Source organism: Mariniflexile sp. (genome assembly GCF_041583155.1).
Classification (GTDB): domain Bacteria; phylum Bacteroidota; class Bacteroidia; order Flavobacteriales; family Flavobacteriaceae; genus Mariniflexile.
This window is the reverse complement of record NZ_JBFHGK010000005.1, coordinates 1-115,343: the sequence shown is the minus strand read 5'-3', so window position 1 is coordinate 115,343 and position 115,343 is coordinate 1. Positions and strand designations below refer to the sequence as shown.

Below are 115,343 nucleotides of genomic sequence, written 5' to 3'. Positions count from 1 at the left end.
TATGTTAGCGAACACTACCTACCCTACCCTATCTGGTACTTCAGTATATTGGGATTTTGTGGAATTACCAAGTCAGATTTTGGAAAATTGGTGTTACGAAAAAGAAGCCTTAGAGCTTTTTGCTACGCACTATGAAACAGGAGAACTTATCCCAATGGACATTGTTGAAAAAATAAAAGAATCGGCAACCTTTCTACAAGGCATGCAAACTTTACGTCAGTTGAGTTTTGGCCTTTTAGACATGAGTTGGCATGCCATTGAAAATCCAGAAACTATTAAAGATGTTAAAGCTCACGAAGAAGAAGCTTTTAAAAACACATCGTTATATCCTGAAACCAAAGAAACCTGTATGAGCACCTCGTTTGCACATATCTTCCAAGGTGGATACTCTTCGGGATATTACAGCTACAAATGGGCTGAAGTTTTAGATGCTGATGCCTTTGAATATTTTAAGGAAGCAGGTATTTTCAATAAAGATGTTGCTAATAAATTCCAAAATAACGTTTTATCGCAAGGAGGCACAGAAGACCCAATGGTACTTTACAAACGCTTTCGCGGAAAAGAGCCGCAACCTGAGGCCTTATTGAAACGAGCTGGTTTAATTTAGAATTATCTCTATTATCCATTAATTTCACTTATTTTTGAATAAAAGAAAATTGAGTAACCATGTCTGACCATCAAATTAATCCAAATAAGTGGATCGATTTATATTCCGATTACCTCTATAACTACACCATTTCACGTGTTGGCGATAGAGCTATTGCACAAGATTTGGTACAAGACACGTTTTTAGCTGCTTTAAAATCCATGAAAAATTTTAAAGGAGAAGCGAGCGAGCGCACCTGGTTAATCTCTATCTTAAAACGAAAAGTTATTGATCACTACCGTAAAATAAATTCGAATAAAGGAAAAGCAGAAGTAAGAATCAGCTATAATGATGATAGCGAAACTGAAGGCGATTGGTTGGAAGAACGCGTAGCAGATCCCTTTGATAAAACTGCTGAAGACAGCATGCAAAACGAAGAATTAGGTGATGCAATTTATAATTGTTTAAGCAAACTACCAGAAAAACAAGCTGATGTATTTAGAATGAAAACCATTGAAGGCTTAGAAACTGAGGTTATTTGTAATGAACTCAATATCACAGCGTCTAATCTTTGGGTAATCATTCATAGAGCACGTACTGCAATGGCAGATTGCTTAAAAGAAAATTGGTTTTAATTATTAGTTATGAGTAATAAATTTAAATTTATATTCAAATGTGATGAGGCAGGTCATGTATGCGATAAAGCACAGTATAAAGATGCTTCATTATGGGAGAAGATAATCCTAAATCTTCATATAATTTATTGCAATAGGTGTAGAAAATACTCTAAGAACAATTCTAAACTTACAAAAATTGTAGAAAAATCGAAAGTAACGTGTTTGGATAGAAAATGCAAGGAGTCCATGAAACAAGAACTCGACAAAGCTATTAAAAACACTCCTTTTAATTAAATAAAAACACTAATAGACCCCACAAAATAGGTAAGCCTTCCACCCAAAAGGAACTGTAGTACCTTCCTTGCTCCTTACTTGAAAACAACAAAAACAACAACGTAATTCCAGATATTAAAAAAAGAATTAGTAGTTGTGCAGAATTCACAGAATCCTTAAAAAATTCTAATAGAAAAAAGGCAAATAAAAATAGAGTACCCAACATTTTCGTTTGTATTACCCCTATTTTCTGCGGAATGGTAGCCAGTTTTAAGCTATCAAAACGTAAATCTCTAATTTCAAAAGGCAACATTAAAATTATTATAAATATAAATCGTTGAGTCGCAGTAATAAAGATATCCACCGATAGTTGGTATTCATTATTTATTATCGGAAGAAAAACAGTAACTCCAGCCCAAACCAATGCTATTACATACACTTTTAAACCTGAAACACTTCTTAAATTAGCTCTATAAGTAAAAAATAAGCTAACGGGTATTAATGGCATGGCGTAAAAAAAGGTAATCAAAGCAAATACAGCTAAATATAGCAAGGTTTCAGGGTTAAGACTCAACCCATAATAACACATCAAAACAAAGCTAATAAATGAAAAGATTTGAATAATTTGCAACCAAGTCGCTAAACGAATATGATGAAACTTTGCAATTCCAAAATACTTCACAAAATTATAACCCGATATAGACGCAAAAAACACAAAACACAAAAGCCCATCATTACCAGAGATATTGTACTCCTTAAGAGTTATCCATGTTAAAGAGACTACCGCTAAAGCAACATGAATACTACTGTTTATATAAAAATTAAATATCTGCTTTAACACTTGCATAACACAAAAATAGGCAATCACATTCTTACAGTGTTAATAAAGTTTGCTTATGGTTAAAAACTTTCCATTTAATGCAATTAAACACGTTTTTTATTCTGTATTTTTGCGAATTATATAAACAATTTCTACTTAATGAATACAAACGCTTTCGCACTGCGTCATATAGGCCCAAGAGAAGATGACCAAAAACTTATGTTAGAAACCATAGGTGTAGATTCTTTAGATCAATTAATTTATGAAACCATTCCTGATGATATTCGTTTAAAGAACGGCTTAAATTTAGATGAACCTATGACGGAATATGAGTATTTACTTCATATCCATGAACTATCTAAATTAAATAAAGCTTATAAAACTTATATTGGTTTAGGTTATCATCCAACCATTTTACCTGCTGTTATTCAACGAAATATTCTTGAAAACCCAGGTTGGTATACCGCTTACACACCTTACCAAGCAGAAATTGCACAAGGTAGATTGGAAGCGCTTTTAAATTACCAAACCATGGTTATTGAGTTAACAGGTATGGAAATAGCAAACGCTTCACTCTTAGACGAAGGCACTGCAGCTGCTGAAGCAATGAGTTTATTATTTGCTGTTCGTGAGCGCGCTCAAAAGAAAAACAACGTTAACAAGTTTTTTGTTTCCAATAATATATTACCGCAAACACTTTCAATATTAGAAACTCGTGCTAACCCAATAGGTATTACACTGGTTGTTGGTAATGAAAATGAGTTTGATTTCTCTTCTGAATTTTTCGGAGCTATTCTTCAATATCCTGGAAAAGATGGTCAAGTAACTGATATAAAATCTTTTATCTCTAAGGCGAATCATGCTGAAATAAAAGTAGCGATTGCTGCCGATATTTTAAGTTTAGTTAAATTAGAAGCGCCTGGTGCCTTTGGAGCTGATGTTGTGGTAGGTACCACACAACGCTTCGGAATTCCAATGGGTTTCGGTGGACCTCATGCCGCTTATTTTGCCACAAAGGAAGCTTACAAAAGGGATATCCCTGGCCGTATTATTGGTGTTACTAAAGATATGAATGGAAACCGCGCTTTACGTATGGCGTTACAAACGCGCGAGCAGCATATTAAGCGTGATAAGGCAACCTCAAACATTTGTACGGCTCAAGTTTTATTAGCTGTTATGGCAAGTATGTATGCGGTGTATCACGGGCCTAAAGGTTTAAAGTTCATTGCCAATAAAATACACAATACAGCTTCAACCTTAGCAACTGCTTTAAAAACCTTAGGCTATACCCAGGCTAATACCGAGTTTTTTGATACGCTTCAAATAAAAACCGATTCAAAAAAGATAAAACAAATTGCTAAAGCTAAAAAAGTAAATTTGTTTTATCCTGATAAAGAAACTGTAACTATTGCTATAAATGAAACAACCTCGGTAAGAGATTTAAACTATCTTATTTCTGTTTTCGCAGAAGCTGCCGAAAAAGAAACTATTACCGTTACAGCTATTTCTGAAGGAAATAATATCTCGGAAGACTTAAAAAGACACTCCGATTTTTTAACCTCGGATGTATTTAACACCTATCATTCGGAAACCGAATTAATGCGTTACATTAAAACCTTAGAACGTAAAGATTTAGCATTAAACCATTCCATGATTTCTTTAGGGTCTTGTACCATGAAACTTAATGCTGCTTCAGAAATGTTGCCTTTAAGTATTTTTAAATGGGCAAATATTCATCCGTTTGTTCCAAAAAGACAAGCATTGGGTTATTTAACGGTTTTAAAAGAATTAGAAGACCAATTAACAGAAATCACAGGTTTTGCTGCAACATCACTACAACCAAATTCTGGAGCACAAGGTGAGTATGCTGGCTTAATGGTTATAAAAGCGTACCATGAATCTCGTAACGACGGACATAGAGATATTTGCCTAATTCCATCTTCGGCACACGGCACCAACCCTGCAAGTGCTGTTATGGCAGGTATGAAAGTGGTAGTAACAAAATCGACTCCTGAAGGTAATATAGATGTAGAAGATTTACGTGAGAAAGCCATTTTACATAAAGACAACCTGTCTTGTTTAATGGTAACCTATCCATCTACCCATGGTGTTTACGAATCGGCTATAAAAGAAATCACTAAAATCATTCATGATAATGGCGGACAAGTTTATATGGATGGAGCCAACATGAATGCTCAAGTTGGTTTAACCAATCCTGGCAATATTGGTGCCGATGTATGTCACTTAAACTTACATAAAACCTTTGCTATTCCTCATGGTGGTGGTGGCCCTGGTGTTGGCCCTATTTGTGTGGCGAAACAATTGGTGCCATTCTTACCTGGAAATCCAATTAAAAAAGTTGGAGGAGATAAAGCTATTACAGCCATTTCTGCAGCGCCTTATGGTTCTGCTTTGGCTTGCTTAATTTCTTATGGATATATTAAAATGCTTGGTGCAGAAGGTTTAACGGAATCTACCAAAATCGCTATTTTAAACGCTAATTATATCAAACACCGCTTACAAGGCAGTTTTGAAACACTTTACTCTGGTGAACGTGGTAGAGCAGCACACGAAATGATTGTAGATTGCCGACCATTTAAAGCGAATGGCATTGAAGTAACCGACATTGCCAAACGATTGATGGATTACGGCTTTCACGCACCAACGGTATCATTCCCTGTAGCTGGAACACTTATGATTGAACCAACAGAAAGTGAAAGTAAAGCTGAAATTGATCGTTTTTGTGATGCCATGATTTCTATTAAAAAAGAGATTGATAACGCTACAAAAGACGATGAAAATAATGTTTTGAAAAACGCACCACATACTTTGGACATGGTAACTTCTAACGAATGGTATTTCCCATATACACGTGAAGAAGCTGCCTTTCCGCTTGACTATGTTAAAGATAACAAATTCTGGCCAAGCGTAAGACGTGTAGATGATGCCTATGGCGATAGAAATTTAATCTGTTCTTGTGCTCCTATTGAGGCCTATGCAGAAGCCTAAATAATGCGTTGAACATCGTAAAAAAATTGAAAAAAGAATTTGCCTTTTGTGAAAACCTCGTACCTTGCGCAGGTTAACTAAAAAAGGCAAATTTTTCTTTTTATGAACATTAAAATTACCGGTACTGGAAGCTATATTCCAGATACCATCGAAAAAAACGAAGCTTTCCTCGAACACACATTTTTAAATACCGATGGCTCCTTAATTAACTCTCCTAATGATGTTATTATTGAAAAATTTCAGGCCATTACAGGTATCGCGGAAAGGCGTTATGCAAAACCACATTTAAATTCATCTGATTTAGGTTTTTTCGCCGCTGAAAAAGCAATAACAGATGCAAAAATAGATCCTGAAACTATAGATTATATTATCGTAGCGCATAATTTTGGTGATATTAGACATAACACCATTCAAAGTGATATGTTGCCAGGTTTAGCTGTTAGAATAAAACATAGTTTACGAATTAAAAATCCAAAATGTGTTGCTTACGATATTCTTTTCGGATGCCCAGGTTGGATTGAAGGTGTTATTCAGGCACAAGGATTCATTAAGGCCGGAATGGCAAAACGCTGTTTAGTTATTGGTACTGAAACCCTTTCTAGAGTCGTTGACAATTATGACAGAGATGCCATGATTTTCTCGGATGGCGCTGGCGCGACTATAATTGAAGCTACTGAAGAGGAAGGTGGCATATTATCACACGAAACGGCAAGTTACACCTATGATGAAGCTTACTATTTACACTACGGAAACTCAAACAATCCAGACCTTAGTAAAGACACCCGTTTTATCAAAATGGAAGGTCGAAAAATTTATGAGTTTGCATTAAACCATGTGCCACAAGCTATAAAAACTTGTATTGATAATAGTGGTTATGATATAAATGACGTAAAAAAGATTTTTATACATCAGGCTAACGAGAAAATGGATGAAGCTATTTTAAAACGCTTGTACCGCCTTTATAGAACCGCCATACCAGAAAATATTATGCCTATGAGCATTCAAAAACTTGGTAATAGTTCGGTGGCTACAGTTCCTACACTTTTTGATTTAGTAAAAAACAATAAATTAGAAAATCATAGTTTAAACAAAGGCGATATACTTATATTTGCTAGTGTTGGTGCTGGTATGCACATTAACGCCTTTGCATATAAATACTAAGTTTATCTTTTTAATGAAAAATGAGAAGTGTACTCGTTGTCATTTTTCCCATCATTACATTTAATTAGATACCAATAATCGTTGGATGGCATTTGTAATCCGTTATAAGTGCCATCCAATGAATTATTTTTCAAAGTTAGTGTTTTTTAGTAGTTTCCCTTCCCAATCATAAAAATACAGGATATTTTTACACGCATCTTGTAAACCTCAATTTCATACATAAATAGATCTATTATTTTTAGGTTGAAAAATATTAAATAGCCTCCTGTATGTTGTTATATTTGTAATTCTGAACAACTAATGTTTTCAAAATTAAAAATGTACGAAAAAACTTTTCCAAACAAGCGATTTAAACACACCATCCAATTTTTAGAAAAACACGTCACTAAATCCGAAACTATTTTAGATTTGGGTGTTGTAAATCCATTTTCAGAAATTATGCTCAAACACGGTTATAAGGTTGAAAATACAACTGGAGAAGATTTAGATTTAGATCAATCAACTATTAAAAAATCAAATGCTTCTGTAATAACAGCTTTTGAAATTTTTGAACACCTTTTGTCTCCTTTTACTGTTCTGCGGTCTATAAAATCAGATAAATTAATTGCTAGTGTACCACTAAAATTATGGTTTTCATCAGCCTATCGAAGTAAAACGGATATGCTAGACAGACATTTTCATGAATTTGAAGACTGGCAATTTGATTGGTTATTAGAAAAAGCAGGTTGGAAAATAATTGACCGTCAAAAATGGACAAACCCAACCAAAAAAATTGGAATTCGTCCTATTTTACGATGGTTTACACCTAGGTATTACATAGTTTATGCGGAAAGGATTTAAACAAACACCAAATACTTTTAAATTAAACCTTTTAACTTCTTTATAGTACAACTTTGAATTTCTACATCATCATACCCGCGCATAACGAAGCTAGTTCTATAGCATTAACTTTAGACTCCTTAGTGAATCAAACACTTAAACCTAAACGGCTGGTTGTCGTTAATGATAATTCAACCGATAGAACTCGAGATATTATTGAAGCCTATGCTACAAAACACCCGTGTATTGAATTAGTAAATTCAAAATCTTCCAACGAGCATTTACCAGGTTCAAAAATTATTAATGCCTTCTATAAAGGTTTTGAAACTTTAGATGAAAACTACAATGTGCTTTGTAAATTTGATGCCGATTTAATTTTTCCTTTAAATTACTTAGAGCAAATAGCTAACCATTTTGATAAAAATCCCAAATTAGGCATGGCTGCTGGCTTTTGTTATATTGAAAAAGGTGATGAATGGATGTTGGAGAATTTAACTCGGAAAGACCATATTCGAGGAGCCTTAAAAGCCTACAGAAAAGAGTGTTTTTTACAAATAGGAAAACTTAAACCATCTATGGGTTGGGACACTGTAGATGAATTGCTTGCTAAATTTTATGGCTGGGATATTTTAACCGATGAATCATTACACGTAAAGCATTTAAAACCAACTGGGATAAGTTATAACAAAGGCTCAAAATATTTGCAAGGTGAAGCCATGTACAAAATGCGATACGGTTTTAAAATTACTTTAATTTCAGCTTTAAAATTGGCTTACAAAAAAAGGAGTTTTCAATTATTTAAGGATTATTTAGCTGGGTATTTTTTAGCTAAAAAGAATAAAATTGATTTTTTAGTAACAGAAGACGAAGGTTTATTTATTAGAAATCTGCGCTGGAAAGGAATTTTGGGTAAATTAAAAAAGTAATTATCTTAACTTCAATTAGCTTAACTACTAGCAACCATAACTATTTAAAGCTCCAATCTTTATAGCTACTTGAAGCTTCCAGTTTATTTTCTAAACTATCTTCCAGTTCTGGAAAAAAATCAATACCCGTTAATTTTTCAATTTCATCAACCGAAACTACAAAATCGTACAACGGCTTATTAGAATTTTCATGAGGCATTAAAAATGCAATCATTTTAACTTTGCCAGAATTTGTATCAATCAACACTTTATAAAACTGATTTGGTACCGCCACTCGTTCACTTCCAATCGTTTTCATAGGTCCTTTTAAAACACCGCCAGTTACTACAAAAACACCATTATATCTACTTGCCCAATACCGAACTTTCTGTTCTAAAGTATTCCAAATACCTGAGTTGAAAGCATGCTCTTGCGGACTTATATTACTGGTTAGAAAGGTTTCATTGTAAGCGAATTTACTATAAGCCCTATCGGCCGCAGGACATAAGTGACCACGATCATATCCCGAATTTTTATAGTTTCTCCAGCTTGCAGCCCCTGTTTTCACCGCCTCATCAATTTCAAAATAAGGCCGTTTGAAATTGGTGTTTGCTAAATGTGATTTTTTCAATTCATAAGCAACCCACTCCGCTTGTTCATGTGGTTCACTATACGACAACGAATACCCTTCATGATGCACTACCTGCCCCGTAGTACTTGTTGGTAAAAAATATTCATTAGTATATTGCTTGACTTCTTTACCGTTATTTACAATTTCGGCAGATGCTTCAGTCTTTAAAAAATACTCATAACCATATACACCTAAAACAAGTATTAAGGCTACTAATGTGTATTTCATTTTTTTATTCAAACTATTCTAAAACAAATTCTAAAGGTTGACCTATGGAACCATTTGGGAAACTAGTACCTAACAGTGCAGACATAGTTGGCGCAATATCGGTTATTTCCGTTTTTTTAAATGTAGCTCCATGTTTTATACCCTTTCCAAAAAACAAAAGTGGCACATGGGTATCGTAATTTAAACCTGAACCGTGTGTAGAACCTGTTTTACTATAAGAAATAAAGGCTGGATCGTAAACAAAAATAACATCACCTGAACTTTTTTGGTTAAACCCTTTTTGAATTAAGGTTTCGATACCTGAATTAAACTCATTGGTACTTAAGGTTGTTGCTGTATAGGCTTTATCAATGTTTGGATAATTAATAATTTCGTTTACAATCGCATTTTGAACATCGACTAAATCTAATTTTAGTTCTTTTATTTTCGCTCTGTTTAAAAACACTTGATTATTACTAACGTTTTCAATTATATCTGCTGTTCCAAAAGTTGTTGTTACAAATTCTGTAAACATCTTTTTTTGTTCACTAGAATTAATATAACCTGCTGGAATTTTAACTGTTTGTAAATAAGAAGGTACATCTACAGCAGCGTGATCTGCCGTTAAAAACACGGTATAATTTCCTTTTCCAACTTTAGCATCTAAAGCTTTAAAAAAACGTTCTAAATCTTTATCTAAGCGAATATAGGTGTCTTCAATTTCTTTTGAATTTACACCAAAATTATGTCCAACATAATCAGTACTTGAGAAACTAACTGCCAAAACATCTGTAAAGTTATCTTGCCCTAATTGCTCTCCTGCTATGGCTGCTATGGCAAAATCGGTTACAATCGAATTCCCATAAGCAGTTGCTTTTAACAAGTCGAATCCTCCATTTTGGTCTTTCAAAGTATTTAAATCATAAGGAAACGTGGCTGTTTCTTTTCCTTTAAAGCCACCTTCAAAATTGTTTAAATCAGTACCACTTTCCAAATAGGTATCAATAGGATATAATGTATTCCAAGATTTTAAATACGAAGCTACCATTCCTGAAGCATTAAATTCATTCACCCATTTAGGTAAATCATTCATGTAAAAAGTACTGGTTATAAAATGTCCTTTATCTTTTCCGAAAAACCAATAAGCTGCATTTGCGGTATGTCCTGCAGGTAAAATGGCTCCTCTATCTTTCACCGAAATACCAATAGTTTTTCCTCGCATTTGGGTAAACAATCTGTTTTCATCAGCAAAAGTTGTAGTCTTCATGCGATGTGGCGACATTTTACCATCTTCTGTTTCTGCACCAACCGAAATCATATCATCATCACCAGCACAGTAAACCATTTTCTTTGTTTCTTTATCATACCAGTCATTTCCAACAACACCGTGGTATTTTGGAGTGGTACCTGTGTAAACAGACGCGTGCCCAGGACCTGTGTAGGTTGGAACATAGTTAAAATGGTTGTTTTTACAATTAAAGCCTTCATTCATCATGCGCTTAAAGCCACCTTCACCATATTTATTGTAAAAACGTGTTAAATAATCATAACGCATTTGATCGACTACAATACCCACTACCAGTTTCGGGTTGTTAGTGTTTTCTTTTGAAAGCACTTTATTTTGGGCGTTACTTGAGAAGCTTATGGCAAGGACCATTGTAATATAAACAAGATTTTTAATCATAACTTTTATTTTAACGATTCAAAAATACTGCTTTTTAAATATCTTTAATTTAAAATTAAAGTTAAATCCCAGTAACTTTTTTTACTTTAGCATCATTAAAATTGATTATGACATATCTACATAATATTGGTGCTTATTTTTTAATGATTGCTGAAATGTTTCGCAAGCCAACCAAATGGTCTGTGATGAAGAATTTAATCTTAAAGGATATAGACGACTTGGTAATTGGGTCTTTAGGCATCATTGCCTTTATTTCCTTTTTTGTGGGTGGTGTTATTACCATTCAAACAGCTTTAAATATTAGTAATCCTCTTATACCTAAATATCTGGTAGGTTTTGCTACCAGACAATCTGTGATTCTAGAATTTGCTCCCACTTTTACCTCCGTAATTATGGCTGGAAAAGTAGGATCGTTTATAACATCTAGTATAGGAACTATGCGGGTTACGGAGCAAATTGATGCTTTGGAAGTTATGGGAATTAACTCTCTAAACTACTTGGTTTTCCCTAAAACGATTGCCCTGATGTTGTATCCTTTTGCTATCGCTATTGGTATGTTTTTGGGCATTCTTGGTGGTATGGCTGCTTGTGCTTATGGAGGCTTTAGCTCGGTTGAAGATTACATTTTTGGTATTCAAACCGATTTTATCCCATTTCATATAACATATGCATTTATAAAAACCTTTGTGTTTGCATTTGTTTTAGCTACAATTCCGGCCTTTCATGGTTATTATATGAAAGGTGGTGCATTGGAAGTAGGTAAAGCAAGTACAACTGCTTTTGTTTGGACTTCGGTAGTTGTAATTCTTCTAAATTATTTCCTAACTCAAATGCTTTTAAGTTAATGATAGAGGTAAAAGATTTACATAAGTCGTTTGGTGATACTGAAGTTTTAAAAGGGATTACCACGACATTTGAAAAAGGAAAAACCAATCTTGTTATCGGGCAAAGTGGTTCTGGTAAAACGGTATTTTTAAAATGCCTATTAGGTTTATTTAACTATGAACAAGGAAGTATCTCTTACGACGGTAAGATATTTTCTGCATTAACAGAAGATGAAAAACGTGACTTGCGAGGAGATATCGGTATGGTATTTCAGGGAAGTGCGTTATTTGATTCCATGACAATTGCCGAGAATGTCATGTTTCCGTTGCGTATGTTTACAAAACAGAGTAAAAGTGAAATGCAAGATCGTGTAGACTTTGTTTTAAACCGCGTCAATTTAGCCGATGCTCATAATAAAAAACCTAGTGAAGCTTCAGGTGGTATGCAAAAACGAGTTGCCATTGCTAGGGCTATTGTAAACAAACCAAAATATTTATTTTGTGATGAGCCTAACTCTGGTTTAGATCCAAAAACAGCTATTGTAATTGACAACCTGATTAAAGAAATTACTGAAGAATACGACATTACAACAGTAATAAACTCGCATGACATGAATTCGGTGATGGAAATAGGTGAAAAAATTGTCTTCTTAAAAAACGGTTTAAAAGCCTGGGAAGGCTCTAATAAAACCATTTTTAAAACAGAAAATGAAGTTGTTACCGATTTTGTTTATTCATCTGAATTGATGAAAAAAGTACGTCAGATGTATATTGAGGAGCGCCAGTAAGAATTGCTACTTTTCTCGTTTTACAACCAAACTATCTAAATCAAATCGCTGTTTTAACCAACTGCTTAATTTCTCTTGTTGCTTTACTATAGATTCTTCTTTACTGTTTTCATTCCATTTCACGGTAAAAACGGAAAGGGTATCTATTTTTGAAAAATTGGAGGTTATTACAGTGGCGTAAGAAATTCTAGAAACCTCTTCATAATTAATTTTAACTTCTTTGGTTAAATTATCAAACGGAATTTGTTGCTCTTCTAATTTTGATAAACTTCTAAGCTTCTTTTCCAAAAACACTATTTTATCAGATTGCGAAAGTAAATCTATAGAATCTCGGTATCTAATTTGTTCCATATATTTTAAACTTTCTAAATTTTTACTTCTGTTTTGGTTCAGAACTAAATTCACATTTTTTAAAGCATCATAGTTCTTCATACGGGCTTTTAGTAGTGCTGCAGTACTCTCTGGAATTTCATCTAATCCAAAGGAATTTAATTGAATGGAGGACAACACATTATCATCATCGGAATACCTATAAGAGGCGTTCTTAATTATATAATCTGCATGAGGCAACGCACTTAACTCTCTATTAATAAAATTTCTAGCATCGCGCTCAAACCTGCTTTCTTTTAACACTTCAACAAATGTCCACATAGCAGGTACCATAACGATAATAGCTAAAAACGTGGCTATTCTACTTATGCGCCTTCTTTTTTCAGAATTTGCATATTTCAGCATTGGAAAATTTAACACCTTTAACACTAAAAATGTAGCCAACGCAATGAAAATAGTATTAATGGTGAACAAATACATTGCTCCTAAGGCAAATTTCATGCCTTTAGCAAAATCTTCTTCTAAAGCTACTGAAAGTCCATAACCAACAGTACACAAAGGTGGCATTAAAGCTGTAGCAATGGCAACACCAAATATTACTGATGCAATAGTTCCTTTTTTAGTGCGCGCAATAATTAAGGCTAAACCACCGAAGAATGCAATGAGCACATCGCGAATATCTGGTTTTGTTCTTGCCAGTAATTCAGATGATTCTTCACTTAAAGGGAATAACCAAAAGAATAAAAAGGCAGTAAGTACACTCAAGAAAATCATGACCCCAAAATTGACCAATGATTTTCTTAAGGTATCGATATCATTTATGGAAACCGATAAACCTATTCCTAAAATAGGTCCCATTAATGGGGAAATTAACATGGCGCCAATTACAACTGCCGTTGAGTTGGCATTTAACCCAACCGAAGCCACAAAAATGGAACATATTAAAATCCAGGCAGTTGCTCCTTTAAAAGGAATATCACCTTTTATCGCTAAAATTGTAGCATCACGATCCGTATCATCTCTAAAATCTAATAAGTCACTGAAAAATTGCTTAACACTAGCCAATAAACCTATGGCCTCTTGCTTTATGGCCTTCTTTGTCTGATCAACTGTTTTTTCTTTGTTAGACTTGTTTTCTTCTTCAGAAAAATTAGACTTGTTTTCTTCCATTATTATTTCAAATTAGGCACTAATACGAATATAGATAAAATAGTTTACTTTAATAAATTACTATTATCCAAGATGATTTCCGAATTTATCTTTTACTTTTTGAAGCACTTTTTTAATATCCTGCTCTTTTGATTTTGGATAAATAAGTAATACATCTTCTTTATCTACAATAATATAATCTTGTAAACCATCAACAACAACAATTTTATCTTTTTTGGTTCTTATCATATTACCAGAAGCATCTTCCGCTAAAGTTTTAGCAAGAACTACAGCATTTCCAGAAGCATCTTTATCTAATTTATCATATAAACTACCCCAAGTTCCAAGATCATTCCAATCAAATTCTGCTGCAATAACATTTACATTTTTAGATTTTTCCATTATGGCATAATCCACCGAAATATTTTCTGCTTTCGGGTAGTTTTCCTTTATAAAATTACTTTCTGCATCCGTATTGTAGGATGAAATTCCCGTTTCAAAAAGAGCGTACAATGTTGGTTGATTGGATTTAAAAGCCTCGACCACAGATTTTACACTCCACATAAAAATACCTGCATTCCATAAAAAATTACCTTGCGCTATAAACTGTTTAGCAGTTTCATAATCTGGTTTTTCTCTAAATTGATTTACAGGTTTTATTACTTCTGTAGATGATTTTTCAAATTCAATATAACCATACCCCGTGTTTGGGAAGGTAGGTTGAATACCAAGCGTCATTAAGGCATCATTTTCTGAACAATAATCAAAAGCCTGCTGAACATTTTTTGAAAAAGTTACTTCATCCTCTATCCAGTGGTCACTCGGTGCAACAATCATTACAGCATCAGGGTTTTCCTTTTGAATTTTTAAAGACGCATATAAAATACATGGAGCTGTGTTTCGCATAGCAGGTTCTAAAACAACCTGACGTTGTTTAACATCTGGTAATTGCTCTAACACCAAATCGTTGTAACGCTCATTAGTTAAAATGAAAATATTTTCTTTAGGAATTAAACGCGATAATCTTTGAAAGGTTTTCTGTATTAGAGTATCACCCGTTCCTAACATATCATGAAATTGTTTAGGAAATGATTCTGTACTTACAGGCCAAAACCTCGATCCTACTCCTCCGGCCATTAAAATGGCATAATAATTTTTATTCATTTATTTAATTTTTACATTCCTGTGTAAGCAGAAATATGATTAATAATTATTTAATATTTATGATACTCCTGTTTTTGCAGAAATAACTTCAACCTCAGCATTCGGATTAAACAAATACATTCGTCCTGTTTTAACCTCTAAACACTCAAATCTTTTGGTTCGTTGTATTCCTTTTTTAAAAATTTTACCGTTGTATATTTTGAATGTTTGTCCTAAAGGTACTTCAAAAATAAAGGTTTTATCATTAGGTTCATCAAATTGCCTCAAAGCTAACGCTAAAATAACATCAGTATCACTAGATGCTTTCGGATTTTTAAAATGTTTTGCTAAAAGCGGCAACAATTCTGAAGGGAAAATATCAGGGTTTAAAAAAGGTAACATTAAATGCTGAAAGGTTCTTTTCCACTCTATACCATGAGGCTTTATAAATTTCCCATAAGTTTTATAGGCTTCAAAATGGGCTATTTCATGAACTAAAGTGATTAGAAATCGATGCTTATTCAAGTTTGAATTAATAGTGATTTGGTGTTTACCGTTTGGTAATCGCATATAGTCGCCATGACGTGTTTTACGCTCGTTTTTAACCTTAACGGTTAAATGGTCATGCTTTAAAAGATTTAAAACTTGAGGCATTGCCTGATCTGTAATATACGCTTGAAGTATCTTTCGCATACTTGCAAAAATAAAAGAATTCTTTAAACAAAAAATAAATGACCAAATATAAAAATCTAACTCACCTACCCAGTTTTTTTTAAGCTGTTAATTGAAATAGTTTGAAGAATCTAAAACCGTTTCAGACCGTCAATAATTTTGAATAAACCTTCATTTAATCAATTATTCTGAAACGATACATGATTATAGTTTGGCATAAAAATATACCTAAAATGTATTTCATCGATTATTTTTGCATTTTGTGGATTTTATATCTACATTTGGTAAATAATTAGTCCCAAGCTAAAAACTTAACCTATAATGAAAAATATTACCGTTTCATTAAAACTGTACACGTATTGCATATGTGTGTTTTTGTCATTTATCTCATTTTCCCAAACCTCTCCCCAAATATATACCACTGCAGGCACGAATTCATTCACAGTTCCAGCCGGCGTTAACAAAATTACAGTCCAAGCCTGGGGCGGTGGCGGTAATGGTAGCACTGTTACATCCAACAATAGACGAGGTGGCGGTGGTGGTGGTGGCGCATTTTCCAGTAGCACATTAAATGTTACCCCCGGAACTACATACACCCTGGTTGTTGGTACAGGAGGCGCTTCAAGTGCGACTCTAAGATCTTCATCTTTCAATACAAATTGGGTAGTTGCCGCTGGAGGAACTAACGCATCAAGCAATAGTACAACTGGCGCTAATGGTGGTACAGCAGCTGCCTCTATAGGTACAATCAAATGGAATGGTGGCACAGGGGCTAACGGAGCAGGAACTAATTCTGGCGGTGGCGGTGGCGGCGCAGGTTCTACAGAAAACGGAGGCAATGCTTCTGGAACATCTGGAGGTGCTGGAGGAAACTCCAATGGCGGAACTGGCGGAGAAGGAGTCGGTGAAAATACTCACGGTAACTCTGGCAACAATTATGGCGCAGGTGGCTCTGGTGGAAATAAAACCAATGGATCCAACAGAAACGGCGGTTCTGGAGCAAATGGTCGCATCGTTATTAGCTGGGAACTAGAATCGGAAATTGATGTAACAGGTTCCAACGTATCTATAATTGGAGATGGCAGTAACACACCAACACTAACTAATAGCACAAATTTTGGAAGAGTACAAATTATTTCAGAAACAGCTACAAGAACCTATACCATTCACAATAGAGGAGCAGTAAATTTAACGATATCAAACATAAATTTGGTGGGAACATCGGACTTCAACATTATAAATAGCCCTACCCTACCATTAACAATAGTACCCGATAGTTCTACAACTTTTCAAGTCACATTTTCAACAGCATCAATAGGTACTCAAACTGATGAAATCCAAATTACATCGGATGATTCAGACGAATCTTTATATAGAATCAACATAGCAGCTGAAGGCAGTAAAGTATTCTTTGATAGTGACAATGATGGCGTATATGATGATGTAGACCTGGATGATGATAATGATGGTATCCTCGACTCTATTGAAGAAAATAATTGCCATTTAGCTAATGGTTCTTCACAAGCTAGTTATAAATTTTTAGAAGAAACTTTCGGACAAGGAGAAAGAACAACCATTAACACCTCTTACGATGCTGTTACAACCTATTGTTATGAAGATGGCACCGTGGGCGTTAATACATCCGATTGTCCAAATGCCAGTTCCCGCGATCTTAACGATGGAAAATATACCGTTTATTATAAAGCAGCCGATGGAGATATGGTTAACGATACTCCTAATGAAGAAGTAGCTTCTTGGGCAGACCAATATTGGTATACTGGTGGAGATCATACAGGCAATCACCAAGGTAGAATGGCCATGTTTAACGCCACTCCAGATCCTGGCATATTCTATACAGCTCACATAAGCGGTGCATTACATAACATCCCTATTACTTATAGTTTTTGGGTGTTAAATTTAGATACCACTACTGCTCCAGGCATTGCCACTAGGTTACGTCCCGATATCAAAGTAGAATTTAAGGATATGGACGGAAATATACTTATTAACACAGCAACAGGATTACCTGCCGTAATTACTACAGGCGATATTCCCCCATCTATAAACGGCGACCCATTAAACAGTTGGCATCAGTTTACAGCTAGTTTAACATTTAATACTAACCAATTTCAGGTAATTTTTTCTAATAACGAATTTGGTGGGTTGGGAAATGATCTTGCTATTGATGATATAGAAATTAGACAAACACTCTGTGATATGGATGGTGACGGTGTAGCAGATGTATTCGATTTGGATTCAGACAACGATGGCATTCCAGATGTAGTGGAAGGTAACCCAACAAGTGCATCACTAAGTGAAGGCAAAGCTACTTTAACCGGAGTTTCTTCTTGGATAGATGCTAATGGAAATGGGGTACACGACACCTTGGAAGGTGTGTTACCAATCAATTCAGATGGCGACTTAATTCCTGATTATCTAGATTTGGATTCAGATAATGATGGCCTTTTTGATGTAGATGAATATGGCGTTATTAGCTCCAGTGCCCCTGTAGGTTTTCAAAATGGAGATGGAGACGTAACAGGTGATGGTGTAGGCGATGGTTTAGAAACTGAAGCTTTTAGAGAAAAAGATTCAGATGGTAACAACATTACTGAATATTATGGTGACGGTATCTTGGATATTTACGATTTTCATCATGCAACCAGCTCTCAAAACTATACGAATTCCTATGGTAACGTGAGTCAAGGAACTGGACCGCTTTACGCTTTAGATTCCGATGGTGATGGTCTGCCTGATTATAGGGACCCCTATAACGATGTAACAGGAATATACGATATAAACACTTTAGAAATTTATGCCCACCTACCACATACTGGGGGTGTCTTAGATAGCTTAGAAGATAACGATGGCGACGGTGTTATGGCCTCAAGAGATGGTGACGATACTGTCTTTGGATCTCCTAGAAATTTGGATGCTAGTTATAGCTTATACTTCGACGGGCGCAATGATTATATAGAAGACGAAAATGTTATAAGCTCTGGAAGTGCAACATTAATGGCTTTTATAAAATCTGACGGAAACAACACGAATAATGACAACCACGTTATTGCCGGGCAAAATGATTTTTTCATCAGAATAAACCATGGTTCCAATACTATATCCGCTGTGGTGGAAGGTATAACCTTAACCTCTGTAAGTACAATATCAACTGGCATTTGGATGCATGTGACCGTTTCTACTACAACCGGCCGTACTGCACTATACATTAATGGTATAGAAGAAACTAGTAATACTACCGGAGCAACCATAAGCAGTACATCAAACTTCATGATTGGGCGAGCAACCAGCAGCAACAATTATTTTAAAGGAGAAATTGACGAAGTAAGAGTTTTTAATACAGCTTTAACTGATACTGAAATAAAACGCATGGTTTATCAGGAACTAGATGAAAACAACAACTTTAACCAAGGAAAAATTATTCCTTTAGATATTTCAACCTCTATTGGAGCCAACTTAGTGAAGTATTACAAAATGGATGCTTACAATGATGATATTTTAGACGATAAAAAAACAACTGCAGGAGATTTAACAGGTGCTAAAATATATAATGTTAAGAATATTTATTTCCAAAGAGCTCCCTTACCTTACGTTTCTAGTGCAGATGGCGATTGGACTAACAGTGCTAGTTGGTTAAATGGCTCTGAATGGGATATTACAAGCAAACAAAATAATGCTAACGACGCTTCCATTGTACATATAAAACACAACATTAACTTAAATGGCTCTTATAACATTCAAGGTACTGCTGGTTTGATTGTGGACTCTGGAAAAGAATTTTCTATTGAAGCAGATAAAGGCCTGTATAACAGCTGGTACCTAAAACTTGATGGATTGATTGATTTAGATAATGAATCGCAGTTAATTCAAACGGAAGAAAGTATTTTAGATGTTACCAGTTCTGGCAAATTGGAAAGAGACCAACAAGGCACCAAAGATTTGTACACCTATAATTACTGGTGCTCTCCAGTAGGTTTTAGCAATACAACAAGTAACAATAATAGTTTTAGGTTAATTGATAATATTCTTAAAAACGGTACCATCCCGGCTTCTCCAAAAAACATTACTTTTTTAAGTTCTGGCTATAATGGTAGTGTTTCGGGAACGAATATAAGTATCGCCGACTATTGGATTTGGAAATTTGCTAATAATACAGCTAATACCTATTACGGTTGGCAACATGTAAGACGTACTGGAACTATTTTGGCTGGCCAGGGCTTTACTATGAAAGGTGTTGAAGCATCTGCAAGTTCATTTACCTCAACCCAAAACTATACGTTTTATGGAAAACCTAATAACGGAGAAATTACCTTACCATTAGCCGCAGATAACGAATACTTTGTAGGCAACCCCTACCCTTCGGCCATAGATGCTAATGAGTTTATTTTAGATAATATAAGTATTGCTAATGGTGGTAGATCCGCTACCAACACAATTAATGGTACGTTATACTTTTGGGATCATTTTGCAAATAGCTCTCATGTGCTAAAAGCATACGAAGGTGGTTATGCAACATATACTTTAACAGGAAGTTTACCTGCTATTTCTAGTGATACGCGAATAAATGCCACTTTAACTAACGGCACAAAACAACCAGAACGTTACATTCCTGTAGGACAAGGATTTTTTGTAGCTGCCGGAGATGGAGGTAATATTACCTTCAAAAACAGTCAACGCATATTCAAAACAGAAGCTTCTGATCCTTCTTTATTTTTTAAATCCACAAAAAACAGTTCAAAATTCATGAACACGGATGCTTATACAGATATAAGACAAAAAATAAGACTAAAATACAGTTCTCCAAAAGGGTATTACCGTTTAATTTTGGCTGGAGTTGATGACAATGCTACCACAGCATTTGATTTTGGCTACGATGCACCACTTATTGAAGATAATGAAGAAGATATGTTTTGGGTATTTAGCGATAACAAATACGTAATTCAAGGAGTTGACAACTTCAATTTAGACCAAAAATTACCTCTAGGAATAAAAACAAAACAAACGGGTTTAATAAGTATTAAAATAGATTTACTTGAAAACATTTCAAATAACCTAAATATTCTTTTACATGATAAAACACTTAATGTATATCATGATTTAAAACAAGCTGCCTATGAAGTTAATTTAAATGCAGGGCAATATTTAGACCGTTTTGAAATAACATTTTCCGATGCTAGCACTTTAAACAATACTACCATCGAAAACAGAGCTATTCAAGCCTTTTTCTCGAAAGAAAACGGAAGCATTATTATTCAAAACCCAAACTCACAATCCATAGAAACTACGGAACTATTTAATTTATTAGGTCAGTCAATATTTAAATTATCTAACAAAACCAACGATAAATTTATAGAACAAAAAACCAATAGCATTGCTACTGGCGCCTATATTCTGAAACTAAAAACAGAAACAGGTATTGTGTCCAAAAAAGTATTAATAGAATAAATTTGAATTAGTCACTCTTTGTTATTATTCCAAAATACTTTTTAAAGTCCTAAATTTATTTTTAGGACTTTTCTATTTTAAATGCTTTAGCATGTCTTCTAAAGACACTTTTAATTGTTCTCCTGAAACCATATTTTTTAAAGTATATGTGTTCGAATTAACTTCCTCATCACCTACTAAAACAACAAATGGAATATTACGTTTATTGGCATGATTCATTTGCTTTTTCATCTTATCAGCATCAGGATATAACTCCGTATTAATACCAGCTGAACGTAATTGCTTAATCGCTTTCAAACAAAACAAAGCTTCTTTGTTTCCAAAATTGATGAATAATACTTCAACGTTTTTATTCACCGTTTCAGGGAACAATCCTAATTCTTCAAGTACCAAATAGATACGATCTAAACCAAAACTGACACCAACGCCACTTACATTATTTAATCCGAAAATACCAGTTAAATCGTCGTAACGTCCGCCACCACCAATAGAACCCATTTGCACGGTTTTTGGTGCGGCTACTTCAAAAATAGCTCCTGTGTAATAATTTAAGCCACGTGCCAAGGTTACATCAAGCTGTAATGTAGCTGTTTGTAATCCCAATACAGAAATAGCTTCATTAATAAAAGCCAATTCTTCAATGCCTTTCGTTCCTTCTTGGGAAGTTGATAAAATAGATTTTAAACTTTCTATTTGCGATTCAAATGAACCTGACAAGGTAAATAAAGGCTGTAATTTAGCAATGCCTTCTTCTGAAATACCTTTAGAAAGCATTTCCTCTTTTACCTTCTCTTCGCCTATTTTATCGAGTTTATCTAAAGCTACCGTAAAATCGATTAACTTATCGGAAGCACCAATAACTTCGGCTATTCCAGATAATATTTTACGGTTGTTAATTTTAATAGTTACACCTTCTAATTTTAAAGATGAAAATACAGTATCGTATAATTGAATAAACTCAACTTCTTGCCAAAGTGATGTACTACCTACTACATCGGCATCACATTGGTAAAACTCTCTAAAACGTCCCTTTTGTGGTCTGTCGGCACGCCACACAGGTTGTATTTGATAGCGCTTAAAAGGGAACTCAATCTCATTTTGGTGTTGTACTACGTAACGTGCAAATGGCACCGTCAAATCGTAGCGCAAGGCTTTTTCAGAGATATTAGAAGTTAATTTCAAGGAATCTTTATTAGCATACGCCTGTTCATCAACTTTAGCTAAATAGTCTCCCGAATTTAAAATCTTAAAAATTAAACGATCTCCCTCATCACCATATTTGCCCATCAGGGTATCTGAGTTTTCAAAACTAGGTGTTTCAATAGGTTGAAAACCGAACGTTTCAAAAGCACCACGAATGGTATTAAAAATATAATTGCGTTTTGCTACTTGTTCTGGATTAAAATCTCTTGTGCCTTTTGGTATGCTTGGTTTTTGGGCCATATTGAATTACGAATTACGAATTACGAATTACGAATTGGTCTTTACGACTAAACAATTCAACGCATAAACAATTAAACAAATTAGTATTTGCTGCGAATTTACAAAAGACTAATTTATTAAATCATCAAAATACTTAAACAATTCACCTTTGGTTATTACAGCGCCTTGTTCAATCATTTTAAATTTATCTAAATTTTTATCTTCGGTATAAGGCTTATCTGCCTGTAAAAACTCCACACGTTCATCCATTAAATTTTCACGCAACCAGTCATATCCTTTTTGGGTAGTAATATCAACCTCCGGATTTTTGACGTTTATTACGATGGCTTTCATTTTCTTTTTCCCCAAACGGAATAAATAAATGTGTTGTGCCGAAAAATGTTCTAAATATTCTGCTTGGTTTAAAACACCTTCCCAAATTAAATCGCTAAAAACATCCAACTCCATTTCTGCTAATTCTGGTTTGTTTTCCTTTAGGTTCGCCCACTCATCAGCAGTTATAGATTGAGTGGCCAAAAAGTTTATAAACTCTTGGTGTAATTCTTCAAATTGTTCTTTTGTAAGTCTTGAATATTTCATGAAATTCTTTTTAAACCCGAATTTATCGAGAAAACTATACTTTATTTTTTAATATTTAAACTTGCTGCAACAGCAAATGGCCTATCGGTTGCAATTACATCAACACCTAAATCTACCCAATGTTGATAAAGATCGTCTCCCTTTGCCTGTGCCTGCTTATCTAAATTCCCTAATGTACCTAATATACAAGTGAATCCTAAATCGTGTAATTTTTTATAAAATGGTTCGGACGATAGCCGTGTTCCTGTAAAGGCAATCATGTTTTCCGTTGGAATTTCTGAATGCAACAACCAATCTAATTCCTCATCATTCCTAGCCGAAACCGATAGTAATAAATTTGGAGAAGCTTTATAAGCTGCGCTGGCTTGCTTCATGTCATAAGTGATAATAATGGAAACATCTTCTGCTCGGGTTTCTTCAATTAAAGCAACCACTTGTTTCACCGAAACGCTCTTTTTTATATCGATTGTTAAAATAACCTGATTCGTTTTAGCCCAAATTAAAACATCTTTAAATAACGGAATTTTAAACTTAGTTTCATTCCCAAAATCATCTTTTAAATTAAATTGTTGTAATTCCTGGTAGGTATATTTGGTAATATCACCCTGCCCCGTGGAGGTTCTATCCAAGCTATTATCGTGCATTAAAACAAGTATGTTATCTTTCGTTTTTGCTACATCAATCTCATATATAGCAGATATACTGTCATTTATATATTCTAAAGTCTCCAAACAGTTTTCAGGATAATTTTCAATGGACTTACCTCCTCTGTGCACACTAATTATAGGGTCTTTTTGAGACTGATACACAAACTTACTTACTAATGCCGATTTATTAGCTACTGACTGTTTTTCGGATTTTACTTTACATGAAAAACTGGCAAAAAACAGACAAATTACAACTATATATTTCATTTTAAACATAAAAAATGCGCCCTTTAATGGGGCGCAAATTTAATAATTTATATGCTACTTTCTTTAGAAAATATAACGTAATCCTATTTGGGCTTGCCATCTTGAAGCTAAACTAGAGTCAAATCCAAAAGTTCGAGCGTCCGAGCCTTCACTAAAGGTATAAACTGGTGTTGCACCAGAGGTGTCTACACTAATTGGCGACAAGTTATTAGGCTGCTGAACCACACCCCATTCTGAATATAATAGGTTACCAAAATTAAGAATATCAAGACTTATTTGTAATGTATTTGTTTTTCCTTCGCTAACTTCAAAGTTAAAATCCTGTAAAACCTTTACATCCCATCTACTTCTCCAAGGTGATAAGGCTCCGTATCTTTCAAAATAACTTCCTCTATTTTCACTTAGATATTTATCTTGTTGAATAAAATTCTCAAAATCATTAGCCATACTTGTACCTCCTGAAAAATCCATTTGTTGCACTTCACTTGCAGTTGGAATATAAATTAAGTCATTATTTTGAAATGAACTATCGCCATTGATGTTTCCTGCATAGGTATAATTGTAACGTCCACCTTGTGCATATTCAAAAAACGTAGAAATAGTTGTACCCATTTTATCATTTGAATAGGACCATTTTTTACTTGCGATACCAATAAAACGATGAGTGTCTCCATATTTAGAATAGGATAATACATCGTTATTTGCGTTACCAAGATTAGGATTAAAATCAAAAGCATCACCAGTAATTTCTGCTTCAATAGAATTTACATCTTTAGCATTTAAATAGTTGTAAGCAAAACTTGTGTAAATACCACTATCAAATGTTTTTTGGGCTTTTAGAGTCGCATTCCATACTCTACCTTTATCTGAGTTTGTAAACACATAAGCATTATTTCCTGAATCACCAGAAACATAAATTGGTCTATCATCACCTGGTGCATTTAGTGTTCCTGAAGGATTTCTTAGTCCCCAGTTTTGTACGTGAGCTGCATTTAGATCTTTGGTAAACGATACATCCGCAGTTAAGGTAATGCCATTTTCTAATCGATGATCTGCACCTAAATTAGTACGCCAAACTTGAGGCCATTGATAATCTGGATCTACTAATTGAAAGAAACCATCATCAGCACCACTCACTTGATTTCCTAACCATACGAAAGGAAAGCGCCCAGTAAATAGCCCCGTACCACCTCTAACCTGGGTTGTGTTTTCATTATTAACATCCCAGTTGAAACCCAATCTAGGAGAAACTAACCAATCGTTTCCTGGTAATGTTGTAGAATCTAAATTAACCTCTTCATTAGTGTTTGGATTAAAATAATAGACGCTATTATCTCTTGTAGCCCCATTATCTGTATCAATATATTTCTGAATTAAATCACTAGTATCAAAATACAATGGTTTATCAAAACGTACGCCGTATGTTACTTTAAAGGCATCGTTCACATTCCATTCATCTTGCACGTAAAAAGATAATTGGCCTACATTCAACTCAGAAAGCTTCCACCCTCCGTCATTTCCTGTGCCATTGGCATTAAAAGTATCATAAGCATTTTCAGTTGCAGTTAAATATTGATCTACAACACCTCCTGGTTGTGCATTATCTAAAAAAGTTTGAACATCTGGATAAGGACTAAAAAGCCCGTAATAAGGGAAGATTCCAAAGTTAAAAGACTCGTAGTTTACTAAATTAAAAGAATTTGCGAATTCAAATTTTTCAAATGAAAACCCAATAGTGAAGGTATGATTTCCTTTTACTACATTCAAGTTATCTGTTAATTGAAATACTTTTTGGTCTAATAAGTTATTAATTGAAAATGGTTCATGACCAGCAATTATATAATTTGATCCTGCCCCATCTTGAATAGCAATAACCGGAGCTGGACTTGATTTTGGATTTCTAAAATCATCAAAATGCGTATAACCTACTTGAAGCTTATTGGTCATTGCATCGGACAATGTGGAGTTTAACTCCAATTGCACTGATTGTAAATTATTATTTATTTGATATCCTGAATTTTCAAATTGTAAAGTTTGGTAATTAGGCCCCCTAGCCCCTAATGCCGTAGGATGAGCAGGCTTTTCTTTTGAAGCATCTAACCAATTATAAATAACAGCTAACCTATTATTCTCATTAATATTCCAATCTAACTTAAAAATCCCTTTTGTAGATTCCGAACCATAATTAAAGCCTGTATATCTACCTGTATCATATCCCAAATTAGCCAAAGCATCTTGTACCGAAATAAAATCACTTTCCAGTACTCTCGATTCGTTTACCGCACCAGAGCCCGTGTTTGGTACCCAACCATTGGTTCCTAAATCTGTTCTATCATCCTTTTCAAAATTTGCAAAAAAGAATAGTTTATTCTTCACAATGGGTCCACCAATACTAATTCCATATTGATTTTGTTTCAAATCTGACGTTGGTACATCTTCGCCATTAACTTTACTACCAGTGAAGTTTTCATCTCTATAAAAACCATAAACTGTTCCATGAAAATCATTCGTTCCACTTTTTGTAACAGCATTTACAGAAGCACCCGTAAATCCAGATTGCGTAACATCATAAGGCGCAAGGGATACTGAAATTTGATCAATAGCATCTAAAGAAATCGGTTGGGCATCGGTTTGACCACCTGGAGTTGGAGCATCTAACCCAAAAGGATTATTAAAAATAGCGCCATCTAATGAGAAATTATTAAACTGGTCATTTCTACCACCAAATGAATTCCCTGTAGATGAAGGCTCTAATCTGGTAAAATCTGAAGCAGATCTTGAAATGGTTGGTAAACTCGTTAATTCTCGTCTTCCAACACTGGTTTCAGCACCTGTACGGTCACTACCAAAAGTACCAGTACTACTAGACCCTTTAATTACCACAACGTCCAATTGCTGGCTATCGGCAACTAAAGCGACATCAAAATTTTCAGTTTTTCCTAAAGTTAAATAAACGTCATTGTAAGTTTGGCTCTGGTATCCTAGAAAACTAATGGAAACAGTGTATGGACCACCTACTCGCAAGTTTAGTAAATTAAACCTCCCATCAATATTTGTAGAAGCACCATACTTAGTTCCTGTGGGAGTATGTATAGCTACAACATTAGCTCCAGGAAGCGGTTCTGAAGATTCATCTAAAATAAGACCTTTAATGTTCGATGTTGTTACCTGCGCAAAGGCAAATAATCCAAAAAAGAGTAAGAAAAATAAAAAATAATTTTTTTTCATGTGAATAAAATTGTTAGAGTTAGTCTGAAAATTAATCATTTAGCATACAAAACAATTAATATATAGGTAAAAATAGGACAAAAAAAAACCACTCAAAAGAGTGGTTTTAATAAGTTATAAGCTTTTATTAACTTTTTGTTAACATTACTCTGCTTGTGCAGCAATAACTTCAAATTCTAAATCAACTGTTACTGATCTGTGTAAACGAATAACGGCAGTATATTTACCAGTACGTTTAATAGTAGTAACTGTAATGAATTTTTTATCAATAGATTGACCTTCTTTTTCTAAAGCAGCAGCAACATCAATGTTGTTTACAGAACCAAATAATTTATCACCTGATCCTACTTTAGCTGCGATTTTAATTTCTAAAGCTTTTAATGCTTCAGCAACTTTATTAGCGTCATCAACTATTTTCTTTTCTTTAAAAGCTCTTTGCTTTAAGTTTTCTGCTAACACTTTTTTAGCAGAAGCCGTAGCCATAACAGCTTGACCTTGAGGAATTAAAAAGTTTCTACCATAACCGTTCTTAACTGTTACAACATCGTCTTTAAATCCTAAATTTTCAACGTCTTGTTTTAATATAAGTTCCATTGTTATCGGTATTTTTTATTTTAATAAATCTGCTACGTATGGCATTAATGCTAAATGACGTGCTCTTTTTACAGCAACAGATACTTTTCTTTGGTATTTTAAAGAAGTTCCTGTTAAACGACGAGGTAAAATTTTACCTTGCTCGTTTACAAACTTTAATAAGAAATCTGGATCTTTATAATCGATATATTTAATACCAGATTTTTTGAAACGACAATATTTCTTTTGTTTGTTAGTATCAATATTAAGTGGCGTTAAATATCTGATTTCGCCGTCTTTTTTTCCTTTTGATTGTTGTTCTATAGATGACATAATTAAGCTTTTTGTTTAAGTTTAACTCTTCTTCTCTCTGCCCATGAAATAGCGTGTTTATCTAACGATACGGTTAAATAACGCATAAAACGCTCATCACGTCTAAATTCTACTTCTAAAGTGTTAATTACTTCACCAGCAACAGTGTATTCAAATAAGTGATAGAAACCACTTTTTTTGTTTTGAATTGGATAAGCTAATTTCTTAAGCCCCCAATCTTCTTTTGATATCATCTTAGCGCCGTTAGAAACAAGAAAATCTTCGTATTTCTTTACTGTTTCCTTTATCTGATCTTCAGATAAAACGGGATTTAAGATGAAAACAGTTTCATAATGATTCATAAAAATCGTGTTTTATTGTTAAAAATTGGCTGCAAAAGTAGTTAATAAATACATATTACACAACTTAATTTTAACTATATTTTATATTATATTTGCATCAGTTCTCATATGTTAAAATTATGTTAAATCAAACAGTTTAACGATGTTATTTGGTTTTTAACCGAATTTTTTGTAATATTGTCGATATCTTAACCGAAATAATATAAATGTTATGACTTTAAACTGTGTAGTAGTAGACGATTCAGCAATACAGCGTCTCTCTATCGTTAAGTTAGTAGAGAACCACCCCGCTCTTAACTTAATTGCAGAGTACAGTAGTGCGCTAGAAACCAAAAATGGCTTAAACACACACCAAGTAGACCTTATCTTTTTAGACATTGAAATGCCAGTGCTTAATGGATTTGAACTATTAGACGTGTTAAACAACAAACCTCAAATTATCTTTGTAACCGGTAAAACAGAATATGCTTTTAAAGCATTTAACTATGATGCTACCGATTATTTACATAAACCAATTACTAGAGAACGTTTTAATACAGCTGTTGAAAAAGCCTTAGAACAACATAAATTAATCCAAGATTTTAATGAAGAAGAAGGAGAACATATCTTTGTTAAAAGCAATCTGAAAAAACGTAAAGTTTATATTAAAGATATTAAATGGATTGAGGCTCTTGGTGATTATGTAAAACTTGTAACAGAAGAAAATAGTTTAGTAGTACTTTCTACTATGAAATCTTTTGAAAAAGAATTACCTGAAAATAAATTTTTAAGAATTCACAAATCCTACATTGTGAATTTAGATAAAATAGATAGGTTTAACAGTAAAAATGTGGAAGTTGGTGCTTACGAAATTCCATTAAGTAGAAACAAAAAAACCCAATTAGTTGATGCTTTAAATAATATTTAAAGTAACACAATCGGGTTAAAAGTTATCGACATTTAAAATTACTTTAACCGACCGAAAATCTTTTACACTCATGAAGCTGTTATTTATCTTAATAATAGCTTCTTTTGTTTTACCTAAAGATTGCTTTTTAGGAATTTTTACCAAAATGTTTTTATGAAACTGATTTCTAATTCTAGCTATTGGAGGCGATTCGGGTCCTAAAATATAATCTCCAAACACATTTCGAAGTGATTTAGCATACCAATTTGAAGCGGTTTCTACACGATTGTATTCCTTGTGTTTTAAAGTAATTTTTATCTGCTTGTAAATAGGTGGATATTTAAAATTATAACGATCATTCATTTGCTCGTTATACATATCTATATAGTTATTTGTAGAAACCTGTTGTAATATATTATGGTACGGATTATAGGTTTGAATTAAAACCTTTCCGCGCTCTTCTGTCCGGCCTGCTCTACCCGAAACTTGCAACATTAATTGAAAGCTTCGTTCGTGGGCTCTGAAATCAGGGAAATTTAGCATATTATCTGCATTCATAATGCCAACCAACTTCACATTCCTAAAATCTAAACCTTTAGTTAGCATTTGCGTTCCTACTAATATATCAATCTCCTGCTGTTCCAAAGCTGTGATTATTTTTTCGTACCCATATTTACCGCGAGTAGTATCCAAGTCCATTCTTGCTACCTTATAATCTGGAAACAATAACTTTACTTCCCCTTCTATTTGCTCGGTACCAAACCCTTTATTATCTAACTCCGGACTTCCGCAAGCACTACAAGTTTTTCGCATTACCTCTGAAAACCCACAATAATGACAGCGCAGCTGATCGCGGTATTGATGATAGGTTAAACTAACATCGCAATTTGGGCATTGTGGCGAATGCCCACAGGTATTACATTCTACAATTGGAGAAAATCCACGTCGGTTTTGAAACAATATAATTTGATGCCCTTCTCGTAAGGTTTCAGTCATTTCTTCAAGGAGCCTATCGCTAAAATGACCTTTCATCAACTTCTTTTTTTGCTTCTCCTTAATATCAACCAATTCAATTTCTGGCATCAAAACATCATTATAGCGTTTCAATATTTCAACAAAACCATATTTATTTTGTTTGGCGTTAAAGTAGCTCTCTAGACTAGGAGTTGCTGAACCTAAAAGAATTATTGCTTGATGAATATGCGCTAAAACTACCGAAGTATCTCTTGCATGGTATCGCGGTGCAGGATCAAATTGCTTAAAAGATGTTTCGTGTTCTTCATCCACAATTATTAAGCCTAAACTTTCAAATGGTAAAAATATAGATGAACGTGCACCTAAAACTATTTGCGCTTTCGCGGAATTGTTCAACACATTATTCCAAACCTCAACCCGTTCATGCGATGAATATTTAGAGTGGAACACCGCTACTTGCTCGCCAAAATAGTTTTGAAGCCTTGTTATTAGTTGAGCTGTCAATGCAATTTCGGGCAATAAATAAAGTACCTGTTTACCTCTACTTAAAACCTCTTCAATAAGTTTTACATACACCTCTGTTTTTCCTGAAGATGTAACACCATGAAGAAGCACAACCGATTGCTCTTTAAAAGCTGCCTTAATTTCAGTTAAGGCTGTGTTTTGATACTCGTTTAAATTTTTAGAATCTTCATTGTCATCTCCAGAAAATTGAACACGATCGGTTTGAATAAAATATTCTTCAAGAATACCTTTGTCAATCAAAGACTTTATAATAGCGGGCGATGTATCACTTTCCTTTGCTAAATCGGCTACCTTTATAGGTTTTTTTGTAATTGCCGAAACAGAAAACAAAGTTAAAATAACCTGATGTTGTTTAGGCGCTCTATTTAAATCATCTAAGAGGTTTTGCAGTGCCGTTTCAGAAGCATAGTTAGCATGTAATTTTACATACCGTACCAACTTTGGTTTGTATTTTTCATATACCTCCTCTTCTACCGAAATGGCTTCTTTTTCAATTAAACGCTGTATAACTGGAAGTACATTTTTTTTATCGAGAATATTAGAAATATCATGAATTTTTAGCGAAGATTGATGTTGCAAAGCTTCATAAACCAAAAATTCGTCGTCCTTTAAAATACCCTCATCAATTTCTTTAGAATTTTTTATAATGATTGTTTCACTTTCTAGCACAAATGCACTAGGTAAGGCAGCTCGCATAACGTCTCCCAAAGTACACATATAATAATTAGCTATCCATTCCCAAAGTTGAAGTTGTTTTTCATTTACAATAGGGCCATCATCTAAAATTTGATGAATGTCTTTAGCCTCATAAGCAATTGGTGCTTCATTATGAATTTTAGTTACTATACCTGTATAGATTTTAGACTTTCCGAAAGGTACTGCAACACGCATACCTATTTTTAAAAAATTAGCCTCGGCAGCAGTGATACTATAAGTAAACAACTTTTGCAGGGGAACTGGAATAATAACATCTATAAAATACAACATAAACTATGTTCTTTTGCGCAATTTATTTAGTGAAGCATTTAATTCATAACCTAACAATAAAATATTCGCGTTTAACCATAAATAAATCATAAGGATTAAAAGAGCACCAATGGAGCCATACAATTTATTGTACTGCCCGAAATTTTCAATATAAATACCAAATAAAAAAGACAATACGATTACTAAAAATGTTGTAAAACCCGCGCCTACAGAAAAAAACTTAGAATACCTTCCTTCTTTTGTTCCAAAATAATACATTGTAGCAGTTGCCATATATACCATAATTATAAAAAATATATACTTCACAACATTAAACCACATAACACTTTGTTTTGCTACGTCGTATCCCTTTTCATGCAAAGTATCTAACACTTTTTGAACAATATAAATTTGAAAATAACCTAATACGGCAATAGTAATAATAAGCAAGAAAGCAAGTATAATTGCAACCCATAAAGCATATAAATATTGCCGAAAAACATTTCTAGATAATTGCTCGTGATACGAATTTTCAAAACCCGAAAATAGGGCATTTACCCCATTTGCCATAAGCACAATTGATAATACAAATACAGAGGACACCAATCCTCCTCGTTGTGATTGGTCGATTCCTTCAAAAATACTTTCAAAAAAGAAATCGGAAGTACTTGATGGTAAAAAAGATTCCAAAAACCTAAGGAATTCTATTTTAAAATCATCAATAGGTACATACGGTATTACTATTAAAATAAATAACAAAAAAGGGAACAAGGCCATAAAAAAGCTAAACGCAATAGCACTTGCTCTGGTTGTTAATGCTCCTTTTACAATTCCAGTTATGTAAAGTTCCAACAAATCGTAAAATGACAACCCTTCAAGACCCGGTAACTTAGCTCGCTTAAAAAACCGTACAATAACGTTAATAAAAGGTATTTTTTCGAGTTTTTCTCGTAGGTTTTTGGTCATTAATAAACTGCATTTAAATTATAACAAAGTTATTAAAATTAAAAATGTCAGTACAATAAATGCTTATTATACTGACATTAAAAATTATTATAAAGTAAAATTATTTAATAGCCTTTAAACTAAGGTCCATATTATGAACAGAATGTGTTAATGCACCCGAAGAAATATAATTTACGCCACATTCAGCATAATGCCTTATGGTGCTTTCGTTTATATTACCAGACGATTCTGTTAAACATTTATCACCTATCATTTTAACTGCTGTTTTAGTATCTTCATAATCAAAATTATCAAGTAAGATTCTGTAAACACCTTCACAATGTAGAATTTCTTCCACTTCAGTTAAATTTCTGGCTTCTACCATTATTTTTAAATCCTTACCTGTATCCTTTAAGTATTGTTTACTCATTTCTACAGCTTTGGTAATACCTCCTGCAAAATCAATATGATTGTCTTTCAGCATAATCATATCATAAAGAGCGAATCTGTGATTTTCACCACCACCTATTTTTACCGCCCATTTTTCTAAAACACGAATACCAGGTGTTGTTTTTCTGGTATCTAGAATTTGGGTTTTAGTACCTTTTAGTAAATCTACAAACATCCGTGTTTTTGTAGCAATAGCACTCATGCGTTGCATTGCGTTTAACACAGTGCGTTCTGCCTTTAAAATAGACTGCGATGGTCCTTCTACATACATAACGACATCGCCGTAAGTAACCTCTGTGCCATCCTCTATAAGTACTTCTAACTTTAAACTCTTATCAACATAAGCAAATACTTTCTTAGCAAAATTTACACCTCCAATAATGCCTTTATCCTTAACCAATAGTTTTGCCTTACCTCTTGCTGTTTCTGGAATGCAAGCTAAAGAACTATGATCTCCATCTCCTACATCTTCTCTAATTGCGTTGGAAATTATTGATGCAACTTCTTTGTCAAATTGTTCTTGTGTTATCATATATTACCGCAGATTTGACACAAAAATAACAAATTGATTTACTTTTTTTAATTTTACAATTACGATTTTTATAAAATTTTAATATTTAAATTCATTATTCATAATTAGTATATGCTATTTTTGCGGTTATGACCATCAAATTAATTGCAATAGGAAAAACCGACAATAAGGATTTACAAACCTTAATTGAAGACTACACAAAACGTTTAGGGTTCTATATCAAGTTTTTAGCTGAAATTATTCCAGATATTAAAAACGTAAAAAATTTAAGTGAAGACCAGCAAAAACAAAAAGAAGGAGAACTGATTCTGAATAAACTAAACGCAACTGATGTTTTAATTTTATTGGACGAAAATGGAAAACAATTGGATTCAGTTAATTTTTCGGAATATTTACAAAAACATATGAACTCCGGTATTAAGCAGTTGGTTTTTGTAATTGGTGGGCCTTACGGATTTTCTGAGGAAGTGTATAAAAAAGCAAATGGGAAACTATCATTATCAAGAATGACATTTTCCCATCAGATGATTCGCTTATTTTTTATTGAACAACTTTACCGTGGCTTTACCATTTTAAAAAATGAACCTTACCACCATAGGTAATTATTAATTTAATTAGTGCGCCTTAAACGTTTCTTTCCGTTTTGCCAATTGACGCTCTAAATCACCAATTGTTTCTCTTACAGCCACCTCAAAATTACGCTCGGTTGAAGTAGCAAAAATTCTTGGACCTGGTAAACTTAATTCTATATTACAGATTTTTCCTGTTTCATGTTTATTTTCATCTATTTTAAAATAAACCATTGCACTTATTATGAATTCATATTTATTAGATAATTTATTTAATTTTTCTTCCGTAAAAGAAGATAGCGTTTCACTTACATCTACACCAACATACTGAAAATTTACTGTCATATTCTTATTTTTTTACTTAGTTTAACATAGTGTAAAGTACATTAATTTTTATAAATTTCAGCATATTTTAATCATAAAAAAAGTTAAATTATTTTATTAGCAGGTTATCAATTAATTGAAAAACCAAAATTTCATAATAGGCTTAAATTAAGTAAAATTTCTAAAAGCAAATTAGTTTAAATCTGTTAAAACCGCTAAAAGCACGGTATCGCTTAATCGTTGTTTATAATCAATATTAATATATTGAAACATAATTTTTCCCGATTTATCAACCACAAAAACCGTTGGAACTGGCAAAATATTAGTTGCTTCCTGTTCCGTCTTTTTTTCTATATAAGGTTTCGCTTTTTCTGGGGTTAAAAAACCGATACCAACATCTTGAATTAATTTTGCTCCTGGATCCGAAAATACTTTATAATTTACTAATGCCTCTTCCTTTGTAGGTTTTAATTGCATATAATTATCTGGGCTAACTGCCACAATTTGATAGCCCAGCTCTAAAATTTCGGCTTCGGCTGATGCTAAACTAGATAATTGTCGGTTACAATACGGACACCAACCTCCACGATAAAACACCAAAACTGTCGGTTTTTCAGCAATAAGTTCTTGAAGCAAAACAGTAGCTCCATTTACATCCAATAAGCTGCCATCTGGCAAGGTTTCTCCAATTAACAATGGACTTACATCTTCTGCATTTGCCGGTACTTGCGCATTAGAAATTAATACTGTTAGAAAAAATACTACTCCTAAAAATTTGGTTTTCATCATGTTTATTTTATAAAATTTAGAAGTTTTGTCTTCATAAAAACTGAAGTCTTACAATTTTACCGTATTTATTTTTTAATTAGAGATTCTTTATTTTAAATGAATACCATTATTTTTGAAAACAAAAAAATATGATGCAACTCGTTTTCGCAACCAATAACTCCAATAAGATTAAAGAAGTACAAGCTCTGATTCCAGACCATATTAAACTTTTAAGTTTAGAAGCTATTGGTTGTTATGAAGATATTCCAGAAACACAAAATACCATAGAAGGTAACGCCATTCAAAAAGCCACTTACATTAAAGAAAAATATGGTTACGATTGTTTTGCTGATGATACTGGTTTAGAGGTTGAAGTATTAAATGGCCAACCAGGTGTTTTTTCTGCACGCTATGCAGGTGAACAACGAAGTGCTGAAGACAACATGACTAAGTTGTTAATGGAAATGCAGAACAAAACCAACCGAAATGCCCAATTTAAAACGGTAGTTGCACTACATCTAAACAACAAACAATATACTTTTACCGGTATTTGTGAGGGGGAAATTATCGAAAACAAACAAGGTGGAAACGGTTTTGGTTACGACCCTATTTTTAAACCGAAAGGTTTTAAAGAAACCTTTGCTGAAATGGAATTAAGTCTCAAAAACAAGATAGGGCACCGTGGCAAAGCTATTTCACAATTAGTTGGCCTTTTAAATTCCAAAAACTAAAAAAATCACTATAAAATTTATCAATGCTATTGGTTGTTAATATTCTTTGTGCTACTTTTAAATTATGACAGAGGAAGATATAGAAAAAGAAAACGCAGCCATTACCAAAGCCTACAAAGAATTATTAAAAGTTAGCTACACAACACTAACTGATGATGATAAAAAACTAATTCGTAAAGCTTTTGAGGTTGCTGTAGATGGACACAAAGACCAACGACGAAAATCGGGCGAAGCCTATATTTTTCATCCTATTGCTGTGGCCAAAATTGTAGCTCAAGAAATTGGTTTAGATGCCACTTCAATTGCGGCTGCATTACTGCATGATGTTGTTGAAGACAGTCCTAATTATGAAATCGAAGATATTGAAAATCAGTTTGGAAAAACTGTTGCTACTATAGTTGATGGTCTTACCAAAATTTCATCACTAAGTAAAGAAAAAGACATGAACGTGTCTTTACAAGCTGAAAATATTCGAAAAATGTTGCTTACGCTAAATGATGATGTTAGGGTAATTATCATAAAAATTGCCGACCGTCTTCATAATATGCAAACCATGGATTCGATGCAACTTGATAAACAAGAAAAGATAGCATCTGAGACGTTATATATTTATTCCCCTTTAGCACATCGTATCGGACTTTATAATATTAAAACCAAATTAGAGGATTTAGCATTAAAGTATACGGAACCAAATGTATATAACGATATTGTATTAAAAATAAAAGAAAGCAAAGAAGAGCAAGATCTTTACATTGCGCAATTTAATGAAGTAATAAAAAACTCATTAAATAAAGAAAATTTGACTTATTCCATCAAAGGCAGACCTAAGTCTATTTTTTCAATTCGACGCAAAATGCTTAAACAAGGAGTTTCCTTTGATGAAGTGTATGACAAATTTGCTGTTAGAATTATATACAAAAGTGACCCTTCAAGCGAAAAGTTTTTAGCTTGGAAAATATATTCTATTGTAACCGATCATTTCAGGCCAAACCCAATAAGGTTAAGAGATTGGATTTCATCACCAAAATCTACCGGATATGAAGCCTTGCATATTACTGTAATGGGGCCAAAGGGTCGCTGGGTAGAAGTTCAAATTCGAAGTGAGCGGATGAACGAAATCGCAGAAAAAGGCTATGCTGCTCATTATAAATACAAACAAGAAGGTGAAAAAGAAGATAATTTAGAGAATTGGATAAACAAGCTTCAAGAGGCCTTGGAAAACCCAGAAACGAATGCTGTAGATTTTGTTGAACAATTTAAACTAAACTTATATTCTAAAGAAATATTTGTTTTCACGCCTACAGGAGAATTAAAATCATTACCAAAAGGTGCTACACCTCTAGATTTCGCCTTCAATATTCATACAGAAATTGGAATGAAAACCCGTGGTGCAAAGGTAAACGGGAAATTGGTACCATTAAATCATATTTTACAAAGTGGTGATCAAGTAGACATTCTAACTTCAGAAACGGCCAAGCCTAACTCAAACTGGTTAGATTATGCTACAACGGCAAGAGCTAGAAGCAAAATAAAATCAGCTTTAAGAGAAGACAAAAAACGTTTAGCCGAAGAAGGAAAAGAAATACTTCGTCGAAAACTAAAACAGTTAAAAATAAACCTTAATGAGGCGTCGGTAAATGAACTAGTAAACTTCTTTAAATTAAAAACAAGTTTAGATTTATTTTACAGAGTAGGTATTGGTACCATAGATAATAACATGCTTAAGGATTATGCATCTTCCCGAAGCAATGCTTTAATGAGTTTTATTAAAAGTAAAATTACCAGAAAAGCAAATGTTAAAAAAGAAGATTTAGACAAAGAAGAAATCTCGACAAACTATGATTCATTAGTTTTTGGAAAAGAACAGGAAAAATTAGACTATAAATTAGCTAATTGTTGTAATCCAATACCTGGCGATGATGTTTTTGGCTTTTTAACCGTTTCCGAAGGTATAAAGGTTCACAAAAAAAATTGCCCTAATGCTTTAACATTACAATCCAACTACGCATATAGAATTATGCAAGCCAAATGGGTAGATTCTTCACAACAAGAATTTTTGGCTCAGATTTCTATAACGGGGATCGATCAAATTGGTTTAGTAAATGATGTAACAAAAGTAATTTCTGGAAATATGCATGTTAATATGAAAAGTATCAGTTTCGAAAGTGACAGTGGTCTTTTTACCGGAAAAATTAATGTTGTTGTAAAAAATAACACCCTATTAAAAAAGCTATTAGATAAACTTAGAAAAATTAATGGCATAGATAAGGTAACTAGAGTTTAAAAAAAGTGTAAATTTGCAACGAAATTATGAATGCAAGCGCAGAAACAAAAAATCAAGAAATAGTAAAAAGTGTATTTACTAACTTTTTAGAAACTAACGGACACCGAAAAACGCCCGAGCGATACGCTATATTACAAGAAATATACAACAACAAGGAACATTTCGATATAGAATCTCTATATCTTAACATGAAAAACAAAAAATATCGTGTATCCAGAGCTACACTTTACAACACGATAGAGTTACTTCTTGAATGCAAACTAGTTAGAAAACATCAATTTGGTCAAAATCAGGCTCATTACGAAAAATCGTATTTTGACAGACAGCACGACCATGTGATTTTAACCGATACTGGTGAAGTTATCGAGTTTTGCGACCCAAGAATTCAATCCATAAAAAAAACTATCGAAGAAGTTTTCGATATCGAGATCAATAATCATTCACTTTATTTCTACGGAAATAGAAAATCAACTAAATAACTAATTTTTTACAATGGCAGTAGATTTACTACTAGGACTACAATGGGGAGACGAAGGCAAGGGAAAAATTGTTGACGTATTAACTTCAAACTATAATATTATCGCCCGTTTTCAAGGTGGTCCCAATGCAGGACACACACTTGTTTTTAACGGAAAAAAACACGTTTTACATACTATTCCATCAGGAATTTTTCATGAAGACACCATCAATTTAGTTGGTAATGGCGTTGTTATCGACCCTGTTATTTTTAAAGGTGAGTTAGACAAATTGGAAGCACAAGATGTAGATTACAGAAAGTCGTTAGTTATTTCCCGTAAGGCACATATCATTTTACCAACACACCGCTTACTTGATGCTGCTAGTGAAGCTTCTAAAGGTAAAGCAAAAATTGGCTCTACTTTAAAAGGTATTGGTCCAACTTATATGGATAAAACTGGTAGAAATGGACTTCGTGTTGGCGATTTAGAATTAAGTGATTGGAAAGAACGCTACAGAGCACTTGCGGATAAGCATGAATCCATGATAGCCTTTTATAATGTTGATATTGAATATAACTTAGCTGAATTAGAGACCGAATTTTTTAAAGCAGTAGAAGTTTTAAAATCTTTAAAATTCATTGACTCTGAAGAATTCATGTACCAAGCCCAAAAATCAGGCAAAACCATACTTGCTGAAGGTGCGCAAGGTTCTTTATTAGACATCGATTTTGGAACGTACCCATTCGTAACATCTAGTAACACAACGGCCGCTGGCGCTTGTACTGGTTTAGGTGTGGCACCAAACCAAATTGGTGAAGTTTTCGGTATTTTTAAAGCATATACAACTCGTGTTGGTTCTGGCCCCTTCCCTACCGAATTATTCGATGAAGATGGTGCTACCATGAGTCGTGTTGGTAACGAATTTGGAGCAACCACAGGACGTGCAAGACGTTGTGGTTGGTTAGATTTAGTTGCCCTAAAATATGCTTGTCAGGTAAACGGTGTTACCCAATTAATGATGATGAAAGGCGATGTACTTTCTGGTTTTAAAACCTTAAAAGTATGTACTGCTTATAAATATAAAGGGGAAACAATAACTCATTTCCCTTATAACATTGAACCAGAAAATGTTGAACCTATTTACACAGAAGTTAGTGGTTGGGCAGAAGATTTAACTGAAATGGCTGATGCTTCTCAAATGCCAAAAGCATTAAATGATTATATTGAGTTTTTAGAAAAAGAACTTGAAATTCCTATCACCATCGTATCAGTTGGACCAGATAGAAAACAGACTATTTTTAGAAAGTAAAATATTTAACTAAATATATTTAAAAACGCTCCAAAATATTTTGGAGCGTTTTTCGTATCAATACAATTATACATTATAATTATCGTTATTTTTGCGACAAACTTTTAGAACTTGAACAAACAAACGTTTTATATCATACTAATACTAAACTTTTTTTCAGTAGTGATTCTACATTCACAAGAAAAAAAGAAGATTGAAATAACATACGCTGGTAGGCTAACCATTGATGAGCTAAATTATCCAGGAGCCAAAATACTAACACGAGATGAAATGCAACAAGTTCACATTACTCAAGGTAGTATTAATATGTGGAGTGATAAGGCTATTTATTATAGTGGTGAAAATTTTATTGAAGCCTACGGAAACGTGACCTTGATTCAGGGAGACACCATTAATATGTCTTCAAAATATATTGAATATAGTGGTATTACGCAATTAGCATTTGCAAGTGGAAATGTGGTGTTACGTGATCCAAATTCAACCATTTCATCCGACACCTTATATTTTGATCGGATAAAACAACAAGCATTCTATAAAAATGGCGGTACCGTGGTAAAAGATACTTCTGGCACCATCACAAGCAAGGTAGGAAGGTATTTTATGGAGCAAAAAAAATACCAGTTTGTTGACGATGTAACATTAGTAAACAAAGATGCAACCATAAATTCCAATTACTTCGATTTTTATTCAGATACAGGTTATGCCTATTTATTTGGACCATCAACAATAACTACTACCGAAAGTAAAACATTTACAGAAAAAGGATTTTATGATACCAAAAAGAAATCAGGGTATGCCGTTAAAAATTCTGAAATACATTATAATAATCGGATAATAAAAGGAGATAGTTTATACTTTGATGATTCCAAAAAATTTGCTTCAGCTAATAACAATATAAAAGTTACAGATACTGTAAATCAAAGCATTGCAACTGGACATTATGCTGAAGTTTTTAAAGCACAAGATTCCTTATTTATAACCAAACGAGCTTTAATTGCAAGTAAACAACAAAACGATTCTATTTACATACATGCCGATAAGATTATGATGACTGGCAAACCTGAAAACAGAACAGTTAGAGCTTATTACAACGCTAAAATTTACAAGTCGGATTTAAGTGCAAAAGCAGATTCAATCCACTCTAACCAAAAAACAGGAATAACCAAATTAATAAATTTAGCTCGTTTTAATAATTCAGATATATTTTCAACGAAAAGACGCCCGGTACTTTGGAATATTGAAAACCAAATGACAGGAGATACCATTCATTTATTCTCTAATTCTGAAACGGAAAAACTAGATTCGTTGTTGGTATTTAATAATGCTTTCATTATTAGTAAAGACACCATTAGTAAAACCGGTTTCAATCAAATTTTTGGTATAAAACTAACTGGATATTTTAATGACGAGAACAAATTAAGACAAGTTAATATCGATAAAAATGCCGAATCCATATTTTATGCTAGAAACGAAAACCAAGAACTTATTGGTATAGACAAAGCTAGATCTGGTAGTATTTCAATACTTTTTGCAGAAGGTGACATTGAAGAATACACCAGAATTAATCAAGTAGATGGAAATCTATATCCAGAATCGAAATACCCAGAAAAAGAAAAGCGCTTAAAAGGTTTTGATTGGCGTGAAGGCGAGCGCCCACTTAGCGTCGAAGATTTATTTAAGGATGATGAACCGCTAGAATTACCAGTAATAAAAGGCTTAGAAGATTATATTCCGCAAGATAGTTTCTTCGATGAAGAATTATTAGAGCGTGTAAAATTAGCAGAACAAAACTTAATTATAAACAAGGCTGCCAGAAACGTCCCTGAAGGCGAAAATAATGATGGAAACTTACTTCAAAACCCTTTTGATTTAAGCAATCCAAATTGGGAGAAAAATAATATCAAAATTAAAAGTAATTCAGATATTTCTCCAAACGGAAAAAAAACAGCTACAATTATAACAGGACTATCTAACAATAACGGTTCTATTGTTCAAATAGTTGAAAAGAATGTTGGAAATTTTTTATTTTCAGTTTGGTTAAAAGGAACTGGAACAAAAAAAATCATCTTTCAAGAAGAAGGAGGTGATAACACAGTTTATAATTACACCAATATAAATTTAACCAACGAATGGAAAAAATATTCTGTTATTGGAGAGAAAGAAAATGATGGAGGTAATTTAAGATGTATAATTAACGAAATCAAAGAAAATGAAAGTATTAGTGTTTGGAGCCCTGTTGTAACACAACTAAGAAAAAAATAACTGCATGAAATCCGATTTCCTTAAATACCAAGCACAAACCAGTCCACATCCATTAGCCATGGAAGTTTCTCATGCTAACGGAAGTTATATTTATGATACCCAGAACAAAGCTTATTTAGATTTTGTTGCAGGGGTTTCAGCAACACCATTGGGACATAATCACCCAAAAGTTATCAACGCGATAAAGGAGCAATTAGATAAATATATGCACGTAATGGTATACGGGGAATACGCTCAAAAAGCCCCCGTAGAACTAACCAAGTTACTAGCAAAAAACCTACCCTATCCTTTAGAAAAAACCTATTTAACCAATTCCGGCACCGAGGCAATTGAAGGCGCATTAAAATTAGCAAAACGCGCCACGGGACGTAGCGAAATAATTTCAGCTAATAACGCCTATCATGGAAACACAATGGGTTCAATGAGTGTTATGGGGTATGAAGACCGTAAGCAAGCCTTTCGACCTCTTTTACCAGACGTTCGTTTTATTACATTTAACAATGAAGACGATCTTAATCTTATTACCACTAAAACAGCCGGTGTCATTTTAGAAACAATACAAGGTGGTGCTGGTTTTATCCAACCTGAAAACGGTTATTTAGAAAAAGTTAGAAAACGTTGCGATGCTGTTGGAGCTCTTTTAATTTTAGATGAAATCCAACCTGGTATTGGCCGAACGGGAACATTGTTTGGGTTTGAAAATTATAATTGTATTCCAGATATTCTTGTTATAGGGAAAGGCCTTGGAGGCGGTATGCCTATTGGTGCTTTCACCGCATCAACAGAACATATGGATTTGCTACAAAACAATCCCAAGTTGGGACACATAACCACCTTTGGTGGACATCCTGTTATTGCGGCTTCGGCATTGGCTACTTTAAAAGAAATAACAGAAAGCGATTTAATGGCACAGGCACTTGAAAAGGAGCAATTATTTCGTAAACTTTTAGTGCACCCCTTAATTACAGATATCCGTGGAATTGGTTTAATGTTAGCTGTAATGACACCTTCAGCAGACATCACAAATAAAGTGATTTTACAAAGCCAGGACCAAGGTCTCATACTTTTTTGGTTACTTTTTGAACCTAGAGCTGTAAGAATCACCCCGCCATTAACCATCTCTAACGAGGAAATAATTAAAGGTTGTAACATTATTCTTGATATTTTGAATAAAATTCAAAGTCAAATCAACAATAACAAATAGCTGATAATCAGAAACAAACAAGATATTAACCTTAACAAAAATATAAATGTTCATTACTTTGTTAAAAACATTTAACTTTTTCGACTAATAAAAAAGGAATAGAAGCTTAAATTTATTCAAGTACAACCTTACAAATGCGCTTATGGAGTTTAGTCATGATGACAATAACGATTTACCATTAACCAAGTTTGAGTCGATGCTGAAAACAAATCATGTTTTATTCTTCGATTCTGAAGAATTTGAAAACATTATTCATCATTATCTTAATCAAGGGAAGATAGCTTTGGCTAAAAAAGCCGTAAAGTTAGGTTTGGATCAGCATCCAACTTCCATAAACTTAAAACTTTTTAAAGTAGAAATTTTTGTTTTTGAAGACAAGCTTATTGAAGCTGATAAATTATTAAATGAGCTTTATAATTTAGACCCAATGAATGAAGAAATTTACATTCAAAAGGCTAATATTTTCTCTAAAAAAGACGACCACGAACAAGCAATTGTTGTTCTTAAAAAGGCTTTAGAACTCACCGATGATGTTGTTGATTTATATTCTTTAATTGGTATGGAGTACCTATTTTTAGACCAATTTGAGGAGGCAAAAGAATACTTTATGAAATGTCTTGAGGAAGATATTGAAGATTATTCTGCACTTTATAACGTTATTTATTGTTTTGAATTTTTAAATCAAGTTGAAGAAGCCATTGATTATCTGACCATGTTTTTAGATAAGAACCCGTATTGTGAAGTGGCATGGCATCAATTGGGAAAACAATATTACACACTTAAAAATTACAAAAAAGCTTTAGCTGCCTTTGATTTTGCTATAATTTCTGATGATACATTTGTTGGGGCTTATTTAGAACGAGGAAAAGTTTTAGAAAAATTAAAACGTTTTGAAGAAGCAATTGAAAACTACACCCTTACTTTAAAGCTTGAGGATCCAACATCATTTGCATTATTACGTATAGGTTTTTGTTATGAAAAGCTTAAAAATGATGAACTAGCCGTTCAATATTTTTATAAAACAGTACACGAAGATCCGTTATTAGATAAAGGTTGGATAGCAATTACTAGATATTATAATCGTAAAAGAAATTATCAAAAAGCGCTATACTACATTAAAAAAGCGATTAATATAGATTCGGAAAATGTAACGTATTGGAAATTGTATTCTCATATCAACTTACGTTTAAATTTTTATGAAGAAGCTGAAAGCGGATTCAAAAAAACCCTAGAGTTAGGAAATTATGAACTAAGCACTTGGTTATCTCGTGGCGATTTATTAATCAAGCTTGGTGAACCTAAAGCTGCTATTTTAAATTTTCAACAAGCTAATGAGTTTTATCCGGAAAATGCCGAAATAGACTATAGATTAGCAGGTTTATATTTTTCACTTCAAGAAACAGACAAAGGCATTTTTCATCTAAAAAATGGTTTAAAACAAAACGAAGAATATGCATTTATTATTGAAGAGCTTTTCCCAGAAGTATCAAACAAATTGCTTGTTAAAAACATACTAAAAGCAAATCAATAACTCAGCGTCTTGTTAAAATCCATACCTTTGATTTTAGTTTAAAATTCAAACTATGCAACGACGTCTCAAAGACTATTTAATTATTTCCTTTAAAGGTTTAGCCATGGGGGCAGCTGATGCTGTTCCAGGTGTTTCAGGTGGTACAATCGCTTTTATTTCAGGCATTTATGAAGAATTGATTTCTACCATAAGTAATATAAAACCAGCCCTCTTTAAAACTCTTTTTAATAAAGGCTTTAAAAGTTTCTGGCAAGAAGCTAATGGAAATTTTGTACTTGCCCTGCTAAGTGGTGTAATTATTAGTTATGTTTCTTTTATGAAGATGGCAAAATTTTTACTGGAAAACGAACCTGTTTTAATTTGGTCGTTCTTTTTCGGCTTAATTATAGCCAGTATTTATTTTGTTGGGAAGCAAATTACAAAATGGAACATCCCCGTATTTATAGCTTTAATTATAGGCACTGGTATAGCCTTTTATGTAAGCATATTGCCAACGATGGCTACAAACGATAACGATTACTTTTTATTTATTGCTGGAGCTATTGCCATTTGCGCCATGATACTTCCTGGTATTTCTGGCTCCTTTATTTTAATTGTTTTAGGTGCTTATAAAACCTTAAGTGACGCCATTCATGACGTTGACCTTAAGAAAATTATTATTTTTATTTGTGGTGCTGTAATTGGCCTCTTAAGCTTTAGTCATGTATTAAAATGGCTTTTTAAACATTATCATAACATTACTTTAGCCCTACTTACTGGTTTTATTTTTGGTTCACTTAATAAAGTTTGGCCTTGGAAAAAAACCTTAACCTGGCATACCGACTCTAAGGGCGTTACAAGTCCGTTATTACAAGAAAGTGTTTCCCCTTTAGCTTTTGAAGGAAACAACCAATTAGTAATTGCTATAATTTTAATAGTTCTTGGTTTTTTAACTATTTTTATTCTTGAAAAAGTAGGCTCTAAAAAACAGTAATGGAAAATACCAGAACACTTAAAGACAAAATCTTCTTAATTCTAAAAGGATTGGGTATGGGTGCTGCGAATAAGGTGCCTGGTGTTTCTGGTGGTGTGGTTGCTTTTGTTGCTGGTTTTTATGAGGAATTTATTTATTCGTTAAAAAAAGTAAACGGTAAAGCCTTTAAACTACTTATAAACAAACGCTACAAAAGCTTTTACAACTATATTAATGGTCGGTTTTTAAGCCTTCTGTTTTTAGGAATGGTAGTAAGTTACTTTAGCATTTCAAAAGTATTAGACTATTTAATTCAGCATTACGAACTATACGTGTGGAGTGTGTTCTTCGGAATGATTATAGGTTCTATTTATTACATAAACAAAGATTTTAAAGAATGGAATTATAAAACCTACACATCATTAGCAATAGGTATACTTTTGGGTGTAAGCATAAGCTTTTTTAATCCTGCAAAAGAAAATGATAACCTGTGGTTCGTGTTTTTTTGCGGTATCATTAGTGTATCTGGGATGACCCTTCCTGGGTTCTCTGGATCCTTTATACTTATACTTTTAGGGAATTACGTGTTACTTCTAGTTGATTCTGTAAACGCCCTTTCCGATACTTTTTACGATATAGTAAGTGGGAACTTCAGTTTTATTCATAATGCCAAACGTTTAAGATTACTACAAGTATTAACCGTTTTCACCTTAGGATCCGTTACCGGCCTAGTAACCTTTTCTCATATTTTAAGCTATATTCTTAAACATCATAAAAACATAACACTCTCAGCTATCATTGGATTTATAATTGGTTCATTAGGCGTTGTTTGGCCTTGGAAACATACAATATACAAACTCAATAGTGATGGTTCTCCAATACTAGATTCAACTGGAACGAAAGTGGTTTTAAACTACGAACGCTATATTCCGGATCTTAATAGCGAAACCTATTACGCCATTGCCTTTGCCATTCTCGGAATTGTAATTGTATTGGCACTTGAATATTACGGACATAAAACCAAAAAAAATAAATGAATAAATTAGGACTTTTAGGCAAAAATATATCTTTCTCTTTCTCGAGAGCATACTTCAAGGAAAAATTTGACAAACAACAAATTACGGATACTACCTACGAAAATTTCGATATTGAGCGTATAGAATTATTCCCTTCAATAATAAAAAATACCACAGATTTAAAGGGGCTAAATGTTACGATTCCCTATAAGGAACAAGTTATACCCTACTTAGATAAAGTAAATAAAAAAGCAAAAGCCATTGGTGCTGTAAACACAATAAAAGTAACAAAAAAGGGTGAATTAGTTGGTTATAATACAGACTGTTATGGATTTAAAAAAACCATAAAACCCTATTTAAAACCGCAACATAAAAGCGCATTAATTCTAGGGACCGGAGGGGCAAGCAAAGCTATTGCTTTTACTTTTAAGGAACTAGGTATCAATTATCATTATGTTTCCAGAAATCAAGCCGAAGGTGTTAGTTTTACTTATAACTCACTTACAGAAAACATCATAAAACAACATCTAATCATTGTAAATTGTACGCCTTTAGGCACCTTTCCTAATGTTGATAATTGTCCCGAAATACCATATAGTGGTATTACCAAAGAACATATTTTATTCGATTTAATTTACAACCCAGAGGAAACTAAATTCTTAAGACTTGGAAAAGCCAATAATGCCACAATTATTAATGGTTTAAACATGCTAAAACTACAGGCAGAAAAAGCCTGGTCTATCTGGGGCTTGTATTAAAAATCGTTACTTAATCATTAAATCATCCTTAGTGCTTTGTAAATAATAGACTTGTTAGTATCTTTAAAGTCTAAACTAATTAAACGAACCCTAACATTTTTTAAAATGTCTGATATAAATAACCTGCCAAAAGCAGAAGGAGAAGAAGAAGTTAATAAGAATGTGAATCATTCTGAAAATAACTCAGAAGACAATAAATCGGTAACTACTAATTCATCTGAAAAAGTTGAAGAATCTGCTGTTCCTGAAGAAAAGGCATCAGATTCAAGCAATAATGCCACAAATTCAGACACAGACAATGATGCTGTTTTAAATGAAATTGAAGATTCGAATGCAGAGGACGCTGAAGATGAAGGCAATAAAGAACGTCATACAATTGAAGTAAAAGAGTATGATAAAATGTCTTTAGAAGACCTTACCATAGAACTGGAAAAGCTTATAAAAACAGAGAAAGTTCAAGCTATAAAATCGCATGTTGATAATATCAATACGGAATTTAAAGAAAAGTTTCAAGCGCTATTAGACGAGAAAAAAGAAGATTTTTTAAACGATGGAGGTAATGAAATAGACTTCTATTATTCATCACCTATTCAAAAACGTTTCAAAGAAGCTTACCACGATTATAGAAAAAAACTTAACGACCACTACCAAAATCTAGAGAAAAACTTTAAGCAAAATTTAGCCGATAAACTTGAAATTATAGAGGAATTAAAAGGCTTAATAAATCTTGAAGAAAACATAAATACCACGTATAAACACTTTAAAGAATTACAAGAACGTTGGCGCAATACAGGTCCTATTCCTAGAGACAAATACAATAATGCATGGAATAGTTACCACCATCATGTAGAAATGTTTTACGACTTTTTACACTTAAACAGGGATTTACGCGATTTAGATTTCAAACATAATTTAGAAAGAAAATTATTAATAATTGATCGTGCCGAAGAATTAGCTAAAGATGATAACGTAATGCGTGCCTTTAGAGAATTACAAGAACTTCATAAAATGTGGAAGGAAGAGCTTGGACCCGTTGACAAAGAACATAGAGAGGTTATTTGGGATAAATTTAAAGCAGCCACTAAAATAATAAATGATAAGCGCCAATTATATTATCAAGAAATAGATAAGGTTTACGAAAAAAACCTTGAAAAGAAACTTGAAGTTATAGAAGCTATCCGTGCCATAAGCTCCGAAAACCTAAATTCTCACAACGCTTGGCAGAAAAAAATAAAGGAGGTTGAAGCCTTACGCGACACCTTCTTTAATATAGGTAAGGTGCCAAGTAAAGTAAACGAAGCAACCTGGGCAAAATTTAAAGAATCGGTTAGGATTTTTAATAGAACTAAAAATGCCTTTTACAAAGGCCTTAAAAAAGATCAATACACCAATCTTCAAAAGAAACTAGAACTAATAAAAATTGCTGAAGACAATAAAGACAGTGAAGATTTTGAAGTAACCACCGCTTTGATGAAAAAAATTCAAAACGATTGGAAAAAAGTCGGACACGTACCTCGAAAAGACAGCGATAAAATTTGGAAACAGTTTAAAACCGCTTGTAATTTTTATTTTGATAAGCTGCATGCCACTAAAAATGCTGCTAATAAAGAAAGCTTAGAAGCCTTCAACAACAAAATAAACCTTTTAGATACACTTAAGGATTTAAAATCTTCTGGAGATAAAAATAAAGATGTTGAAACCGTAAAGGAATTTATTAATAAATGGAAAGAGTTCGGTCGTGTTCCAAACGATAAACGGTATATAGAAGGCAAATTCAACAAAGCTATTGAAGAATTCCTATCCGGTATAAAAATGGATAAAAACGAAGTAGAAATGATTAAGTTTGAAAATAAACTTGAGGCCATTAGTACTTCCGATGATAATAAAGATTTAGATTACGAACGTAATTTTATTAGAAAAAAGATTGACGAGGTAAAAGCTCAAATTAATCAATTGGAAAATAATTTACAGTTTTTCACCAATGTTGAAGACGATAACCCATTAGTAAAAGATGTTCACAAGAATATTAAAACCCACAAGGATGAGTTAAAACTTTGGAAAGAAAAATTAAGTAAAATTAAGGAACTTTACTAAGGATGAAAATCCAATAAAAAACGGCTTAAGGAAACTTAGCCGTTTTTTTATTATTTAATATTCTGTCGAAACTAGGTTAAATTATAGATTTTTTGCCTCTTCCCAAAACACATCCATTTCAGCTAAGGTCATTTCTTTTAATGGTTTGTTTACAGCTTTAGCTTTTTCTTCTAAATATTGAAACCGCATGTAGAACTTTTTATTAGTACGTTCTAAAGCGTTTTCTGGGTTTATATTTAAAAATCTAGCATAGTTTACCATAGAGAATAAAACGTCACCAAATTCACTTTCCATAGCGTCTTTATCGCCTTTCGTTACTTCTTCCTTAAATTCTTGAAGCTCCTCCTCTACCTTTTCCCAAACCTGATGCGGTGCTTCCCAATCAAAGCCAACGCCAGCTACTTTTTCTTGAATTCGATTCGCCTTTACTAATGCAGGTAAACTTTTAGGAACCCCTTCTAAAACACTTTTTTTACCTTCTTTCAGTTTTAAATTTTCCCAATTTCGTTTTACATCTTCCTCATTTTCAACTTTAACATCTCCATAAATATGTGGATGTCTATTTATTAATTTATCACAAATACTATTACAAACATCAGCTATGTCAAAATCATTTGTTTCGCTACCTATTTTAGAATAAAATACAATATGCAATAATACATCACCTAATTCCTTTTTAACTTCTTCTAAGTCATTATCTAAAATGGCATCGCCGAGTTCGTAGGTTTCTTCAATAGTTAAGTGGCGTAAAGTTTCCATAGTTTGCTTTTTATCCCACGGGCAACCCGCACGTAATTCATCCATTATGGTTAATAGCCTGTCAAATGCCTGTAATTGTTGTGCTCTTGTGTTCATTAAATTTATTTTGCTAAAAGGTAAAAGTACAATTATATACTATGTAATTGAAAAGAATGGATAACAAAAAATCCAGCAAATGAGCTGGATTTTTAAGTTATAAAATCATTTATTTTTAGTGGTTTTTATCTAAATAATCAAATACACCTACACCATCAGTGTCATGAAAAGTAATAATAGTACCTGTGTAGCTACCATCAAGCTCTTTATTTATTTTATTTAAAAGCACCTGATTATATGCTAAAGATGTATTCTTAACTTCGTTTAGAGTTGTTTTATTTACAGTGGTTATTGTAATTTCATCTTTAGTTAAAATACCATCACCATCATCATCGGAATCCGCATAATCTGGTGTATAATCGCCATCCGTATCATCATCTGTACTATCTGTTATATCATCATAATTTACAATGAATTCACCATCGCCATTCAAATCTTCTAAATAAGAAGGAATACCATCGCCATCATGATCATTTTCAAACATTTGCAGAATCTCAAACTTAAAAATAATAGGAGAATATGAGGGAATACCAGTTGCACTATTAGAAAAATACGCAAGACCAGAAGGTAAAAACATAACGCCTAAGCCATGATTAAAATAATCTATAGTACCGTCTCCATTTTCCACAAAATATTCAGCAGTATTAAAAAATGGTATAATTTTTCTCCAACCAGGAATGCGTTCGGTTCTGGTTGTACCATTACCTACCATATCACCATCCACCGGAAAAACTGAATAATCAAAAACGACATCATCAAGTGTAAAGCCTTCGTAATTGTATCGAATTTTATCAGGAAATTTTGGTGAATTTATACCTCCTCCTATGTTTAGGCTAAGTAAAAAATAGTCGTAATCTGTATCTGCATAAGTTATCGATTTCATTTCCAACTTAGGAGCGTAAACATCACCTTTTTTAAGCATTGTATATCCCTCTGGAGCATCCGTTTCATCGGCTTCCAACTTCCCAAAAACAATATCAGAAACACTTGCGTTTACTCCTAAACTTTCAATATATTCAGAATTATAATAATGAGTCTCTAAATACTTCACTAAAGAATCCATGTCTTTTTCTTGCTGCTCAGCTCTATCCTCTAATTCAGTAAACGTAACTTCTGGATCTTCATCTTTTTTACAAGATGCCACAGCCATAACTAAACACAAAATAAATAAACTTACTTTTCTTAAATTCATTTGAGATTTTTTATTTTTTGAAAGGTTTAATTTTGATTCTTTATTATCATTCGTTTTTAAGATTTAAATAACTACGAATGTTTTTATTATTCCTTATTTTTGAGCCGCAAGATACAATTTAAAAATAATTTTGCACAACAACATTAACGTAGATTTTTTAATAATTGTATGCGAATAGATAAGTATTTATGGTGTGTTAGGTATTACAAAACAAGAACGCTTGCTACTACGGCCTGTAAAAAAGGTCACGTACGCGTGAACCAAGACATCGTGAAACCCAGTAGAGAAGTATATGCCCAAGATATTATTGAATTTAGAAAAGACCAAGTTAACTACAAAATAATAGTAAACGATATTCCGGAAAGCAGAGTTGGTGCTAAATTAGTAGATATTTACCGCACTGATGCTACACCAAAAGAGCAATTTGAAGCGCAGGAGCTTTTGAAATACTCCAAAGATTATTACAGAAAGAAAGGGGTTGGCAGACCTACTAAAAAAGACCGACGTGATATTGACGATTTTACAGATGATGCCGCCACGGAGAATCCTGATAATTTTACAGATTTGGACGCTGAGGAATAAACCACCGAATATTACTAATTACATTTAGAAATACAGATAAAATAAGTAATTTTATACTTTAATACAATGCAATTGATATGAATGTTACCAATAACGTGATATTAAACCACGATGAAATTAATCATAAAATAAGACGTATTGCTTTTCAAATATATGAAAGCAATGTTTATGAAACAGAAGTTATTTTGGCTGGCATAGACAGTAACGGCTATATTTTTGCAAAAGAAATAAAGGCTGTTCTTGAAAAAATATCAGATATAAAACCGATACTTTGTAAAGTAAGCATTGATAAAAAAAACCCACATTTACCAATTAAAACTTCCATTGATGTTGAGGCATATGCCAATAAATCATTAGTGCTTGTGGACGACGTATTAAATTCCGGAACCACGCTTATTTATGGCGTTAAGCATTTTCTTAACGTACCATTAAAGCAATTTAAGACGGCTGTTTTAGTCAATAGAAACCACAAAAAATATCCTGTGAAAGCAGATTTCAAAGGTATTTCGCTATCTACATCACTTCATGAACATGTAAACGTCATTTTAGATGGCCAAAAATTTGAAGTTATATTAGAATAACTTATTTGTTATTTCTTCTATAATTTGCGCTTCATTAAAATTATCGGTTGAAATGATAACATTTGCCTGACTGTAAAACTGAGAACGTTCAAAAAGATGTTTTCCAATAAACTCTGCTAGCAACTCGTCTGTTTCAATATGAGCAATTAAAGGACGTTTACTCTTTTCGTTTTTCAACCTATCAATTAAGGTGGGTATTGATGCTTTTAAATAAACACTTTTTGCATTAACTGTATTTAAAATAAGGTCCATATTATTACTGTAACATGGTGTACCACCACCTAAAGACAGTACTAAATTTGATTCACTTTCTAAAAGTTGATTTAAATATTGGGTTTCCTTTTTTCTAAAATAAACCTCTCCTTTAGCTTGAAATATATTACTTACAGTCGCTTTTTCATTTTCTTCAATATAATCATCTAGATCTAAAAACTTATAATTAAGTTGTTTTGCTAAAATCCTTCCTATTGTAGACTTTCCTGAAGCCATATATCCAATTAAAATTAAAATCATTTTTAACGTTATAAATTGATTATTAAAAACATACGTTTAAGTGCTGCAAAAAAACGAAAAAAAATTAAAAAAAAGCATTGTTTTATTAAAAATAGGTTCTATATTTGCACCCGCTAACAACAACACGATAGCACACATAAAAACAAGACCTGGTAGCTCAGTTGGTAGAGCATTTCACTTTTAATGAAAGGGTCCTGGGTTCGAATCCCAGCCCGGTCACAAAAAAAGTTAAGCATAATTGCTTAACTTTTTTTATTTTCAAATACTTCACAAATGCGCACGTGGCGGAATTGGTAGACGCGCCAGCTTGAGGGGCTGGTATTCGCTTAGAATGTGGAAGTTCGAGTCTTCTCGTGCGCACTTTTCCCATTTATTATTTCAATTTTTATGGATTATTGAATTAATATCTCTACTTTTGTTTAACTAAACACGATATTAAATGAACAATATTAAGGTTAACTTTAGTATTAAGGATCTTGAAAATCTAACAGGGATTAAAGCGCACACTATAAGAATTTGGGAAAAACGCTATAATTTGCTAAAACCAAATAGATCCGATACCAATATTAGAAGTTATAGTATTGAGAGTTTTCAAAAGCTTTTAAACATATCTTATTTAAACAATAATGGTTTAAAAATATCTAAGATTGCCAGTTTAAAAGAGGAAGAGATTCCAGTTAAAGTAAGAGAAATTGCTTCCAGAGGCAAAGTTGAAGACCATGCTATAAATGCTTTTAAACTTGCTATGGTTAATTTTGATCAGGTTTTATTTTACAATACCTATAACAACTTACTAGAAAACAAAACGTTCAAAGACATTTTCTACAGTGTTTTTTTACCCCTGTTAAATGAAATTGGTGTGTTATGGCAAACAAACACCATCACACCTGCACACGAACATTTTATCTCCGTTCATATAAAACAAAAGATATTAGTAAATATTGAGCGATTACAAAGTTTAGAGCCAAAACCAAATACAAGTACCTACGTTCTATTTTTACCAGATAACGAAATACACGATATTGGTCTGCTTTTCCTAAATTACGAATTAAGAAGCAAGGGCTATCACACCATATTTTTAGGAGAAAGTGTTCCTATGGAAAGTCTAACAGACTTATTCGACTATTTTAAAAACATAACATTTGTATCTTATTTCACCGTTTACCCTGAAGAAGAAACTATAGAAAAATACCTATCCGATTTTAATAACCTATTACTTAAAGACAACAATTCTAAGCTGTTATTATTAGGATCAAAACTTTTAAATTACAACAACAAATCTCTTCCAAACCGTATTAAAATTTTCCAATCGATTGAAACTTTAGCGAAAGAGTTATAATAAATATTTTTTATTGTTTAATTTTTTTTTATATTTGTTAAACAATATGAAAAAAACAATAAATATTATAGGTTCTGGTTTCTCTTCATTGGCAGCTTCTTGCTATTTAGCCAAAGCTGGTTATGATGTAACTATTTTTGAGAAAAATGAAAGTATCGGTGGTCGCGCTAGACAACTGAAAAAGAACGGATTCACTTTTGATATAGGTCCGACTTGGTATTGGATGCCAGATGTATTTGAACGTTTTTTTAACGATTTTAACAAAAAGCCGTCCGACTACTATACCTTGGACAAATTAAATCCTGCATATAGTGTTTATTTCGGAAAGGACGATTACATTACTATTGAAGATACCTTAGAGAAAATAAAAATAGCTTTTGAAAAAGAAGAAAAAGGTAGTTCTAAGAAACTTAACACCTTTATTGAAAAGGCTAAAAGCAATTATGATATTGCCATAAAGGACTTGGTATATAATCCAGGGATATCCCCTTTAGAATTAGTAACACCTGCCACTATAAAAAAATTAAATCAGTTTTTCAGTACTATAAAAAAAGATGTTCGTAAAGAATTTAAAAACGACCGATTAGTAAAAATTCTTGAATTTCCAGTATTGTTTTTAGGTGCGAAACCAAGCAATACGCCTTCTTTTTATAGTTTTATGAATTATGCAGACTTCGGGCTTGGAACATTTCACCCTAAAAAGGGCATGTTTCAAGTTATACTAGCAATAGAAAGTTTGGCCAAAGAATTAGGAGTCACCATAAAAACAAATGCACCTATAGAAAGCATCATTGTTAAAAATGGACTTACAACTGGGGTCGTTTCAAATAATGTAACTTATTCGTCGGATGTCGTACTTAGCGGTGCTGATTACCATCATACCGAAACGTTATTGGAGCAACAAAACAGACAATATTCAAAAAAATATTGGGAAAACAAAATATTCGCACCTTCTTCCCTCCTTTTTTATGTTGGTTTTGATAAAAAACTAATAAATGTAAACCATCATACTTTATTCTTTGATGTTGATTTTGATGTACATGCCGAAGCAATTTATGATGATCCGAAATGGCCAGAAGCTCCTTTATTTTATGCTAGTTTTCCAAGTAAAACGGATTCCAGTACCGCACCAGAAGGGAATGAAGCTGGTATTTTCTTAATTCCCTTGGCTCCAGGATTGGAAGACACTCCAGAACTACGAGAAACTTATTTTAATAAAATTCTTGATCGTTTTGACAACTTAACCTCACAAGAAACAAAAAAACATATTATATTTAAAGAAAGTTTTTGCATTAATGATTTTATAAAAGATTACAATTCTTACAAAGGCAATGCGTATGGTATGGCAAATACCCTTCTGCAAACTGCTTTTTTAAGACCAAAATTAAAAAGTAAAAAAGTAAAAGGTTTGTTTTTTACAGGCCAATTAACCGTACCGGGACCTGGTGTACCTCCATCGCTAATATCGGGAAAATTAGTATCCGATTTAATAATTAATCATCATCAAATATGAAATCACTTTTCGATACCGTTTCGTACACCTGCAGTAAGACTGTAACAAGAACTTATAGCACATCGTTTTCATTAGCAACTAAAATGCTATACAAATCTATTAGAGGTGATATTTATAACATTTATGGCTTCGTAAGATTTGCAGATGAAATTGTAGATTCTTTTCATGATTATAATAAGGAAGAGCTATTCAATAAATTTTCGGAAGATTTAGAGCACGCTCTAAAACACAAAATTAGCTTAAACCCTATTTTAAATTCATTTCAACATACATTTCATAAATATGGAATCGATAAAGAATTGGTAGATGCCTTTATGAATAGTATGCGTTTAGATTTACACAAAAGCAGCTATTTAACAAATGAAGAATATAAAAATTACATTTATGGTTCAGCAGATGTTGTAGGACTTATGTGTCTAAAAGTATTTGTAAAAGGAGATACTGAAAAATACGAAGAGTTAAAAGATACGGCCATGGCTTTGGGTTCTGCCTTCCAAAAAGTCAACTTTTTAAGAGATTTAGAAGCAGATTTCGATGGTTTGAATAGAAGTTATTTTCCTAATGTTAATTTAAATAATTTGGATGAACATTCAAAAAAACAAATTATTGATGATATTGAAAGTGATTTTGAGAAAGGATTAAGCGGTATTAAAAAATTACCTATAGAAGCTAAATTTGGGGTTTTTATGGCTTACAGATATTTCTGGCAATTACTAAAAAAACTAGAAAAAACGCCAGCATTAAATATTAGGAGTGCAAGAATACGCGTGTCTAATCCAAAAAAAATAGAATTATTGATGCGTAGCTACGTTAAGTATCAATTAAATTTATTGTAAATTTATAGCATGCAAATATTCCTATTTATACTCATATTTTTAGCAACCTATTGCTTTATGGAATTTATGGCGTGGTTTACTCATAAATACGTCATGCACGGTTTTTTATGGAGTCTGCACAAAGACCATCACAAAAAAGATCATGATAGCTGGTTTGAGCGAAACGATGCTTTTTTCATTTTTTATGCGGTGGTAAGTATTGGCTGTTTTTTACTTTGGAAGTATGACATTTTTTGGGCAGGTCTTCCCATTGGAATAGGCATTTTTGCATACGGACTTTCCTATTTTTTGGTTCACGATATTTTTATCCATCGACGTTTCAAATTGTTTAGAAATGCCAATAATTGGTACGCAAAAGGTGTTCGCCGCGCACACAAAATGCACCACAAGCACATAGGAAAAGAAGATGGTGAATGCTTCGGGATGCTTTTTGTTCCATTTAAATATTTTAAGAAATAGTTTTTTTTTAGATAAAATGGCTACATCTACCCATTTCGATTATATCATTATTGGAAATGGTTTGGCCGGTTTGCAACTGGCTTTAAAAATGGCCTCAGATTCTTTTTTTGAAAACAAGCAAATCGCTTTAATAGATCCCTCAAATAAAAATACCAATGATAAAACATGGAGCTTCTGGGAAAAAGAACCATCTCAATGGGACCATCTAGTTAAAAAATCTTGGACAAATGCTTCGATTAAAACGGCAGCAAAAAACATTGATTTAAACCTACTTCCCTACACCTATAAAACCATTCATGCAATCCGTTTTTACCAGGATTCCATATCAAAACTAAAAGAACATAAAAACATTCAATTTATATTAGAATGTGTTGAAACCATTGAAGAACTAAATGAAGTAATGGTTAAAACGAACAAAAACAAATACACAGCTAGTCATGTTTTCGATAGTCGCTTGCCTGAAAACTTTAAAGAAACAGCTTCGAAATACATAAATATTACCCAACATTTTAAAGGCTGGATTATTAAAACTGAAACTCCAGTTTTTAATCAACATCATTTTACCATGATGGATTATAGGTTGAAAGACGGAGAACAAACTACATTTACCTACGTTTTACCATTTTCTGAAACCGAAGCCCTTATTGAGTTTACTTATTTTACCAAACACACTGTAGAAGATTCTAGATACGACTATTTCATCAAAAAATATATTGCTTCATTTTTTGAAATTAATGATTACCAGATTATTGAAACGGAACAAGGACAAATACCCATGACTAATTTTCCTTTTGGAAATTACAACACACTGCAAGTAACTAAAATTGGCACAGGTGGTGGTTGGGTTAAAGGTTCTACTGGTTACTCTTTTAAACATACCGAAAAAAAGGTAGCAAAAATTATTGAGAACTTAAAGTCAAACAGAATACCTTCCTACAAGCTTTTCAAAAGAAAATATAAGTTTTATGATAAAGTTTTTCTTAAAGTTTTAAAAGATGAGAACCATAAAGGCGAATGGATTTTTCAGCAATTCTATGATAAAAATTCCGTACAAACCATGTTTCGGTTTTTAGATGAAGAGTCTACCTTTATTGAAGAACTTAAAATTATGTGGTCCTTATTTTCTTGGTCGTTTATTAAGGCTTTTTTTAAAACATTTTGATTCACGTCCGATGAAAAAACCATCAATTTAATACCACAACCAATAAAGCCCACCTTAATTCACTACATTTTCCGGATTATTATTTAAAAACGCAACTATATTATCAATTACGGTTTGCAATAACCGCGCTCTCGATTCTTTAGGAGCCCAAGCAATGTGAGGCGTGATAATACAGTTTTTGGCTTTTAAAAGTGGATTATTTTCTTTTATGGGTTCCGATGAAACTACATCAACTGCAGCTCTTGCTACTTTTCCGGAGTTAAGCGCATTTTTCAAATCTTCTTCAACGATTAATCCTCCTCTGGAGGTATTAATAATCATTACACCATCTTTCATTTTGTCAATATTCGCTTTATTAATAATGCCTTCCGTACTTTCAGTTAATGGACAATGCAAACTAATAACATCCGATTTTTCAAAAAGTTCATCTAACTCAGCATATTTGCAGGTTTCCGATTCTAACACTGCGCCTTTACTCCTATTATAAGCCAAAATATTCATCCCAAAAGCTTGCGCTATTTTCGCTGTTGCTTGTCCAATGCGACCAAAACCTATAATACCCAACGTTTTACCCGCCAATTCAATTAACGGCGTATTCCAGAAGCAAAAATCTTTTGACTTAGACCATTCACCATCCTTCACCGCTTTATTATGATCACCTATATGATGACACATTTCCAACAATAATGCCATTGTAAATTGTGCTACAGCCATGGTTCCATAAGTAGGTACATTGGTAACCACAATATTTAAATCGCGTGCTGCTTCCACATCAACTACGTTATAACCTGTTGCTAAAACACCTATATATTTAAGATTTGGCACTTTTTTAAGCACATCTTTTGAAAGCGGCACTTTGTTTGTCAATACAATTTCCGCATTCCCTATGGTTTCTATAACCGTTTCAGGATTAAAGTCTGTACGATCATGTACTTTTAAATCACCAAATTGTTCGAGTCCATCCCAGGTTAAATCTCCCGGATTTAAAGTAAATCCATCTAAAACTACAATTTCCATGTTCTCCTGTTTATGTTTTTAAAATTACTTTAATAAAGTATTAATTGTATTTCTAATTTTATCACTATTCCAATTCACAGCATTATCTTCATCTATTACAATATTACCATTTTTATCAATTAAAAATGTTCTCGGTATTGTTTGGATATCAAAATACTCAGGGTAATTACTTGCCGGCCTATGTACTTTAAATGTATAACTGTTTTTGGTTAAAAACTGATTAATTTTAGAATATTCATCGTTAGTAACAAAAAGAAATAACATTTTGTCTTTGTAATCATTATAAAGTGATTGCATACTTGGCATTTCTGCTATACATGGCGGACACCAAGTTGCCCAAAAATTAATTAAAACAACCTTTCCTTTAGCTTCCTCAAAATTAAAAACAGCATTATTTTCATTGCTGAGCTTCCAATTATAATGTGGGATATTATCAAGTTTTGCTTTATTTATTGAAACAGGCTTAACCCATGCAATGGCTTTATGCAACACCACTTGTATAGGCTGTCTTGTTTGCGGAATTAGCAACAAAGCTATTGCGGCATAAAATAAAATGTTTTTATAGTGTTTCTTAATAAAATTCATAGTTGTAAATTAAAAAAGGCATAATTTCTATGTCGAAACTATGCCTTAAATATAACAATGATGGAGTGGTTTTTATTCCTCTTCATCTGTTTTTTTTACTTGCTCTGTTGTAGATTCTTCTTCAAAATCTAACATATTGTGTTGTTGCAATAAGTTATACCATTGTATTACCTTTTTAATATCGCTAGCATACACACGATCTTCATCATATTCAGGAAGTACCTCGAAGAAATACTCTTCTAATTTATCTTTACTGTCTTTAGCCTTTACAGAAGTTGGACCACCATTTTCCTTTTTCTTAATGTTTTTAAGCACTTCTTTTAAAGGCACTTCTTCTGTTAGGGTATATATAGCTATTTCGCTTAAAACACTCACATTTTGCTGCATATTAACCGAAATTCGCTTATTATCCATTAATGATTCAGCAACAAAACCGCCACGTGTTTGTGCAATTAATTTATATAATCCCGGTTTCCCGCCTATGGCTAAAACTTTTTCTAAACTCATAAATTATTTTTTATTGAAAGGGGCAAATATCAACTGTTTGTTGGTGCTTTGCAAATATTATCGTTTCTTTTTTTGGTCTGGAAAACGCATGCGGTAATCCACGTCAATCTTACCTTTTGATATGTTTGTTAGTCTTCCTTTTATTAACCGTTTCTTTAAACTTGACAATTTATCGGTAAACAAAATTCCTTCAATATGGTCGTATTCATGTTGAATAACGCGAGCAACCAAACCACTGAAAACTTCGGTGTGAGGTTCAAAATTTTCATCAAGATATGAAATGGTTATTGTTGGTTTTCTAAAAACATCTTCTCGTACTTCGGGAATACTTAAACACCCTTCATTAAACGCCCATTCATCACCTTCTTCCTTTGTGATTTTGGCATTAATAAATACGCGTTTAAAACCACTTAAAGTCTTTTGCTCCTCGGCCGATAAATCTTCATCTTCTGAAAACGGCGTTGTATCAACAACAAACAGTCTTATGGCTAAACCAATTTGTTGAGCTGCTAAACCCACACCATAAGCATTGTACATGGTTTCGAACATGTTATCTATCAAACCATCTAATTGTGGATACTCTTTATTTATATCAACGCCTACTTTTTTTAAAACAGGGTCGCCATAGGCTATAATGGGTAAAATCATGATTTAAATTTGTAATTTGACTGCAAAAATACAATACTTATGTTTTATTGATTGTATTAATGTGAATTTTATTCTTATTTACGAAGTTGATTATTTTGAATACAAATAGCTTTGCAAAATTAGTGTTGCACTAATTTCATCTATCAAGGCTTTGTTTTTTCTTTGATTTTTTTTCAATCCACTGTCAATCATTGTTTGAAAAGCCATTTTAGAGGTAAAACGTTCATCTACTCGTTTTATTGGTATGTTAGGAAATTCAGCTTCAAGCTTTTTTAAAAAATGCACAATTAAGGCTTCACTTTCCGATGCTGTGTTATCCATTTGCTTGGGTTCTCCAACAATAAATAATTCTACAGATTCTTTAGTTGTATATTTTTTCAAAAAGGAAAGTAATTCATTGGTATTAACGGTGGTTAATCCAGACGCTATTATTTGAAGTTCATCAGTTACTGCTAAACCTGTTCGCTTCATTCCATAATCAATTGCCAAAATACGAGCCATAATACATCTTTACTGCAAAAATATGGTATTAAGCTAAAAAAGACCTTCTATTCAGAAAGTCTTTTTTCAATATAACCTTATATAATCTTTTAAATATCTACTCGAATTTTTAATTAAGCTTTAACAGCTTTATTCATTTTAGGAAATAATAAGTTTAAGTTATCTACGTTTCTTAAACGGTTAAAGTAAATTTTAATATCGCTAGAGCTACGAGCAACAGCTTCTTTTACAACTGAAGCATCCATTAAAATTACTTCATTTTCGTTTGTGTTAATTGTTGCGTTTTCAACAGTTACTTCCTTGTTATCATCAGAAACAGACACTATATTAATAACTTCATTGTTTACAGTTTCAGTAGTGCTTTGTGCATTTCCAAAAGTGAAAGCTAATAAGAAGATGATTAATATGTATAAATTTGTTTTCATGTGTTTGTTATTGTTTGATGAGACAAATATATAGCCACACAAGACCTCACACACAATAAATTAGATGTACACCACGTATTTTCGATTAGTAGTGGAGATGCACTTTTTGACCGATTAACAGATAAAAAGCACAATTTAAAAGACCAAAAACACGCGTTTTGCATTTAATCCGGTGATTTTTTTATTTAATAGAGTAACAAGGCCGATTAACGGAATAAAAGATGTCGATTAACGACACAATTTGATACTTTTAAAAGTGCATATTATAGGTATTTCATTCCTGTTTTTTAATCGATACCTCTTATATTTGCCAAAAATTAAAATACATAATGACAGAATTAAGACAAACCATAGAACAAGCTTGGGATAATAGAGATCTTTTAAAAGAAGAAAAAACTACTACAGCCATTAGAACCGTTGTTGATTTACTTGATAAAGGTGAACTACGTGTTGCCGAACCAGTAGAAGGTGGTTGGCAAGTTAACGAATGGGTTAAAAAAGCTGTTGTTTTATATTTCCCTATTCAAAAAATGGAAACTATTGAATGTGGACCTTTAGAGTTTCATGATAAAATTCCATTAAAAACAGGTTATGCTGAAAAAGGTATTCGTGTGGTACCTCATGCCGTTGCAAGACATGGTGCATACATTTCTGCTGGTACTATTTTAATGCCAAGTTATGTAAATATTGGTGCGTATGTGGATGAAGGAACCATGGTTGATACTTGGGCTACTGTTGGAAGTTGTGCTCAAATTGGTAAAAACGTTCACCTTTCTGGTGGTGTTGGTATTGGTGGTGTTTTAGAACCATTACAAGCTGCTCCGGTTATTATTGAAGACAACGTATTTGTTGGTTCTAGATGTATCGTAGTTGAAGGCGTACGTGTTGAAACGGAGGCTGTTTTAGGTGCAAACGTTGTTTTAACCATGAGTACTAAAATTATTGATGTAACTGGTGATACCCCTGTTGAAATGAAAGGCTGTGTTCCAGCTCGTTCGGTAGTAATTCCTGGAAGTTACACTAAAAAGTTTGCAGCTGGTGAATACCAAGTACCATGTGCGTTAATTATTGGAAAACGTAAAGAAAGCACCGATAAGAAAACATCTTTAAACAATGCACTTCGTGATAACGATGTTGCGGTTTAAAGCTAAGCTTAAATAGTATTTCACTAAAAATTTAGTGTTTTTATAAATTATATAAAACCAAATTCTAAGACCTACTTTTGATTGTTTTGGAATTTGGTTTTTTTTTGCTAGGACTTAAACTGCATTTTTCTTCCAGATTTTCTTAATTTTTTCTGATCAACCTTTCTTTGAAATTTTCTTGAAAATTCAAGCATTAAATCATGAGTCTCCTTAACATTTGCATTGCTTAGCATAGCATAATGCTTGGCCATAATTTTAACCATGGCTTTGGACAACCATAATCTTCTAAAATTTTTCATTCGTTTAACGAAATCTAATGGTTCAAAAACCATCCGATTCAAATCAATTAAATAAAAATCATATACCCCTTCTTTCTTTTTAACAATTAAGGTATTACCCGGAGAATGATCTAAAAAATTGATTTGATTCTCATGTAATTTAAAAGTAAACTCGGTAAATTGTTTTAAAATTTCTTCTCGTTCAGGATAATTAGGGTTATGAATTAACACTCTAAAGTCAAAATCATAGGCAATATGAAGGCTAACAAAATAACTTTTTTTAATCCCAAAAGTTGAAAATTCTTCTACATATGCAATAGGAAACGGTGTGGATATTTGTGATGAAATGAGTTTCAAAGCATATTCAAACGATCGTTTAGCCTTAGATTTTCGAATGTATTTATAAACAAAAGCATTAAACCAAGAAGGTGATTTAAAAGATTTTACACTAAAATACTCATCTCCTATTTTGAATTTTTTAATATGGTTTCTACCACCTTCAAAAACAACATCACCTTGTTTGTCGAAATTATCAATAGCACTTAAAATCTCTGTTTTAAATTTTTGATAGTCAGGGTGAATTTGAATGTTTCTCACTATTGCGTTCATAAGCTTCAAAGATATATGAATTGATATTTTAATAAAAGCAGAAATTATAATACTTTGCGCTAACTTTTTACAATCCTAAATAAAAATGGTCGCTATGGTGATAAATGGTCAAAAAAAAATACTTGTTATTCAAAACAAGCGTATTGGAGATGTCCTAATAGCGTCACTTATTGCCTCAAATATGAAACAGGTGTATCCTGACGCTGTCATTCATTATTTGGTTTACGATTACACGACTGGGGTTATTCAACACAACCCAAATATTTCTTTAATTCTGCCCATTGATGAAAAGAAATTAAAAAAAGTATCAAACCTATTTAAACTCATTTTACAGATTCGAAAAGAAAAATACGATATTATTTTCGACCCCTATGCCAAATTACAAAGCCGATTAATTTGTTTGTTTTCGGGTGCAAAAATGAGAATAGGTTTCAAAAAAAGAGAAAAAAACCCGCCTTTAAAATTCTATACACATTCCATAAGATTATTAAAAGAAAAGACACAACCTTGCGGAAAATCTATAGAGGACAGAGTACACTTAGTAACATCTGTGTTTCCAATAAAAGCACCAATATACAGACCTGAAATTTATCTTTCTGAGAAAGAAAAACAGTACATAAAATTAAATAAATATAATAAACCTGTTATTATGTTTGGGGTATTGGGTAGTACACCACAAAAAACAATGCCCTATAATTACATTACAGAAATAATTGATTTTGTAACTGAAAATTATGATGTTTTTGTATTGTTTAATTATGCACCAAATCAAATTGAAGAGGCGCGCACTATTTACAATAACTGCAAACACAAAGACGCAATAATATTCGACATCTACGAAGACAGCATTAGAGGATTTATTCAATTAATGAACAAATGTGACATATTAATTGCAAATGAAGGTGGGATTGTTCACATTGCAAAAGCATTAAATAAACCAACTTTCACCATTTTTTCTCCTTATGTTTTGAAAGAACATTGGGCTAGTTTTGAAGATGGGATTACGCATACGTCTGTACATTTATTAGAAGAAAAACCAGAATTATACACTACAACTTCAAGAAAAAAGAGACGTGAAATTGAAGAAGATTTCACTTTCCTATACAGTCAACTTTCACCTGAAATCATCATTCCAAAATTAACACAGTTTTTAAATAAGCAATTAAAATAAATAAGAACCATAAAAAACCTTAGTACTTAGCTAGATTTTTCAATTCCAAAGTCCGTCCAGGTAATTTTTTGCTTTTTTGTTTCGTTTCTTATAGCCTTATTTTGAATAACTTTTTGTGAATCCACATAGCTTCGTTCATGCTCCAAATGCACACAAACGGCGCTATATCTTACTTGAATTGGCTTAATTCCTAAATTCATTAAACGCTCTCCTAGTTCTCGATCTTCACCCCCGTAACTCATACGTTCATCAAAACCATTAACAGCTAAAATATCCTTTTTAAATCCAGACGAATTCATTCCATCCCAAGTTGCTTTGGTTGGGGTAAACATATTTAACAAAAAAGCTTTTAGACCTTTTGAAGTTAATTTATTCAATTTAAATGTAGGCTTCAACCCCTTATTTATTAACCAGTTTTTATCAAAACAGCATTGATTTTTAATCACTTCGTGGTCAATTAAAAGAGAAATATCCATAGGAAGTTTAAAATAACCTCCAGACAAAAACGAATTATCTTCTTTTAAAGAAATATGTGTTTCAACAAAATCTTTTCGAGGAATACAATCGCCATCAGAAAAAATTAAATAATCTCCCTTGGCTGTTAAAATGGCTTTATTTAGAATTTTATTTTTTTGAAACCCTTCGTCTTCTTGCCAAACATGCGTTATTGGAAGTATCGAGCTTTTTTTAAATTGCATCACCAGCTGCTTTGTCTCATCCTTTGAGCCATCATCAGCAATAATTATTTCAAAATCTGTAACAGTTTGTTGCTCGTAACCCCAAAGAACCTTTTCCAACCATTCCGGCTGATTGTAAGTGCTTAAGATTACTGACGTTAACAAACCCATAAATTTTATATGTTTTTTTTAATTCCGTAGTCTGTCCAACGTTTATTCTGCGTTTTGGTTTCGTTACGAATTTGTCGGTTTTTTGCAATAGAAGCTTCATTTTTATAACCTCGTTTATGGTCCAAATGAACACAAATAGCACTGTAACGTATTTGTTTACTTTTTAAACCGTAATTTACAAGTCGTTCACCCAACTCTCTATCTTGTCCGCCATACTGCATACGTTCGTCAAAACCATTTATTGCAATAATATCGTCTTTCCAACCAGAAGCATTGTGGCCGTTCCAGCTTGGTGTTGTTGGTGTCATTTTATTTAAAAGCCAAGCCTTTATACCTTTAGATGTTAGCTTATTATTTTTAAAAGACGATTTTAATCCTTGCTTTTTTAGCCACGAAAGATTAAAACAATTTTCAGAATAAATATCCTCTTTTGTAATTGCTAATGAAATAGCCATTGGTAACATAAAATAGCCTCCAGACAAGAAATAACCTTCTTCTCTGTATTTAACATGTTGCTCCACAAAATCGGCTCTTGGAATACAATCACCATCAGACATGATGATATAGGGCGTTGTACATGCAAGAATGGCTTTATTGAGAATTTGTGATTTTTGAAAGCCATTATCCTCATGCCAAACATGTATGATTTTATAAAATACTTCAGACTGCATTTTTTCAATCAAATCAAAAGTTTCTTGTTTAGAGCCATCATCCGCAATAACCATTTCAAATTGACGATAGGTTTGATTATTATAGCCATGAAGCACATTTTCTAACCATTTTGGCGAATTGTAAGTGCTAATTATTATAGAAGTATTGTTCGTCATAATGCTGACAAAGATAAGTTATTTTACTAATTTTGTGCTTTACTTTTTCCAATGAATAGACTTACAGTTATCATTCCCACGTTTAATGAAGAAGATTATATTGAAGGCGCCCTATATTCTGTAAAGTTTGCTGACGAAATTATAATTGTAGATTCCTTTAGCACCGATAAAACAGTTGAAATTGCTAAAAAATTTAATTGTCAAGTCATACAACGAAAATTTGATAATTTTTCGAATCAAAAAAATCATGCGTTGCAGTTTGCTAAAACAGAATGGATTTTGTTTTTGGATGCTGATGAACGGATTACCGAAAATCTTCAAAAAGACATTTTAAACGCCATAGAAAACGGAAAACAAACCGCTTATAAATTGAATTTTCCTCACTTTTTTATGAATCGCTTTTTATACCATCATAACAATGATGTTACGCGTTTAGTAAAACGAGAGCAATGCCATTTTGAAGGCAGTGTACACGAAAAACTAATAGTAAATGGCAGTGTTGGAAAACTGAAAGAAAAGGTTTTACACTTTACCTACAAAGGTATGCCGCATTATATAAGTAAAAAAGATAGTTATGCATGGTTTCAGGCCAAACAAATGCAAAACAAGAACAAGAAAACCACTTATTTTCTCTTAGTTTTTAAGCCCATGTATCGGTTTTTTCATGAATATTTTGTGAAGCGTGCTTTTTTAGATGGCATTCCAGGTTTAGCCGTATCGTCCATAAATGCATATGCTGTATTTTCAAGGTATGTGAAATTAATTTTACTTGAAAAAAATTTAAAGTAAGGGAAATTTTCCGAATTTCAATTTCAATTTAAACATCATTAAGGAATCTTCGCCTTTAATATCAATACGTTGTACCTGATAATTATCTTTGAAAGGGAAGTTATTAACACGATTACCAATTCGTAAACCATAATCTATATGATGCTTTTTTAAGGTTTTGAAGAAGTCGTCCTGCTCCGGATTTTTACGAGGAAATTTTCCGTAAGGATACGCCAAAACAGGTTGAATAGGGAGTTTGTTTTTTGATATGAAATCTTCACTAGCTTCAAAATCTGCTTCAATTTCTGAAATAGATAATTCGTTGTATTTTTTATGATGAAATGAATGCAAGCCTAATTCAATAACATCTGAATTCATGGAATTCAATTGATTAACCGACATAATTTTTTCTTCATTCGTATTCCAAGAATCAACACCATCAACATATTTAAAAGGAATAAAAAAACTAGCTTTCAACTTATATTTTATGAGCAACGGATATGCTAATTCTAGTTGACTTACATATACATCGTCAAACGTTATAATTACCATTTTGGATGGTAATGGTTTGCTTTTTGAATAGGTCTTTAATTCTGAAAAATGAATCGTTTTATAATTATTATCAACCAAATATTTAAACTGTTCCTCTAACGTGTCTGCTGCAATCGTTAACGATTTACTGTGTTTTTGGTCCTTACAAACATGGTGATACATCAAAATTGGTAAACGTGCCATAGCCCAAAATAGCTTTTAATATTTAGTTAAAAATTGATTACTTTTGCTCGCAAATCTACATAATTTTATTTCTATAGAATGATAAGTGCACTTGCAATAACTTACAACGAAGAAAAACATATTGAGCGTTTTATAAAAAGCTTATCATTTGCAGATGAAATTGTTATTATAGATTCCAATAGCTCCGATAAAACCGTTGAAATAGCTAAAGCGCATAATGCAAAAGTAATTATACGAGATTTTGATAATTTTTCAGCTCAAAAGCAATTCGCTTTAGAACAAGCTAAACATGATTGGGTTGTATTTTTTGATTTGGACGAAGACATTTCTGAAGCATTAGCCACAGAAATTCAAGAAAAAATTAAAGTAAAACATGATGTTACTGCTTATAAAGTAAAACGAAATTTTTATTTTATGGGCAAACACATGAAATATAGTGGCTTTCAAAATGATGTCGTATTTCGGGTTTTTAAAAAATCTCATGCCACTTTTAGTTCTAATCCTGTTCACGAAACGTTGAGCGTAAACGGTAATACAGAAGTGCTTAAAAACACTTCTAATCATTATTCATACTGTACGTTTGATTCTTTTAATCAAAAACTAACCTCTTACAGTAAGCTGCAAGCCCAAATGCTTTATGATAAAAAAGTACGTCCAAACTTCTATCATTTCGTAATAAGACCATTTTGGCGATTTTTTCATCAATTCTTTATAAAATTTGGTATACTTGATGGTAAAGAAGGCTTTATTTTAGCTTATTTAAATGCCTTTGGTGTATTAAAACGCTATTTATTTTTATGGACAATGTATCGAAGAATTGATTAATAATTTAATATTAATACTCTTCAAATTAATGAAATCCATAATTATATTGACTAAATTGGATGTATATAATTCAATTTAAACTATTAATTAACAAAATAAAAACCATTATTTTGTATTCAAAATAAAAGTTATGCCTTTAAACATATCTTGCTCGTTGGTAACGCCAACATATAATTGGCCTGAAGCATTAGAATTATTGCTATTAAGTGTCAAAAATCAATCGGTTTTTCCTAATGAAGTTATTGTTGCAGATGATGGATCTAGAAAAGAAACTAAAGAATTAATTGAAAAATTTCAAAAGAACTTTCCAATTCCTTTAATTCACGTTTGGCACGAGGATAATAAAAATCAGAAACCTGCTATCATGAATAAAGCCGTTGCAAAAGCCAAATACGAATATATCATTGAAATTGATGGCGACATTATTATGCATAAAGATTTTGTTAAGGATCATTTACAAATGGCCTCCAAAAACACTTTTCTGTATGGTAGCAGAGTGAACATCTTAAAACCTTATTTGACTGAATTATTTTCTAAAAAACAAATTGAATTTCACTTTTTTTCAAAAGGCATAAAAAAGAGAGGGCGCACCCTTAGAATCCCCTTATTGGCTAACTTATATAAAGAAGAAAGCTCAAGATCAAAAAAATTAAGAGGCTGTAATATGTCTTTTTGGCGAAGTGATTTTATTAAAATTAATGGTTTTAATGAAGACTTAGTAGGTTGGGGAATTGATGACAGCGAAATGGCACAACGCTTATTAAATACAGGTGTTAAAGGAAAAAGACTAAAATTTAGAGGTTTGGTTTATCATATCTATCACAAGGAACAAGATAAAAGCCACATTCATTTAAATGAATTAATTGAAAATGAAACAACAGCTAAAAAAATAACCACTATTGAAAAAGGAATAAATCAATATCTATAATTTTAAATATGCAACACCATGTTTCGGTTATAATTATAAATTACAATACGGCAGAATATACCATAAACTGCATAAAATCTATATTAAAAAACACCTCTAAAAATTTATCTTGTCAGTATTTAATTGTGGATAACGGATCGGAAGCAGAAAGTTATTTCACTTTAAAAAAATATATAGATTCCATTTCAGATGCCCATACAATCAACCTAATAAGAAGCAACATTAACACGGGTTTTGGTGGCGGAAATATGATAGGTGTACGAGAAGCACAAGGCCACTATTTAGCATTTATAAATAACGATGTTTTATTTGAAAATGATTGCTTAAGTATCTTAAAAAGATTCATGGATTCAAACAAAAATGTGGGTGTTTGTGGTCCGCAAGCTTTTAAAGAAAACCATGAATTACTACCTACAATTGATCATTTTGCTTCTTTAGGAAGAGAATTATTTGGCAGAAAAGTTTTAGAAACTATTAATCCAAACAAATACCCTAAACGTAAAATAAGCTACTCAGAGCCTCAAAGAGGTCAGTTTGTTGCTGGAAGTTTCATGTTTTTTTCTTCAGAAGATTTTAATAACGTTGGTGGTTTTGACACTAACATTTTCTTATACCATGAAGAAACAGATATGTGCAAACGTCTAGCAAATATTAACAAACAAGCTTTTTTAGTGCCTGATGGTAAATTCATTCATTTTCATGGAGCCAGTTCTCCTAAAATAATTGACCTGAAAATAGAATTAAAAATATCTTTACTATATATTATTAGGAAACATTACGGCATATTTTCATATTTAATTTTACTATTATATTTACAATTAAAATACTTTTTTAGCGGCTTATTAAAGCCCGCTAATTGGCCAGTATTTTTGGCTTTATTTAAGCAGGCGCCTTTGTCCATGTCTTTAAAACATAAACAAAAAATTCACCCTTTATAATTATGCAAAATGAAATAAACAAAGCCGTACAAACTCTAAAAGACGGCGGACTCATACTCTACCCCACGGATACCGTTTGGGGCATTGGTTGTGATGCTACTAATGCAGAAGCTGTAAAAAAAGTGTACGCACTTAAACAACGTGTGGATAGTAAAGCATTAATTTGCTTAGTTGCCGATGATAGAATGCTAAAAAAATACGTGAAACAAGTACCAGAAGTCGCATTAAACATAATTGAAGTTACAGATAAACCTACAACCATAATATATGATGATGCTCAAAATTTGGCCTCAAATTTAGTGGCGGAAGATGGCACCATTGCCATTAGAATTCCAGATGATGAATTTTGTTTTCAACTATGCCGACGACTAAATGGTGCTATCGTTTCAACATCGGCGAATTTAAGTGCTTATCCAACTCCAAAATCATTTAAAGAAATACAACAAGAGGTTTTAAAAGGTGTAGACTATGTTGTAAATTTGCAGCACGAAAAAATTTGCGATAAGCCTTCTTCAATTATTAAGTTAAGTAATAGTGGGGTGGTGAAGATTATTCGCGAGTAAGATTACCGCAAATTCGCAAATTATTCTTTATAAAATTTGAATAAGATTCTAAAGAAATTAATTTGCGAATTTGTGGTAAAATTTAAATTTCGGTGGTAAAATAAGAGCCAATTATTTTTTATTAAAATGGATGAGGATTATATATTTAAAGAAGAAAACTACCAATTAGTTGGTATCCTCTTTGAAGTTCATAAAAATCTGGGAAAAGGTTTTTCTGAAATCGTATATAAAAATGCCTTAGAGTACGAGTTCAACAAAAATAATATTCCATTTGAAAGAGAGAAAGAATTTAAAGTTAAATACAAAGACACTTTTTTAAAACACAAATTTTATGCTGATTTTGTTGTGTTTGATAAAATCATACTAGAAATAAAAACAGTTGAGTGCTTTAATGCTAGCCATTATAACCAATGCCTAAATTATTTAAAAATATTAGGATATAAACTAGCACTTTTAGCCAATTTCAATTTAATATCCTTAGAATACAAACGCATCATAGATTCAAAGAAGATATAATTTGCGAATTTGCGGTAAAATCATGAATTACAAAGAAGCATTACAACACAACATATTTAAAACCATCTCTCAATCTGCCAAAGAATTAAATTTGGATAGCTATGTTATTGGTGGTTTTGTTCGCGATTTAATTTTAAAACGCGGTAACGCTAAAGATATTGACGTAGTTGCTATTGGCGATGGGATTAAACTTGCCAAACAAGTTGCCAAAAATCTACCCAATAAACCCAAAGTACAAGTTTTTAAAACGTATGGTACCGCCATGCTTCAATGCGATGATATTGAAATTGAATTTGTTGGAGCAAGAAAGGAATCATACACCGAAGATAGCCGAAATCCTGCTGTTGAAAACGGCACCCTTGAAGACGACCAAAACCGACGCGATTTCACCATAAATGCTTTAGCCCTAGATTTAAGCGAAGCTAATTTCGGAAATTTACTAGACCCATTTAACGGTGTTGAAGATTTAGAAAACAAAATTATCCGCACGCCTTTAAACCCGGACATTACATATAGTGACGACCCTTTAAGAATGATGCGTGCCATTAGGTTTGCAACTCAATTAAACTTCAAAATTGAACAAAACTCACTGGATGCCATTTCCAGAAATTCAGAGAGAATTAAAATTATAACTAACGAACGTATTGTTGTTGAACTAAATAAAATTCTGGAAAGTGAAACCCCTTCTATCGGATTTTTACTTTTAGAAAAAACCGGCTTATTAAAATACATTTTACCAGAACTTGTAGCGTTAAAAGGCATTGATGAAGTTGAAGGACAAAAACATAAAGATAATTTTTACCACACCCTGGAGGTTGTTGACAATATTGCTAAGAACACCAACAATTTATGGCTACGCTGGGCTGCCTTATTACACGATATAGGAAAAGCACCAACAAAAAAATTTAGCAAAAAAGTAGGTTGGACCTTTCATGGGCATGAATTTGAAGGCTCCAAAATGACCTATCATTTATTTAAGAGATTGAAAATGCCTTTAAATGATAAAATGAAATTCGTTCAGAAAATGGTTTTTATGAGCTCTCGCCCTATTGTTTTGGCTAACGAAGAAGTTACAGATTCGGCTGTACGAAGACTGGTATTTGATGCTGGCGAATTCGTAGACGATTTAATGACGCTATGCGAAGCGGACATTACTACAAAAAACCCTAAAAAATTTAATAAATACCACAACAACTTTAAAATTGTTCGTGAAAAAATTATTGAAGTTGAAGAACGTGACCATGTTCGAAATTTCCAACCACCAATTTCAGGCGAAGAAATTATGGCAGTTTTTAATTTAAAACCATCAAGAGAAATAGGTCTAATCAAAGAAGCTATTAAAGAAGCTATTCTTGAAGGCGATATTCCAAACGAGTACGAAGCTGCATATAATTTAATGTTGAAAGAAGGTAAACGACTTAAATTAACTATTAACAAATAATTATCCAATCCCTCGAGCGCAGTCGAGAGGTAATAACATTAATAAAGGTCTCGACTGCGCTCGACCAGACAGAAAATGGAAAAAGACAATAAAAAAGTCATTTTATGGCTACTAACAGGATGTTTTCTAATTTTTATAATGGTAGTAGTTGGGGGCATAACTAGGCTTACGCATTCTGGATTGTCCATTTCTAACTATAAACTAATTTCTGGCACTTTACCTCCCATGAATGAAACCGAATGGCAGGAAGCTTTCGATTTGTACAAGCAATACCCAGAATACAAAAAACTTAACAACCATTTTAATCTTCAAGACTTTAAAGATATTTATTTTTGGGAATGGTTTCATCGCCTCATTGGTCGTTTTATTGGCGTGGTTTTTCTGTTACCTTTTTTATATTTTTTAATTAAAAAACAACTTTCAAAACCTACCATCAAAAAGTGCATTGTTTTACTTTGTATGGGGGCCTTTCAAGGGTTTATGGGTTGGTATATGGTAAAAAGTGGTTTGGTGGACAATCCAGATGTAAGTCATTACAGGTTAGCCGCACATTTAACCACAGCTTTCGTAACCTTTGCATACACCTTTTGGGTGGCATTGGATTTAATATTCCCAAACAAAAAAAGAATCAACATACCTTTTAGAAATGTTGTGAGATGGGGGCTAGCCATTTTAATGCTTCAAATTATTTATGGTGCCTTTGTTGCAGGTTTGGATGCAGGTTTTATTCACAACCATTGGCCTATGATGAGTGAAGGTAAGTTTATGCACGAAACTGTATATATTGAACAAACACCCTTGTATAAAAACTTTATAGAAGGTAAAAGTGGTGTACAATTTGTACACCGAATACTTGCTTATGTAGTAGTTATATCTATCATAATCATTTGGCAAAAATCAAAAAAATTGAATCTTACAAATCTGCAGATTAAAGGCATCAATGGACTTTTAATTATGGTAGTCGTTCAATTTTTATTGGGTGTTTTCACCATTTTATTACAGGTGCCAGTATGGTTAGGTGTTGTACATCAAGTGGGTGCATTTTTCTTATTAAGTATCATGACATTTACTTTACATCGTTTTTCTAAATAATATAAAAAAACATACATTTGCATAATATTTTTTAGCCATGATTTACAGATTTAGAGTTATACTTGATAACGATGTTGACGATGATGTGTTCCGCGATTTAGAAGTTCGTGAAACCGATACTCTTGAAGATTTACATAACATCATAACCCAATCCTTCGGATTTGATGGTACCGAAATGGCATCATTCTATTTAAGTGATAACCAATGGAACCAGGGTGAAGAAATATCATTATTCGATTTAAGTGATGAAGAAGGTTCAGCACGTTTAATGAGTGAAACCACTCTTAATGAAGTTCTTCATGAATCGCAAACAAAACTAATTTACGTTTACGACTTTTTAAGCATGTGGACGTTTTTTGTAGAATTAGCCGATATTGTTGAAGAAACGTCCGGCGTAGACTACCCAAATGTTATGTTTATTCACGGACAAATTCCTGATATAGCTCCAGAAAAAGACTTCGATTTTGAAGAAGAATTTGATGAATTCGACGAATTTGAAGACGATTTAGATATAGAAGATTATGATAACTTAGATTTTGACGAAAACTGGAATTAATACCAGCTTACTCATAATAATTCATTTTTGGCTTCACATTTTCATAATTCTGGTTCAAATAAACTAAGGCGTTTTTAAGTATTTCGCCCATGTTTTTACATTTCTTGAATTGCTTATCCTTGGTGTAATCGTAAATTGTTTGCTTCAACAGCTTCACGTTATCTTCATTGGATATGGTATCATTAGCCATACAATCCAACAACTTGTGAATTCGTATAGAATAACTTTTCAAACGTTTCACTAAAATTGAACGTTCTTCAATTTTATATTGATCAATAGATAGTTTTTGAAACGTTTCAGAAACCAACTCCACCATTTTCTTATTCTCTTTAAAAAACTGTGGTCGATATATATTAAACTTTCCTTCATAGGATTGCTGATCAAAATCGATGGCTCTTATTTTATAAACAACTTGGTCAAAATCATGGGTAGGCACAATCACATAATTGTACGAACGCATGTCTCCCAAAAGCCTAATCATGCAACGCTCATTAAATTTCACAAACTCTTTTGCAATTTGAGCTTTTTCCGATTTATCGCATTTAGGAAGAAAGTTTAATATAAACTCATCACCCGGTATTCCGGCAATATGTTCTTCAATTAAAGTGTCTCTATATACTAAAAAATTCAGATTATAAGGCGATAATATATGCTCTAATTCCAAACCGTAGATACGCGAAGCATCAGCAATCTTAATATAGAAATAGGTGAAATTATCATTAAGTATATTCCTTATTTTAATTCTAAAAGGCTTCGAATTTCCGAACGTACAAAAATCAATCGCATCAACACTTAAAAAAGGGATGGTGCTTTCATTTCCATCCGAATGCAAAATAGTATACACCTTTTTTAAAGACGTTTCAATATCCTTTCTATCAAATTCATTGTAATACACCCGTACCCATAAAGTATCATTATCATCTTTGTCATAAACTACAATCGAACCTTGAAAACGTAACAAATCATCATAAAAAATTGGCAATTCTATGTTTCTATTGTACTCTGTCAGGTATTCGCTTAGCTCCGATGAAATCGTGTACGAAGGCTTGCGTTTCGAAATTTTTAAATCTTGCATATAATTTATATTATTCCAAATTTAAAGCTTTTTAATAGCAAATTCAACAACTTTTTAAAATATAATTTATCAAATTGGGCGTTACCACAAGGGTCGGGCTTTACACTACAAGTCCTCGCTCCTGCGTCGCTGTGGGCTTTCCGCTGCAATCCCTAACGCAAAAAAAACCAATCAAAATTTTAACATACATGTAACAAAACTTTCAATCAATCGTCCTACTTTAGTAACTAATCAATCGTAGAATTTGTGTTCTACAAAAAACATTACAATTTGGAACCGATACTAACCATAAGTAATCTCACCAAAAAATTTGGAAATTTAATAGCCGTAAACAATTTATCTTTCACAATAAACAAAGGCAACGTCTATGGCATTTTAGGGCCAAATGGCAGCGGAAAATCTACAACATTAGGCATTGTTTTAAGTGTTGTAAACAAAACCAGCGGCGACTTTAAATGGTTTAACGGCACGGTTAACACCCACGATGCCTTAAAAAAAGTTGGCGCTATTATAGAGCGTCCAAACTTTTACCCGTATATGTCGGCAACCCAAAACCTAAAATTAGTTTGTAAGATAAAAGGTGTAGACTTTAGCAAAATTGATGAAAAACTTCAAATAGTCGGTCTTTTAGAACGAAAACACAGCAAATTCAGCACCTATTCATTGGGTATGAAACAACGTTTAGCCATCGCATCTGCCCTACTTAACGATCCCGAAATTTTAATACTAGACGAACCAACTAATGGTTTAGACCCACAAGGTATTCATCAAATTAGGGAAATTATAAAACAAATTGCAGCCAAAGGCACTACCATTTTATTGGCATCGCACTTACTTGATGAAGTTGAAAAAGTATGTTCACATGTAGTGGTACTTCGTAAAGGTGAAAAATTATATTCAGGTCGTGTGGATGAAATGATTTCTAGTCATGGGTTTTTCGAGTTAAAAACAAACCAACATGAAGAGTTAATTCAACTTATAGAAAACAATTCTGCATTTAGCAAAATTAAAGTAACCGATGGGTTAATAACCGCCTTTTTAAATGAACCTATGAAATCGGACGATTTTAATAAAATGCTTTTTGAAAAAGGCATCATACTTACTCATTTAGTACAACGTAAAGAAAGTTTAGAAGAGCAATTTTTGCAACTAACCGATACCATCTAACGAAACAAAAACCGACACATGTTCCGACTTTTAAACTTAGAATTACAAAAATTATTACTTAGCAGAACTAGCAAAATTCTTATTTTCATATCGTTCATCCTTCCCTTTTTTGTAATCCTACTTTCATCATTAAAAATTAATTTCTTTGGCTTTTTCACTTTAGAGTTAGGGGAATTAGGCATATTCAACTTCCCTATAATTTGGCACTTAACAACCTTTTTTGCATCGCAATTCAAATTCTTTTTTGCTATTGTTGTTGTTAGTATGATTGGGAATGAATACAGTAATAAAACCCTAAAACAAAACCTGATAGATGGATTAAGTAAAAAAGAGTTTATACTCTCTAAATTTTATACCATCGTATTTTTTTCATTGGTTTCCACTGTATTGATTAGCATCATTTCCATTTGTATTGGTCTATATTACTCCAGCTATAACGAAATTTCTATCATCATTAGAGAAACTAATTATTTGGTAGCCTATTTTGTAAAATTGACTGGCTTTTTTAGTTTGTGTCTTTTCTTAGGAATGCTTGCTAAACGATCGGCTTTTGCCTTAGCATTCTTATTTATTCTATTTATTGTAGAATGGTTGATTTTCGGCCTAATAACTTGGAAAACAGACGTCGATTTTGCAGGAAAAATTCAAGACTTTTTTCCACTAAAATCCATGTATAATTTAATTGAACAACCCTTCCAACGGATCGCTATGACCAAGTTTCCTGACAAAATGGATTTAGCTTACGACTATGCCGTACATTGGCATGAAATTGCTATCGTTTTAGGTTGGACTGCTATATTCATCTTTTTATCGTACAGTTTGTTAAAAAAACGAGATTTGTAATATCTTTTAATAGCTTTGTTAGGTATGATACAAAGAATATTTACAATCTTAATTTTAGGTTTAGGCTTGTTTTGCTATGGTCAGAAAGAAGCATCCAATTGGTATTTTGGGGATAATGCAGGTATACAATTTAATGCTGACGGATCAGTTACCGAGTTAACTGATGGTCAATTAAACACTATAGAAGGTTGTACCACCATATCGGACGAGAACGGAGACTTGCTATTTTATACCGATGGTTTAACCGTATACAATAAAAACCATGAAATGATGATAAATGGTTATGGACTGTTCGGAGACCCTTCTAGTACACAATCTGCCATTGTGGTTCCAAAACCTAAAGACCCCAATATTTATTACATTTTCACGGTAGATACGGAGGTAGCCAACAACGATACTGATCTTGGTTTTAATTATTCAATAGTCGATTTAACACAAGATGGTGGTCTAGGAAGCGTGATGGTAAAAAACATTAATTTGCTTCCAGACAGCTCCGAAAAGGTAACCGCCGTGGTAAAAGATTGTATAAGCGAATCTATTTGGGTTATCACCTTTGCGCCCAACAATAGTAACGGCACACACAATACATTTTTCTCTTATGAGGTTACAGCAACCGGTTTAAACACCACACCTGTAACTTCTACATTTACAACAAATGCAACGGATGCTAGAGGCTATTTAAAATTATCTCCAGATGGCACTAAGCTTGTGTGCTCTAACTCTAGTTCCGGATTATTTCTGTACGATTTTGATAAAACCACCGGAAAAGTTAGTAACGAAAAACCTATTAAAATTAATTTTTCTAATAACGGAACCAAGCCTCAATATTCATACGGTGTTGAATTTTCACAAAACAACAAACTGCTTTATGTTACAACGTATTATCAAATAACAAGAGATGAAGATAATTTTCCAACCAATCAATATGGTGCCTTATTACAATATAATATCACTGCCCCAGATATTAGCGCTAGTGAAGTTGTTTTAGATCATCGAGTAACATATAGAGGCGGACTTCAATTAGGGCCTAATGGCAAAATATACAGGTCAATGAATGCCAGTTACGAACAAGGATTACCTTATCTTTCTGTAATAAATGCTCCAAATAACATTGGTACTGCTTGTAATTATACCCACAATAGCTTTGCCTTAAGTAATAATGCCCGACAAGGGCTCCCCCCGTTTATAACCTCCTTTTTCTCTGAAAAAATTGATATTATTAGAAACTCGTCAACGATAGAATCCACTGAGCTTATATTATGTGAAGGCGACAGCTATACTTTAAAAGCTGAAGAAATTCCAGGTGCATCTTATACCTGGTCCCGAAATGATGTATTACTATCCAACTCCGTGAATGAACTTGAAATTACGGAAGACGGATTTTATAAAGTTTTTATTGACCCTAATACAGGTGATTGTGATAACACTTTAGAAGGCGTTGCCTATGTGTCTTACAAGGAAAACCCTATTGCCTATGATTACACATTGACGCAATGTGATGAAGACGGTATTGTTGGAGGATTTACTAGATTTAATTTAACCGAAGCCAATGACGGTTTAACCGGTAATGTTCCTGGTTTGTCGGTTAAGTTTTTTAGAGATATTTCCCTAACTGATGAAATAACCGATAGTACTTCCTATAGTTTTAATGCAAATAACCCGAAACCTGTTTATGCCAAAGTGTATGATAACGTAACTGAATGTTATGACACCTCTGTACTTTCATTAAATGTTACAACTTCATTATTTGAAGATTTCACACCAACTCCATTATGCGATGAACTTGATTCGGAGGATGGTATAAACACCTTTAACTTGGATGATATAGCAAGCGAAATACAAGTTACTTACACCACTTTATTGTCTGTTTCTTTCTACAAAACATTTGATGATGCTATTTTAGAACAGAATAAATTAGGTGCAACATTTATAAATACAACTCCGTACTCTCAATTAATTTATGCAAGAATTGAAAGTGACAATAGTTGTTTTGGGATTAAAAATGTTTATTTAAAAGTTAATAAATTACCTGATATTGAACCCGAAACAGAAAATTTATATTGTTTAAACAGGTACCCAGAAACCATTATAATTGATTCCGGTATTCAAAATGAGCCTATATCCAATTACAGCTATCGTTGGTCTACCGGAGAAACGAGCCATAACATTCAAATTAATCAAATAGGTATTTATACTGTGGAAATCACCAATGCTAATGGTTGTTCAAAATCCAGAACTATTACGGTAAACCCTTCTAATATTGCCACTATAGAAGCTATAAATATTGAGGATGTTACAACAAAAAATAACACCATAACCGTTTTGGTTACTGGGGAAGGTACTTACGAATATGCTTTGTATGATGAATTCAATATTCAAATTAGAGCATTCCAAGAAGACAATTACTTTGATAATGTGAAACCAGGCATTTACAATGTAAATGTAAAGGATGTTAAAAATGATTGTGGAATAACCACCGAGGCTGTTTCCGTTATTGGTTTCCCCAAATTTTTCACTCCTAATGGAGATGGTTTTAACGATACATGGCAAGTTTATGGCGTTTCAAGCATGTTTCAACCTAACACTAAAATACTAATTTTCAATAGGTTTGGTAAACTTATAAAAGAACTTAGTCCGTTAGCTGAAGGCTGGAATGGTAGAATTAATGGTGAATTAGTTCCTACAGATGATTATTGGTTTACGGTACAACTTCAAGATGGTAGATTGTTTAAAAATCATTTTACTTTAAAACGATAATAATTTCCCATTAAAACCTTTAAACTTGTTAATCAACTTGTTTTTTTGGGTTTCATTTCAATTTTAACTAATTTTCAAAAATAATGATTCTTATCCACAAAGTTTTACCCAAATAAAGCACAGTGAAAAAAAGCCTACATAACCACTTTCTTTTTTTGCTGCTATTTTGTAGCAGTTTTATCATGTGTGCTCAACAAATAATTGTTGATAGCTCGGTTGGTTTACAAGAACTTATAGAAAATAATCTTGTTAAAAATAGCTGTGTTAATATAACGAATATTTCATCATCTGTTAATGGCAATTCATATGGATTTCCCAGTTTTGCATATTTTGAAAGAGGTAGCTCTAATTTCCCTTTTGAAAATGGAATCATGCTTTCTACTGGGAATGCTGAATCTGGTGGTAACGGTATTAAAACACCTATTCTAAGTGAAGGAAGTTCAAACTGGGGAACAGACACAGACTTAGAAACCGCTTTAGGAATTAACCGTACTTTAAACGCAACCTCAATAGAATTTGATCTTGTTTCCATATCCAACCAATTACAATTTAATTATTTACTTGCTTCAGAAGAATATTATGGAACCAATCCTTGTCAGTTTTCAGATGGCTTCGTATTTCTAATTAAAGAGGCAAATTCAACAAATCCCTTCCGAAACATTGCCATAGTTCCAGGTACAGCAAATACTCCCGTTAATACGAATACCATCCATGAAGAAATATATGGAAGTACAGGCCCTATTTGTGCAGCACAAAATGCTCAGTACTTCGATTCTTATGGAAATCCGGATACCAATTATAACGGCAGAACAACGGTGCTTACAGCTTCAACGTCTATAATTCCGAATGTGCAATATCGTATTAAATTAATTATAGCCGACCAAATTGACGGCACCTTAGATTCAGCCGTGTTTATAGAAGGTAATAGCTTCAAAATATTAGATTTAGGTCCAGATATTTCAACATGTGTAAGTTCTACAGTTTTAGATGCAGATATACAGAATGCACTAGCTTCTTATGCTTGGTATCATAATGGCGTTTTAATTCCTGGAGCCAACACACCTACTTTAAATGTTAGTGAATCTGGCAACTATAAAGTGGAAGTTTCAGTTCCTTTTAATAATAGTAACTGCGTTGAAGAAGACGAAATTAATGTGGTTTTAAATACAGAAGAACAAATTGACACAATTTCTAATTTTGAATTATGTGATAGTAACGGTACTGGCAGCCGAACTTTCAATCTTACACTAAAAGACAATGATGTTAGAGCTGTTGTAGGAAATACATTTTCAAGCTACAATTTTAGCTATCATTTATCAGAAAGTGATGCGCGCAATAACAACAACCCTCAAACTTCTGCGTTTTCCCATACCTTAAGTCCTCAAACCATTCACGTTAGAATTATAGACCCTAATACTAATTGTTTTGCATATACAACCTTTAATTTAATTGTTAATGCACTTCCAAATATTACCACACCTACACCTTTAGAAGTATGCGATAGTGATGAGTTTACTGACGGCATTACTTTCATGCATTTTACTGATAAGGATGATGAAATTACCAATGGAGATAGCAATTTAATAGTAACCTACCACACTTCCGCAGCTGATGCTAATTCGGGAACTAATCCATTAGAATCTCCCTATTATAATGCTACTTCTCCCTATAACTTAACAGTTTATCCGCGCATTGTAAATACCTTAACAGGTTGTTTTAGCACCACGACTTTGGATGTATCTGTTACTATAAGTCCAATAATAAATAAAGATACAAGATATTTAGATGCTTGTGACACAGACCACAATGGCAATGCTGTTTTCAATTTAAATGATACATTAACCGATATCGAAAATGGTTTATCAAACGTAACAACGACATTTCATGAAAGCTACGATGATGCGGTAAACGACATTAATCCCATTTCTAACCCAAACTCCTACGAATTCACCAATCCACAATCAGAGCCAGGCTTTCGAACTATATTTGTTAGAGTTGAAGATGACACAACCGGATGTGCTTCTTTAGTTGAATTAGAAATTCATACAAATTTATTATTAACAGCAACCAATACAGGAGATTACGCATTATGTGACAATAATGATGACAACTCGGATACCATGCCCTTTTCTCTTAACGCTATTGAACAAGAAATTGCAACCGATGAGGAGGGCAACCCATTACCATTTCCTATTTCTGTAACATTTTATGATACTGAAGAAGATAGAGATACCAACGGAGTTGCCATCCCCAAAAACACACCTTATTATACAACTAGTCCAAAGGTTTTATATATAAAAATTGAGAATACTGACACAGGATGTTTTGAGATGTCTGAAATCACCCTTTTAATAAATCCAATATTACTTTTTGAACCTGCCAATCCACTTCCCTATTGTGATACAGATGATGACGGTATAGTAGATATTGATTTACAGTCTTTAAACGATACAGTTACCAACGGTAATACTAATTTTGAAGTATCCTATTTTATTTCACAGCAAGATGCAGAAAACAACATCAATGAACTCCCTCAATTTTATGCTTCATCTGGTATACAAGAATTTTTCGCTCGTATTGAAAGCACTTCGAATGGCATAACATGTTTTACAATTAATTCATTTGAAATAGAAGTTATATTAGCACCGTCTACCAATCAACCTACAGATATTATTATTTGTGATGACGACCAAGATGGCTATTCTATTATAAATTTAAATGATAAAATTGATGAAGCTGTAAGCGACAAAACCAATTTAAATATTAGCGTACATACCACATTGGAAGATGCTAATTCAGGTGAAAAACCAATTGCTAACACCCAATTAGACACTTATAACTCCAATACACAAACCTTGTATATTCGGGTTCAAGATACAATTTCATCAACTAGATGTTTCGCAATAGAGACTTTTGAAGTTATTGTAAATACATTGCCTAATTTTCCAGTTATAAGTGATTATCAATTGTGTGTCCCTAACGGTGGAGATACGGCCGATTTTTTATTATCTGAAAAAGACACTGAAATTTTAAACGGACAAATAGGTAAAGAAGTGTTGTATTTTGAAGATGCTGCATTAACAATTCCTATTCCAAAAAACACGCTATATCGCAATAAATCCCGTACTCAAACCATATATGTTAAGGTGGAAAACATTACAGATGCAACTTGTTTTGGCACTAGTTCATTTATTATTCAAGTATCACCAGATCCGGTTTATAATTTAAATTTTGAAAATTACTTGATATGTGATGAATCCAGCAACACAGGAAAACATCAATTTAATCTGAATGACAAGCGAACTGAAATAAAACAAGGAGCAATTGAAGATTTAAACATTTCATTTCACTTAACACGGTATGCAGCAGAAACTAAAGGCGCAGCTTTACCAGACCAATACACGAATGCTACAAATCCGCAAACTATATTTGTTAGGATTGAAAGCAATGATTCTTTCTGTTTCTTAATTGAAGAATTAGGCATTAATATTGTTGCCGCTCCAGATATTACCCCTGTTACTGCGCCTTTAGTGGCATGTGATTCCGATTATGATGGATTTACCACTTTTAATTTAGAACAAGCTGACTTTGAAATTAAAGACAGAGTAAAGAGTAATTTGATTATAAATTATTTTGAAACGGAAAACGACATTAATTATAGTAATGGGTTAGATAATTCAAATGAAATAACCAACCCTACTGCTTTCATTTCAAATTCTAAAACTGTTTATATTAAAGTTGCAAATACTTTAACAGGATGCTTTAGTGTGATACCTTTACAACTTCAAGTAAATTTACCACCGCCCACAAACGCCTTAGGAATTATTCCAATTTGTGACAATGATACAGATACCTATGATTTATCGTTAGTAAACACAATGGTTGTAGATAATATTGATGGTGTTACCATATCCTACCACGTTAATCAGTCCGATGCAAACCTTGGTGAAAACCCTATAGGGTATACATTTAACTATACCGCAAGCAATCATGACTTATTTACAAGAGTAACATCGGACACAAACGGCTGCTATTTTGTACGTCCTTTTAACTTACAAATAAACCAAAACCCAATTGCCAACACAAGCCCTGATTTAATTGAATGTGACGACGATTTTGACGGTATTTTAATTTTCGATTTATCTTTAGCACAAAACGATATTCTTGGAACTCAAGATGCTAATACACACACCATAAGCTATTATAGCTCTTGGGAAGACGCTGAACGGCCTTCAAATAGACTAAATAATAGGCATGCAGCTGTAAACGGTGAAGTTATTTATGCCAGAATTCAAAATAATAATACGGGATGTTTTGACATTACCCAATTTGCAACTCGAATTAATCCATTACCTGTAATACCAATAAATGATATTGTCCCTTTATGCAATAATGCTGTGCCTTTAGTTATAGATGCTTACACTGGCAACCCCAATGATACCTACTTTTGGTCTACAGGAGCGACAACATCTCAAATAATTTTGAATGATGCCTCTCAAATAGGCGACTATTCAGTAACTGTTACTACTCCTCATATTATTTCAAATAATTGTTCTTACACAAAATCATTTAAGGTCGTTGAATCTGAATCTGCAAGACTAAACTTTACAACTACGGTAGATTTTGCTGACCCAAACAGCATAACTGTAGACATTGATGGTATTGGAAATTATGTTTATATATTGGACGACGGAGAACCACAAACCTCTAATGTATTTAATAATGTTACTTTTGGTGTTCATTCTGTAACCATTCGAGATTTGAATGGTTGTGAAGATGTAATTACCGAGGTAGTCGTTATAGATATTCCAAAATTCTTTACCCCAAACAACGATAGTTATTTTGATACTTGGCACATTATTGGAATCAACCAACTTCCAGGAACGGTTGTTTATATTTATAACAGGCATGGTAAATTACTAAAAACCTTATTACACACGGCTATTGGTTGGGATGGCACTTATAATGGCGAAAACATGCCTTCCGATGACTATTGGTATGTTGCCAAAGTAATTCAAAATGGAGAAGCGTTCGAGTTAAAAGGGCATTTTACATTAAAACGATAAATCTGAACAACTACTTATCTTGATATAAAGATTATGATTTTGCATATAACTGGCTATTTTGATCTTTTCATCTAAAAAGATTAAACCAGACAGCTTTTTTTCAGTCTAAGTTTAACAAAATAATATAAATTAGTAATTGTTTAGTTTTAAAATGTATTAAACAATAACTTTTTTAAGTTTCTTAACTTTGAAATATAACATCTTAAATAAATTATTTTTTGTTCTAATTCTTTTAATATCTACTCTAGGCTTTAGCCAGTTGAGTAAAACACATTATATTCCTCCATTAACAGAGTCTGGAACTAATTCCTCAGAACCCGAAGATCATTATATTTATATCTCAACCCCAAGTACTTCTTTAGTAAGTTTCACAATTAAACCTTCTGGTTCTGCAACAACTATTTCAGGAACAGTATCTAAAACAGCACCTTACATTTACAATATTGGAACAGGTAGAAACACTCAATTATTTGTAAATATTGGGGAAACAAGCACCGTAAAAACAAATAAGGGATATATTATTGAAGCTCAAAGCCCTGTTTACGTTTCGGTAAGAGTCAATGCAGGAGCACAAGCTGGGGCATTGGTAAGTAAAGGCGCATCTGCATTAGGGAACACGTTTAGGGTTGGAAGTTTTACCAATTCAAACCCGCAATCCAATTACCTCAATTTTGTTTCAGTAATGGCAACTGCCGACAATACTCTTGTAGCATTTTCAGATTTACCATCAGGAATCATTATTGAAAATTATTTTGGAGCTACACCAATAAATATTGTTTTAAATAAAGGGGAAAGCTATGTTGTTGCAACAAATAGTTTAGTTACAAATATTAACAGAGACGGCCTTGTTGGCTGTCTTGTGCAATCAGACAAACCCATTGTTGTTAACTGTGGTTCTGCCAATGGAAGTTTTTATGGCGGCAGTGGAAGAGACTACGGTATCGACCAAATAGTAGATGTTTCAAAAGTTGGAAAAGAATATATTTTTGTTAGAGGTGCAGGCGATGATGGTTGGGAAAATGTACTGATAGTTGCCCATTCAAATAACACATTTATATACATTAATGGCAATGCTCCAATTGGGCCTATAAGTGCAGGAGAATATTATTTAATTGAAGGTTACAATTACAATGCAAACGGCAATATGTATGTTCAAACCACAGAGGATGTGTTCGCATATCAAGGTATTGGCGGACTTGCAGGTGCGGAAGCCAACCAGGGCATGTTTTTCGTACCTCCTTTAAGCTGTGAAACCCGAGGGAATCTGGATAACATAGCTGCAATTACAAATATTGGAAACACAATTTACACAGGAGGTATAACTATCGTAACAAAAGTTGGAGCTACTGTAACTATTAATAACAGCCCCATTGCTAATTTCAATACCGTTGGACCAAGTACTGTTACAGGAAAATCCGATTATGTAACCTACAAGGTGTTAAACCTTAGTGGAAACGTTTCTGTTCAAAGTAACGACGAATTATACTGTGCTTATTTCAACCAAAATAACAATGCAACATCTGGCAGTTTTTATTCAGGCTTTCCCACGGCTCCTGAAATTAATTTTGAAACACAATTCACCACATTAGGAAATTGTATTCCAAACGTAAAATTGGAAGCGGCAAACACACAAAGTTTTGATAGTTTTGAATGGTGGTTTGATGATGGCAGCGGATTTAAAAATTTATTTATCAGTTCACCTAGTTTTACACCTACAAATCCAGGAAAATATAAACTGATTGGTATCATTTCCTGCACATTAGAACGTCTAGAATCTATTGAAGTGCCCGTAAGTATTTGTCCTGATGATTCTGACAATGATGGTATTATAGACAATATTGACATTGATAATGACAACGATGGTATTTTAAATTGCACCGAATCTAGAGGAGATGTTATAATGGATTTATCTGACACTAGAGAACCGTGGTTAAAATTTCAGGATGGCTCAATAAACAAAACACTTGCCATTGACACCTTCTCACCTAATCGCACTGATCCGGGAACCAACGCAATTCGGATAACAGGAACAGGAAATATTACCAGCGAAATCCCTGCTGATAGTGATGCCGAAAATAATTATACTATTGTATTTACAGAACCTGTAAATATTAAATTATCAGAAATCACTTCACCTCCACATGTTTCAACTGATGGCGAATATTTTATTTTTAAAATATTACCAATAAATAAAAACATAACATTAATAGACCCTAGTAATCGACTTTTAGTAGATTCTAATTTTGATGGTGTTTTTGAAGCAGGAATCACACAAATTTCAGGTTCTGAAATTCATTTTAAAATAAACCCTTCTCCGCTTGGCAGCATTCCATATCAATTTTTAGCGAACAATGTTGATGCCATTTCTCTAGTTCATAAAGTATCAAATTCTACTGCTACTTCGGAGTTTAGCACAAACCTATCATTAACTTGTTTCAGACTAGATACCGACAATGATGGTTTAGAAAATGCTTTTGATTTAGATAGTGATAATGATGGGATTCCAGACTTTATAGAAAACACTGGAGCATTAATAGCTTTATCTGGAACCGACAACGACATTAATGGTTTGGACGATGTTTATAACTCAAACACCTCCCCTTTAGATACTGATGGCGATGGCATTCCGGATTTTTATGATTTAGACAGTGATAATGATGGGATCTTCGATTTAATAGAATCTGGTCAATTAGGAACTTTATCCGACACCAATTTGGATGGCATGGTAGATGGTAACTTTGGGGTAAATGGCTGGGCAGATGCCGCAGAAACATCACCTGACAGTAATTTATTAGGATATACTCTGAATGATCTGGATGCCGACGGCATATTCAGTTATATCGATTTAGATAGTGATGGTGATTCGTGCAGCGATGTTATAGAAGCAGGATTCTCCGATGCTAACAACGACAATTATTTAGGCGATAACACTGTAACAACAGATGCCTCAGGAAAAGTCACAAATGCACTTGATGGCTATACCATCCCAAATTCAGATTACCTTACTAGTGCCCCAATAACCATTACAACGCAACCAGAAAACATCACAACTTGCGAAAATTCAAATAGCATAATTTCTATTGACTCATCAGAAGCGGAATCTTTTCAATGGGAAGTAAGTACGAATGGTACAGTTTGGAACATCATAATAGATGACACGGTTTACAGTAACTCCCAAACACCTAACCTAACTATTTCTAACATTTCTTTGTCATTTAATAACTATCAATTTCGGGTAAAACTAAACCGAACAGGAAATAGCTGTGGCTTATATTCTGACAGTGTGACACTTACTATTATTCCGTCTCCAATTATAAATACAAATGTTAATTTAATTCAGTGCGATGATGATATCGATGGCATTAGTTTTTTCAACCTAACGGAAGCAAACAATAAAATTTCAACCAACGCAAGCAACGAAAATTTCACATATTTTAGAACCGAAACTGCTGCGATTTTAGGAGATTCTAACAATATAGATTTTATAGAGGATCCCTTAATTTATAAAAACACCACTAGCCCATTTACAGATCAGGTTTGGGCCAGAGTTACGGCAAATTCAGGGTGTGTAGCCATCTCTAAAATTGATTTACAAGTGAGTTTAAGTCAAATTTCCCCAGGAGTTATTAATGAAATTATTTTCGAATGTGATGATTTCTTAGATATCAATGGAAATAATAATGAAAACAACGATGATACCGACGGGATTGCAACCTTTAATTTTAGCCATGTAAAAGCACTTGTAGAAAGTTATTTTTCTCCACAAAAACCATCTGTTACTTTTTATAGAAATGAAGCCGATGCACTAGCTGAAACTAATGAGATAATAAACACATCGAGTTACAGAAATATTGGGTATCCTAATTACCAACAAATTTATATTCGAGTAGATAGTGAAATTAGTAATGATTGCCAGGCCATTGGTCCTTACATCACTCTTAATGTAAATGCGTTGCCAGAATTCACAGTGAATACCAATCAAATTGTGTGTACTTCAGATCCCACTTTCAGCATTATTCTGGACCCTTATGAAGCAAGAGTTACAGATAGCTTTACATATTCCTGGTATTTTGAGGGCAGTGAAATAGCAACTAGCTCAACCCTTGAAGTCTCAACTCCTGGAGTGTATACGGTAACCCTAACAAAAACCGACGGTTCTAACTGTTCAAAATCCAGAGATTTTGTTGTAGAAGCTTCTGAGACAGCGAAAATCACCCAAGATGATGTCACTATTTTAGATCTTTCAGAAAATAATTCGGTTACTATTAACACCGCAAATTTAGGCCGTGGAAATTATGAATTCGCCCTTAGGGAAAATGGATCTCCTTTTATAAACTACCAATCGAATCCACAGTTCAACAATGTAAAACCTGGATTGTATACAATTTATGTGAAAGATGACATATGTGGCGTGAGCACATTAGACATTTCGGTTATAGGTTACACCAAATTTTTCACCCCAAACAATGATGGGTTTAACGACTTTTGGCACATAAAAGGCATGAATTTAACAACGCAATCTAATAGTATTGTGCTCATTTACGATCGATATGGCAAACTTTTAAAGCAAGTAAAACCAGAATCCAATGGTTGGGACGGAACATTTAATGGTTCCCCAATGCCAGCTGATGATTATTGGTTTAAAGTTTTTCTTCAAGATGGCAGAAATTTTATGGGGCATTTCACTTTAAAACGATAACACACATATTTTGCGTAATTTTGCAAAATGCAGTTCAAAATAGAATCAGAATTCAGTCCTACTGGCGACCAACCTCAAGCCATTAAACAACTTGTACAAGGTTTAAAGGCTAATGAAAAGTACCAAACACTACTTGGGGTTACTGGTTCCGGTAAAACCTTTACGGTAGCTAATGTTATTAAGGAAGTACAAAAACCAACCTTGGTTTTGGCTCATAACAAAACTTTAGCAGCTCAATTATATTCAGAATTTAAGCAATTTTTTCCGAATAACGCAGTGGAGTATTTTGTGTCGTATTATGATTACTACCAACCCGAAGCCTACATACCTGTATCGGGAGTTTTTATAGAAAAAGACTTATCTATAAACGAAGAAATTGAAAAAATGCGTTTAAGTGCAACATCGGCTCTGCTTTCAGGCAGACGAGATGTTTTAGTTGTCGCTTCAGTTTCTTGTATTTATGGTATTGGAAACCCCATAGAATTTCAAAAAAACGTGATTACTTTAAAACGCGATCAGGTCATTTCCAGAACGAAACTCTTGCACCAATTAGTACAAAGTTTATACTCTCGTACTGAAGGTGAGTTTAATCACGGAAACTTCAGAATAAAAGGGGATACGGTTGATATATTTCCGAGTTATGCCGACGATGCATTTAGAATTCACTTTTTTGGTGATGAAATAGAAGAAATGGAATCCTTCAACATTCAAACCAATGAAGTCATAGAAAAATATGATTTGCTAACAATTTATCCGGCAAACATGTTTGTTACATCTCCTGATGTTCTTCAAAATGCCATAAAAGAAATTCAGGACGATTTAGTAAAACAACACGATTATTTTAAAGAAATAGGAAAACATTTAGAAGCCAAACGCCTTAAAGAACGCACCGAATTTGACTTGGAAATGATTCGCGAATTAGGGTATTGTTCAGGAATAGAAAACTACTCTCGTTATTTAGATGGCAGACTACCAGGCTCGCGCCCGTTCTGTTTATTGGATTATTTTCCAAATGATTATTTAATGGTGGTTGACGAAAGCCATGTAACTATTTCTCAAGTGCATGCCATGTATGGAGGTGATAGAAGCAGAAAGGAAAATTTAGTTGAATATGGTTTTAGATTACCAGCCGCTATGGATAACAGGCCATTAAAATTTGAAGAATTTGAAGCTATACAAAACCAAGTTATTTTTGTAAGTGCCACGCCAGCAGATTATGAATTAAAAAAATCGGATGGGGTTTATGTGGAACAAGTCATCAGACCTACAGGTTTATTGGATCCTATAATAGAAATTCGACCTAGCTTAAATCAAATAGATGATTTAATTGAGGAAATTCAACAACGTGTTGAAAAAGACGAGCGAACTCTGGTAACCACGCTTACTAAGCGCATGGCAGAAGAATTGACTAAATATCTAGATAGAATACAAATTCGTTGTAGATACATTCATAGTGATGTAGACACATTAGAACGTGTAGAAATTATGCAAGATTTGCGTAAAGGCCTTTTTGATGTATTAGTTGGTGTAAACTTACTTCGTGAAGGTTTAGACTTACCTGAAGTATCATTAGTAGCCATTTTAGATGCCGATAAGGAAGGATTTTTACGTTCGGCACGTTCACTTACCCAAACAGTGGGAAGAGCTGCTAGAAACTTAAATGGTAAAGCCATTATGTATGCGGACAAAATTACCAATAGCATGCAAAAAACAATTGATGAAACTAATTACAGAAGAGAAAAACAAATTGCCTACAACACGAAACACAAACTTACTCCTAAAGCTTTAAATAAAAGTTTAGATAATGCACTTACTAAAAATTCTGTTAGTACATATAGCTATGAATTAGAAGCAGCAAAAGCAGCCGAACCTGAATCTCAATATTTAAGTAAACCAGAATTAGAAAAGAAAATTCGTGAAAAACGAAAAGTTATGGAAGAAGCCGCTAAAGCATTAGATTTTATAGCAGCAGCGAAATTACGAGATGAAATAAAAGGATATCAAGAAAAATTGGAAAAGCTAAAAGTTTAACTTTTAGCTTTTCTATAACCAAGTTGGTTAACCTTAAAAACACGTAAAAGGAATCTTAGCAAATTAACCTTAATTGTATTGTGTTTTAAAAATATCTATCAATACATCTGGTGGTACTATTTTATTTGGAAAACTTTCCATTAAATATAAAACCTTAGTTATAGACTCATGGCTTAAACCCATGCGTAGTCCGAAATTATACAGTTTTATAACACCTTTGGAATTATTATCACCTTGATTCTCAATATTCATTAACAACACCAATCTATGGAATTGTACAATACGTTCGCTATGCGATTTTAAGTGAAAATAATTGATTGGATTATCAATCAAATAATCAAAATCCTCACGCGAAATTTCAAGTTGTTTTGAAACGCCTAACAGGAAGTTATATTCTATATTCTTTATATCCTTGTCGTACTTCGCGAAAGCAATCATTTCCGACAGAAGACTTAGTTTTTCTACTCGATTAATCATGGGTTGAGGGATTAATTTGTTACAGTATAAAGATACAACCATGAGTAATTTAATAATCGTAGATAATATGTAACTTATCGAAAACACGAACGTAGTTGGTCGTCCATTTTATTTACTTCATCTCAAAAAAAATAATTTCCTTTAAAAAAAATATTCAAAACACATATTAAAATATTTAAAAATATATTTTTAAAATACTGATTTACAGATTTTTAAAAATATATTTTGCTAACTAAAAATGAAAAATAAAACAATTTTTTAAGGTATCTTTACAAAAATTATAAAAACGCTAGAATGGCTCCGACTAAATTCCATTATCGATGAACGGTAGCTCTTCTTTAGAATAAAAAATATGGCCATGACAAATAATGATATCCTAAAAAAATTACGGGTTGCCTTAAAACTCAGAGACGATGATATTGTAAAGATTTTAGAACTTGTAGATTTTAGAATTAGTAAAAGCGAATTAGGCGCTTTTTTTAGGAGTGAAGACCATCCCAAATATATGGAATGCGGTGATCAGATTTTACGAAATTTTTTAAATGGGTTAGTGATACATTTACGAGGCCCAATGCCTGATAAAAATTCCAAGAAAGAAAAAAATCAAAATTCAAAGTCCCAAAAAGATCAAGATAAGGATTCCGAGAAACCACGTGTTAAGCATACAGAGGGGAAACCTAAAAAAAAGAAAAAAAGTTTGATACATTCCAAAACAAACAAAAAGAGCAACGAATAACGTTGCTCTTTTAATATATAACTAAGATTTCTACTTTTTTCGAAAGTATTTTATGCTAATACCTGTTGTACCTTATCAGCTGCTTCTTGGAATTCAGTAGCACTCATAACATCCAATCCAGAATTATCAATTAATTTTTTAGCAATATCGGCATTTGTACCTTGTAAGCGTACAATAATTGGCACATTAATATTACCCATATTTTTGTAAGCATCAATAACCCCTTGGGCTACTCTATCGCAACGTACAATACCTCCAAAAATATTAATTAAAATAGCCTTTACAGCTGGATCTTTTAATATGATTTTAAATGCTGCTTCTACCCTAGCTGCATCTGCAGTACCACCAACATCTAAAAAGTTTGCTGGCTCCCCTCCTGCTTGTTTAATCAAATCCATGGTTGCCATTGCTAAACCAGCACCATTCACCATACATCCAACATTACCATCTAAATCAACATAATTTAAACCTAGAGCTCCTGCTTCAACTTCAATAGCACTTTCTTCACGTACGTCACGTAAATCAACATAATTTTTATGTCTGAATAGTGAATTATCGTCAATAGTTACTTTAGCATCAACAGCTAATATTTTATTGTCACTTGTTTTTAAAACCGGATTGATTTCAAATAAAGAAGAATCAGATTTCACATAAGCTGTATAAAGATTAGTAACAAACTTTGTCATTTCTTTAAAAGCGTTACCTGACAATCCTAAATTAAAAGCAACACGTCTTGCTTGAAAAGGTAAAATACCCACTGTTGGATCAATTTCTTCGGTAAAAATCAAATGAGGTGTTTCTTCAGCAACAGTTTCAATATCCATTCCACCTTCAGTAGAATACATAATCATGTTGCGACCTGTACCTCTGTTTAAAAGAACAGACATATAGAACTCACTCGTTTCACTTTCACCTGGGTAATAAACATCTTCCGCAATTAAAACTTGATGTACCTTTTTACCAGCAGCAGATGTTTGAGGCGTAATAAGATTCATTCCTATTATTTGTCCTGAAATATCTTCAACTTCTTTAAGATTTTTAGCAAGTTTTACTCCACCACCTTTACCGCGACCACCTGCATGTACTTGTGCCTTTATAACATACCAACTTGTACCAGTTTCGGCAGTTAGTTGTTTCGCAGCTGTTACTGCTTCTTGTGCACTTTGAGCAACAATACCACGTTGGATACGTACGCCAAAGCTGCTTAATATTTCTTTACCTTGATATTCGTGTAAATTCATAACTTGCTAAATCGTTTTAGTTGGGCAAATGTAATATTTAATTATGAAATATAAAATATGAAATACGTGTTTTGGGTTTTGAATTTTACTAACTTACATGTTTATAACGTAATAACTAATACTTAACAATACATTGTTATATAATTAACATTTTGTTTAATTTATTTAAATATTGATTTAATTCTTTTTTTTTAATCTTAAAGAAATATCTTTGACGAAAATTTAAAATTATGTTGGAAAATCAATTGCTTAAAATTGCACAAGATTTTGGAAGTCCGGTATATGTTTATGATGCCGAAAAAATTGAATATCAATACAAAAGATTAACAAATGCTTTTAAAAACGTTAAGCATCTTAAAATAAATTATGCGGTAAAAGCATTATCTAATATATCCATATTAAAGCTATTTAACACATTAGGTTCTGGGATTGATACGGTTTCAATACAAGAGGTTCAATTGGGTTTGGCTGCAGGTTTCACTCCCGAACAAATTATTTTTACACCAAATGGCGTATCTTTAAACGAAATTGAAGAAGCTGCTAAACTTGGTGTTAAAATAAACATTGATAACCTTTCTATTTTAGAGCAATTTGGTACAAAACATCCAAAAACACCAGTTTGTATTCGTATAAATCCTCACGTAATGGCTGGTGGTAATGCTAATATTTCTGTTGGCCATATCGATTCTAAATTCGGAATTTCTATTCATCAAATACCTCATATTTTACGTATTGTTGAAAATACTAAAATGACTATTAATGGTATTCACATGCATACAGGAAGTGATATTTTGGATATTGAGGTATTTCTTTATGCAAGTGAAATTTTATTTGATACAGCAAAACAATTTAAAAATCTAGATTTTATTGATTTCGGTTCTGGTTTTAAAGTTCCTTACAAACAAGGTGATATAGAAACTAATATTGAAGAACTGGGTGAAAAATTATCGGCTAGATTTAATGCGTTCTGTAAAGAATATGGCAAAGATTTGACATTAGCTTTTGAACCTGGTAAATTTTTGGTGAGCGAATCAGGAAACTTTTTAACAAAAGTAAATGCTATTAAACAAACAACTTCAACGGTTTTTGCTCAGGTAGATTCTGGTTTTAATCATTTAATTCGTCCGATGTTTTACGGATCGCATCACGATATTATTAACATTTCCAATCCAAAAGGTCGTGAGCGTTTTTACACAGTTGTTGGTTATATTTGTGAAACCGATACCTTCGGCAACAACCGAAGAATAAACGAAATTAATGAAGGTGATATATTATGCTTTAAAAATGCTGGGGCTTATTGCTTTTCTATGGCAAGTAACTACAATTCTAGATTCCGTCCTGCAGAAGTATTATGGTATAATAATGAAGCACATTTAATAAGAAAAAGAGAAACATTTGATGATATTTTAAAAAATCAAATAGAAATAAATTTTGCTTGTAAAAAGGAAAAACAATTGGTTAAATAACTTTACCAACTAAACCTTTTTTATGAAAATGCTCAACACTTGTTGAGCATTTTTTTGTATTAAAAACACTGTATTTTCAAATAACACTCAAATAAGTTGTTAATTTTCAATATTTTACTTAATATTATATAAATATTCCCCCCTAAGTCTTTTTTCATTAACAGCAACAAACAAAAAAGACTCGTATGTAAAATGCACATTCAAGCGTTATATTATTCTGTAATAGTGCCTTTTTCATTCCTTAAATCGTTTTTGTTTTTTGGTAGTATTCTTGATTCATGACAAACGAAAGACTAATAAACGTATTAATTGTAGAAAACGAAATGATAAGTGGACAACACATGGCGTTACAACTTAAAACGTTGGGTTACCATGTTTCAGGAATTATGCTGCAAGGTGAAGATGCCTTGATTCACCTAAAACAAAATACGCCTGATCTAATTTTGTTAGACATTAATTTAAATGGAGAACTTGATGGCATAGAAACGGCCAAAATTATTCAGCAAGATTATAAAATTCCTATAATATATGTAACTGCAAATTGCGACGACGCCAATTTTAATAAAGCAAAAACCACTAATCCTTACGGTTTTATTTCTAAACCATTCAAAAAACAACAATTACAGCGCAATATAGAATTATCTTTAAATAGGTTTTATTCTGAAAATAACTCAACAACCACCCCTACTGCCAACGAGGAAGACAAATTACCATTTATTTTAAGTGATTGCATTTTTGTAAGGCACCAAGATAAAATGGTTAAGGTACAAATAAATAATATCCTTTATATTGAGGCAGAACGAAACTATTCTCGCATTTACTCAAAAAACAAAGAGTATTTAATAGTTGCAACTCTTAAAGATTTAAATGACAAATTACCTAATCATCATTTTATACGCATTCATAGATCTTTTATTGTAAACATTTCACAAATAGATGAAATTTCCACATCTCATATCGTTATTTCAAAAAAAGCAATTCCAATAAGTTCGGAATCGAAAAAACAACTATTACAACGAATTCAAAAAATATAAATTAAGCTAACGTTAAAAATGAATTTCATTTTATTTAGTTCATTTTCAATTATTTACATTAACAGATAAAAAAAGTCCCTGTTTCGGAAAGAAATAAACCTACTTCATCCTAAATCATTTTTAATTAATGTTTTATAAATGTTACTTATGAATATTATTACCAACTAAAACCAACTAATTCTTGTAAACATGAAAAAGCTAATATTATTGGGGCTTGTTATAGCCCTTTCAGCAGCTTGTAATGAACAAAAACAACGCTACACACAGCAGTCACCAGAGATAGAAACCATTAAAACTCTCATAAAAAATTATAATAACAAAGCTATAGATATAAGTATTTATGCCGACAGTTCGAAAACGTATTATAATTCAAAAACAGACCCAATGTCGCCTAGCGAAACAAAAGCTTACCATGAACAAAGAGAACACTTATATTCATCAAGAATGTTTACCGATGAAGACCCCGAATACGAAATGGTAGTGACTGATGATGGTGAAACTTGGGTGAATTGCTGGCTAAATTGGAAAGGAAGTTTAGCAGGAAACGAAAAAGAAATTGATATGCCTATACATTTAACGTATCAATTTATAGACGGAAAAATTGTAAGAGAAGTTGGGATGTGGGATCCTACAGAAATTGTTTTAACCCTCCAAGCAATAGAACTCGAAAAAAACATGAGTGTTGACGAAAAAACAATTAAAACATCAATGGACATAGTCGTTAAAGCTTGGAACAATAACGACCAAAACTTAATGGCTTCGGTAATGACCAATAATTTCATTAGAACCGCTAATGGTGTTGTAATTGCAAATAATGCTGCAGAATATGGTACCAACCTCATGGATCTCTTTTTTGGTTCTTTTCCCGATTTTAAAGTAACATTAATTAACAGTGCTACCATTAACAATAAAATCCATATTAATTGGATGTGTACTGGCACAAACACTAAACCTTATTTAGGCAAGGATGCTACCAACAGGACTATTAAAACCTATGGCCATAGTGTTTGGACGATTGAAAAAGACGGCAAATTTTCTAGAGAAGATGCATTTTATGATAACCTAACAGTATTTCAACAATTAGGCACACAAGCTCCAAAATAATATAAACAAAATAGGCAGTTTTACATCAACTTAATGTTACAAATAAACATTTCATTTTACAATTATTAAAAGAATTAGTCACTCTCAATTGTAAAGCTGTCTTTTTTATAACTCAAAATAGTACCTACTTAAAAATCCTCCCTAAAAACCATTATACCATAAAAGGTATATGGCTAAATACGCTCCATTTTTAAGAATTCAAATTAGTATCAATATGAAAAAAGCAGGTATCATAGGAGGTTCAGGATTTATTGGGAGTTATATAACAAAGCAATTTCTAGATCATGGATTTCAAGTAAAAGCATCAACTACCGATATTACTAATAAGGAGAAATACGAACATTTAATGGTTTTTAATCATGCTGAAAACCTTTATATAAGCGAACTAAACATATTAGATAAACTTGCTTTAAAAGATTTTGTAAGCGATTGTGATGTGGTAATTCATAGCGGCACACCTTTTATTTTAGAGGTAACAGATCCAAAAACCGAATTGTTAGACCCAACCATTAAAGGTACTGAAAACGTTCTGCATGTTGTTCATAATACACCCAGCGTAGAAAAGCTAGTTTTTATTGCTTCCGTAGGTGCTTATAATACTAATTTTCCATTTCCTGCAGGAACAAAAAGCTTTACTGACACGTTTGATGAAACAGATGTGAAATTCATAAGTACCGAAAGTCACCCTTATGCACAAGCAAAATTCATAGCCAATAAAACAGTAGATAGTTTTATTAAAAAGAATCCTGATTTACATTTTGAAATTAGTTCTGTTTCACCGGTAATGGTTATAGGGAAGGCGTTATCTGAAAGAAAAGATTCCACTTCTGGCGGCATTCAATCTTTGATTAAAAACAACTTAGCTCCAAACGATTTCATGAAAGCAGTATTTGATAATGATGTGCCATTTGCGATGGTGATTGTAGAAGATGTAGCCATTGCCACTTATAAAACAGCTACTACTAATGGAATTCATGGCAAAAATTATTTGCTAACTAGTGAGACTTACAAAGTATCTGACATTCAAGCTATGCTTAACAATAAAAATCCAAAAGAAAATCCAACAATTATTTATCAAAACAACTTAGCTAAACAGGAATTAGATATGCAATTCACTCCTGTAAAAGAAACACTTAATAACTATTTTAATTAATCAACACTAAAACAAACAAAATGAAGAAAACAACAAAATTATTTTTAGTATTCGCTATTATTAGCATTACAAGCGTTTTTTCACAGAAAAAATCAAACGGAACTGTGTTTATTGAGCATCCTGCAATTAAAATTGTAGAAGATATGACTAAGGCCTTTGTAGCTGGAGATTCCGCCAAAGTGGCAAGCTATCTAGCCGATGATTTTAAATCATGGAATGGTGTAGAAACAACAACAAAACCCAAAGGACAAGACAAAGCCTCTTACGCCGGAAATGCAAAATTCTGGCACAATAACCTCGATTATTTTTCAATCTCACGTACAAAAGGCGCCTATCCTGATGCTATTGAGTACAAAGACGATAATCAAAAAAATGTGGTATGGGTGCAAACATGGGAAGACCTTAAAGGCGTGCATAAAAAAACAGGGGTAAAATTTAGTATGCTAATTCATAAACTTTTTGTTGTAAACAAAGACAACAAAATACAAACCATTATCAATTATTTCAACGAAAGTGTATTTGATGAAGTTCGTTCCAGTTTTACAAACAGAACAAATGGCACAATTTATAATCATCATGACAATATAAATACCGTGCGTAAAGCAATGTATGATTTTGAAAACTCAAACATCGATAAATGTTTAAGTTATTACAGCGATGATGCTACTTTTTACGACATAAATGAAACCTTTGGAACATCGAGTACTAAAGCTGAGATTAAACCGATGTGGGAGAAATTTTTAAAGGATTACGAAATTGTAAGTATCGATATGATTGGATATCCCGATTATTTAGAATATGAAATGGGTAATGGTCGAGAAGTTCTATCATGGTGGAATTACCATTTAATTCGAAAATCGGATAAAAAAGCAATAACCGTGCCTTTTCATTTCAGCAATAGCTTTGATGCTGAAGGAAAAATAGTTGCTGAAATGGCATATTATAGCCAAACTTTATTAAGTGCTAAATAAAAACTAGTATTAAAAGGTAGTTTAATAACCCTAAACTACCTTTTCTTTTTTAACAAATTATTTTAAATTAAAAAAATCCAAAAATGAAAAAAACACTCACCCTAGGCATTTTATCAATCGGACTTTGTTTGATTTCTTGCGGAGATTCCAAAAGGAATAAAGACATTAAAATGTATTCCAACACATGGGACCATATTGTTAATGATGGAAATCTGGACCTAATCAACAACACAAATTTTACCGAAAACATAACAATGATATCAAGTCCGGAAAACATTGTTGGCATTGAAAATTTTAAAGCCTATTACCAAAACTTCATAACGGGATTTTCAGATATTAAATTTACAGTTGTTCATATTTTTGGTGAAGGTGAGAACATTGTGAAACATTGGAACTTTAAAGGAACCCACACAGGTGAATTCTTCGGAATTCCAGCTACAGGAAAATCGGTAGATATTGAAGGGGTTACATTAGCCAAAATGAAAGACGGTAAAATTGCACAAGAGCAGGATTTTATGGATAATTCGGTATTTATGCAACAGTTAGGGTTGGCACCAAACCCTGAGAACATAGGTGTAATCGATAAATTGTACTCACATTTTAGTAACGGAGAAATACCTTCCGTTATGGAACTGATGGACAACAATATCGTTTGGAATGAATCTAGTTGCAGCTCGTACTCCAAGGACAACCCATATGAGGGGCCTGAAGCCATACTAAATGGTGTTTTTGGAAAAATTGGCGAAGACAACGACTATTTCAAAATAGAAAATATTGAGCTTACTGGCTTGGGTGAAAATAAAGTGCTTGCATCCCTTAATTATGATGGCAAAATAAAAAAAACTGGAAAAGAGTACAAAACAGGTGTTGTACATTTGTGGACACTAAATAATGGAAAGATAACTGCCTTTCAGCAGTATATAGGTCAAGGCGAACAATAACCAGAAAAAACATTCATATATTGCTTGCTAAATTCTATAAAGCAGATTTCCTTTAGAAAAACAAATTTGTCTATGATAATTAAAACGAACCGCATTGAATCCATAGATGTTTTAAGAGGTGTTGTTATGGTACTAATGGCACTAGATCATGTTAGAGACTATTTCCATTATGGTTCTTTTTATTCTGATCCTACCAATCTTGAAACCACAACACCTTTTTTATTTTTCACTAGGTTTATAACACATTATTGTGCACCCGTTTTTATTTTTTTAGCGGGTACATCTGCTTTCTTATATGGAAGTAATAAAACAAAACCAGCACTCTTTAAATTCTTATTAACTCGAGGCCTATGGCTTATTTTGCTCGAGATAGTGGTTAATAACCTAATTTGGTCTTTTGATATTTATTATGACTTTATCGTTTTACAAGTTATTTGGGCCATAGGCTTAAGTATGATTATCTTATCATTTTTAATTTTTCTTCCCAAGCAGTTATTACTCGCTTTAGGTTTCATAATCGTTTTTGGACATAATTTATTGGATAAAATCATTTTCCAAGGAGATAGTATTGATGCCATTATTTGGTATATATTACACCAAGGAAATCAAATTTCTATCAATTCCGACAGAATGATTGGTATATATTACCCCATTCTACCTTGGGTGGGTGTAATCATTTTGGGTTATTGCATGGGGAACCTTTATCTTAAAAATTTTGAAGCAGCTATTAGAAAAAAATGGTTATTAGTAATGGGTTTAACAGCTACTATTCTCTTTTTCATAATAAGGAGTGTTAATTTTTATGGTGATTTGGCTCCATGGGTATGGCAAGACACTACAACAAAAACCATACTATCCTATTTTAATGTAACCAAATACCCGCCTTCTTTAGCCTATACTTTAATTACATTAGGGCCCGCTTTACTCTTTTTATATGGTATTGAAAAAGTAAGCAACAAACTAACCAACTTTTTTCTAGTCTTTGGCAGGGTACCTCTTTTTTATTACTTCCTACATATATTAGTAATTCATATTTTGGCTATTATTGGTCTTTTAACTTTTGGTGGAAACTGGAGCGATATGATTCTTAATTCGGAAGTATTTCAAGGTGGAAAACTCATAAATTACGGCTATCCGCTTTTAATTGTGTATTTAGTTTGGATTAGTGTAATATTTCTACTTTACTTTCCGAGTAAAAAATACATGACCTATAAAGCTAATAATAAAGACAAATGGTGGTTGAGTTATTTATAAAAACCCTAAATCTAATTTTTTAAATGATTCAAAAAGAGGAAAATTTAACCAGAAGCGTTGGAGTTTTAGGTTTATCAGCAAATATTATTAATATTATGATAGGTGCAGGTATCTTTGCGCTTCCTGCTGTAATAGCTTCTAAAATGGGAGCTTCCAGTGTTATCGCTTACATATTTTGTGGTATTTTAATAGCATTGATTATGCTTTGTTTTGCCGAAGCGGGTAGTAAAGTCACCAATACTGGTGGTCCTTACTCCTATATTGAAACCGCATTTGGAGACTATGCAGGCTTTATTGGTGGCTTTTTTGCCATTGCAGCTATGATGTTTGCTGATGCTGCGGTCTCAAATGCCTTAATTAATTTACTGGCTTCTGCATACCCTTTTTTTGAAAATGAATGGATTCGATTTTTATCATTATTTGTTTTATTTTATGGATTAGTTTCCGTTAATATTTTAGGTATTAAACAAGGTATGGGATTAATAAAATTTAATACCATTGCTAAACTAATCCCACTGATTCTATTAATAACCATTGGCTGGAAAAATGTTGAAATTGGCAATTTATATATAAATACCATGCCCAGCATTGGCACTTTGGGAGAAACATCATTAATTTTATTTTTCGCCTTTATAGGTTGTGAAACCGGACTTATTGTAGGTGGTGAAGTTTTAAACCCAAAACGCACTATACCTAAAGCTATTTTTATAAGTATAACCGCCGTTATAGTTATTTACTCACTAATTCAAACTGTATGTCAAGGTGTACTGGGTTCAAATTTACCTAATTTTAAAGCTGAACCACTAGCCGAAACTGCTAAGGTTATATTTGGGCCATTTGGTTTTATGCTTTTACTTATTGGTGCCGCTATTTCTATGTTTGGTATGTTGAGCGGCTCAATTCTTAACAGTCCGCGTGTAGTATATGCACTTGCCAGAGATAAAGTAATCCCTATACAAGCCTTAGCTAAAATCCATAAATCCTTCGAGACGCCTTATATTGCCATATTCATATATGCTTCTTTTGGTTTTACACTAGCAGTTACTGGCAGTTTTGAACAATTAATTGTAATAGCAAGCAGCTCCATGTTAATACTTTATTTAGGAGTGTCGCTATCTGTTATAAAATTACGTAGCATGCAAAAAACTCAACCTGGTGAATTTGAAATTCCTGGCGGATTAACTGTCCCTATACTATCCATTGTAATTATTATTTATTTCTTATTCAACCTTTCAAAAAAGGAGATGATAGGAACGGGAATCATCTTTCTTATTTTAACTATCATTTATTTCCTAATTAAAATGCTTGGTAAGAAAACCAAAAATTAAGGAAATCCTTATTCTAACCAAAAACGTTTCAATTCTATTAAATAATAATGAAACGCTTTTGTGCCTTTAAGAGGTTTGTTATCTTATTGCTTAAGAAACTTTTTAGTTACGATTCCTTTATTAGTTTTAATTAAGGCAAAAAATAATCCTGAGTTTAAATCTTTTACATCAATAGAAGATTTATCTGTTGTCTCTTTTAAAACAACTCTACCAGAGACATCTGAAATAGTAATTTCTTGAATATAAATAAAACTGGCAACACTTAATTCAAAAACATCTTTAATTGGATTATTTATTAATTTTATGTGTGAGTCTATCGTCTGAAATTTTTCATTACTTAATGGATTATTATATAATCGTTCCATAAGAGTTACATCTAAGCTTAAGTCACTTATTTCTAATCGTGTAGATCTAAAAATAAGATTGCTACTATTGTCATCATAGTAATAATACGACGTTGAAGTTGCCGAAGTGGTAGCTCCAAAAAACTGAGAAACACTCATGGTTAAATTTTTAACGATTTTCAACCTTGTAACGGGCCCATCAAAAGCACCAATTTTTAAAGTTCCGTAGGCATCTACGTTAACATCTATAGTACTAGGATTTACAATATTACCCGAATAACCACTACCGCTAAATGTTCCCGAAACCATATCTGAATTTAAATAATTATAAGACAATGGAAATGTTCCTATAACACCATTATCGGTATATATATTTTGAAATTCATTAGTTCTTTCGGATGCGATAGCTACTGCTCCTGAAGTATTAAGAACCATTTCACTAATTAATGTAGTACCTTCCTTTGTTTGAATTATTGAAGATTCATAAGTGTCTGTATAAATATTTGAAGTATCTGTTAACCCCGTAAAATCCCAGGAAACATTCCCTGAAGTCGACTGGTTTATAGAACCTTGTACACGTACATATTGAGATCCTGATGCGCTTTGAAATTGTTCGATATCTGCTTGAGAAAAGCCTAAAAGAACAACAAAACATAATGCCAATGATAGTAATTTTGTTTTCATATAATGTATTTAGTTAGTTGCTAGTTAACCAAACGTACGAAAAAATTAATTATTTATATCGGCTTTTTCATACAATACATCGAACCTAAGTGTAGTTTAAAATTCCTTGTTATAAAACATATTCCTTACTTCTACTAGTCCTTAACCTTTCCTGAAAATAAATTTACTTTAGAATTAAACGGATTGCCAGATGCGCGACGCAATAATACTACCTGTCCGCAATGCCAAATGGCATCTGAAATAGGGCCATTAATAAGGTTCCAAAAAGGCACCTCGGTAGTGTTAAGTTGAAAAGGTGCTTCTGTATTTCTTAAAGCATCTGAAACTAACTTGAAATTTGTTAAAGTTTGTTTTCTAATAGCCTCGAAATTAAATTGCGCTATATTCGTGTCTTTTTCATTTATTAAAACGCTATTTCTTATAAACTTAGATAAACTATAAATATGCTCGATGGTTTCTCTAGTTTCCCGTCCGGATTCACTTGGTTTATAATTTAAATCTTCCTCTCGCAAACCTTCGGTAGCCCAATAATATCGAAACCCTAAAGCGTCAATCATTCTTGCCGCTACAGTACCTTCTGTGTAGGACTCGGTATAGTCTGGAATCTCATAATATGGTAGTGTATTATCTAATTGTGCCATGACCAGAAAAGAATTTATAAAGACAAAGATAAAAAGGATTTTTTTCATTGAATCATTAGTCTGAAATTCAATTATTTAACCCCATACTTATCAAACAAATACACTAAAGATGTCATAGTGGCAGCTCCTAATTCTAGTTCACGCTTATTTACAGCGTCAAACGTATCATTACTTGCATGATGATGATCAAAATAACGCTGTGAATCGGGACGTAAACCTGCTAAAACATTAGTTTTTGTTTTTAAAGGTCCTACATCGGCGCCACTTCCACCCTTTTCAAAATAATCAATTAAATAAGGCTTAAATAAACTTTTCCAGCTTAAAACCTGATTGTAATTTGCATCACTACAATCAAAACTAAAACCACGTGGTGTAAAACCGCCTGCATCACTTTCTAATGCAAAAACATGGTTTTCATTATTCTTTTTAGCTTCTTCTGCGTATTTATTTCCACCACGTAAACCATTTTCCTCATTCATAAACAAAACAACACGAATGCTACGTTTTGGTTTAATACCTGTTTCTTTTATCAATCGTAAGACTTCCATAGATTGCACTACGCCAGCACCATCATCGTGAGAGCCATCACCTAAATCCCAAGAATCCAAATGACCTCCAACTACCATATACTGATTAGGAAATTCGCTTCCTGTTATTTCTCCTATAACATTATAAGATTGTACATCGGCCAATTGCTTACAATTTTGTTTAAAATAAAGTTTTATATCATTGTTTAATTGCAGCATGGTACTTAAAACCTCGGCATCATTAGTGCTAATAGCTGCTGCCGGAATTCGTTTTTCTACGGGAATATCATCATAAGTCATACTTCCGGTGTGTGGCAAATCGTCTAAACGTAAATTCATAGATCTAACAATTACACCAACTGCTCCGTATTTTGATGCTTCAACAGCCCCTTTGTAGCGTTGGTTAACACACCCCCCGTAAGCTTCAAACGTCTGAATTAAATCCGCCTGCATGGGTCGATTATAAAACACTATTTTACCTTCAATATTAGCCTTGCCTAGAGTTGCTAATTCTTCAAAATTTTTAACTTCAACAACATGAGCTTTAATTCCCAGTGCTGGAGTAGCCACAGAACCTCCTAAGGCACAAATATTAACCGTATTGGTTTTTCCTGGAACGGTTTCAATATAAGCATATTCCTTAGCACCACGTACCCAACGCGGCACCATTACGGGTTGTAACCAAACCTTATCTAAACCAAGTTTTTCTAACTCTTCTTTTGTATAAGCTACTGCTCTTTCTGCTCCTAACGACCCTGACAACCTACTGCCTATTTGGTTTGATAAATGATTTAACCAATTATAACTATTACCATTTGTTAGTGATGTGCTGTATATGTTTTTTAAAACAACCTCATCGGTTTGAGCATTTATACTGGTAAAAATTAATAAACAGAGAAGTGTTGTGAAGGATTTTATCATAGCATTTATTTTGGAAAGTTTAAAAATAGTATTATTCAAAAAAGGGATATCTAAAAGAAATCATAAAACTTTATCTGATTTTTATATTCTCATTTATTTCTACTATTTTTCTTATAAAAGTATCGTTTGAACGCGGACTAATATATATTTCATCATATTTATTATATTTTACAATCAATCCCTTTGCCGCCGTTGCTGGTTTTAATCCTACCCAAAGTGTTTTGTTTTTAATTATTTCTTTTATGCTGGCTATTGCAATTTCTCCTTGAATGGGTCCACTTTTATATTTTAATGCTGTTTCGGTTAATTCGTATTTCGTATCGAAAAACAGCCATAATAAAAATGACACGACACATACAATAGTAACCAAAGGAAATATACCTTTAATGCTAGCATTTTCCTTAAAAAAATCAAAAATAACGATCCCTAATAGTAATGAGCAAACCGTTAAAATTACCAAAGTAAATAACACATCTTTTCTACTAGAAAATTTCATAGACCATTTATTTATTCGTTAATTAATTGTTCTTTATATAGCTCTAAATTGGCTTTTATTTTATCGTCCAATTCTGGTTCCTCAATATCAGTATATTTAATTAATGTATCGTACATAATTTTTGCAACTATGTACCGCGAGGTATCTTTATCATCGGCGGGAATTATATACCAGGGCGCATGAGGTTTAGATGTTCTATTTAAAACATCTTCGTAGCAATTTTGGTACTGGTCCCAAAGCTGACGTTCTTTTAAATCGCCTGCAGAAAATTTCCAGTTCTTCTCCTGTTTTTCTAACCGACGAAGTAATCTGTACTTTTGTTCTTCTTTTGATAGGTTTAAGAAAAACTTAAAAATGATTGTACCATTTGAAGCAATGTGCTTTTCGAAATTATTAATTTGCTCAAAACGACTATCCCAGAATGCCTCATTAACATCTTCAACAGAATTAACCGTAGGTAAATTTTCATTTAAAATATATTCGGGATGCACTCTAGTTACTAATACATTTTCATAGTGCGTTCTATTAAAAACTCCAAACTTGCCATGTTCAGGAAGTGCAATGTAGTGTCTCCATAAAAAATCATGTCCTAACTCTAACTCTGTTGGCACTTTAAAACTGTGTACCACTACCCCACGCACATTAAATTCCTTAAAAACTTCTCGAATTAAACTATCCTTTCCTGCCGTATCCATGCCTTGCAAACATACCAAAACGGAATATTTATCATGGGCATACATAGTATCTTGTAATTTACCTAAATCTTCTCGAATTTTATTGAGTTTTTTATCCGATTTTTTAATAACTACTTTTGTTTCAACATCTTTTAAAGTAATTGGAGCCGTTACTTTGTAGGTTTCAATAAAATTATCTTTCATCTATTTAGATTTTTTTATAAATATAGTAAATCCCACAATTTCGACGAAAAACACTAGTATAATTAATGTTTTTAATACCTTAGCCATACCTATTTATGTAATACCCCAAATATTATGAAACAATTTTACTTATTAGTAATTTTAATTACTTCGTTTGCTGTAAACGGACAATCGAGTTGTGATAATGCCAATTATTACCTTGTTAGCGCCTACTCGCATGTAAAAACATCGTATGAAGCGAATAATATCAGTCATTTAAAATATTCTGCAAACCGCTCGGTTGAAGCTTTAAAACTTTCTAAAAAAACCTTACCAACTTGCAGCTGCGAAAAAGCCTTGGAATTAGCTGATAAAGCTATTTTTCTTTTATCTAAAGTGGAAAATGCAGAAACTTATGAGGACGGCCGATTTTACGTTAAGCAAGGTCGAGATATGTGTCAGGAAAGTGTGATTGAAATTGATAAATGTGCCACTTCCAAAAAGACCACCGAAACCGTTAACGAGCAATCATTGAACGATTTAGAGAAAGAACAACTAAAACTAAAACAACAACAAGAAGCTTTAAAACTAAAAGAAGCTGAAATTAAAGCGAAGTTAGCTGAACAGAAAGAAAGAGAAATACATCTTAAAAAAGAGCAATTAATTTTAAATTATAAAACTCTTTTAAGCTCTAATATCAAAACTTACAATGAAACTTTAAAAGCTTGTAATTGCAATCATAAAACGATTTCGAATAGTGATGATGCATCGTCAGATATTTCAAACAATAATCTGGAGGAAATTAAAGTATTTTACATTGAAAAATTAAAAACTATAGCCGAAAATTATTTAGCTGAATTAAATACCTGCCATTAACAATTAGCTAAAAAAAAGAAACCCTATAAAGTAAATTTATAGGGTTTTGTTTTATTTAGAAGCAAACATTTTAACATCCTGTTCACTGACTTCCGAACCTCCTAAAATAATAAGACGTTCTACAACATTACGAAGTTCTCTAATATTACCAGTCCAATCATAATCTTGAAGCAGTTTTATAGCCTTATCCGAAAATACTTTTTTAGCATTACCTTGTTCGCTAGCTATTTTTTCGGCAAAATGGTTTACAAGTAATGGAATATCCTCTCGTCTATCATTTAAAGCAGGAACTTTAATTAAAATAACGGCAAGGCGGTGGTATAAATCTTCTCGAAACCTACCTTCACTTATTTCTTTTTTTAAATCTTTGTTAGTTGCAGCAACCACACGTACATTCACCTTTATGTCTTTATCGCTACCAACACGCTGAATACGGCTTTCCTGTAATGCACGGAGTACCTTGGCTTGTGCCGGTAAGCTCATATCGCCTATTTCATCAAGAAAAATAGTACCCCCATTAGCAGCTTCAAACTTGCCTGCTCTATCTTTAACTGCACTTGTAAAAGCGCCTTTAACGTGACCAAATAATTCACTTTCAATTAATTCACTTGGGATAGCGGCGCAATTCACTTCAATCATAGAACCATTAGCCCGATCACTTTTTTGGTGTAACCAATGGGCAACCAACTCTTTTCCGGTACCATTAGGTCCTGTTATAAGTACTCGAGCATCTGTTTGGGCTACTTTCTCAATAATATCTTTTATATGAGAAATGGCCTTACTCTCACCAATCATCTCAAAATTTTTGCTCACTTTCTTTTTAAGCAATTTATTTTCAACAACCAGCTCTTTTCTATCCAAGGCATTTCTAACGGTATTTAAAAGCCTATTTAAATCTGGTGGTTTTGAGATATAATCAAACGCTCCCAATCGCATGGTATTTACAGCAGTATCCAAATCGCCATGGCCAGAAATCATGACCATCGGAATTTCTGGTTTTATTTTTTTAGTGGCTTCTAACACTTCAACGCCATCCATTTTCGGCATTTTTATGTCGCAAAGAATTAAATCGTAATCGTCGTTTTTTATCTTTTCTAAGCCAACAAGTCCATCTTCTGCCTCCTCTACTTGATAAGTATCGTTTTCTTCTGAAAGAATTTTTACCAGCACACGTCTGATAGCAGCTTCATCTTCTATTATTAAAATTTTCGGCATTTTTTTATATGATTTTAGAACACAGCTTCGCTAGACGAAGGACTATATTCCTATTTTGTAATTCGTGGTTTAATTTAGTTATTATTACCTGAACTATTGTTAAAATCAGATTGTTTTAAATTCAAATTAACACTTTGATTTGGTTTTTGAATGATATTAATATCACGCTGAGGAAATGGTATGCTGATATTATTTTCCCTAAATAGTCTATCTATTTCAAATCTAACTTCACTTCTAATAGCATTGGAATTAAAACTATCATGAATGGTAAAAATAACTTTAAAATCTAAAGAACTATCTCCAAAATTGGTAAAACGCACGGCAATATCTTCTCTGCTTAGCACTTGCGGAATATTACTAACTGCTTCTATAAGTAGTTTTTTAACTAATTGTACATTCGATCCATAGGCTACTCCAACCTCAACAGATTCTCTGGTGTCGGCACCGTTCTGAGTCCAATTATAAAGGCTATTTTCCAAATATAAATGATTTGGTATGATTAATACTTTATTATCTATAGTAACTGCCCTTGTGGTTCTAAGTTTTATTTCTTCTACTCTACCTATTTTTCCTTCTATTTCTATAACATCGCCAACATGTACTGTTTGATCTACTAAAATAAAAACCCCTGAAATGATATCTTGGAACAAGGTTTGTAATGCCAAACCAATACCAATCATTAAAGCGGCGGAAGCAGCAAAAACAGCAGTAATATCAACCCCAACGGCATTAAGCGTCATTAGTAAAATTAATAGATACACTAACCACCTAAAATAGCCAAATACGACGTTAAATTTCCCCTTATCATCATCTGGAAGTTTCTGAGTTATAAGCCTTAAAATAACTCTTAGTATTATGGTTGTTATAAAGATGACAGTGATAATAATCAAAACATCCTTTACCGAAATACTTATTTTATCTGTAAAATCTATGTGATTATTCAGAAATGCTTTTAAATCATTCCAAATGGAACTTTTTGATACAGCTTTTTCTATTTTATCTATTTCTTGAGTCATGTTTTAGTATTTAATCCATTTTATCAGCTCTTTATAACTTGGTTTTTTGCCATACATTAAAATACCTACCCGGTAAATTTTGGCAGCAAACCAAACCGTGAACATAAAGGTAGCAATTAAAAGTAATAAAGACAGTAATTGTTGCCAAATAGGTACCCCAAACGGTATTCGCATTAGCATAACTACTGGCGATGTTAGAGGTATGAAAGAAAACACTGTTGAAACCGTACCATGAGGATCCTCAATAACTGTAAAGAACCCAATGTAAACAGCCAATATTAACGGCATAATAATAGGCATCATAAATTGTTGGGTATCGGTTTCATTATCAACAGCGGCACCAATTGCAGCATAAAAGGAACTATATAATAAATAACCACCTATAAAAAATAATATGAAAGCAAAAATCAAATTAACTAAAGGTAAATTGTTAAATGCATTAATAAAATCTTGAACATGGGTACTTAACTCCGGGGTTGCCATAGTTTGTTGCATAATCTCCTGTTGTGGCGTTTGGGTTTCAATTCCAAAAACTAAGGATAATACTAACATTAATATACTTCCAATTATCAGCCAGATAACAAACTGAGTAATTCCAGCTAACGAGGTTCCAATAATTTTACCTAGCATTAATTGAATTGGCTTTACCGAAGAAATAATGACTTCAATAATTCGGCTCGTTTTTTCTTCTATCACACTACGCATTATCATGTTACCATATATGATGATGAACATGAACAACAAATACCCAGAAACGCCTCCAAAAGCGAGCTTCATAACACTATCTATTTTTGAAGTCTTCTGGCCTTCAAAGCTCTCCTGCCCAATGTTTATTCTAATTTTTGAAGCATTAATTTTTGCAACATCAACACCGTTTTGTTGCATATTAATATCAGTTAATTTTTGTTCAAGTTTAGATTCTAAATCGGAAATAATACTAAGCGATGGCGATTCCTCTGAAAAAAACTTAATATGGTTTGATATCTTAGAAACATCTTCCACCTTATCTACATACAGCAAACCATAAGCATTTGTTTCTTTTACAAGTGCTTTAGCCTCTTCAAAAGACATATTTTCTAGAACATTGTATGTTGTATGGTTAGTGCTTTCAAAAACATCTTTAATTATTCCCGATTCATCAAAAATAGCAATGGTGCGAATTTTATCATTATTTAATTGGGATAAATACGTTACTACCGCTATAAGTGCGATCATAATAAGCGGACTTAAAAATGTCATTATTATAAACGATTTGTTTCTAACCTTTGTTAAATATTCCCGTTTAATTATTAGTGGTAAATGGTTCATTTGATTAATTGTTCTTTACAGTTCTAATAAAAATATCATTAACACTTGGTATCAGTTCCACAAAATGCGACACTTCGCCTTTTGAAGTTAAAAAACTAAGTAAATCGTTAGGTTTACTATCTTCAGAAAGCTTTATGTTTAATTTTAAATCGTCTTCCAAGGTTTTGAAATTAGCTAAAGACATTTCAAATCTATCAGCTAGTTCGCGTTGCAATAAAGCATTATCTGCTGTTTTGATACCTACTTCGAATGTATTTGTTTTAAATTGACGCTTAATATCAACTAATTTTCCATCCAAAATTTTGTTAGATTTATGTATCAAAGCTATATCATCACACAACTCTTCTACCGATTCCATGCGGTGTGTAGAAAAAATGACCGTGGCTCCCTGGTCCCGCAAATGTAAAATTTCGTCTTTTATTAAATTAGCATTTATTGGGTCGAAACCCGAAAAAGGTTCATCGAAAATTAAAAGTTTGGGTTGATGTAACACGGTAACCACAAACTGAATTTTTTGCGCCATCCCCTTGGATAATTCCTGAATCTTTTTGTTCCACCAATCGCCAATTTCTAAGCGTTCAAACCAATAATTTAATCGTTCCTTAGCTTCTGCCTTACTCAAACCTTTTAATTGAGCTAAGTATAATGCCTGTTCACCAACTTTCATGGTTTTGTACAAACCGCGTTCTTCAGGCAAATAACCAATATCCTTAATGTGCGATGGGTTAAGTAATTGGCCATCTAAATGCACTGTACCCAAATCGGGCATGGTAATTTGGTTAATAATACGTATAAGTGTTGTTTTTCCCGCACCATTCGGACCTAATAATCCAAAAATACTGCCTTTTTGAACTGAAATGGAAACGTTATTAAGGGCTTTAAAATCTCCGAAATTTTTCGAAACTTGGTTAACTTCTAATAAGTTATTCATGTGGTATTTTCTATTTTTTTTTTCAAAGGACACATGGTGCATCCATATAATCATTTTAGTAAGACATTAAGTTTTTGTTATGGATGGTTCATGTGGTATTTTCTATTTTTTTTTCAAAGGACACATGGTGCATCCATTTAATCATTTTAGTAAGACATTAAGTTTTTGTTATGGATGGTTCATGTGGTATTTTCTATT

101 protein-coding genes, 2 tRNA genes and 1 pseudogene (1 of these 104 running past the window's edge) are annotated in these 115,343 nt (G+C 32.9%); 59 read left to right on the top strand and 45 right to left on the bottom strand.

Translation table 11 applies throughout. From position 1 onward, the window contains the following. The 3 genes in view from ABYI63_RS03315 to ABYI63_RS03305 are tightly spaced (at most 59 nt apart) and all read left to right on the top strand, a layout consistent with a single transcriptional unit that may run on beyond the window. Window positions 1-607, top strand: partial view of a M3 family metallopeptidase gene (locus tag ABYI63_RS03315; RefSeq protein ID WP_372753408.1) — the end only. 1,430 nt of this gene lie to the left of the window's left edge; only the last 607 of its 2,037 coding nucleotides appear in the window; its start codon lies off the left edge, out of view; it ends in the stop codon at window positions 605-607. 59 nt (window positions 608-666) lie between these two features. Next, window positions 667-1,221, top strand: a complete 555-nt coding sequence (locus tag ABYI63_RS03310) for a sigma-70 family RNA polymerase sigma factor (RefSeq protein WP_372753406.1) — start codon at window positions 667-669, stop codon at window positions 1,219-1,221. A 9-nt stretch (window positions 1,222-1,230) separates the two neighbouring features. After that, window positions 1,231-1,497 carry a hypothetical protein gene (locus ABYI63_RS03305; protein WP_372753404.1) on the top strand — a complete coding sequence of 89 codons (267 nt, stop codon included), beginning with the start codon at window positions 1,231-1,233 and terminating at the stop codon, window positions 1,495-1,497. Here the strand turns inward: ABYI63_RS03305 and ABYI63_RS03300 are convergent. Then, entirely contained in the window at window positions 1,490-2,323 is an 834-nt protein-coding gene (locus ABYI63_RS03300) for a hypothetical protein (protein WP_372753402.1), read from the bottom strand. The genes ABYI63_RS03305 and ABYI63_RS03300 overlap by 8 nt on opposite strands. A gap of 132 nt (window positions 2,324-2,455) precedes the next feature. Between ABYI63_RS03300 and gcvP the strand changes: the two genes are divergently transcribed. Both gcvP and ABYI63_RS03290 read left to right on the top strand, forming a co-directional pair. After that, the gene (gene gcvP, locus ABYI63_RS03295; RefSeq protein ID WP_372753400.1) at window positions 2,456-5,305 is read left to right on the top strand and encodes an aminomethyl-transferring glycine dehydrogenase; all 2,850 of its coding nucleotides are present in this window, start codon (window positions 2,456-2,458) and stop codon (window positions 5,303-5,305) included. A gap of 102 nt (window positions 5,306-5,407) precedes the next feature. After that, window positions 5,408-6,466: a 3-oxoacyl-ACP synthase III family protein gene (locus tag ABYI63_RS03290; protein ID WP_372753398.1), complete on the top strand. Its 1,059-nt coding sequence runs from the start codon at window positions 5,408-5,410 to the stop codon at window positions 6,464-6,466. Between the two features lie 2 nt (window positions 6,467-6,468). On the opposite strand, the gene ABYI63_RS03285 is transcribed toward ABYI63_RS03290, so the two are convergent. Beyond that, complete coding sequence (locus ABYI63_RS03285) at window positions 6,469-6,600, bottom strand: T9SS type B sorting domain-containing protein (RefSeq protein WP_372753396.1); 132 nt, start codon at window positions 6,598-6,600, stop codon at window positions 6,469-6,471. A gap of 184 nt (window positions 6,601-6,784) precedes the next feature. Between ABYI63_RS03285 and ABYI63_RS03280 the strand changes: the two genes are divergently transcribed. After that, the gene (locus ABYI63_RS03280; protein WP_372753394.1) at window positions 6,785-7,306 is read left to right on the top strand and encodes a methyltransferase; all 522 of its coding nucleotides are present in this window, start codon (window positions 6,785-6,787) and stop codon (window positions 7,304-7,306) included. Between the two features lie 53 nt (window positions 7,307-7,359). Beyond that, the gene (locus tag ABYI63_RS03275) at window positions 7,360-8,211 is read left to right on the top strand and encodes a glycosyltransferase family 2 protein (protein ID WP_372753392.1); all 852 of its coding nucleotides are present in this window, start codon (window positions 7,360-7,362) and stop codon (window positions 8,209-8,211) included. 40 nt (window positions 8,212-8,251) lie between these two features. On the opposite strand, the gene ABYI63_RS03270 is transcribed toward ABYI63_RS03275, so the two are convergent. Both ABYI63_RS03270 and pafA read right to left on the bottom strand, forming a co-directional pair. Next, window positions 8,252-9,049, bottom strand: a complete 798-nt coding sequence (locus tag ABYI63_RS03270; protein ID WP_372753390.1) for a DNA/RNA non-specific endonuclease — start codon at window positions 9,047-9,049, stop codon at window positions 8,252-8,254. A 13-nt stretch (window positions 9,050-9,062) separates the two neighbouring features. Continuing rightward, window positions 9,063-10,712 (bottom strand): alkaline phosphatase PafA, encoded by a 1,650-nt coding sequence (gene pafA / locus ABYI63_RS03265; RefSeq protein ID WP_372753387.1) that lies wholly within the window; start codon window positions 10,710-10,712, stop codon window positions 9,063-9,065. Between the two features lie 107 nt (window positions 10,713-10,819). Between pafA and ABYI63_RS03260 the strand changes: the two genes are divergently transcribed. Next, the gene (locus tag ABYI63_RS03260; RefSeq protein ID WP_372753385.1) at window positions 10,820-11,557 is read left to right on the top strand and encodes an MlaE family ABC transporter permease; all 738 of its coding nucleotides are present in this window, start codon (window positions 10,820-10,822) and stop codon (window positions 11,555-11,557) included. Next, a complete protein-coding gene (locus ABYI63_RS03255; RefSeq protein WP_372753383.1) occupies window positions 11,557-12,324 on the top strand; it encodes an ABC transporter ATP-binding protein in 768 nt (255 codons plus the stop codon). Before ABYI63_RS03260 ends, ABYI63_RS03255 begins: the two co-directional genes overlap by 1 nt. A 6-nt stretch (window positions 12,325-12,330) precedes the next feature. Here the strand turns inward: ABYI63_RS03255 and ABYI63_RS03250 are convergent, their stop codons facing one another. From ABYI63_RS03250 to ABYI63_RS03240, 3 genes are all read right to left on the bottom strand, one after another. Then, window positions 12,331-13,824 carry a DUF389 domain-containing protein gene (locus ABYI63_RS03250; protein WP_372753381.1) on the bottom strand — a complete coding sequence of 498 codons (1,494 nt, stop codon included), beginning with the start codon at window positions 13,822-13,824 and terminating at the stop codon, window positions 12,331-12,333. A 63-nt stretch (window positions 13,825-13,887) separates the two neighbouring features. Next, window positions 13,888-14,967: a mannose-1-phosphate guanylyltransferase gene (locus tag ABYI63_RS03245; RefSeq protein ID WP_372753379.1), complete on the bottom strand. Its 1,080-nt coding sequence runs from the start codon at window positions 14,965-14,967 to the stop codon at window positions 13,888-13,890. 57 nt (window positions 14,968-15,024) lie between these two features. Beyond that, window positions 15,025-15,639: a SprT-like domain-containing protein gene (locus ABYI63_RS03240; RefSeq protein ID WP_372753377.1), complete on the bottom strand. Its 615-nt coding sequence runs from the start codon at window positions 15,637-15,639 to the stop codon at window positions 15,025-15,027. Between the two features lie 300 nt (window positions 15,640-15,939). On the opposite strand from ABYI63_RS03240, the gene ABYI63_RS03235 reads away from it, so the two are divergent. Then, a complete protein-coding gene (locus ABYI63_RS03235; RefSeq protein ID WP_372753375.1) occupies window positions 15,940-21,081 on the top strand; it encodes a LamG-like jellyroll fold domain-containing protein in 5,142 nt (1,713 codons plus the stop codon). Window positions 21,082-21,153: 72 nt separating this feature from the next. Here the strand turns inward: ABYI63_RS03235 and hisS are convergent, their stop codons facing one another. The 7 genes from hisS to rpsF all read right to left on the bottom strand — a co-directional run bounded on the left by hisS (window position 21,154) and on the right by rpsF (window position 28,492). Then, window positions 21,154-22,524: a histidine--tRNA ligase gene (gene hisS / locus ABYI63_RS03230; protein ID WP_372753373.1), complete on the bottom strand. Its 1,371-nt coding sequence runs from the start codon at window positions 22,522-22,524 to the stop codon at window positions 21,154-21,156. A 108-nt stretch (window positions 22,525-22,632) separates the two neighbouring features. After that, entirely contained in the window at window positions 22,633-23,103 is a 471-nt protein-coding gene (locus ABYI63_RS03225) for a DUF6495 family protein (protein ID WP_372753371.1), read from the bottom strand. 41 nt (window positions 23,104-23,144) lie between these two features. Beyond that, window positions 23,145-24,017, bottom strand: coding sequence for a glycerophosphodiester phosphodiesterase family protein (locus tag ABYI63_RS03220; RefSeq protein ID WP_372753369.1), 873 nt, complete (start codon window positions 24,015-24,017; stop codon window positions 23,145-23,147). Window positions 24,018-24,080: 63 nt separating this feature from the next. Continuing rightward, the gene (locus tag ABYI63_RS03215; RefSeq protein WP_372753367.1) at window positions 24,081-27,245 is read right to left on the bottom strand and encodes a carboxypeptidase regulatory-like domain-containing protein; all 3,165 of its coding nucleotides are present in this window, start codon (window positions 27,243-27,245) and stop codon (window positions 24,081-24,083) included. Between the two features lie 144 nt (window positions 27,246-27,389). Next, window positions 27,390-27,839: a 50S ribosomal protein L9 gene (rplI, locus tag ABYI63_RS03210; protein ID WP_372753365.1), complete on the bottom strand. Its 450-nt coding sequence runs from the start codon at window positions 27,837-27,839 to the stop codon at window positions 27,390-27,392. 15 nt (window positions 27,840-27,854) lie between these two features. Continuing rightward, window positions 27,855-28,151, bottom strand: coding sequence for a 30S ribosomal protein S18 (rpsR, locus tag ABYI63_RS03205; RefSeq protein ID WP_054724943.1), 297 nt, complete (start codon window positions 28,149-28,151; stop codon window positions 27,855-27,857). Window positions 28,152-28,153: 2 nt separating this feature from the next. Next, on the bottom strand, window positions 28,154-28,492 hold the full coding sequence (gene rpsF, locus ABYI63_RS03200; RefSeq protein WP_372753362.1) for a 30S ribosomal protein S6: 339 nt from the start codon (window positions 28,490-28,492) through the stop codon (window positions 28,154-28,156). Between the two features lie 211 nt (window positions 28,493-28,703). On the opposite strand from rpsF, the gene ABYI63_RS03195 reads away from it, so the two are divergent. Next, complete coding sequence (locus ABYI63_RS03195) at window positions 28,704-29,399, top strand: LytR/AlgR family response regulator transcription factor (protein WP_372753359.1); 696 nt, start codon at window positions 28,704-28,706, stop codon at window positions 29,397-29,399. Window positions 29,400-29,414: 15 nt separating this feature from the next. Here the strand turns inward: ABYI63_RS03195 and priA are convergent, their stop codons facing one another. From priA to nadC, 3 genes are all read right to left on the bottom strand, one after another. Then, the gene (gene priA, locus ABYI63_RS03190) at window positions 29,415-31,865 is read right to left on the bottom strand and encodes a primosomal protein N' (RefSeq protein ID WP_372753357.1); all 2,451 of its coding nucleotides are present in this window, start codon (window positions 31,863-31,865) and stop codon (window positions 29,415-29,417) included. 3 nt (window positions 31,866-31,868) lie between these two features. After that, complete coding sequence (locus ABYI63_RS03185) at window positions 31,869-32,810, bottom strand: YihY/virulence factor BrkB family protein (protein WP_372753355.1); 942 nt, start codon at window positions 32,808-32,810, stop codon at window positions 31,869-31,871. Between the two features lie 100 nt (window positions 32,811-32,910). Next, on the bottom strand, window positions 32,911-33,771 hold the full coding sequence (gene nadC / locus ABYI63_RS03180; RefSeq protein ID WP_372753353.1) for a carboxylating nicotinate-nucleotide diphosphorylase: 861 nt from the start codon (window positions 33,769-33,771) through the stop codon (window positions 32,911-32,913). A gap of 128 nt (window positions 33,772-33,899) precedes the next feature. On the opposite strand from nadC, the gene rlmH reads away from it, so the two are divergent. Then, a complete protein-coding gene (gene rlmH / locus ABYI63_RS03175; RefSeq protein WP_372753351.1) occupies window positions 33,900-34,373 on the top strand; it encodes a 23S rRNA (pseudouridine(1915)-N(3))-methyltransferase RlmH in 474 nt (157 codons plus the stop codon). A gap of 12 nt (window positions 34,374-34,385) precedes the next feature. Here the strand turns inward: rlmH and hpf are convergent, their stop codons facing one another. Further along, complete coding sequence (gene hpf, locus ABYI63_RS03170; RefSeq protein ID WP_372753349.1) at window positions 34,386-34,685, bottom strand: ribosome hibernation-promoting factor, HPF/YfiA family; 300 nt, start codon at window positions 34,683-34,685, stop codon at window positions 34,386-34,388. A 171-nt stretch (window positions 34,686-34,856) separates the two neighbouring features. Further along, a complete protein-coding gene (locus ABYI63_RS03165; protein ID WP_372753347.1) occupies window positions 34,857-35,453 on the bottom strand; it encodes a peroxiredoxin-like family protein in 597 nt (198 codons plus the stop codon). A 131-nt stretch (window positions 35,454-35,584) separates the two neighbouring features. Between ABYI63_RS03165 and ABYI63_RS03160 the strand changes: the two genes are divergently transcribed. The 11 genes from ABYI63_RS03160 (at window position 35,585) to ABYI63_RS03110 (ending at window position 50,031) form a co-directional block, all read left to right on the top strand. Then, complete coding sequence (locus ABYI63_RS03160) at window positions 35,585-36,163, top strand: non-canonical purine NTP diphosphatase (RefSeq protein ID WP_372753432.1); 579 nt, start codon at window positions 35,585-35,587, stop codon at window positions 36,161-36,163. Between the two features lie 64 nt (window positions 36,164-36,227). Continuing rightward, window positions 36,228-38,447, top strand: coding sequence for a bifunctional (p)ppGpp synthetase/guanosine-3',5'-bis(diphosphate) 3'-pyrophosphohydrolase (locus tag ABYI63_RS03155; protein WP_372753345.1), 2,220 nt, complete (start codon window positions 36,228-36,230; stop codon window positions 38,445-38,447). Window positions 38,448-38,473: 26 nt separating this feature from the next. Continuing rightward, window positions 38,474-38,926 (top strand): Fur family transcriptional regulator, encoded by a 453-nt coding sequence (locus tag ABYI63_RS03150; protein ID WP_372753343.1) that lies wholly within the window; start codon window positions 38,474-38,476, stop codon window positions 38,924-38,926. A 13-nt stretch (window positions 38,927-38,939) separates the two neighbouring features. Then, the gene (locus ABYI63_RS03145; RefSeq protein WP_372753341.1) at window positions 38,940-40,214 is read left to right on the top strand and encodes an adenylosuccinate synthase; all 1,275 of its coding nucleotides are present in this window, start codon (window positions 38,940-38,942) and stop codon (window positions 40,212-40,214) included. 162 nt (window positions 40,215-40,376) lie between these two features. Continuing rightward, on the top strand, window positions 40,377-42,476 hold the full coding sequence (locus tag ABYI63_RS03140) for an OstA-like protein (RefSeq protein WP_372753339.1): 2,100 nt from the start codon (window positions 40,377-40,379) through the stop codon (window positions 42,474-42,476). 4 nt (window positions 42,477-42,480) lie between these two features. Further along, complete coding sequence (locus ABYI63_RS03135) at window positions 42,481-43,680, top strand: aspartate aminotransferase family protein (protein ID WP_372753337.1); 1,200 nt, start codon at window positions 42,481-42,483, stop codon at window positions 43,678-43,680. 142 nt (window positions 43,681-43,822) lie between these two features. Further along, on the top strand, window positions 43,823-45,211 hold the full coding sequence (locus tag ABYI63_RS03130) for a tetratricopeptide repeat protein (protein ID WP_372753335.1): 1,389 nt from the start codon (window positions 43,823-43,825) through the stop codon (window positions 45,209-45,211). Between the two features lie 52 nt (window positions 45,212-45,263). After that, on the top strand, window positions 45,264-46,184 hold the full coding sequence (locus tag ABYI63_RS03125; protein ID WP_372753333.1) for a DUF368 domain-containing protein: 921 nt from the start codon (window positions 45,264-45,266) through the stop codon (window positions 46,182-46,184). Then, window positions 46,184-47,200 (top strand): DUF368 domain-containing protein, encoded by a 1,017-nt coding sequence (locus ABYI63_RS03120; RefSeq protein WP_372753331.1) that lies wholly within the window; start codon window positions 46,184-46,186, stop codon window positions 47,198-47,200. Before ABYI63_RS03125 ends, ABYI63_RS03120 begins: the two co-directional genes overlap by 1 nt. Next, a complete protein-coding gene (locus tag ABYI63_RS03115; protein ID WP_372753329.1) occupies window positions 47,197-47,937 on the top strand; it encodes a shikimate dehydrogenase in 741 nt (246 codons plus the stop codon). Before ABYI63_RS03120 ends, ABYI63_RS03115 begins: the two co-directional genes overlap by 4 nt. A 105-nt stretch (window positions 47,938-48,042) precedes the next feature. Then, window positions 48,043-50,031, top strand: a complete 1,989-nt coding sequence (locus tag ABYI63_RS03110; protein ID WP_372753327.1) for a DUF349 domain-containing protein — start codon at window positions 48,043-48,045, stop codon at window positions 50,029-50,031. 81 nt (window positions 50,032-50,112) lie between these two features. On the opposite strand, the gene mazG is transcribed toward ABYI63_RS03110, so the two are convergent. Together mazG and ABYI63_RS03100 are read right to left on the bottom strand one after the other, a co-directional pair. Continuing rightward, the gene (gene mazG, locus ABYI63_RS03105) at window positions 50,113-50,886 is read right to left on the bottom strand and encodes a nucleoside triphosphate pyrophosphohydrolase (protein ID WP_372753325.1); all 774 of its coding nucleotides are present in this window, start codon (window positions 50,884-50,886) and stop codon (window positions 50,113-50,115) included. A 115-nt stretch (window positions 50,887-51,001) separates the two neighbouring features. Continuing rightward, entirely contained in the window at window positions 51,002-52,078 is a 1,077-nt protein-coding gene (locus ABYI63_RS03100; RefSeq protein ID WP_372753323.1) for an FKBP-type peptidyl-prolyl cis-trans isomerase, read from the bottom strand. A gap of 168 nt (window positions 52,079-52,246) precedes the next feature. Between ABYI63_RS03100 and ABYI63_RS03095 the strand changes: the two genes are divergently transcribed. Beyond that, window positions 52,247-52,660, top strand: a complete 414-nt coding sequence (locus tag ABYI63_RS03095) for an RNA-binding S4 domain-containing protein (RefSeq protein ID WP_372753321.1) — start codon at window positions 52,247-52,249, stop codon at window positions 52,658-52,660. A gap of 77 nt (window positions 52,661-52,737) precedes the next feature. Beyond that, the gene (locus ABYI63_RS03090) at window positions 52,738-53,241 is read left to right on the top strand and encodes a phosphoribosyltransferase family protein (protein WP_372753319.1); all 504 of its coding nucleotides are present in this window, start codon (window positions 52,738-52,740) and stop codon (window positions 53,239-53,241) included. Here ABYI63_RS03090 and ABYI63_RS03085 read toward each other — a convergent pair. Together ABYI63_RS03085 and ABYI63_RS03080 are read right to left on the bottom strand one after the other, a co-directional pair. Next, entirely contained in the window at window positions 53,233-53,739 is a 507-nt protein-coding gene (locus ABYI63_RS03085) for a shikimate kinase (protein ID WP_372753430.1), read from the bottom strand. The two genes, ABYI63_RS03090 and ABYI63_RS03085, sit on opposite strands and share 9 nt — an antisense overlap. Next, window positions 53,720-53,770, bottom strand: a pseudogene (locus tag ABYI63_RS03080) (hypothetical protein); the annotation flags it as partial. The pseudogene ABYI63_RS03080 and the gene ABYI63_RS03085, both read right to left, overlap by 20 nt. Window positions 53,771-53,900: 130 nt before the next feature. Between ABYI63_RS03080 and ABYI63_RS03075 the strand changes: the two are divergent. From ABYI63_RS03075 to ABYI63_RS03045, 7 genes are all read left to right on the top strand, one after another. Further along, window positions 53,901-53,973: transfer RNA gene (locus ABYI63_RS03075), tRNA-Lys, on the top strand. 56 nt (window positions 53,974-54,029) lie between these two features. Further along, a tRNA-Leu gene (locus tag ABYI63_RS03070) sits at window positions 54,030-54,114 on the top strand. 79 nt (window positions 54,115-54,193) lie between these two features. Further along, window positions 54,194-55,093: a MerR family transcriptional regulator gene (locus tag ABYI63_RS03065; protein WP_372753317.1), complete on the top strand. Its 900-nt coding sequence runs from the start codon at window positions 54,194-54,196 to the stop codon at window positions 55,091-55,093. A 46-nt stretch (window positions 55,094-55,139) separates the two neighbouring features. Next, the gene (locus ABYI63_RS03060; protein WP_372753315.1) at window positions 55,140-56,606 is read left to right on the top strand and encodes a phytoene desaturase family protein; all 1,467 of its coding nucleotides are present in this window, start codon (window positions 55,140-55,142) and stop codon (window positions 56,604-56,606) included. After that, window positions 56,603-57,442 carry a phytoene/squalene synthase family protein gene (locus ABYI63_RS03055; RefSeq protein ID WP_372753313.1) on the top strand — a complete coding sequence of 280 codons (840 nt, stop codon included), beginning with the start codon at window positions 56,603-56,605 and terminating at the stop codon, window positions 57,440-57,442. The genes ABYI63_RS03060 and ABYI63_RS03055 overlap by 4 nt, the downstream gene beginning before the upstream one ends. Window positions 57,443-57,451: 9 nt before the next feature. Then, the gene (locus tag ABYI63_RS03050; protein WP_372753311.1) at window positions 57,452-57,901 is read left to right on the top strand and encodes a beta-carotene hydroxylase; all 450 of its coding nucleotides are present in this window, start codon (window positions 57,452-57,454) and stop codon (window positions 57,899-57,901) included. A gap of 16 nt (window positions 57,902-57,917) precedes the next feature. Further along, entirely contained in the window at window positions 57,918-59,063 is a 1,146-nt protein-coding gene (locus ABYI63_RS03045; protein ID WP_372753309.1) for a lycopene cyclase family protein, read from the top strand. A gap of 54 nt (window positions 59,064-59,117) precedes the next feature. Here the strand turns inward: ABYI63_RS03045 and ABYI63_RS03040 are convergent, their stop codons facing one another. From ABYI63_RS03040 to ABYI63_RS03015, 6 genes are all read right to left on the bottom strand, one after another. After that, window positions 59,118-60,080 carry a D-2-hydroxyacid dehydrogenase gene (locus ABYI63_RS03040; protein WP_372753306.1) on the bottom strand — a complete coding sequence of 321 codons (963 nt, stop codon included), beginning with the start codon at window positions 60,078-60,080 and terminating at the stop codon, window positions 59,118-59,120. 24 nt (window positions 60,081-60,104) lie between these two features. After that, complete coding sequence (locus tag ABYI63_RS03035) at window positions 60,105-60,665, bottom strand: TlpA family protein disulfide reductase (protein ID WP_372753304.1); 561 nt, start codon at window positions 60,663-60,665, stop codon at window positions 60,105-60,107. A gap of 72 nt (window positions 60,666-60,737) precedes the next feature. Continuing rightward, window positions 60,738-61,172: a DUF5606 domain-containing protein gene (locus tag ABYI63_RS03030; protein WP_372753302.1), complete on the bottom strand. Its 435-nt coding sequence runs from the start codon at window positions 61,170-61,172 to the stop codon at window positions 60,738-60,740. Window positions 61,173-61,229: 57 nt separating this feature from the next. Continuing rightward, window positions 61,230-61,820, bottom strand: a complete 591-nt coding sequence (def, locus tag ABYI63_RS03025) for a peptide deformylase (protein WP_372753300.1) — start codon at window positions 61,818-61,820, stop codon at window positions 61,230-61,232. A 90-nt stretch (window positions 61,821-61,910) separates the two neighbouring features. Beyond that, complete coding sequence (ruvX, locus tag ABYI63_RS03020) at window positions 61,911-62,321, bottom strand: Holliday junction resolvase RuvX (RefSeq protein ID WP_372753298.1); 411 nt, start codon at window positions 62,319-62,321, stop codon at window positions 61,911-61,913. Between the two features lie 113 nt (window positions 62,322-62,434). Then, entirely contained in the window at window positions 62,435-62,746 is a 312-nt protein-coding gene (locus ABYI63_RS03015) for a hypothetical protein (protein ID WP_372753296.1), read from the bottom strand. 329 nt (window positions 62,747-63,075) lie between these two features. On the opposite strand from ABYI63_RS03015, the gene ABYI63_RS03010 reads away from it, so the two are divergent. Then, a complete protein-coding gene (locus ABYI63_RS03010) occupies window positions 63,076-63,891 on the top strand; it encodes a 2,3,4,5-tetrahydropyridine-2,6-dicarboxylate N-succinyltransferase (protein WP_372753294.1) in 816 nt (271 codons plus the stop codon). 107 nt (window positions 63,892-63,998) lie between these two features. Here ABYI63_RS03010 and ABYI63_RS03005 read toward each other — a convergent pair whose 3' ends face one another. Then, complete coding sequence (locus ABYI63_RS03005; RefSeq protein ID WP_372753292.1) at window positions 63,999-64,778, bottom strand: lipopolysaccharide kinase; 780 nt, start codon at window positions 64,776-64,778, stop codon at window positions 63,999-64,001. A gap of 94 nt (window positions 64,779-64,872) precedes the next feature. Here ABYI63_RS03005 and ABYI63_RS03000 point away from each other — a divergent pair, with 94 nt between their 5' ends. Then, on the top strand, window positions 64,873-65,949 hold the full coding sequence (locus ABYI63_RS03000; protein ID WP_372753290.1) for a glycosyltransferase family 9 protein: 1,077 nt from the start codon (window positions 64,873-64,875) through the stop codon (window positions 65,947-65,949). 26 nt (window positions 65,950-65,975) lie between these two features. Here the strand turns inward: ABYI63_RS03000 and ABYI63_RS02995 are convergent, their stop codons facing one another. Next, window positions 65,976-66,791, bottom strand: coding sequence for a glycosyltransferase family 2 protein (locus ABYI63_RS02995; protein ID WP_372753288.1), 816 nt, complete (start codon window positions 66,789-66,791; stop codon window positions 65,976-65,978). Between the two features lie 11 nt (window positions 66,792-66,802). After that, entirely contained in the window at window positions 66,803-67,624 is an 822-nt protein-coding gene (locus tag ABYI63_RS02990) for a glycosyltransferase family 2 protein (protein WP_372753286.1), read from the bottom strand. Window positions 67,625-67,675: 51 nt separating this feature from the next. Here ABYI63_RS02990 and ABYI63_RS02985 point away from each other — a divergent pair, with 51 nt between their 5' ends. Next, complete coding sequence (locus tag ABYI63_RS02985) at window positions 67,676-68,413, top strand: glycosyltransferase family 2 protein (protein ID WP_372753284.1); 738 nt, start codon at window positions 67,676-67,678, stop codon at window positions 68,411-68,413. Here the strand turns inward: ABYI63_RS02985 and ABYI63_RS02980 are convergent. Beyond that, entirely contained in the window at window positions 68,405-69,127 is a 723-nt protein-coding gene (locus tag ABYI63_RS02980; protein WP_372753282.1) for a polysaccharide deacetylase family protein, read from the bottom strand. The genes ABYI63_RS02985 and ABYI63_RS02980 overlap by 9 nt on opposite strands. Before the next feature lie 78 nt (window positions 69,128-69,205). Between ABYI63_RS02980 and ABYI63_RS02975 the strand changes: the two genes are divergently transcribed. From ABYI63_RS02975 to ABYI63_RS02940, 8 genes are all read left to right on the top strand, one after another. Next, window positions 69,206-69,952 (top strand): glycosyltransferase family 2 protein, encoded by a 747-nt coding sequence (locus ABYI63_RS02975; protein WP_372753280.1) that lies wholly within the window; start codon window positions 69,206-69,208, stop codon window positions 69,950-69,952. A 130-nt stretch (window positions 69,953-70,082) separates the two neighbouring features. Then, entirely contained in the window at window positions 70,083-70,880 is a 798-nt protein-coding gene (locus ABYI63_RS02970) for a glycosyltransferase family 2 protein (RefSeq protein WP_372753278.1), read from the top strand. Window positions 70,881-70,888: 8 nt separating this feature from the next. Further along, window positions 70,889-71,818: a glycosyltransferase family 2 protein gene (locus ABYI63_RS02965; RefSeq protein WP_372753276.1), complete on the top strand. Its 930-nt coding sequence runs from the start codon at window positions 70,889-70,891 to the stop codon at window positions 71,816-71,818. A gap of 2 nt (window positions 71,819-71,820) precedes the next feature. Next, complete coding sequence (locus tag ABYI63_RS02960) at window positions 71,821-72,381, top strand: L-threonylcarbamoyladenylate synthase (RefSeq protein ID WP_372753274.1); 561 nt, start codon at window positions 71,821-71,823, stop codon at window positions 72,379-72,381. Between the two features lie 126 nt (window positions 72,382-72,507). Then, window positions 72,508-72,897: a GxxExxY protein gene (locus ABYI63_RS02955; protein WP_372753272.1), complete on the top strand. Its 390-nt coding sequence runs from the start codon at window positions 72,508-72,510 to the stop codon at window positions 72,895-72,897. 22 nt (window positions 72,898-72,919) lie between these two features. Beyond that, complete coding sequence (locus ABYI63_RS02950) at window positions 72,920-74,338, top strand: CCA tRNA nucleotidyltransferase (RefSeq protein ID WP_372753270.1); 1,419 nt, start codon at window positions 72,920-72,922, stop codon at window positions 74,336-74,338. Window positions 74,339-74,413: 75 nt separating this feature from the next. Then, window positions 74,414-75,430 carry a COX15/CtaA family protein gene (locus tag ABYI63_RS02945; RefSeq protein ID WP_372753268.1) on the top strand — a complete coding sequence of 339 codons (1,017 nt, stop codon included), beginning with the start codon at window positions 74,414-74,416 and terminating at the stop codon, window positions 75,428-75,430. Window positions 75,431-75,467: 37 nt separating this feature from the next. Beyond that, window positions 75,468-75,986 (top strand): hypothetical protein, encoded by a 519-nt coding sequence (locus ABYI63_RS02940; RefSeq protein ID WP_372753266.1) that lies wholly within the window; start codon window positions 75,468-75,470, stop codon window positions 75,984-75,986. 7 nt (window positions 75,987-75,993) lie between these two features. On the opposite strand, the gene ABYI63_RS02935 is transcribed toward ABYI63_RS02940, so the two are convergent. After that, the gene (locus ABYI63_RS02935) at window positions 75,994-77,061 is read right to left on the bottom strand and encodes a hypothetical protein (protein ID WP_372753264.1); all 1,068 of its coding nucleotides are present in this window, start codon (window positions 77,059-77,061) and stop codon (window positions 75,994-75,996) included. Window positions 77,062-77,331: 270 nt separating this feature from the next. Here ABYI63_RS02935 and ABYI63_RS02930 point away from each other — a divergent pair, with 270 nt between their 5' ends. The 6 genes from ABYI63_RS02930 (at window position 77,332) to uvrB (ending at window position 93,624) form a co-directional block, all read left to right on the top strand. Further along, window positions 77,332-78,228, top strand: coding sequence for an ABC transporter ATP-binding protein (locus ABYI63_RS02930; RefSeq protein ID WP_372753262.1), 897 nt, complete (start codon window positions 77,332-77,334; stop codon window positions 78,226-78,228). An 18-nt stretch (window positions 78,229-78,246) separates the two neighbouring features. Beyond that, the gene (locus tag ABYI63_RS02925; protein ID WP_372753260.1) at window positions 78,247-79,071 is read left to right on the top strand and encodes an ABC transporter permease; all 825 of its coding nucleotides are present in this window, start codon (window positions 78,247-78,249) and stop codon (window positions 79,069-79,071) included. Window positions 79,072-79,095: 24 nt separating this feature from the next. After that, a complete protein-coding gene (locus ABYI63_RS02920; protein ID WP_372753258.1) occupies window positions 79,096-81,828 on the top strand; it encodes a T9SS type B sorting domain-containing protein in 2,733 nt (910 codons plus the stop codon). Between the two features lie 182 nt (window positions 81,829-82,010). Beyond that, window positions 82,011-86,894, top strand: coding sequence for a choice-of-anchor L domain-containing protein (locus ABYI63_RS02915; RefSeq protein ID WP_372753256.1), 4,884 nt, complete (start codon window positions 82,011-82,013; stop codon window positions 86,892-86,894). Between the two features lie 259 nt (window positions 86,895-87,153). Beyond that, the gene (locus ABYI63_RS02910; protein ID WP_372753254.1) at window positions 87,154-91,593 is read left to right on the top strand and encodes a T9SS type B sorting domain-containing protein; all 4,440 of its coding nucleotides are present in this window, start codon (window positions 87,154-87,156) and stop codon (window positions 91,591-91,593) included. Window positions 91,594-91,620: 27 nt separating this feature from the next. Next, window positions 91,621-93,624, top strand: a complete 2,004-nt coding sequence (uvrB, locus tag ABYI63_RS02905) for an excinuclease ABC subunit UvrB (protein ID WP_372753252.1) — start codon at window positions 91,621-91,623, stop codon at window positions 93,622-93,624. Window positions 93,625-93,693: 69 nt separating this feature from the next. On the opposite strand, the gene ABYI63_RS02900 is transcribed toward uvrB, so the two are convergent. Next, a complete protein-coding gene (locus ABYI63_RS02900; protein WP_372753250.1) occupies window positions 93,694-94,101 on the bottom strand; it encodes a TerB family tellurite resistance protein in 408 nt (135 codons plus the stop codon). A 358-nt stretch (window positions 94,102-94,459) separates the two neighbouring features. On the opposite strand from ABYI63_RS02900, the gene ABYI63_RS02895 reads away from it, so the two are divergent. Beyond that, window positions 94,460-94,837 carry a DUF1456 family protein gene (locus ABYI63_RS02895; RefSeq protein ID WP_372753248.1) on the top strand — a complete coding sequence of 126 codons (378 nt, stop codon included), beginning with the start codon at window positions 94,460-94,462 and terminating at the stop codon, window positions 94,835-94,837. 50 nt (window positions 94,838-94,887) lie between these two features. Here ABYI63_RS02895 and sucC read toward each other — a convergent pair whose 3' ends face one another. Continuing rightward, window positions 94,888-96,078: an ADP-forming succinate--CoA ligase subunit beta gene (gene sucC, locus ABYI63_RS02890; RefSeq protein ID WP_372753246.1), complete on the bottom strand. Its 1,191-nt coding sequence runs from the start codon at window positions 96,076-96,078 to the stop codon at window positions 94,888-94,890. A gap of 230 nt (window positions 96,079-96,308) precedes the next feature. On the opposite strand from sucC, the gene lysA reads away from it, so the two are divergent. The 8 genes from lysA to ABYI63_RS02850 all read left to right on the top strand — a co-directional run bounded on the left by lysA (window position 96,309) and on the right by ABYI63_RS02850 (window position 105,329). Beyond that, window positions 96,309-97,544: a diaminopimelate decarboxylase gene (lysA, locus tag ABYI63_RS02885; protein WP_372753244.1), complete on the top strand. Its 1,236-nt coding sequence runs from the start codon at window positions 96,309-96,311 to the stop codon at window positions 97,542-97,544. A gap of 278 nt (window positions 97,545-97,822) precedes the next feature. Further along, window positions 97,823-98,578, top strand: coding sequence for a LytR/AlgR family response regulator transcription factor (locus tag ABYI63_RS02880; RefSeq protein ID WP_372753242.1), 756 nt, complete (start codon window positions 97,823-97,825; stop codon window positions 98,576-98,578). Between the two features lie 189 nt (window positions 98,579-98,767). Next, complete coding sequence (locus tag ABYI63_RS02875; RefSeq protein ID WP_372753240.1) at window positions 98,768-99,682, top strand: ester cyclase; 915 nt, start codon at window positions 98,768-98,770, stop codon at window positions 99,680-99,682. A gap of 169 nt (window positions 99,683-99,851) precedes the next feature. Continuing rightward, on the top strand, window positions 99,852-100,835 hold the full coding sequence (locus ABYI63_RS02870) for an NAD-dependent epimerase/dehydratase family protein (RefSeq protein WP_372753238.1): 984 nt from the start codon (window positions 99,852-99,854) through the stop codon (window positions 100,833-100,835). Between the two features lie 20 nt (window positions 100,836-100,855). After that, window positions 100,856-101,806, top strand: a complete 951-nt coding sequence (locus ABYI63_RS02865) for a nuclear transport factor 2 family protein (RefSeq protein ID WP_372753236.1) — start codon at window positions 100,856-100,858, stop codon at window positions 101,804-101,806. Between the two features lie 83 nt (window positions 101,807-101,889). Next, window positions 101,890-102,747 carry an ester cyclase gene (locus ABYI63_RS02860; protein WP_372753234.1) on the top strand — a complete coding sequence of 286 codons (858 nt, stop codon included), beginning with the start codon at window positions 101,890-101,892 and terminating at the stop codon, window positions 102,745-102,747. Between the two features lie 72 nt (window positions 102,748-102,819). After that, window positions 102,820-104,001, top strand: coding sequence for a DUF1624 domain-containing protein (locus tag ABYI63_RS02855; protein WP_372753232.1), 1,182 nt, complete (start codon window positions 102,820-102,822; stop codon window positions 103,999-104,001). Window positions 104,002-104,024: 23 nt separating this feature from the next. Next, a complete protein-coding gene (locus ABYI63_RS02850) occupies window positions 104,025-105,329 on the top strand; it encodes an APC family permease (protein ID WP_372753230.1) in 1,305 nt (434 codons plus the stop codon). 83 nt (window positions 105,330-105,412) lie between these two features. Here ABYI63_RS02850 and ABYI63_RS02845 read toward each other — a convergent pair whose 3' ends face one another. The 5 genes from ABYI63_RS02845 to ABYI63_RS02825 form a co-directional block, all read right to left on the bottom strand. Then, window positions 105,413-106,357: a T9SS type A sorting domain-containing protein gene (locus ABYI63_RS02845; RefSeq protein ID WP_372753228.1), complete on the bottom strand. Its 945-nt coding sequence runs from the start codon at window positions 106,355-106,357 to the stop codon at window positions 105,413-105,415. A 134-nt stretch (window positions 106,358-106,491) separates the two neighbouring features. After that, complete coding sequence (locus ABYI63_RS02840) at window positions 106,492-106,998, bottom strand: hypothetical protein (RefSeq protein WP_372753226.1); 507 nt, start codon at window positions 106,996-106,998, stop codon at window positions 106,492-106,494. Between the two features lie 71 nt (window positions 106,999-107,069). Then, entirely contained in the window at window positions 107,070-108,446 is a 1,377-nt protein-coding gene (locus tag ABYI63_RS02835) for a M20/M25/M40 family metallo-hydrolase (RefSeq protein ID WP_372753224.1), read from the bottom strand. 70 nt (window positions 108,447-108,516) lie between these two features. Next, window positions 108,517-108,942 carry a PH domain-containing protein gene (locus ABYI63_RS02830; protein WP_372753222.1) on the bottom strand — a complete coding sequence of 142 codons (426 nt, stop codon included), beginning with the start codon at window positions 108,940-108,942 and terminating at the stop codon, window positions 108,517-108,519. An 11-nt stretch (window positions 108,943-108,953) separates the two neighbouring features. Continuing rightward, on the bottom strand, window positions 108,954-109,820 hold the full coding sequence (locus ABYI63_RS02825; protein WP_372753219.1) for a PPK2 family polyphosphate kinase: 867 nt from the start codon (window positions 109,818-109,820) through the stop codon (window positions 108,954-108,956). Window positions 109,821-109,934: 114 nt separating this feature from the next. Between ABYI63_RS02825 and ABYI63_RS02820 the strand changes: the two genes are divergently transcribed. Next, window positions 109,935-110,675, top strand: a complete 741-nt coding sequence (locus ABYI63_RS02820) for a hypothetical protein (RefSeq protein WP_372753217.1) — start codon at window positions 109,935-109,937, stop codon at window positions 110,673-110,675. Window positions 110,676-110,726: 51 nt separating this feature from the next. Here ABYI63_RS02820 and ABYI63_RS02815 read toward each other — a convergent pair whose 3' ends face one another. The 4 genes from ABYI63_RS02815 to ABYI63_RS02800 all read right to left on the bottom strand — a co-directional run bounded on the left by ABYI63_RS02815 (window position 110,727) and on the right by ABYI63_RS02800 (window position 115,145). Continuing rightward, entirely contained in the window at window positions 110,727-111,890 is a 1,164-nt protein-coding gene (locus ABYI63_RS02815; RefSeq protein ID WP_372753215.1) for a sigma-54-dependent transcriptional regulator, read from the bottom strand. Window positions 111,891-111,964: 74 nt separating this feature from the next. Next, entirely contained in the window at window positions 111,965-112,906 is a 942-nt protein-coding gene (locus ABYI63_RS02810; RefSeq protein ID WP_372753213.1) for a mechanosensitive ion channel family protein, read from the bottom strand. 3 nt (window positions 112,907-112,909) lie between these two features. After that, window positions 112,910-114,214, bottom strand: a complete 1,305-nt coding sequence (locus tag ABYI63_RS02805; RefSeq protein WP_372753211.1) for an ABC transporter permease — start codon at window positions 114,212-114,214, stop codon at window positions 112,910-112,912. A gap of 4 nt (window positions 114,215-114,218) precedes the next feature. Then, window positions 114,219-115,145: an ABC transporter ATP-binding protein gene (locus ABYI63_RS02800; protein WP_372753209.1), complete on the bottom strand. Its 927-nt coding sequence runs from the start codon at window positions 115,143-115,145 to the stop codon at window positions 114,219-114,221. Between the last annotated feature and the right edge of the window lie 198 nt (window positions 115,146-115,343).

Coding starts and splice junctions, on each gene's coding strand:
- ABYI63_RS03310 (WP_372753406.1), top strand. CDS start 667: ATGTCTGACCATCAAATTAATCCAAATAAGTGGATCGATTTATATTCC.
- ABYI63_RS03305 (WP_372753404.1), top strand. CDS start 1,231: ATGAGTAATAAATTTAAATTTATATTCAAATGTGATGAGGCAGGTCAT.
- ABYI63_RS03300 (WP_372753402.1), bottom strand. CDS start 2,323: ATGCAAGTGTTAAAGCAGATATTTAATTTTTATATAAACAGTAGTATT.
- gcvP (WP_372753400.1), top strand. CDS start 2,456: ATGAATACAAACGCTTTCGCACTGCGTCATATAGGCCCAAGAGAAGAT.
- ABYI63_RS03290 (WP_372753398.1), top strand. CDS start 5,408: ATGAACATTAAAATTACCGGTACTGGAAGCTATATTCCAGATACCATC.
- ABYI63_RS03280 (WP_372753394.1), top strand. CDS start 6,785: ATGTACGAAAAAACTTTTCCAAACAAGCGATTTAAACACACCATCCAA.
- ABYI63_RS03270 (WP_372753390.1), bottom strand. CDS start 9,049: ATGAAATACACATTAGTAGCCTTAATACTTGTTTTAGGTGTATATGGT.
- pafA (WP_372753387.1), bottom strand. CDS start 10,712: ATGATTAAAAATCTTGTTTATATTACAATGGTCCTTGCCATAAGCTTC.
- ABYI63_RS03260 (WP_372753385.1), top strand. CDS start 10,820: ATGACATATCTACATAATATTGGTGCTTATTTTTTAATGATTGCTGAA.
- ABYI63_RS03255 (WP_372753383.1), top strand. CDS start 11,557: ATGATAGAGGTAAAAGATTTACATAAGTCGTTTGGTGATACTGAAGTT.
- ABYI63_RS03250 (WP_372753381.1), bottom strand. CDS start 13,824: ATGGAAGAAAACAAGTCTAATTTTTCTGAAGAAGAAAACAAGTCTAAC.
- ABYI63_RS03245 (WP_372753379.1), bottom strand. CDS start 14,967: ATGAATAAAAATTATTATGCCATTTTAATGGCCGGAGGAGTAGGATCG.
- ABYI63_RS03240 (WP_372753377.1), bottom strand. CDS start 15,639: ATGCGAAAGATACTTCAAGCGTATATTACAGATCAGGCAATGCCTCAA.
- ABYI63_RS03235 (WP_372753375.1), top strand. CDS start 15,940: ATGAAAAATATTACCGTTTCATTAAAACTGTACACGTATTGCATATGT.
- hisS (WP_372753373.1), bottom strand. CDS start 22,524: ATGGCCCAAAAACCAAGCATACCAAAAGGCACAAGAGATTTTAATCCA.
- ABYI63_RS03225 (WP_372753371.1), bottom strand. CDS start 23,103: ATGAAATATTCAAGACTTACAAAAGAACAATTTGAAGAATTACACCAA.
- ABYI63_RS03220 (WP_372753369.1), bottom strand. CDS start 24,017: ATGAAATATATAGTTGTAATTTGTCTGTTTTTTGCCAGTTTTTCATGT.
- ABYI63_RS03215 (WP_372753367.1), bottom strand. CDS start 27,245: ATGAAAAAAAATTATTTTTTATTTTTCTTACTCTTTTTTGGATTATTT.
- rplI (WP_372753365.1), bottom strand. CDS start 27,839: ATGGAACTTATATTAAAACAAGACGTTGAAAATTTAGGATTTAAAGAC.
- rpsR (WP_054724943.1), bottom strand. CDS start 28,151: ATGTCATCTATAGAACAACAATCAAAAGGAAAAAAAGACGGCGAAATC.
- rpsF (WP_372753362.1), bottom strand. CDS start 28,492: ATGAATCATTATGAAACTGTTTTCATCTTAAATCCCGTTTTATCTGAA.
- ABYI63_RS03195 (WP_372753359.1), top strand. CDS start 28,704: ATGACTTTAAACTGTGTAGTAGTAGACGATTCAGCAATACAGCGTCTC.
- priA (WP_372753357.1), bottom strand. CDS start 31,865: ATGTTGTATTTTATAGATGTTATTATTCCAGTTCCCCTGCAAAAGTTG.
- ABYI63_RS03185 (WP_372753355.1), bottom strand. CDS start 32,810: ATGACCAAAAACCTACGAGAAAAACTCGAAAAAATACCTTTTATTAAC.
- nadC (WP_372753353.1), bottom strand. CDS start 33,771: ATGATAACACAAGAACAATTTGACAAAGAAGTTGCATCAATAATTTCC.
- rlmH (WP_372753351.1), top strand. CDS start 33,900: ATGACCATCAAATTAATTGCAATAGGAAAAACCGACAATAAGGATTTA.
- hpf (WP_372753349.1), bottom strand. CDS start 34,685: ATGACAGTAAATTTTCAGTATGTTGGTGTAGATGTAAGTGAAACGCTA.
- ABYI63_RS03165 (WP_372753347.1), bottom strand. CDS start 35,453: ATGATGAAAACCAAATTTTTAGGAGTAGTATTTTTTCTAACAGTATTA.
- ABYI63_RS03160 (WP_372753432.1), top strand. CDS start 35,585: ATGCAACTCGTTTTCGCAACCAATAACTCCAATAAGATTAAAGAAGTA.
- ABYI63_RS03155 (WP_372753345.1), top strand. CDS start 36,228: ATGACAGAGGAAGATATAGAAAAAGAAAACGCAGCCATTACCAAAGCC.
- ABYI63_RS03150 (WP_372753343.1), top strand. CDS start 38,474: ATGAATGCAAGCGCAGAAACAAAAAATCAAGAAATAGTAAAAAGTGTA.
- ABYI63_RS03145 (WP_372753341.1), top strand. CDS start 38,940: ATGGCAGTAGATTTACTACTAGGACTACAATGGGGAGACGAAGGCAAG.
- ABYI63_RS03135 (WP_372753337.1), top strand. CDS start 42,481: ATGAAATCCGATTTCCTTAAATACCAAGCACAAACCAGTCCACATCCA.
- ABYI63_RS03130 (WP_372753335.1), top strand. CDS start 43,823: ATGGAGTTTAGTCATGATGACAATAACGATTTACCATTAACCAAGTTT.
- ABYI63_RS03125 (WP_372753333.1), top strand. CDS start 45,264: ATGCAACGACGTCTCAAAGACTATTTAATTATTTCCTTTAAAGGTTTA.
- ABYI63_RS03120 (WP_372753331.1), top strand. CDS start 46,184: ATGGAAAATACCAGAACACTTAAAGACAAAATCTTCTTAATTCTAAAA.
- ABYI63_RS03115 (WP_372753329.1), top strand. CDS start 47,197: ATGAATAAATTAGGACTTTTAGGCAAAAATATATCTTTCTCTTTCTCG.
- ABYI63_RS03110 (WP_372753327.1), top strand. CDS start 48,043: ATGTCTGATATAAATAACCTGCCAAAAGCAGAAGGAGAAGAAGAAGTT.
- mazG (WP_372753325.1), bottom strand. CDS start 50,886: ATGAACACAAGAGCACAACAATTACAGGCATTTGACAGGCTATTAACC.
- ABYI63_RS03100 (WP_372753323.1), bottom strand. CDS start 52,078: ATGAATTTAAGAAAAGTAAGTTTATTTATTTTGTGTTTAGTTATGGCT.
- ABYI63_RS03095 (WP_372753321.1), top strand. CDS start 52,247: ATGCGAATAGATAAGTATTTATGGTGTGTTAGGTATTACAAAACAAGA.
- ABYI63_RS03090 (WP_372753319.1), top strand. CDS start 52,738: ATGAATGTTACCAATAACGTGATATTAAACCACGATGAAATTAATCAT.
- ABYI63_RS03065 (WP_372753317.1), top strand. CDS start 54,194: ATGAACAATATTAAGGTTAACTTTAGTATTAAGGATCTTGAAAATCTA.
- ABYI63_RS03060 (WP_372753315.1), top strand. CDS start 55,140: ATGAAAAAAACAATAAATATTATAGGTTCTGGTTTCTCTTCATTGGCA.
- ABYI63_RS03055 (WP_372753313.1), top strand. CDS start 56,603: ATGAAATCACTTTTCGATACCGTTTCGTACACCTGCAGTAAGACTGTA.
- ABYI63_RS03050 (WP_372753311.1), top strand. CDS start 57,452: ATGCAAATATTCCTATTTATACTCATATTTTTAGCAACCTATTGCTTT.
- ABYI63_RS03045 (WP_372753309.1), top strand. CDS start 57,918: ATGGCTACATCTACCCATTTCGATTATATCATTATTGGAAATGGTTTG.
- ABYI63_RS03040 (WP_372753306.1), bottom strand. CDS start 60,080: ATGGAAATTGTAGTTTTAGATGGATTTACTTTAAATCCGGGAGATTTA.
- ABYI63_RS03035 (WP_372753304.1), bottom strand. CDS start 60,665: ATGAATTTTATTAAGAAACACTATAAAAACATTTTATTTTATGCCGCA.
- ABYI63_RS03030 (WP_372753302.1), bottom strand. CDS start 61,172: ATGAGTTTAGAAAAAGTTTTAGCCATAGGCGGGAAACCGGGATTATAT.
- def (WP_372753300.1), bottom strand. CDS start 61,820: ATGATTTTACCCATTATAGCCTATGGCGACCCTGTTTTAAAAAAAGTA.
- ruvX (WP_372753298.1), bottom strand. CDS start 62,321: ATGGCTCGTATTTTGGCAATTGATTATGGAATGAAGCGAACAGGTTTA.
- ABYI63_RS03015 (WP_372753296.1), bottom strand. CDS start 62,746: ATGAAAACAAATTTATACATATTAATCATCTTCTTATTAGCTTTCACT.
- ABYI63_RS03010 (WP_372753294.1), top strand. CDS start 63,076: ATGACAGAATTAAGACAAACCATAGAACAAGCTTGGGATAATAGAGAT.
- ABYI63_RS03005 (WP_372753292.1), bottom strand. CDS start 64,778: ATGAACGCAATAGTGAGAAACATTCAAATTCACCCTGACTATCAAAAA.
- ABYI63_RS03000 (WP_372753290.1), top strand. CDS start 64,873: ATGGTGATAAATGGTCAAAAAAAAATACTTGTTATTCAAAACAAGCGT.
- ABYI63_RS02990 (WP_372753286.1), bottom strand. CDS start 67,624: ATGACGAACAATACTTCTATAATAATTAGCACTTACAATTCGCCAAAA.
- ABYI63_RS02985 (WP_372753284.1), top strand. CDS start 67,676: ATGAATAGACTTACAGTTATCATTCCCACGTTTAATGAAGAAGATTAT.
- ABYI63_RS02980 (WP_372753282.1), bottom strand. CDS start 69,127: ATGGCACGTTTACCAATTTTGATGTATCACCATGTTTGTAAGGACCAA.
- ABYI63_RS02975 (WP_372753280.1), top strand. CDS start 69,206: ATGATAAGTGCACTTGCAATAACTTACAACGAAGAAAAACATATTGAG.
- ABYI63_RS02970 (WP_372753278.1), top strand. CDS start 70,083: ATGCCTTTAAACATATCTTGCTCGTTGGTAACGCCAACATATAATTGG.
- ABYI63_RS02965 (WP_372753276.1), top strand. CDS start 70,889: ATGCAACACCATGTTTCGGTTATAATTATAAATTACAATACGGCAGAA.
- ABYI63_RS02960 (WP_372753274.1), top strand. CDS start 71,821: ATGCAAAATGAAATAAACAAAGCCGTACAAACTCTAAAAGACGGCGGA.
- ABYI63_RS02955 (WP_372753272.1), top strand. CDS start 72,508: ATGGATGAGGATTATATATTTAAAGAAGAAAACTACCAATTAGTTGGT.
- ABYI63_RS02950 (WP_372753270.1), top strand. CDS start 72,920: ATGAATTACAAAGAAGCATTACAACACAACATATTTAAAACCATCTCT.
- ABYI63_RS02945 (WP_372753268.1), top strand. CDS start 74,414: ATGGAAAAAGACAATAAAAAAGTCATTTTATGGCTACTAACAGGATGT.
- ABYI63_RS02940 (WP_372753266.1), top strand. CDS start 75,468: ATGATTTACAGATTTAGAGTTATACTTGATAACGATGTTGACGATGAT.
- ABYI63_RS02935 (WP_372753264.1), bottom strand. CDS start 77,061: ATGCAAGATTTAAAAATTTCGAAACGCAAGCCTTCGTACACGATTTCA.
- ABYI63_RS02925 (WP_372753260.1), top strand. CDS start 78,247: ATGTTCCGACTTTTAAACTTAGAATTACAAAAATTATTACTTAGCAGA.
- ABYI63_RS02920 (WP_372753258.1), top strand. CDS start 79,096: ATGATACAAAGAATATTTACAATCTTAATTTTAGGTTTAGGCTTGTTT.
- ABYI63_RS02915 (WP_372753256.1), top strand. CDS start 82,011: ATGTGTGCTCAACAAATAATTGTTGATAGCTCGGTTGGTTTACAAGAA.
- uvrB (WP_372753252.1), top strand. CDS start 91,621: ATGCAGTTCAAAATAGAATCAGAATTCAGTCCTACTGGCGACCAACCT.
- ABYI63_RS02900 (WP_372753250.1), bottom strand. CDS start 94,101: ATGATTAATCGAGTAGAAAAACTAAGTCTTCTGTCGGAAATGATTGCT.
- ABYI63_RS02895 (WP_372753248.1), top strand. CDS start 94,460: ATGACAAATAATGATATCCTAAAAAAATTACGGGTTGCCTTAAAACTC.
- sucC (WP_372753246.1), bottom strand. CDS start 96,078: ATGAATTTACACGAATATCAAGGTAAAGAAATATTAAGCAGCTTTGGC.
- lysA (WP_372753244.1), top strand. CDS start 96,309: ATGTTGGAAAATCAATTGCTTAAAATTGCACAAGATTTTGGAAGTCCG.
- ABYI63_RS02880 (WP_372753242.1), top strand. CDS start 97,823: ATGACAAACGAAAGACTAATAAACGTATTAATTGTAGAAAACGAAATG.
- ABYI63_RS02875 (WP_372753240.1), top strand. CDS start 98,768: ATGAAAAAGCTAATATTATTGGGGCTTGTTATAGCCCTTTCAGCAGCT.
- ABYI63_RS02870 (WP_372753238.1), top strand. CDS start 99,852: ATGGCTAAATACGCTCCATTTTTAAGAATTCAAATTAGTATCAATATG.
- ABYI63_RS02865 (WP_372753236.1), top strand. CDS start 100,856: ATGAAGAAAACAACAAAATTATTTTTAGTATTCGCTATTATTAGCATT.
- ABYI63_RS02860 (WP_372753234.1), top strand. CDS start 101,890: ATGAAAAAAACACTCACCCTAGGCATTTTATCAATCGGACTTTGTTTG.
- ABYI63_RS02855 (WP_372753232.1), top strand. CDS start 102,820: ATGATAATTAAAACGAACCGCATTGAATCCATAGATGTTTTAAGAGGT.
- ABYI63_RS02850 (WP_372753230.1), top strand. CDS start 104,025: ATGATTCAAAAAGAGGAAAATTTAACCAGAAGCGTTGGAGTTTTAGGT.
- ABYI63_RS02845 (WP_372753228.1), bottom strand. CDS start 106,357: ATGAAAACAAAATTACTATCATTGGCATTATGTTTTGTTGTTCTTTTA.
- ABYI63_RS02840 (WP_372753226.1), bottom strand. CDS start 106,998: ATGGCACAATTAGATAATACACTACCATATTATGAGATTCCAGACTAT.
- ABYI63_RS02835 (WP_372753224.1), bottom strand. CDS start 108,446: ATGATAAAATCCTTCACAACACTTCTCTGTTTATTAATTTTTACCAGT.
- ABYI63_RS02830 (WP_372753222.1), bottom strand. CDS start 108,942: ATGAAATTTTCTAGTAGAAAAGATGTGTTATTTACTTTGGTAATTTTA.
- ABYI63_RS02825 (WP_372753219.1), bottom strand. CDS start 109,820: ATGAAAGATAATTTTATTGAAACCTACAAAGTAACGGCTCCAATTACT.
- ABYI63_RS02820 (WP_372753217.1), top strand. CDS start 109,935: ATGAAACAATTTTACTTATTAGTAATTTTAATTACTTCGTTTGCTGTA.
- ABYI63_RS02815 (WP_372753215.1), bottom strand. CDS start 111,890: ATGCCGAAAATTTTAATAATAGAAGATGAAGCTGCTATCAGACGTGTG.
- ABYI63_RS02810 (WP_372753213.1), bottom strand. CDS start 112,906: ATGACTCAAGAAATAGATAAAATAGAAAAAGCTGTATCAAAAAGTTCC.
- ABYI63_RS02805 (WP_372753211.1), bottom strand. CDS start 114,214: ATGAACCATTTACCACTAATAATTAAACGGGAATATTTAACAAAGGTT.
- ABYI63_RS02800 (WP_372753209.1), bottom strand. CDS start 115,145: ATGAATAACTTATTAGAAGTTAACCAAGTTTCGAAAAATTTCGGAGAT.